At 72.9% G+C, this 115343-nt stretch carries 91 protein-coding genes, 5 pseudogenes and 1 riboswitch (2 of these 97 only partly in view); of the genes and pseudogenes, 45 read left to right on the top strand and 51 right to left on the bottom strand.

The window, feature by feature from the left end; genetic code table 11:
- The 3 genes in view from ACTVZO_RS33910 to ACTVZO_RS33900 are tightly spaced (at most 5 nt apart) and all read right to left on the bottom strand, a layout consistent with a single transcriptional unit that may run on beyond the window.
- Positions 1-319, bottom strand: partial view of an ABC transporter ATP-binding protein gene (locus ACTVZO_RS33910; protein WP_443301961.1) — the 5' portion only. Its footprint begins 509 nt before the window's first position; 319 of the gene's 828 nt are visible here — the first part of the coding sequence; it begins with the start codon at positions 317-319; its stop codon lies off the left edge, out of view.
- A complete protein-coding gene (locus tag ACTVZO_RS33905; RefSeq protein ID WP_443301960.1) occupies positions 316-1449 on the bottom strand; it encodes a FecCD family ABC transporter permease in 1134 nt (377 codons plus the stop codon). The genes ACTVZO_RS33910 and ACTVZO_RS33905 overlap by 4 nt, the downstream gene beginning before the upstream one ends.
- Before the next feature lie 5 nt (positions 1450-1454).
- Positions 1455-2504, bottom strand: coding sequence for a FecCD family ABC transporter permease (locus tag ACTVZO_RS33900; protein ID WP_443301959.1), 1050 nt, complete (start codon positions 2502-2504; stop codon positions 1455-1457).
- A 138-nt stretch (positions 2505-2642) separates the two neighbouring features.
- Here ACTVZO_RS33900 and ACTVZO_RS33895 point away from each other — a divergent pair, with 138 nt between their 5' ends.
- Positions 2643-3416, top strand: a complete 774-nt coding sequence (locus tag ACTVZO_RS33895) for an AraC family transcriptional regulator (protein WP_443301958.1) — start codon at positions 2643-2645, stop codon at positions 3414-3416.
- Between the two features lie 139 nt (positions 3417-3555).
- On the top strand, positions 3556-4128 hold the full coding sequence (locus ACTVZO_RS33890) for a dihydrofolate reductase family protein (protein ID WP_443301957.1): 573 nt from the start codon (positions 3556-3558) through the stop codon (positions 4126-4128).
- Positions 4129-4233: 105 nt separating this feature from the next.
- On the opposite strand, the gene ACTVZO_RS33885 is transcribed toward ACTVZO_RS33890, so the two are convergent.
- From ACTVZO_RS33885 to ACTVZO_RS33845, 9 genes are all read right to left on the bottom strand, one after another.
- A complete protein-coding gene (locus tag ACTVZO_RS33885) occupies positions 4234-4683 on the bottom strand; it encodes a DoxX family protein (RefSeq protein WP_443301956.1) in 450 nt (149 codons plus the stop codon).
- Positions 4684-4770: 87 nt separating this feature from the next.
- Positions 4771-5487: a 4'-phosphopantetheinyl transferase family protein gene (locus tag ACTVZO_RS33880; RefSeq protein ID WP_443301955.1), complete on the bottom strand. Its 717-nt coding sequence runs from the start codon at positions 5485-5487 to the stop codon at positions 4771-4773.
- Complete coding sequence (locus ACTVZO_RS33875) at positions 5484-6116, bottom strand: isochorismatase family protein (protein WP_443301954.1); 633 nt, start codon at positions 6114-6116, stop codon at positions 5484-5486. The genes ACTVZO_RS33880 and ACTVZO_RS33875 overlap by 4 nt, the downstream gene beginning before the upstream one ends.
- Positions 6117-6154: 38 nt before the next feature.
- Positions 6155-7822, bottom strand: coding sequence for a (2,3-dihydroxybenzoyl)adenylate synthase (locus ACTVZO_RS33870; RefSeq protein ID WP_443301953.1), 1668 nt, complete (start codon positions 7820-7822; stop codon positions 6155-6157).
- The gene (dhbC, locus tag ACTVZO_RS33865) at positions 7819-9024 is read right to left on the bottom strand and encodes an isochorismate synthase DhbC (RefSeq protein WP_443301952.1); all 1206 of its coding nucleotides are present in this window, start codon (positions 9022-9024) and stop codon (positions 7819-7821) included. The genes ACTVZO_RS33870 and dhbC overlap by 4 nt, the downstream gene beginning before the upstream one ends.
- Before the next feature lie 159 nt (positions 9025-9183).
- Complete coding sequence (locus ACTVZO_RS33860) at positions 9184-10029, bottom strand: 2,3-dihydro-2,3-dihydroxybenzoate dehydrogenase (protein ID WP_443301951.1); 846 nt, start codon at positions 10027-10029, stop codon at positions 9184-9186.
- Positions 10030-10083: 54 nt separating this feature from the next.
- Complete coding sequence (locus ACTVZO_RS33855; protein WP_443303355.1) at positions 10084-17289, bottom strand: amino acid adenylation domain-containing protein; 7206 nt, start codon at positions 17287-17289, stop codon at positions 10084-10086.
- A 20-nt stretch (positions 17290-17309) separates the two neighbouring features.
- Positions 17310-22220: an amino acid adenylation domain-containing protein gene (locus ACTVZO_RS33850; RefSeq protein ID WP_443301950.1), complete on the bottom strand. Its 4911-nt coding sequence runs from the start codon at positions 22218-22220 to the stop codon at positions 17310-17312.
- 81 nt (positions 22221-22301) lie between these two features.
- Positions 22302-23564 (bottom strand): extracellular solute-binding protein, encoded by a 1263-nt coding sequence (locus ACTVZO_RS33845; RefSeq protein WP_443301949.1) that lies wholly within the window; start codon positions 23562-23564, stop codon positions 22302-22304.
- A 166-nt stretch (positions 23565-23730) separates the two neighbouring features.
- Here ACTVZO_RS33845 and ACTVZO_RS33840 point away from each other — a divergent pair, with 166 nt between their 5' ends.
- Complete coding sequence (locus tag ACTVZO_RS33840) at positions 23731-23946, top strand: dodecin (RefSeq protein WP_443301948.1); 216 nt, start codon at positions 23731-23733, stop codon at positions 23944-23946.
- A 29-nt stretch (positions 23947-23975) separates the two neighbouring features.
- Here the strand turns inward: ACTVZO_RS33840 and ACTVZO_RS33835 are convergent, their stop codons facing one another.
- Complete coding sequence (locus tag ACTVZO_RS33835; RefSeq protein ID WP_443301947.1) at positions 23976-24470, bottom strand: phosphatase domain-containing protein; 495 nt, start codon at positions 24468-24470, stop codon at positions 23976-23978.
- Between the two features lie 69 nt (positions 24471-24539).
- Between ACTVZO_RS33835 and ACTVZO_RS33830 the strand changes: the two genes are divergently transcribed.
- The gene (locus tag ACTVZO_RS33830; RefSeq protein WP_443301946.1) at positions 24540-25529 is read left to right on the top strand and encodes an MsnO8 family LLM class oxidoreductase; all 990 of its coding nucleotides are present in this window, start codon (positions 24540-24542) and stop codon (positions 25527-25529) included.
- A gap of 10 nt (positions 25530-25539) precedes the next feature.
- Positions 25540-27933 carry an ABC transporter gene (locus ACTVZO_RS33825; RefSeq protein WP_443301945.1) on the top strand — a complete coding sequence of 798 codons (2394 nt, stop codon included), beginning with the start codon at positions 25540-25542 and terminating at the stop codon, positions 27931-27933.
- A 9-nt stretch (positions 27934-27942) separates the two neighbouring features.
- Here the strand turns inward: ACTVZO_RS33825 and ACTVZO_RS33820 are convergent, their stop codons facing one another.
- The 4 genes from ACTVZO_RS33820 to ACTVZO_RS33805 all read right to left on the bottom strand — a co-directional run bounded on the left by ACTVZO_RS33820 (position 27943) and on the right by ACTVZO_RS33805 (position 32117).
- Entirely contained in the window at positions 27943-28590 is a 648-nt protein-coding gene (locus ACTVZO_RS33820) for a hypothetical protein (RefSeq protein ID WP_443301944.1), read from the bottom strand.
- 127 nt (positions 28591-28717) lie between these two features.
- Positions 28718-29458 (bottom strand): succinate dehydrogenase/fumarate reductase iron-sulfur subunit, encoded by a 741-nt coding sequence (locus ACTVZO_RS33815; protein WP_443301943.1) that lies wholly within the window; start codon positions 29456-29458, stop codon positions 28718-28720.
- On the bottom strand, positions 29455-31410 hold the full coding sequence (locus tag ACTVZO_RS33810) for a fumarate reductase/succinate dehydrogenase flavoprotein subunit (protein ID WP_443301942.1): 1956 nt from the start codon (positions 31408-31410) through the stop codon (positions 29455-29457). The genes ACTVZO_RS33815 and ACTVZO_RS33810 overlap by 4 nt, the downstream gene beginning before the upstream one ends.
- Before the next feature lie 2 nt (positions 31411-31412).
- A complete protein-coding gene (locus ACTVZO_RS33805) occupies positions 31413-32117 on the bottom strand; it encodes a succinate dehydrogenase (protein ID WP_443301941.1) in 705 nt (234 codons plus the stop codon).
- 94 nt (positions 32118-32211) lie between these two features.
- Between ACTVZO_RS33805 and ACTVZO_RS33800 the strand changes: the two are divergent.
- A pseudogene (locus ACTVZO_RS33800) lies at positions 32212-32983 on the top strand (LysR family transcriptional regulator).
- A gap of 28 nt (positions 32984-33011) precedes the next feature.
- Here ACTVZO_RS33800 and ACTVZO_RS33795 read toward each other — a convergent pair.
- Positions 33012-33671 (bottom strand): TetR/AcrR family transcriptional regulator, encoded by a 660-nt coding sequence (locus tag ACTVZO_RS33795; protein ID WP_443301940.1) that lies wholly within the window; start codon positions 33669-33671, stop codon positions 33012-33014.
- 125 nt (positions 33672-33796) lie between these two features.
- Between ACTVZO_RS33795 and ACTVZO_RS33790 the strand changes: the two genes are divergently transcribed.
- Positions 33797-34864, top strand: coding sequence for an FAD-dependent monooxygenase (locus tag ACTVZO_RS33790; protein ID WP_443301939.1), 1068 nt, complete (start codon positions 33797-33799; stop codon positions 34862-34864).
- Positions 34865-34874: 10 nt separating this feature from the next.
- Here the strand turns inward: ACTVZO_RS33790 and ACTVZO_RS33785 are convergent, their stop codons facing one another.
- Positions 34875-37154, bottom strand: a complete 2280-nt coding sequence (locus tag ACTVZO_RS33785) for a putative bifunctional diguanylate cyclase/phosphodiesterase (protein ID WP_443301938.1) — start codon at positions 37152-37154, stop codon at positions 34875-34877.
- Positions 37151-37981 carry an SAM-dependent methyltransferase gene (locus ACTVZO_RS33780; protein ID WP_443303354.1) on the bottom strand — a complete coding sequence of 277 codons (831 nt, stop codon included), beginning with the start codon at positions 37979-37981 and terminating at the stop codon, positions 37151-37153. Before ACTVZO_RS33780 ends, ACTVZO_RS33785 begins: the two co-directional genes overlap by 4 nt.
- A 771-nt stretch (positions 37982-38752) precedes the next feature.
- Here ACTVZO_RS33780 and ACTVZO_RS33775 point away from each other — a divergent pair.
- The 3 genes from ACTVZO_RS33775 to ACTVZO_RS33765 all read left to right on the top strand — a co-directional run bounded on the left by ACTVZO_RS33775 (position 38753) and on the right by ACTVZO_RS33765 (position 40577).
- On the top strand, positions 38753-38986 hold the full coding sequence (locus ACTVZO_RS33775; RefSeq protein WP_443301937.1) for a hypothetical protein: 234 nt from the start codon (positions 38753-38755) through the stop codon (positions 38984-38986).
- Positions 38987-39022: 36 nt separating this feature from the next.
- Positions 39023-39793, top strand: coding sequence for a bestrophin-like domain (locus tag ACTVZO_RS33770; RefSeq protein WP_443301936.1), 771 nt, complete (start codon positions 39023-39025; stop codon positions 39791-39793).
- A gap of 208 nt (positions 39794-40001) precedes the next feature.
- Complete coding sequence (locus ACTVZO_RS33765) at positions 40002-40577, top strand: hypothetical protein (protein ID WP_443301935.1); 576 nt, start codon at positions 40002-40004, stop codon at positions 40575-40577.
- Between the two features lie 166 nt (positions 40578-40743).
- Here ACTVZO_RS33765 and ACTVZO_RS33760 read toward each other — a convergent pair whose 3' ends face one another.
- On the bottom strand, positions 40744-41244 hold the full coding sequence (locus ACTVZO_RS33760) for a hypothetical protein (protein WP_443301934.1): 501 nt from the start codon (positions 41242-41244) through the stop codon (positions 40744-40746).
- A gap of 375 nt (positions 41245-41619) precedes the next feature.
- Between ACTVZO_RS33760 and ACTVZO_RS33755 the strand changes: the two genes are divergently transcribed.
- Complete coding sequence (locus tag ACTVZO_RS33755; RefSeq protein ID WP_443301933.1) at positions 41620-42282, top strand: class F sortase; 663 nt, start codon at positions 41620-41622, stop codon at positions 42280-42282.
- An 87-nt stretch (positions 42283-42369) separates the two neighbouring features.
- On the opposite strand, the gene ACTVZO_RS33750 is transcribed toward ACTVZO_RS33755, so the two are convergent.
- The 3 genes from ACTVZO_RS33750 to lysX form a co-directional block, all read right to left on the bottom strand.
- Positions 42370-42945: a dihydrofolate reductase family protein gene (locus tag ACTVZO_RS33750; protein WP_443301932.1), complete on the bottom strand. Its 576-nt coding sequence runs from the start codon at positions 42943-42945 to the stop codon at positions 42370-42372.
- A 68-nt stretch (positions 42946-43013) separates the two neighbouring features.
- A complete protein-coding gene (locus ACTVZO_RS33745) occupies positions 43014-43895 on the bottom strand; it encodes a polysaccharide deacetylase family protein (RefSeq protein ID WP_443301931.1) in 882 nt (293 codons plus the stop codon).
- Positions 43896-43965: 70 nt separating this feature from the next.
- Positions 43966-47271, bottom strand: a complete 3306-nt coding sequence (gene lysX, locus ACTVZO_RS33740) for a bifunctional lysylphosphatidylglycerol synthetase/lysine--tRNA ligase LysX (protein ID WP_443301930.1) — start codon at positions 47269-47271, stop codon at positions 43966-43968.
- A 60-nt stretch (positions 47272-47331) separates the two neighbouring features.
- On the opposite strand from lysX, the gene ACTVZO_RS33735 reads away from it, so the two are divergent.
- Positions 47332-47793 carry a universal stress protein gene (locus ACTVZO_RS33735; protein ID WP_443301929.1) on the top strand — a complete coding sequence of 154 codons (462 nt, stop codon included), beginning with the start codon at positions 47332-47334 and terminating at the stop codon, positions 47791-47793.
- 42 nt (positions 47794-47835) lie between these two features.
- Here the strand turns inward: ACTVZO_RS33735 and ACTVZO_RS33730 are convergent, their stop codons facing one another.
- Positions 47836-49029, bottom strand: coding sequence for a CapA family protein (locus ACTVZO_RS33730; protein ID WP_443301928.1), 1194 nt, complete (start codon positions 49027-49029; stop codon positions 47836-47838).
- 290 nt (positions 49030-49319) lie between these two features.
- Between ACTVZO_RS33730 and ACTVZO_RS33725 the strand changes: the two genes are divergently transcribed.
- Together ACTVZO_RS33725 and ACTVZO_RS33720 are read left to right on the top strand one after the other, a co-directional pair.
- On the top strand, positions 49320-49859 hold the full coding sequence (locus ACTVZO_RS33725) for a sigma-70 family RNA polymerase sigma factor (RefSeq protein ID WP_443301927.1): 540 nt from the start codon (positions 49320-49322) through the stop codon (positions 49857-49859).
- A 207-nt stretch (positions 49860-50066) separates the two neighbouring features.
- Entirely contained in the window at positions 50067-50567 is a 501-nt protein-coding gene (locus ACTVZO_RS33720) for a hypothetical protein (RefSeq protein ID WP_069922841.1), read from the top strand.
- A gap of 25 nt (positions 50568-50592) precedes the next feature.
- Here ACTVZO_RS33720 and ACTVZO_RS33715 read toward each other — a convergent pair whose 3' ends face one another.
- The 4 genes from ACTVZO_RS33715 to ACTVZO_RS33700 are packed head-to-tail and all read right to left on the bottom strand — an operon-like array spanning position 50593 to position 55288.
- On the bottom strand, positions 50593-50994 hold the full coding sequence (locus ACTVZO_RS33715; protein ID WP_443301926.1) for a hypothetical protein: 402 nt from the start codon (positions 50992-50994) through the stop codon (positions 50593-50595).
- 26 nt (positions 50995-51020) lie between these two features.
- Positions 51021-51881, bottom strand: a complete 861-nt coding sequence (locus tag ACTVZO_RS33710; RefSeq protein WP_443301925.1) for an Fpg/Nei family DNA glycosylase — start codon at positions 51879-51881, stop codon at positions 51021-51023.
- A gap of 55 nt (positions 51882-51936) precedes the next feature.
- A complete protein-coding gene (locus tag ACTVZO_RS33705; RefSeq protein WP_443301924.1) occupies positions 51937-54000 on the bottom strand; it encodes a SpoIIE family protein phosphatase in 2064 nt (687 codons plus the stop codon).
- 7 nt (positions 54001-54007) lie between these two features.
- Positions 54008-55288: a DUF6777 domain-containing protein gene (locus ACTVZO_RS33700; protein WP_443301923.1), complete on the bottom strand. Its 1281-nt coding sequence runs from the start codon at positions 55286-55288 to the stop codon at positions 54008-54010.
- Between the two features lie 153 nt (positions 55289-55441).
- Here ACTVZO_RS33700 and ACTVZO_RS33695 point away from each other — a divergent pair, with 153 nt between their 5' ends.
- Genes ACTVZO_RS33695 through ACTVZO_RS33685 form a run of 3 tightly spaced genes read left to right on the top strand, consistent with a single transcriptional unit; the run spans position 55442 to position 58280 of the window.
- Complete coding sequence (locus ACTVZO_RS33695) at positions 55442-56290, top strand: YndJ family protein (protein WP_443301922.1); 849 nt, start codon at positions 55442-55444, stop codon at positions 56288-56290.
- On the top strand, positions 56287-56820 hold the full coding sequence (locus ACTVZO_RS33690) for a DUF1990 family protein (RefSeq protein WP_443301921.1): 534 nt from the start codon (positions 56287-56289) through the stop codon (positions 56818-56820). The genes ACTVZO_RS33695 and ACTVZO_RS33690 overlap by 4 nt, the downstream gene beginning before the upstream one ends.
- Positions 56821-56840: 20 nt before the next feature.
- Positions 56841-58280, top strand: a complete 1440-nt coding sequence (locus ACTVZO_RS33685; protein WP_443301920.1) for a lipase maturation factor family protein — start codon at positions 56841-56843, stop codon at positions 58278-58280.
- On the opposite strand, the gene ACTVZO_RS33680 is transcribed toward ACTVZO_RS33685, so the two are convergent.
- Together ACTVZO_RS33680 and ACTVZO_RS33675 are read right to left on the bottom strand one after the other, a co-directional pair.
- Positions 58266-59249, bottom strand: a complete 984-nt coding sequence (locus ACTVZO_RS33680) for an NAD-dependent epimerase/dehydratase family protein (protein ID WP_443301919.1) — start codon at positions 59247-59249, stop codon at positions 58266-58268. The genes ACTVZO_RS33685 and ACTVZO_RS33680 overlap by 15 nt on opposite strands.
- A gap of 150 nt (positions 59250-59399) precedes the next feature.
- The gene (locus ACTVZO_RS33675; RefSeq protein ID WP_384228019.1) at positions 59400-59573 is read right to left on the bottom strand and encodes a hypothetical protein; all 174 of its coding nucleotides are present in this window, start codon (positions 59571-59573) and stop codon (positions 59400-59402) included.
- Positions 59574-59910: 337 nt separating this feature from the next.
- On the opposite strand from ACTVZO_RS33675, the gene ACTVZO_RS33670 reads away from it, so the two are divergent.
- Positions 59911-60342, top strand: a complete 432-nt coding sequence (locus ACTVZO_RS33670) for a hypothetical protein (RefSeq protein WP_443303353.1) — start codon at positions 59911-59913, stop codon at positions 60340-60342.
- 73 nt (positions 60343-60415) lie between these two features.
- Here the strand turns inward: ACTVZO_RS33670 and ACTVZO_RS33665 are convergent, their stop codons facing one another.
- Positions 60416-61903: an SDR family NAD(P)-dependent oxidoreductase gene (locus ACTVZO_RS33665; protein WP_443301918.1), complete on the bottom strand. Its 1488-nt coding sequence runs from the start codon at positions 61901-61903 to the stop codon at positions 60416-60418.
- A 260-nt stretch (positions 61904-62163) separates the two neighbouring features.
- Here ACTVZO_RS33665 and ACTVZO_RS33660 point away from each other — a divergent pair.
- Positions 62164-62976, top strand: a pseudogene (locus tag ACTVZO_RS33660) (DMT family transporter); the annotation flags it as partial.
- Between the two features lie 24 nt (positions 62977-63000).
- On the opposite strand, the gene ACTVZO_RS33655 reads toward ACTVZO_RS33660, so the two are convergent.
- Complete coding sequence (locus ACTVZO_RS33655; protein ID WP_443301917.1) at positions 63001-64305, bottom strand: transglycosylase family protein; 1305 nt, start codon at positions 64303-64305, stop codon at positions 63001-63003.
- Positions 64306-64490: 185 nt separating this feature from the next.
- Here ACTVZO_RS33655 and gndA point away from each other — a divergent pair, with 185 nt between their 5' ends.
- A complete protein-coding gene (gndA, locus tag ACTVZO_RS33650; RefSeq protein WP_443301916.1) occupies positions 64491-65936 on the top strand; it encodes an NADP-dependent phosphogluconate dehydrogenase in 1446 nt (481 codons plus the stop codon).
- A gap of 287 nt (positions 65937-66223) precedes the next feature.
- Here gndA and ACTVZO_RS33645 read toward each other — a convergent pair whose 3' ends face one another.
- The 5 genes from ACTVZO_RS33645 to ACTVZO_RS33625 form a co-directional block, all read right to left on the bottom strand.
- Positions 66224-66859, bottom strand: coding sequence for an aspartate/glutamate racemase family protein (locus ACTVZO_RS33645; protein ID WP_443301915.1), 636 nt, complete (start codon positions 66857-66859; stop codon positions 66224-66226).
- On the bottom strand, positions 66856-67197 hold the full coding sequence (locus ACTVZO_RS33640; RefSeq protein ID WP_443301914.1) for a GNAT family N-acetyltransferase: 342 nt from the start codon (positions 67195-67197) through the stop codon (positions 66856-66858). Before ACTVZO_RS33640 ends, ACTVZO_RS33645 begins: the two co-directional genes overlap by 4 nt.
- A gap of 13 nt (positions 67198-67210) precedes the next feature.
- Positions 67211-67630, bottom strand: coding sequence for an aspartate 1-decarboxylase (gene panD / locus ACTVZO_RS33635; RefSeq protein ID WP_443301913.1), 420 nt, complete (start codon positions 67628-67630; stop codon positions 67211-67213).
- A gap of 180 nt (positions 67631-67810) precedes the next feature.
- Positions 67811-68335 carry a hypothetical protein gene (locus ACTVZO_RS33630; protein WP_443301912.1) on the bottom strand — a complete coding sequence of 175 codons (525 nt, stop codon included), beginning with the start codon at positions 68333-68335 and terminating at the stop codon, positions 67811-67813.
- Between the two features lie 115 nt (positions 68336-68450).
- Positions 68451-69686, bottom strand: a complete 1236-nt coding sequence (locus ACTVZO_RS33625; protein WP_443301911.1) for a PHP domain-containing protein — start codon at positions 69684-69686, stop codon at positions 68451-68453.
- Between the two features lie 134 nt (positions 69687-69820).
- Here ACTVZO_RS33625 and ACTVZO_RS33620 point away from each other — a divergent pair, with 134 nt between their 5' ends.
- The gene (locus ACTVZO_RS33620) at positions 69821-71749 is read left to right on the top strand and encodes a CASTOR/POLLUX-related putative ion channel (protein WP_443301910.1); all 1929 of its coding nucleotides are present in this window, start codon (positions 69821-69823) and stop codon (positions 71747-71749) included.
- Between the two features lie 45 nt (positions 71750-71794).
- On the opposite strand, the gene ACTVZO_RS33615 is transcribed toward ACTVZO_RS33620, so the two are convergent.
- Positions 71795-73747, bottom strand: coding sequence for a flavin monoamine oxidase family protein (locus tag ACTVZO_RS33615; RefSeq protein WP_443301909.1), 1953 nt, complete (start codon positions 73745-73747; stop codon positions 71795-71797).
- 236 nt (positions 73748-73983) lie between these two features.
- Between ACTVZO_RS33615 and ACTVZO_RS33610 the strand changes: the two genes are divergently transcribed.
- From ACTVZO_RS33610 to ACTVZO_RS33595, 4 genes are all read left to right on the top strand, one after another.
- Positions 73984-74643 carry a DUF2278 family protein gene (locus tag ACTVZO_RS33610; protein ID WP_443301908.1) on the top strand — a complete coding sequence of 220 codons (660 nt, stop codon included), beginning with the start codon at positions 73984-73986 and terminating at the stop codon, positions 74641-74643.
- Between the two features lie 210 nt (positions 74644-74853).
- Positions 74854-75555 carry a DUF4142 domain-containing protein gene (locus ACTVZO_RS33605; RefSeq protein ID WP_443301907.1) on the top strand — a complete coding sequence of 234 codons (702 nt, stop codon included), beginning with the start codon at positions 74854-74856 and terminating at the stop codon, positions 75553-75555.
- 14 nt (positions 75556-75569) lie between these two features.
- On the top strand, positions 75570-76967 hold the full coding sequence (locus ACTVZO_RS33600) for a DUF1996 domain-containing protein (protein ID WP_443301906.1): 1398 nt from the start codon (positions 75570-75572) through the stop codon (positions 76965-76967).
- Positions 76968-77149: 182 nt separating this feature from the next.
- Positions 77150-77953, top strand: coding sequence for an RNA polymerase sigma factor (locus ACTVZO_RS33595; RefSeq protein WP_443301905.1), 804 nt, complete (start codon positions 77150-77152; stop codon positions 77951-77953).
- An 87-nt stretch (positions 77954-78040) separates the two neighbouring features.
- Here the strand turns inward: ACTVZO_RS33595 and ACTVZO_RS33590 are convergent, their stop codons facing one another.
- Entirely contained in the window at positions 78041-79048 is a 1008-nt protein-coding gene (locus tag ACTVZO_RS33590; protein ID WP_443301904.1) for a PucR family transcriptional regulator, read from the bottom strand.
- Positions 79049-79114: 66 nt separating this feature from the next.
- Between ACTVZO_RS33590 and ACTVZO_RS33585 the strand changes: the two genes are divergently transcribed.
- The 6 genes from ACTVZO_RS33585 (at position 79115) to ACTVZO_RS33560 (ending at position 85709) form a co-directional block, all read left to right on the top strand.
- Positions 79115-79495, top strand: coding sequence for a hypothetical protein (locus ACTVZO_RS33585; RefSeq protein ID WP_443301903.1), 381 nt, complete (start codon positions 79115-79117; stop codon positions 79493-79495).
- A gap of 416 nt (positions 79496-79911) precedes the next feature.
- A complete protein-coding gene (locus tag ACTVZO_RS33580) occupies positions 79912-80808 on the top strand; it encodes a hypothetical protein (protein WP_443301902.1) in 897 nt (298 codons plus the stop codon).
- Entirely contained in the window at positions 80805-82253 is a 1449-nt protein-coding gene (locus ACTVZO_RS33575; protein WP_443301901.1) for an NADH-ubiquinone oxidoreductase-F iron-sulfur binding region domain-containing protein, read from the top strand. The genes ACTVZO_RS33580 and ACTVZO_RS33575 overlap by 4 nt, the downstream gene beginning before the upstream one ends.
- Positions 82254-82411: 158 nt before the next feature.
- A complete protein-coding gene (locus tag ACTVZO_RS33570; protein ID WP_443303352.1) occupies positions 82412-83425 on the top strand; it encodes an SCO0930 family lipoprotein in 1014 nt (337 codons plus the stop codon).
- A gap of 88 nt (positions 83426-83513) precedes the next feature.
- A complete protein-coding gene (locus ACTVZO_RS33565) occupies positions 83514-83966 on the top strand; it encodes a hypothetical protein (protein WP_443301900.1) in 453 nt (150 codons plus the stop codon).
- Between the two features lie 171 nt (positions 83967-84137).
- A complete protein-coding gene (locus ACTVZO_RS33560; protein WP_443303351.1) occupies positions 84138-85709 on the top strand; it encodes an alpha/beta hydrolase in 1572 nt (523 codons plus the stop codon).
- A gap of 25 nt (positions 85710-85734) precedes the next feature.
- Here ACTVZO_RS33560 and ACTVZO_RS33555 read toward each other — a convergent pair whose 3' ends face one another.
- Entirely contained in the window at positions 85735-86187 is a 453-nt protein-coding gene (locus tag ACTVZO_RS33555; protein WP_443301899.1) for an SRPBCC family protein, read from the bottom strand.
- A gap of 343 nt (positions 86188-86530) precedes the next feature.
- Between ACTVZO_RS33555 and ACTVZO_RS33550 the strand changes: the two are divergent.
- From ACTVZO_RS33550 to ACTVZO_RS33540, 3 genes and pseudogenes are all read left to right on the top strand, one after another.
- A pseudogene (locus tag ACTVZO_RS33550) lies at positions 86531-86803 on the top strand (NF041680 family putative transposase); the annotation flags it as partial.
- A 233-nt stretch (positions 86804-87036) separates the two neighbouring features.
- Positions 87037-87777 carry an enoyl-CoA hydratase/isomerase family protein gene (locus ACTVZO_RS33545; protein WP_443301898.1) on the top strand — a complete coding sequence of 247 codons (741 nt, stop codon included), beginning with the start codon at positions 87037-87039 and terminating at the stop codon, positions 87775-87777.
- 450 nt (positions 87778-88227) lie between these two features.
- Positions 88228-89163: an NADP-dependent oxidoreductase gene (locus tag ACTVZO_RS33540; RefSeq protein ID WP_443301897.1), complete on the top strand. Its 936-nt coding sequence runs from the start codon at positions 88228-88230 to the stop codon at positions 89161-89163.
- A 110-nt stretch (positions 89164-89273) separates the two neighbouring features.
- On the opposite strand, the pseudogene ACTVZO_RS33535 reads toward ACTVZO_RS33540, so the two are convergent.
- Positions 89274-89925 (bottom strand): annotated as a pseudogene (locus ACTVZO_RS33535) (NF041680 family putative transposase); the annotation flags it as partial.
- Positions 89926-90298: 373 nt separating this feature from the next.
- Here ACTVZO_RS33535 and ACTVZO_RS33530 point away from each other — a divergent pair.
- A complete protein-coding gene (locus tag ACTVZO_RS33530; RefSeq protein WP_443301896.1) occupies positions 90299-91432 on the top strand; it encodes a hypothetical protein in 1134 nt (377 codons plus the stop codon).
- A 218-nt stretch (positions 91433-91650) separates the two neighbouring features.
- Here the strand turns inward: ACTVZO_RS33530 and ACTVZO_RS33525 are convergent, their stop codons facing one another.
- Together ACTVZO_RS33525 and ACTVZO_RS33520 are read right to left on the bottom strand one after the other, a co-directional pair.
- Positions 91651-92850 (bottom strand): hypothetical protein, encoded by a 1200-nt coding sequence (locus ACTVZO_RS33525; RefSeq protein WP_443301895.1) that lies wholly within the window; start codon positions 92848-92850, stop codon positions 91651-91653.
- Complete coding sequence (locus ACTVZO_RS33520; protein WP_443301894.1) at positions 92847-94601, bottom strand: hypothetical protein; 1755 nt, start codon at positions 94599-94601, stop codon at positions 92847-92849. Before ACTVZO_RS33520 ends, ACTVZO_RS33525 begins: the two co-directional genes overlap by 4 nt.
- Before the next feature lie 67 nt (positions 94602-94668).
- Here ACTVZO_RS33520 and ACTVZO_RS33515 point away from each other — a divergent pair.
- Positions 94669-94869: pseudogene (locus tag ACTVZO_RS33515) on the top strand (transposase); the annotation flags it as partial.
- Here ACTVZO_RS33515 and ACTVZO_RS33510 read toward each other — a convergent pair.
- Together ACTVZO_RS33510 and ACTVZO_RS33505 are read right to left on the bottom strand one after the other, a co-directional pair.
- The gene (locus tag ACTVZO_RS33510; protein ID WP_443303350.1) at positions 94795-96069 is read right to left on the bottom strand and encodes an ISL3 family transposase; all 1275 of its coding nucleotides are present in this window, start codon (positions 96067-96069) and stop codon (positions 94795-94797) included. The pseudogene ACTVZO_RS33515 and the gene ACTVZO_RS33510 overlap by 75 nt on opposite strands.
- 206 nt (positions 96070-96275) lie before the next feature.
- On the bottom strand, positions 96276-97769 hold the full coding sequence (locus tag ACTVZO_RS33505) for a hypothetical protein (RefSeq protein ID WP_443301893.1): 1494 nt from the start codon (positions 97767-97769) through the stop codon (positions 96276-96278).
- A 686-nt stretch (positions 97770-98455) separates the two neighbouring features.
- Between ACTVZO_RS33505 and kdpF the strand changes: the two genes are divergently transcribed.
- The 6 genes from kdpF (at position 98456) to ACTVZO_RS33475 (ending at position 106436) form a co-directional block, all read left to right on the top strand.
- Positions 98456-98545: a K(+)-transporting ATPase subunit F gene (kdpF, locus tag ACTVZO_RS33500; protein ID WP_037789535.1), complete on the top strand. Its 90-nt coding sequence runs from the start codon at positions 98456-98458 to the stop codon at positions 98543-98545.
- Positions 98546-98553: 8 nt separating this feature from the next.
- Positions 98554-100218 (top strand): potassium-transporting ATPase subunit KdpA, encoded by a 1665-nt coding sequence (kdpA, locus tag ACTVZO_RS33495; protein ID WP_443301892.1) that lies wholly within the window; start codon positions 98554-98556, stop codon positions 100216-100218.
- Positions 100215-102317: a potassium-transporting ATPase subunit KdpB gene (gene kdpB, locus ACTVZO_RS33490; RefSeq protein WP_443301891.1), complete on the top strand. Its 2103-nt coding sequence runs from the start codon at positions 100215-100217 to the stop codon at positions 102315-102317. The genes kdpA and kdpB overlap by 4 nt, the downstream gene beginning before the upstream one ends.
- Positions 102318-102321: 4 nt before the next feature.
- Positions 102322-103038: a potassium-transporting ATPase subunit C gene (locus ACTVZO_RS33485; RefSeq protein ID WP_443301890.1), complete on the top strand. Its 717-nt coding sequence runs from the start codon at positions 102322-102324 to the stop codon at positions 103036-103038.
- An 84-nt stretch (positions 103039-103122) separates the two neighbouring features.
- Positions 103123-103812: a response regulator gene (locus ACTVZO_RS33480; RefSeq protein ID WP_443301889.1), complete on the top strand. Its 690-nt coding sequence runs from the start codon at positions 103123-103125 to the stop codon at positions 103810-103812.
- A gap of 32 nt (positions 103813-103844) precedes the next feature.
- Positions 103845-106436 carry an ATP-binding protein gene (locus ACTVZO_RS33475; RefSeq protein ID WP_443301888.1) on the top strand — a complete coding sequence of 864 codons (2592 nt, stop codon included), beginning with the start codon at positions 103845-103847 and terminating at the stop codon, positions 106434-106436.
- Here ACTVZO_RS33475 and ACTVZO_RS33470 read toward each other — a convergent pair.
- From ACTVZO_RS33470 to metE, 3 genes are all read right to left on the bottom strand, one after another.
- Positions 106406-106537, bottom strand: a complete 132-nt coding sequence (locus ACTVZO_RS33470; RefSeq protein WP_443301887.1) for a hypothetical protein — start codon at positions 106535-106537, stop codon at positions 106406-106408. The two genes, ACTVZO_RS33475 and ACTVZO_RS33470, sit on opposite strands and share 31 nt — an antisense overlap.
- 94 nt (positions 106538-106631) lie before the next feature.
- A complete protein-coding gene (locus ACTVZO_RS33465) occupies positions 106632-107582 on the bottom strand; it encodes an NAD-dependent epimerase/dehydratase family protein (RefSeq protein ID WP_443301886.1) in 951 nt (316 codons plus the stop codon).
- A gap of 98 nt (positions 107583-107680) precedes the next feature.
- Entirely contained in the window at positions 107681-110005 is a 2325-nt protein-coding gene (metE, locus tag ACTVZO_RS33460; RefSeq protein WP_443301885.1) for a 5-methyltetrahydropteroyltriglutamate--homocysteine S-methyltransferase, read from the bottom strand.
- Between the two features lie 167 nt (positions 110006-110172).
- A riboswitch (cobalamin riboswitch) is annotated at positions 110173-110391 on the bottom strand.
- Positions 110392-110631: 240 nt separating this feature from the next.
- Here metE and ACTVZO_RS33455 point away from each other — a divergent pair.
- Complete coding sequence (locus ACTVZO_RS33455) at positions 110632-112035, top strand: short-chain fatty acyl-CoA regulator family protein (protein WP_443301884.1); 1404 nt, start codon at positions 110632-110634, stop codon at positions 112033-112035.
- A 60-nt stretch (positions 112036-112095) separates the two neighbouring features.
- Here ACTVZO_RS33455 and ACTVZO_RS33450 read toward each other — a convergent pair whose 3' ends face one another.
- Positions 112096-112725 (bottom strand): hypothetical protein, encoded by a 630-nt coding sequence (locus ACTVZO_RS33450; RefSeq protein ID WP_443301883.1) that lies wholly within the window; start codon positions 112723-112725, stop codon positions 112096-112098.
- 136 nt (positions 112726-112861) lie between these two features.
- Here ACTVZO_RS33450 and ACTVZO_RS33445 point away from each other — a divergent pair, with 136 nt between their 5' ends.
- Positions 112862-113539 (top strand): response regulator transcription factor, encoded by a 678-nt coding sequence (locus ACTVZO_RS33445; RefSeq protein WP_443301882.1) that lies wholly within the window; start codon positions 112862-112864, stop codon positions 113537-113539.
- The gene (locus ACTVZO_RS33440; protein WP_443301881.1) at positions 113532-115028 is read left to right on the top strand and encodes an ATP-binding protein; all 1497 of its coding nucleotides are present in this window, start codon (positions 113532-113534) and stop codon (positions 115026-115028) included. The genes ACTVZO_RS33445 and ACTVZO_RS33440 overlap by 8 nt, the downstream gene beginning before the upstream one ends.
- A 21-nt stretch (positions 115029-115049) precedes the next feature.
- Here the strand turns inward: ACTVZO_RS33440 and ACTVZO_RS33435 are convergent, their stop codons facing one another.
- Positions 115050-115343: the 3' portion of a PaaI family thioesterase gene (locus ACTVZO_RS33435; RefSeq protein ID WP_443301880.1), read on the bottom strand. 120 nt of this gene lie beyond the right edge of the window; 294 of the gene's 414 nt are visible here — the last part of the coding sequence; its start codon lies beyond the right edge, outside the window; it ends in the stop codon at positions 115050-115052.

Genomic DNA, 115343 nt, shown 5'->3' with positions numbered 1-115343 from the left:
CGACGGTGATGGACTCGGGGGCGACCGGTGACTGCGGCAGGATGCCGAGGCGCCGCGCCACCTCGCGGGTGGACAGGCCGTGGATGTCGCGGCCTTCGAGGAGGACCGAGCCGTCCGCGACGGGCAGCAGGCGGGCGACCGACTTCAACAGGGTCGACTTGCCGCAGGCGTTGGGGCCGACCAGTGCGGTGATCCGGCCCGGCTCGATCCCGAGGGACAGCTCCTCGATGATCCGCCGGTTCGGGTACCCGGCGCTGATGCCGCGGGCCTCCAGCCGGAAGCCGGCGTCGGGGGAGGCGAGTTCGGGTCGTGCGCTCATGCGGTGGCTCCTTGCCTGCGCCGGAGGATCAGCCAGACGAAGTAGGGGGCGCCGAGCAGCGCCGTGAGGACGCCCGTCGGGACCGGGCTGATCAGGGGGCCGTGCTGGGCGAGGACGTCGGAGCCCAGCACGATGACGGCGCCGATCGGTACGGCCAGGGCCACGGCCCGGTCGGCGCCCACCAGCCGGACCGCGATCGGACCGCTGATCAGCGAGACGAATCCGATCGGGCCCGTCACGCTGGTGGCCAGCGCGGCGGCCCCGGCCCCGAGCAGCAGGGTCGCGGTCCGGACGCCGCCGACCCGGGTGCCGAGCCCCCGGGCGAGCTGGTCGCCGAGCGACATGCCCGCGAGGGGGCGGTCCAGCAGGGCGGCGCAGAGCCCGCACACGGCGAGCGCGCCCGCCAGGGTGGACACCCCCGTCCAGGTGGCGTCGTTGACGCTGCCGACGAGCCAGCGCATCACCTGTGCGATGCCGTGCTGGCCCGCCACCGTGAACAGGTAGTTCACGTAGGCGGTGCACACGGAGCTCAGGCCGATGCCCACGAGGACCAGGCGGTACGTGTCCACGCCGCCGTCGCGCCTGCTCAGCGCGAGGACCAGCGCCACGAGGACGAAGGCCCCGGCGACGGCGGCCACGGGAGCCCCGAAGGGGACCGCCGGGGCGAACAGCAGCATCGTGGTGGCTCCGGCTCCCGCACCCGCCGAGATCCCGACGATGTCCGGGGTGGCCAGCGGGTTGCGGATGAGCCGCTGGTACAGCGCGCCGGAGAGGCCGAAGAGCGCTCCGGCGAGCAGCGCCGCGAGGGCCCGCGGCAGCCGGATGCGGAAGATCACGTAGTCGGCGAGTCCGGTGCGCATCCCGAAGGCGGCGGGCAGGACGTCGGCCGCGGGTATCCGCCGCAGGCCGCCGAGCAGCACCGAGGCGACGAGCAGGGCGAGCAGCAGCAGGACGAGTACGACGGAGGCCACGGCGGTGCGCCGGACCCCGGCCCGGTGGGCGCCGCGCACCCGGGCCGCCGTCGCGGCCCTGAGCGCGGCAGCGGTGTGCGGGTCCGCGGTGTGCGGGTCCGGAGTGCGCGGGTCGGGGACGCGCGGCTCGTGGGTCCGCGGCTCGTGGGTCTGTGGCATGTCACTCACATCCGGACCAGGTCGCGGCGGCGCGCGAGCCACACGAAGAAGGGGGTGCCGACGACGGCGCACATCACCGACACCTGGATCTCGCCGTGGTCGATCACCAGCCGTCCCGCGGTGTCGGCTCCGACGAGCAGCACCGCTCCGCAGGCCATGGACAGGGGGACCGACCACCGGTGGTCCGCGCCCACGAGCATCCGGGCGCTGTGACCGGCGACCAGTCCGACGAACGCCACCGGCCCCACGGCCGCGGTGGCGGCGGCGCACAGCAGCACCGCCACGGCCGCGCTCGCCAGCCGGGCCCGCTCCACCCGGATGCCGAGGCCGCGGGCGGTCTCGTCGCCGAGGCTCAGCAGGTTCAGGGTGCGCCCGAGCGTCAGGGCGAGCAGCAGTCCGGCGATGGCGAACGGCAGGATCTGGCCCAGGAACTGGCCCCGGCCGGTGAGCTGGCCCACCGACCAGAAGCGCAGGTGGGCGTAGACGGCCTCGTCGCGCACCACGAGCAGGGTGATGACCGAGGACATCACCGCGGCGACGGAGACACCCGCGAGGACCAGGCCGATCGTGCTGCTGCCCGCGTTGGTGCGGGTGCCGATCAGGTACACGAGGGCGGCGGTCACCGCCGAACCGGTCAGAGCGGCCCAGAAGTAGCCCCGCACGCCGGACACGTCCAGGAAGAGGATGCCGAGCACGACGAACATGGCCGCGCCCTGCTGCACGCCCAGGATGCCCGGTTCGGACAGCGGGTTCATGGTCAGCGCCTGCATGATGAGCCCGGAGGCGCCCAGCGCCGCGCCCACGGTCAGGCCGAGGAAGGTGCGGGGGATCCGCTCGGTCCACAGGACGTCGCTGTTGTAGCCCTCCGCGCCCGGGTGGAGCACGATCCGGACCACTTCCAGCGGGGATATGTCACGGGCGCCGAGGCCGATGCTCGCGATGGTCACGGCGGCCAGCATCAGGGCGGCGAGCAGCACGACCGCCGCTGCGCGCGGGAGGCGGGGCCTCGTGGTCCGCGGTGCGGCTGCTGCGGCCGGCGGGGCCGATTGCTTCATGGTTGTTCGGGTACTCCTCATCGGTCCGAGCTCGAACTTAGGCTAGCCTTACCAAAGTAGCCTCCAGTCCAATGCCGGAGGCGAATCGCTCACAATCAGGGGTCAGGAACGCGGCCCCGCGGTACGGGGGAGGTTGTCGTGGCGGAGTCGGGACTGCGCAGCGTGCGGGACGAGGAGAGCCGGGCGGACGGCGGGCCGTCGGCCGACGACGGGTTCATCGCGGAGGGCGGACACCCCCTGCACGTCCACGAGTTCCACCAGTTCCTGCACGTCCCGGTCGGCCGGATCGTCGTCACCGCCCTCGGCCGGGACTACGAGCTGTCCGCCTCGGTGGCCCTGTGGATCCCGGCCGGGATCGCGCACAGCGCGCGGTTCGGAGCCGACTCCGTCATCGCCACGGAGGCCTTCGACGCCGAGCTGTTCCGGCTGCCGTACCAGGACGTCACGACGATCAACATCAGCGCCGCACAGCGCCGCCTGGTCCTCGGCCGGATGCGCAGCACGCAGGCCGCGGACGACGACCCGCAGGTCTTCGCCGCGCTGTCCGCCGGGCACCGCAACTGCCTGCCGCTGCCCCAGCCCACCAGCCACACCGCGGGCGCGGTGGCGCGGGAACTGGCCCGGACCCCGAGCGACCCGCGCACCGCGACGGAGTGGGCGGAGAACCTGTACACGAGCTCGACCAGCCTGCGCCGCGCCTTCCGCGCCGAGACCGGGATGGCCTTCTCCGAATGGCGCACCCGGCTCCGGCTCAACCACTCGCTGAGCCTGCTGGAACAGGGCCAGCTGGTCAGCGCGGTCGCCGCCCGGGTCGGCTTCGTCAGCACCAACGGCTACATCCTGGCCTTCCGCCGCCACTTCGGGCAGACCCCGGGCGCCTACGTGAAGAGCTCCCTGGACCGCTCCGCCTAGCCCCACGCCACGGGACCGATGAGTTTCTCCGTGATCCGCGGTCATAGAGCATGGCGGGTGCGACACGGCCGCGGAAGCGGCCGCAGCGCGCACGACCGAAGCTGCCGCACATGGACACGAGAGACCGAGGAACCCTCCGATGCGCACTCTGATCAGCACCGCTTTCATCTCGCTCGACGGCGTCGTCGAGGCCCCGGGCGGCGAGCCCGGGTACCGCAACTCCGGCTGGACCTTCAAGCACACGGAGTTCCTGCCCGAGGCGTTCGAGATCAAGGGCCGCGAGCAGAAGGAAGCCGCGGCGATGCTGCTGGGCCGGCGCAGCTACGAGGCGTTCAGCCGGGTATGGCCGGACATGGAGGACTTCGCCGACTACAAGGAGATGCCGAAGTACGTCGTCTCCACCACCCTCGGCGAGGGCGACCTGGTGTCGAACTGGGGCGAGACCACGATCCTGCGCTCGCTCGACGAGGTCGCCGCGCTCAAGGAGACGCAGGGCGGCCCGGTCATCGTCCACGGCAGCGCCTCCCTGAACCAGGCCCTCTCGGACGCCGGCCTGATCGACCGCTACCACCTCCTCGTCTTCCCGCTCCTGCTCGGCGCCGGCAAGCGCCTCTTCAGCGCCACGGACAAGGACGCCCAGAAGCTGAAACTCGTCGAACACGAGGCCTACGCCAACGGCCTGCAGAAGAACGTCTTCGACGTGGTCCGCTGATCCCGTGCCGCGAAACCGGCCGTGAACCCGGCCGTGAACGCGCACGTGCCGGCCACAGCGGGGGTGCTGTGGCCGGCACGGTCAGCCGGGGTCCGGGGCTCAGGCTCAGGCGGTGGCCGCCTGCGGCTGCTGCTCGGTCTGTGCGCGTACGCCGCCACGGGCGGGCAGCAGCCGGTCCAGGGCGAAGGCGCCGGGGCCGGTGAAGACGAGCAGGACGAAGGCCCAGCAGAAGACCGCGGAGAGCTCCCCGCCGTTCTCCAGCGGCCACAGGCCCTTGGGCTGGTGGGCCGTGAAGTAGGCGTACGCCATCGAGCCGGAGACGATGAAGGCCGCGCTGCGGGAGCCCGCGCCGAGCAGCACCAGCGCGCCGCCGACGAGCTGGATCACCGCCGCGTACCAGCCCGGCCAGGCGCCGGCCGGGACCGTGCCGCCGCCGTGCGCGCCGCCGAGGACGCCGAAGAGCGAGGCCGCGCCGTGGCAGGCCATCAGGAGGCCGCTGACGATCCGGAAGAGGCCCAGGGCATAGGGCTGGGCGGCGTTCAGACGTTCCGTCATGGGGAGGGTTCCTTCGTGTGCCGGGGACGGGGTGGTGTGGTGCGGGGTGATGCGGTGCGGTGTGGGGGGTGGGCAGGGGGAGGACCGTCAACCGGTCCAGAGGGAGAGCGCGCCGGCCGTGCCGGCCGGTGTGGGCAGGTCGTACACCTGGTGTTCCGGGGGCCGCGGGGGCTCGGCGGCCGTGCCGACGTAGGGCAGCCGCGCACCGTGCGCCAGGCCCCGGCCGGTGGATTTCAGCACGGCCTCCTTGCGGGTCCAGCAGCGGGCGAACGCGGCCGGCCGGCACGTCCGGGAGAGCGCCAGCAGCTCGGTGCGCTCGTCCTCGTGCAGCGCGGCCATCGTGTCGCGCACCAGGGCGTCGGAGGGGATCTCCTCCACGTCGACGCCCACCGGCACGGGGGCCACGGCCACCAGGACCAGATCGCCGGCGTGGGCCAGGGAGAAGTGGACGGGCCGGCCCGGCAGGTACGGGCGCCCGTGCGGGCCGCCGCACGCGGTGCAGGGCTCCCGGTCGATGACCAGGCGGCCGGGCGGCGTCTCCAGCACGGTGCCGAGGACGTCCCGCAGGCAGACGTGCGCGACCAGGAAGCGGTCCAGGTCGGCGAAGCGCCGGAAGCGCCCCGCCCGCAGCGACTCGGCCCGGTCGAGCTCGCCCCGCCGGGCCGTGGCCGCCGCGGCGTTCTCCGCCACCGAGGCCGCCCACACGCGGGTCCGTCCGGGCAGGGCCACCGGCAGCGGCACGGGATGGACGGGCGGCACGTGCGCGGCCGCCGGCCGCCGCGCCCGGAGCGGGGCCCGTCTCACAGCTGTGCGCACACCCGGTCGGCCGTGGTGACCACTGCGCAGCGGCCGGCGGCCCACTCCAGGGCCATCCGGTGCTCGCGGGCGGAGAAGTCGGCCACCGCGTCCGCGACCACGAAGGCCTGGATGTCCGACATCCAGGCGTCGCAGGCCGTCATCAGCACGCCGATGTGCGCGTACACACCGGTGATCACCAGCTGGTCGCGGCCCAGCGCGCGCAGCCGCTCCGCCAGGTCGGTCCGTACGAAGGCGCTGTACTTCCACTTGGTCAGGACGGTGTCGTGCGGGCCGGGCGCCACCGCCGCGGGGATCGCGGCGGCCTGCGGGTCGTCGGGCAGGCCGGGACCCCAGAAGTCCTGCTGGAGGCCCCGCTCGGCGGGGGTCTGGCCGCCGGGCTGCGCGGTGTACAGGACCGGCACACCGGCCCGGCCCGCCTCCTTCTTCAGCCGTGCGACCTGGTGGAGCATGCCGGTGACGGGCTGTGCGCCGGTGTCGAAGGCCGACAGGAAGTAGTTCTGCAGATCGTGGACCAGCAGGACCGCACGGTCCGGGTCCACCGTCCAGCCGACGCGGTTGGCCGGCAGCTCGTCGGCGGTCGGCAGCGGATAGGGGGCGATGGCGGGCAGGGCCATGGTGTGGGTTCTTCCGTTCGGTACTGGGGGCGGCACGTTCAGTGCCCAGGGGGCGGCGCGGCCGCGGTGCGCAGGTCCCGTTTCGAGACCTTGCCCACGCCCGTCTTGGGGAAGGCGGAGACGAACTCCACCCGGTCGGGCACCTTGTAGGCGGCCAGGCCGCGTTCGCGCACGAACCTCTTCACGGCCGCCGGACGCAGGGCTGCGGCGTCCTCGCGCAGGATCACGTAGGCGCAGGTGCGCTCGCCGAGGTACGGGTCCGGTTCGCCGACGACGTTCGCGTCGTGGACGGCGGGATGCGCCAGGATGTGGTTCTCCACCTCCTCCGCGGCGATCTTCTCCCCGCCCCGGTTGATCTGGTCCTTGGCGCGCCCTTCGACGACCAGGTGCCCGGTGGGGGTCGACCGGACGATGTCGCCGGTCCGGTAGAAGCCGTCGGCGGTGAACGAACGGGCGTTGTGCTCGGGCGCGTTCCAGTACCCGCGGATGGTGTAGGGGCCGCGGGTCAGCAGGTGGCCGGGCTCGCAGGGGGGCACGTCGCGGTCCTCGTCGTCGACGATCCGGATCTCGTCGTCCGGGGAGATCGGCCGGCCCTGCGTGGTGAGGACGGTCTCCCCGGGATCGTCGAGGCGGGTGTAGTTGACCAGCCCCTCCGCCATCCCGAACACCTGCTGGAGCGTGCACCCCAGGCCCGGCCGGACGCGGCGCGCGGCCTCCTCGCTGAACTTCGCGCCGCCCACCAGCAGGACGTCCAGGCTGCCCAGGTCGTGCGCGGTGTGCGCGGCGGCGTCCGTCCACAGCAGGGCCAGCGGCGGCACCAGGCCGGTGATCGTCACGCCCTCGGACTCGATCAGCGGGAAGGCGGTGTCGGGGACCGGCTGCGGGGCCAGCACCACCCGGCCGCCGGCGTACAGGGCGCCGAGCCAACCGGGGGAGGACATGGGGAAGTTGTGGGCCGCGGGCAGGGCCACCAGGTAGACGGACTCCTCGTCCACCCCGCAGATCTCGTTCGAGGCCCGGACGGAGTAGAGGTAGTCGTCGTGGGTGCGCGGGATCAGCTTGGGCACGCCCGTGCTGCCGCCGGACAGCTGGAGGAAGGCGAGGTCCCCCGGGGCGGGCTCGTGGCGCAGCGCTCCGGCCGCGGCGCCGGCCGGGACGTCCACCGGGACGTCGGCCAGCGCGGTGAAGGCGCCCGGGTCCCCGTCGGCGACGAACACCGCGCGCAGTCCCGGGACTTCGGAGCGGACCTCGGCGGCGAGTCCGCGGTAGTCGTGGCCGCCGTGTACCGAGGGGATCACATATGCGGCCGCCCCGGTGAAGGAGCAGAAGTAGGAGATCTCGGTGCGCCGGTGGGCGGGGAGCGCGAAGACGGGCAGGGCGCCGATCCGGAACAGCGCGAAGACCACCTCGAAGAACTCTGCCGTGTTCGGCAGCTGGACGACGACCCGGTCGCCGGGCCCGATGCCGCGGGCCGCGAACCCTGCGGCCATCCGGTCGGCCCGCGCGTCGAGTTCGGCGTAGCTCCAGGCGCGGCGGCCGCCGTCGGGGCCGCCGGCCGGGTCCACGAGGGCGGTCCGGCCGGGGTGGGCCGCGGCCCGCTCCCGCAGCACGGAGCCGATGGTCTCGCCGCGCCACCAGCCGGCCGCCCGGTACCGCTCGGCGAACTCGGCCGGCCAGGGCCGCCAGAGCGCCGCGGAGCCGCTCACAGCCGGGCTCCGACGGCCTGCAGGAAGGTGCGGAACTTCGCGGCGGTCTCCGCGGTCTCGGCCTCGGGTTCGGAGGCGGAGACGATGCCCGCCCCGGCGTACAGGCGCAGCCGGTTCTCCTCGGCCTCGGCGCAGCGGATGGTGACGACCCATTCGCCGTCACCGGTGCCGTCCTCCCAGCCGATCATGCCGGTGAAGAAGCCGCGGTCGAAGGGTTCGGTCTCGCCGATCACCCGGCGGGCCACGTCGGCCGGGCTGCCGCAGACGGCCGGGGTCGGGTGCAGGCTGGAGGCGATCTCCAGGGCCGAGACGTCGGGACGTTCGAGCACTCCGGTCACCGTGGTGGACAGGTGCCACATGGTGGCCGTACGGACCAGGGTGGGAGTCCGCGGGACCTCGAGGGAGGTGCAGTACGGGGCCATCGCCTGGTGCACCGCGTCGACGACGACGGCGTGTTCGTGCAGGTCCTTGGCCGACTGGAGCAGGGCGGCGGCCCGGCGGACGTCCTCGGCGAGGTCGGCGCTGCGCGGGGTCGACCCGGCCAGCGGGTTGGAGATGAGCCGGTCGCCCCGGCGGGACAGCAGCAGTTCGGGGCTCGCGCCGAGCAGGTTGCGGCCGGGGCCGGTGGGCAGCGCGAAGGTGTAGCCGGCGGGGTCCCTGCGGGCGAGCCGCTGGAGCATGGCGGGTATGTCCAGCGGTCTGTCGGAGTCGAGTTCCAGGGTCCGGGCCAGCACGACCTTGCTGAACTCGCCCTGCCACATCCGGTCCACGGCCGCGGCCACGCCCTTGGCGTAGACCTCGGGTTCGGGCACGGAGGCGATGGCCCAGTCGGCCGGCGCGGGACCGGCCGCCGGCAGGGCGATAAGTGGGTCCGAGGAGAGCGGCGGGCCGCTGCGCAGCGACTGCGGGACTACCAGGGCGGCCGGAGCGCCCGGGTCGAAGGGGATCGCACCGATCACCACCGGCCAGGCGTGCCCGGCCCGGCGGGCCTCGGCCAGGGCCTGGGCCACGCGTCCGGGCAGGGGCTCGTCGGAGTGCGGGACCTGCTGGCGCACGCCCTGGGCCAGCAGGGTCCGGGTGGGGGTCGCGAGGAAGCGCGATCCTTCGCGGTAGGCGTCGAGCAGGACGGTGGCGGCGCCGACGGAGTGGTGCGCCGGATCGGCCGGGGCGGGGGGCGTGGCGACTTCGTGGACCGTCGGCACGGTGACTCCTCTTCAGGGGTGCGGGCAGGTGGGGGCGGCCGGGCGGCGGGTGGCGCGGGTGGCGCGGGTGGCGCTGGGAGGGTCGGGGAGGTACGGGGCCGTACGGGGAGGTACGGCCCCGTACGCGTGGGGCGGGACGGGCGGGGCCGCTGCCGCGGGTCAGCGCAGCGTGGCCCCGCCGTCCACGTACAGGTCCTGCATGGTGATGTGGCGGGCCTGGTCCGAGGCCAGGAAGACGACGGCGTCCGCGATGTCCCGCGGGTCGGCGATCCGGCCCAGCGGGATGCCGGTCCGGTAGCTCGCGAGGTCCCCGTCCAGTACCCGGCCGGGCGCCTGGGGGTCGTTCCACAGCCCCCACTGCATGGGGGTGTCGGTGGAGCCGGGGGCCACGATGTTGCAGCGCACGCCGCTGCGGGCGTACTCCAGGCCCAGGCACTTGGTGAACATGACGGCCGCGGCCTTCGAGGCGGCGTACGCGGACATGCCGGTGCGCGGGATCCCGGCGGCGTTCGAGGCGATGGTGATCACGCTGCCGGAGCCGCGGGCCGCCATGCCGGGGACGACGGCGCGGGAGGTGAAGAAGACGCCCTGGACGTTGACGGCGAAGGTGGCCGCCCAGTCCTCGTCGGTCAGTTCCGCGACCGGCCCGGTGCGCAGCACCCCGGCCACGTTCACCAGGATGTCGACCGGGCCGAGTTCCTGCCCGATCCGGTCGGCGGTCCGGTCGACGGCCGCCGGATCGGTGACGTCCAGCTCGTAGGCGCGGACGGCGCCGGATCCGGCGCCGTGGCCCGCGGCCGGCGGCGGGCCGGTGCGCGGGTCCAGCTCCGCGGCCAGCGCGGTGACGGCCTTCGGCGAGACGTCGGTCGCGGCGACGGCCACCCCGAGGCGGAACAGCGCACGGACGACGGCCTCCCCGATGCCCTGGCCCGCTCCGGTGACGAGCGCGACCTTGCCGGTGAAGCCACTGGGCCCGGGAACGCCGGGCACAGGGTGGTCGGACATGCCGCCCCTCCTTAATTCTTAGGTAAGCCTAACCTAATTAACCGCTGAACGGCACTACGCGTCAGAGGTGTTGTCGCCGGCCGCCAGCGCCCGGGCCAGGACGGGGCCGATCTCCGCCAGCGCGCCCGGCGACATCAGCTCGTCGTGCGAGCAGTCCAGGACGTGCTCCCGCAGCCGGCCGTCCAGGTACGCGGGCCAGACCAGCCCCGGCGCCTGGTCCGCCGGGGTGGACCGGGAGGCGGTGAAGAACAGCACGTCACCCCGGTAGCGGCGGGTGCGGCTGCGCGACAGCAGCCGGACGCAGTGCACGTTCGTGTCGACGATCGCGCCCAGCAGCTCCTCGTCGAAGCCGGCCAGCAGGCCCTGGCTGTCGCGGATCGCGGCGATCGCCTCCGCCCGGTCCACCGGAGCGCCGTCCGCCGGAGCGCCGTCCGCCGGAGCGCCGTCCGCCGGCCGGTCCGTCCCGGCCACCGACAGCAGGAAGCCGCTCTCCTCGCGCTCCAGCCGCTCGCGCCAGTCCGGGGCGTCGGCGTACGACCAGTCCTCGGTCTCCGGCGGGTAGGCGTCCAGCAGCCCCAGGAAGGCGACCTCCTCCCCGCGCTCCTGGAGCAGCGCGGCCAGGGTCTGGGCGACGGTCCCGCCGAAGGAGTAGCCGAGGAAGTGGTACGGGCCCTGCGGCTGCACCGTACGGATCTCCCCGAGGTAGAGCTCCGCCAGGGCGGCGACATCGGCCACCTCCGGCTGCGCCCCCGACAGCCCGGGGGACTGGACGCCGTACACCGGCCGGTCCGCGTCCAGGTACCGCAGCAGGCCCGTGTACTGCCAGGCGAACCCGGAGGCCGGGTGGAAGCAGAACAACGGCGCGGCCGTGCCCCGTTCGCGCAGCGGCATCAGCACCCGCAGCGCGTCCCGGCGGGCGTCCGAACCGATCCGGGCGGCCAGGTCGGCCACCGTCGGCGCGGCCATCACGGCCCCGACCTGCACCGGGGTGCCGAGCTCCGCGCGGATCCGGCCGACCAGCCGCATCGCCAGCAGCGAATGGCCGCCCAGTTCGAAGAAGTTGTCCTCGGCCCCGACCCGCTCCAGCCCCAGCACCTCCGCGAAGACCGCGCAGAGCAGCTCCTCGCGGGCGTCCTTCGGGCCCCGCCCGCCGCCCGCGTCCCCCGGCCCGGGGGCGGGCAGCGCCGCCCGGTCCACCTTGCCGTTCACCGTCAGCGGCAGCGCCGACAGCTCCACGAAGACCGAGGGGACCATGTACTCCGGCAGCGCCGCCGACAACCGGGCCCGCAGCGCGGCCGGTTCGGGCGCCTCCGAGGCCGAGGCCACCGTGTAGGCGACCAGCCGCCTGACCCCGGTCGGCCCGGTGTGGACGACCACGGCCGCCGCCGCGATCCCCGGCTGCGCCGCGACGGCCGACTCGACCTCGCCGAGCTCGATGCGGAACCCGCGGATCTTGACCTGGTCGTCGCCGCGCCCGAGGTAGTCGATCTGCGCGTCCCCGCGCCACCGCACCAGGTCGCCGGTGCGGTACATCAGCGTCCCCGGCTCGCCGAACGGATCCGCCACGAACCGCTCCGCGGTCCGCGCCGGACGCCCGAAGTAGCCGCGGGCCAGCCCCGCCCCCGCGAGGTACAGCTCACCGGCCACGCCCGCCGGCACCGGCCGCAGCGCGCCGTCGAGCACGTACGCCCGGGTGTTGAAGATCGGCCGCCCGACGCAGGAGCCGGCGCTGTCGTCCACGTCGGCGCCCAGCGCGTTGATCGTGTACTCGGTGGGGCCGTACAGGTTGTAGCCCATGGTGCGCTCGGTGCGCCCCAGCAGCTCCCAGAGGCCGTCCGGCACGGCCTCGCCGCCCAGCAGGAACAGCGTGGGCCGGTGCCGGTCCGCTTCCAGCAGACCCGCCTCGACGAGCTGGAGCCCGTACGAGGGCGTCACGTTGACCACGTCGATGCCCACGCGGTCGTAGTGCACGGTGAGGGCCGCCGGGTCCAGCCGCAGCTCCTCGCCGATGACGTGCACCTCGTGCCCGTCGACCAGCCAGAAGAACTCCTCCCACGACATGTCGAAGGCGAAGGACACGGTGTGCGCCACCTTCAACCGGCGCCCGCCCGCCAGGGCCACCGCCGGTGCGAAGATCCGCTCGCGGTGGTTGAGGAGCATGTTCGTCAGGCCCGAGTAGGGGACCACGACCCCCTTGGGGCGCCCGGTCGATCCGGAGGTGTAGATGACGTACGCGGGGTGCCGGCCGTCGCGCACACCCGTCAGTTCGGTCTCGGCGAGGGGCCCGTCCGCGCACCCGGCCAGCTCGGCCAGCACCGCCGGGTCGTCCAGCAGCAGCGCCGGTACGCCCTCCACCACCGGCACCCGGTCCGTCACCGGGGCCGTCGTGACCAGGCACAGCGGAGCGGCGTCGGACACCATCGCGCCGAGCCGGTCCACCGGGTGGTCCAGGTCCAGGGGCAGATAGGCCGCACCGGTCTTCAGTACGGCGAACAGCGCGACCACGAACTCCGCCGACCGGGGCAGCCCCAGGGCCACCACGGCCTCCGGCCCCGCGCCCCGCGCCACCAGGGCCCGGGCCAGCCGGTTGGCGCGGGCCTCGAGCTCCGCGTAGCCGAGCCGCTGGTCCTCGAAGACCAGCGCGGTCTCCCCGGGGGTCCGGGCGGCCTGCTCGGCGAACAGGTCGATCACCGTGGTGTCCGGGACCGCGTGGCCCGTGTCGTCGCCGGCCGCGAGCAGTTCGGCCCGCTCCGATGCCTCCAGGGTGAGCAGCCGGCCCACCGGGACCGCCCCGCCGTCGGCGAGCTGCTCCACCAGCAGCGCGAGCCGGCCCGCCAGGCGCCGGGCGGTGGCCTCGTCGTAGAGGTCCGGGCGGTAGCCGAGGCTCAGCTCCAGCGCCGGACCGGGCGTGACCGCGAGGGTCAGCGGGTAGTGGGTGCCGTCCACGCTGTGCGTCCAGCCGATCGCGTGGGCCGCCACCGCCTCCTCGCGGGCCGCGTCGTTCAGGGGCGTGTTGCGGAACACGTACAGGGTGTCGAAGAGCTGCCCGAGGCCCGTCAGCCGCTGGATCGGGCCGAGACCCACGTAGTGGTGCGGCAGCAGCGCCGCGTGCTCGCCCTGCACCCGCACCATCAGCTCGCGCAGCGGCTCCTCGGGCCGCAGGGCGACCCGGAACGGCAGCGTGTTCATGAACATGCCGATCATCTGGTCGACCCCGGCGAGGTCCGCGGGACGCCCGGAGACCGTGGCGCCGAACACCACGTCGTCGCGGCCGGTCATCCCGGCCAGCGCCATCGCCCACGCCGTGCTGAGCACCGTGTTGAGGGTGACCCCGCAGCCGCGGGCGAAGGCCCGCAGCCGGTCGCTGGTCTCCTCGTCCAGGGACAGGTCCACCACCTCGGCGGTCACCGGCTGCCGGGCCGGATCGGCCCGGGCGACGAGCGTGGCCTGGTCCAGCCCGGACAGGTGCGAGCGCCACGCCAGCTCCGCGGCCTCCCGGTCCACGGCCGACAGCCAGCGCAGGTAGTCCCGGTAGGGGGTGACGGGCGGCAGGGTGTCCTCGGCGCCGCCGCGCCCGTACAGGGCGAACAGCTCCTCGAAGAACAGCGACTCCGACCAGCCGTCGGTGAGGATGTGGTGCTGCGTCACGCACAGCATCCAGCGCTCCGCCGAGAACCGGATCAGGGCCACGCGCAGCAGCGGTGGAGCGGCCAGGTCGAACCGGGTGGCCGCGTCGGCGAGCGAGAACGCGCGCAGCGCCTCGTCCTGCGCCTCCCGGTCCAGGTGACCGAGGTCGATCTCCTGCCAGGGCAGCTCCCACGCGGCGGGAACCACCTGGACCGGGTCCTCCAGGCCCTCGTGCCAGAAGCCGGACCGCAGGTTGGGGTGGCGGCGCAGGAGGGTGTCGAAGGCGGTGCGCAGGGCGGGGCCGTCGACCGCGTGCAGCAGCTCGACGAAGTTCTGCATCAGGTAGACGTCGAGGGCCCGGTCGTCGTAGACGGCGTGGAAGTACAGGCCCTCCTGGAGCGGCGCGAGCGGCAGCACCTCGGCGACGTGCGGGAACACCGCGGCCAGCGCGGCCTCCTGGCCCGCGTCGAGGGTGACCAGCGGGGTGTCCGAGGCCAGGAGGCCGCCGCCGCCCTCCACGGCTTCGCGGGCCGCCGCGGCCAGCCGTTCCACCGTCCGCTGCTCGAAGACGTCGCGCGGGGTGAGCACCAGGCCCTCCTTGCGGGCCCGGGTCACCAGCCGGATCGAGACGATGCTGTCGCCGCCGAGCCCGAAGAAGTCGTCGTCGATCCCGGCCGTGGCGAGCCCCAGCACCTCCGCGAAGACCGTGCACAGCGCCTCCTCGCGGGCGTCGCGCGGCGGACGGGACGGCGTTGCCGTGCCGAACCCGGGCGCGGGCAGCGCGGCCCGGTCCAGCTTGCCGCTCACGTTCGTCGGCAGCGACTCCAGCACCACCACCGCCGCCGGGACCATGTGGTCGGGCAGGGCGGAGGCCAGCCGCTCGCGGACCCGCGCCCCGTCGAGGGATCCGGCGCCGGATCCGGCTCCGGTGCTGGTGACGTAGGCGACCAGGCGCTTGACCCCGGGGGTGTCCTCGCGGACCACCACGGCGGCCGAGCCGACACCGGGCAGGGCCGCGAGCGCGGACTCCACCTCGCCGAGCTCGATGCGGTAGCCGCGGATCTTCACCTGGTCGTCGGCGCGGCCCAGGAACTCCAGCTGCCCGTCGGCCCGAAGCCGTACGAGGTCGCCCGTACGGTACATCCGCGTGCCCGGCGGCCCGTACGGGTCGGCCACGAAGCGCTCGGAGGTGAGCGAGAACCGGCCCAGGTAACCGCGGGCCAGACCGTGCCCTGCCAGGTACAGCTCGCCGGGGGTCCCGGCCGGCGCCGGCCGCAGCGCCGCGTCCAGCACGCGGGCGCGGGTGTTGCCGATGGGCCGGCCCACGACCGGCGTGGGCGAGTCGGCCAGATCGGCGCCGAGGGCGTCCACCGTGTACTCGGTGGGCCCGTACAGATTCACCGACATCACCCCGGGCGCCTCGCGGACCTCGGTCCACAGCGCCTCGGGCACCGCCTCGCCGCCGAGCAGCAGCAGACCGGGCCGGTGGTGCGAGCGGCTCAGCAGCCCCCACTCCAGCAGGGCTCCCGCGTACGTGGGCGTCACGTCCATGGCGTCGATCCGCTGCTCGCGGACGTAGCCGACGGTGAACTCGGCGTCGCGGCGGCCGATTTCGTCCAGCACGTGCAGTTCGTGCCCCGAGATCAGCCAGAACAGCTGCTCCCACGAGGTGTCGAAGCTGAAGGACGCGGTGTGCAGGGCGCGCAGCCGGCGTCCGCCGGCGGCCGCGACGGCCGGCGCGAACACGTCCGCGATGTGGTTGGCGTACAGGTTCGACAGGCCCCCATGGGTCAGTACGACGCCCTTGGGGCGGCCCGTGGAACCGGAGGTGTAGATCACGTACGCCGGGTGGCCGCTCTCGGCGGGCGGCGCATGGAAACCGCCGCCGTACGAGGCGAGTTCGCGGGCCGTCTCCGGTGCGTCCAGGACGATCCGGGAGGGGCCGCCCGCCGCCTCGGGCAGCAGCGACCGCGCCGCCTGCGTGGTCAGGACGCACACCGGCGCCGCGTCCTCCAGCATCAGGGCGATCCGCTCGGCCGGGTAATCCAGGTCCAGGGGCAGGTACGCGGCCCCCGACTTCAGGACGGCCAGGATGGCCACGACCGAGTCGGCGGAGCGCGGCACGGCCAGCGCCACGACCGATTCGGGCCCGGCGCCGCGCGCGGCCAGCAGCGCGGCCAGCCGGTCCGCCCGCTCGTCGAGCTCCGCGAAGGTCAGCCGGACGGGGCCGGAGACCACGGCGCAGGCGTCCGGGTCGGCCGCGGCCTGCGCGGCGAAACGGCCGGCGACCGTGCCCTCGGGCACGTCGCGCTCGGCGCCCCGCTCCGCGGCCCGCAGCTCCGCGCGGTCGGCGCCGGTCAGCAGGTCCAGCGTGCCCACCAGGGTGCCGGGGTCGCCCGAGACCTGGTCCAGCACCGCGACGAGCCGCTCCGCGATCCGGGCCGCGCTCCGCGCGTCGAACAGGTCCGGCCGGTACTCCAGGGCCAGTTCGGCCCGCTCGTCCAGGGACACCGACAGGGTCAGCGGGTAGTGCGTGCCGTCGCGGGCCTCGACCCCCGTCACCCGGACCCCGTCGGACAGGGCCGGGCGGGCGGACGGGTCCACCGGGTAGTTCTCGATGACCACCAGGGTGTCGAACAGCTCGCCACCGCCCGCCTGCTTCTGGATCAGGCGCAGGCCCAGGTGGTGGTGGGCGAGCAGCCCGTTCTGCTCGTCCCGGAACCGTCTCAGCAGCCCGGCGACGCTCTCCCGCGGCCGTGCGTCGAGACGGACCGGGACGGTGGTGATGAACAGCCCGACCATCGACTCGACGCCGGGTATCTCCTCGGGCCGGCCCGCGACCGTCAGTCCGAAGACCACGTCCCGGCGGCCCGTCAGTCCTCCGAGCAGCAGCCCCCAGGCCGCCTGGATCACCGTACTGGGCGTGGTGCCGAGCGACCGCGCCGCGGCCGTCAGCCGGGCGGTGGCCTCCTGCGACAGCTCCACGCGGTGCACGCCCGGGCGCACGGCCGTGCGGGACGGATCGGCGGGGGCCACCAGCACGGCCTCGTCCAGCCCGGCCAGCGCACCGCGCCAGGCGCCCTCGGCGGCCGGGACGTCCTGCGCCTTCAGCCACTTCAGGTAGTCGCGGTAGGGGCGTACGGGCTCCTGCGCCGAGGTGTCCCCGTCGCTCCCGTACAGCGCGAGGAGGTCCCCGACGAGCAGCGGCATCGACCAGCCGTCGACCAGGATGTGGTGCACGGTGACCACCAGCAGGTGGTCGTCCGGGCCCCGCCGGAGCAGCAGCAGCCGCAGCAGCGGCGGCCGGTGCAGCTCGAACCGGCGGTCCAGCTCGGCCCGTTCCGCCCGGCGCACCGCGGCATCCGACGGGTCGGCGGACAGGTCCGCCCGGCCGAGGGCGAACGTCACCTCGGCCGGCACGAACTGCACGGGCTGGGGCACCCCCTCGTGCCAGAAGCCGGCCCGCAGGTTCGGGTGGCGGCGCAGCAGGGCGGCGCCCGCCCGCTCCAGCCGGTCCGCGTCGACGGGACCGGCCAGCGAGACGGAGACCTGCACCGTGTAGACGTCCGGCGCGCTCGCGTCGTAGACGGAGTGGAACAGCATGCCCTGCTGCAAGGGGGACAGCGGGAGCATGTCCTCGATTCGCGCCTGCGTCACTGCTGGGCCCTCCACATTTCTTCGAGCATGGTGATCTGGTCCTGGTCGAGGTCGACCAGGTCGAGGTCCGAGGGGGTGTGCCCCCCGGAGGCGGCGCCGTCCGCCCAGGTGGCGAGGACGTCCACGGCGGCCGTCCAGCCGTCCGCGAGCTGTCCGACGGTGTCCTGGGAGAGCGCCTCACCCGCCCAGATGAAGTGCGCGGTGAGCTCCGGGCCGCCGTCCCCGTCGGTGATCTCCGCGGTGATCTCCAGTACGTGGGACAGCGGCATCGCCGGGTCGGGGCGGGCGGACACGGCGTCCGCCTCCGGCGCCGGACCCCACACGGAGTCGGCCCGTCCGGTCTGCCGTCCCAGGTAGTTCCACAGGATCTCGGCGCGGGCCGCCGGGTCGAACAGACGCGCGGTGGCCGGGTTGGCGTACCGCAGAAGGCCCGCGCCGAGCCCGCCGTCGGGCACCGCCCGCAGCAGCTCCTTGACCTCCTTGAGCAGCGCGCCCGCGTCCGCGCGTCCGGCGAGCACCGCCTCCGGGTCGTAGGGTCCGGCGGGCAGCCGCAGCGGGTGGATGCTGGTCAGCCAGCCCACCGTGCGGGTCAGGTCGGCGCCCGGGAGCAGCTCCTGCTCCCGGCCGTGGCCCTCCAGGTCCACCGTGAACCCGTCCGGCCGGGGCCGCCCCGAGCGGGCCGCCCAGTCGCCGACCGCCAGCGCGAGCGCGCTCAGCAGGGTGTCCGCGACCGTGCCGTGGAAGGCGGCCGGGACGGTCTGCAGCAGCGGGGCCGTCCGCTCGGCGGAGATCCGCACGGACAGGCGGCGTGCGGTGGCCGCCGTGTCGGTCCGCGGATCCAGCGGACGTCCGGCGAGCAGCGGCCCGCCGGGTTCGGCCGCCAGCCAGCGGTCCAGCTCGGCGGTCCGGCGCGGGCTCCGCGCCTCGGCCAGCAGGTGCGTGGTCCAGGCGCGCAGCGAGGTCCCGACCGGGTCCAGGGCCGGTGTCCGCCCCGCCGCGGCGGCCTCGTACGCGGCCCGCAGGTCGGGCAGCAGGATCTGCCAGGACACCTCGTCCACCGCGAGGTGGTGGACGACGAGCAGCAGCCGGCCCGGCTCGGCCGGCCCCAGGTCGAGGTGCACGGCGCGGACGAGCGCCCCCGAGCAGGGATCCAGCAGGCGCCACACCCGCTCCGACTCGGCGGTGACCAGCTCCCGCAGGGCGGCGTCGGACAGGCCGGCCGCGTCCACGTGGTCCAAGGCGGTGGCGGCGTCCACCGCGCCGGCCGGGCGGATCTCCGCGCTCCACACGCCGGGCCGGGCCACGGTGAGCAGCTGGCGGAGCCCGTCGTGGTGGTCCAGTACGGCCTGCAGTGCGGTCTCCAGGTGCGCCCGCCGGGCTCCGACGGGCAGCCGGGCCAGCCGGGCCTGCGCGAACGAGGCGAAGGGCCCGCCCCGTTCGGCCAGCCAGGAGGCCACCGGGGGCAGCGGCAGCGGACCGGGGCCGGTGTCCGACGCACGGGCGGCGGGGGCCGGGGAGCCCTGGGGCACGGTGGCGACGCCCGCGAGAGCGGCCGGGGTCGGGTGCTGGAAGACCTGCCGGGCCGAGATGGTCAGCCCGGCCTTGCGGGCCAGGCCCACCAGGCGGATGGAGACGATGCTGTCGCCGCCGAGCTCGAAGAAGTTCGCGTCGGGGCCGACTCCCGGCAGTCCGAGCACCTCGCCCATCAGGGTGCACAGGATCTGCTCGGGGGACCCGGCGGGCACCGCGGGGGCGGCGGCCGGGGCGGCCGCGGCGGCCGGCGCGGTGACGGCCGGTGCGGGCAGCGCCCGCCGGTCGAGCTTGCCGTTCGCGGACAGCGGCAGCCGCTCCAGCGTGGTGAACACGGCCGGGACCATGTACTCGGGCAGGCGGGCGGCGGCCAGGGCGCGCAGGGCCGCGGCATCGGGGCTCGCGCCGGGTGCGGGGACGGCGTAGGCCACCAGGCGGCGCACCCCCGGCTGGTCCTCGCGGACGACGACGGCGGCCTGGGCGACCTCGGGGGCGCTGGCCAGGACGGCCTGGATCTCGCCGAGTTCGATGCGGAAGCCGCGCAGTTTGACCTGGTCGTCGGTGCGGCCGAGGTAGTCCAGCCGGCCGTCGGGGAGGCGCCGTACGAGGTCGCCGGTGCGGTACATCCGGGTGCCGGGTGCGCCGTAGGGGTCGGCGGTGAAGCGCTCGGCGGTCAGGCCGGGGCGCCCGAGGTAGCCGCGGGCCAGCTGGACGCCGGCCAGGTACAGCTCGCCGGGGACGCCCACGGGCACCGGCCGCAGCCGTGCGTCGAGGGCGTAGACCCGGGTGTTCCACACCGGCAGGCCGATCGACGCCGACGCCCGGCCCTCGGTGGCGGTGGCCGCCGTACAGGAGCCGTAGGTGACGTCCACGGCCGCCTCCGTGGGGCCGTACAGGTTCTCCAGTGCCACCGGGGCGCCCGCGGCCGAGGTGTGGAAGCGGGCGACGAGTTCGGTGGGCAGGGCCTCGCCGCTGCACACGACCAGGCGCAGGGCCGGGCAGTCGGCGATCGCGCTCTCACCGAGGAAGGCGCCCAGCATGGAGGGGACGAAGTGCAGGACGGAGACGCGCTGTTCGCGGATCAGGTCCGCGAGGTAGAGCGGGTCCCTGTGGCCGTCCGGGCGCGCGACGACCAGCGGGACGCCCGCGGCGAGCGGCCAGAAGAACTCCCAGACGGAGACGTCGAAGCTCGCCGGGGTCTTCTGGAGCACCCGGTCCCCGGGGGCCAGGGCGTACGTGTCCTGCATCCACTCCAAGCGGTTGACGATCGCCTCGTGCTCGATGAGCACCCCCTTGGGCATGCCGGTGGAGCCGGAGGTGAAGATCACGTACGCGGGGTGGCGGGGCAGCAGCGGCTCGCGCCGCTCCGCGTCCGTCAGGTCCGAGCCGTCCAGCAGCGCCAGCGCCGACCGGACGGGGGAGGAGTCCAGCAGGAGGCGCTCGCCGCCGGCTTCGGAGGGCAGGGAGGTTGCCGACAGAGTGTCGGTAAGCGTCAGCAGGGGTCCGGCGGTCCGGGCCATGTACGCCAGCCGTTCGGCCGGCAGGCCGAGGTCGAGCGGGAGGTAGGCGCCGCCGGCCCGGATGACCGCGTGCAGGGCGACGACCAGCTCGAGGGAGCGGGGCAGGGCCACCGCCACCACCGATTCCGGGCCGACGCCGTGGCCGGTCAGCAGGCGCGCCAGCCGGTTCACCCGCTCCTCGAACTCGGCGCGCGACAGCTCCCGCCCCTCGAAGACCAGCGCGGGGCCGGTCGCGTCCTTCGCACCGGCCGACACCAGCGCGGCCAGGGTGCGGGGGCCGCCGGGGGCCCGGGCGGTGTCGTTCCAGCCGTCCAGGGCGAGCCCGCGCTCCGCCGGGTCCAGCACCTCGACCGCGGAGACCGGCCCGTCCGGCGCGGCCACGACCGCGTCCAGCAGCGACAGCAGCCGCCGGGTGAGCAGTTCGACGCCCGCACGGTCGAAGAGGTCGGTCGCGAAGCGGATGCCGCCGGAGATCGCACCGTCCTCCCGCGGGGCCCCGAAGGCGATCTCCAGGTCGAACTTGGCGCCCCCGGTCTCCACCGTGAACTCCCGGGCGGGCAGCCCGAACAGCCGCCGGACCTCGCCGTCGGCCGAGTGGTAGGTCACCATCGTCTGGAACAGCGGGTTGCGCGAGCGGGACCGCTCCGGGTCCACCGCCTCGACGACCGCCTCCAGCGGCAGGTCGGCGTGGGCGAAGGCAGCCAGCCCGGTGTCCCGCACCCGCGCCACCAGCTCGGCGAAGGTCGGGTCCCCGGACAGATCGGCGCGCAGCACCAGCGTGTTCAGGAAGAAGCCGACGAGTCCGTCGAGCTCCTCGCCCTCCCGGGCCGAGACCGGACTGCCCAGCGGGATGTCCTCGCCCGCGCCGAGCCGGTGTAGCAGCGCCGCGACGGCGGCGTGCGCCACCATGAACAGCGTCGCACCGCCCTCCCGGGCGATCCGCGCCAGCCCGGCCCCGGTCCGCGCCGGGACCTCGAAGGCCACCACGTCGCCCTCGTACGAGGGGACCGCCGGACGGGCCCAGTCCGCGGGCAGCGCCACCTCCGCCGGGGCGCCGGCCAGCGCCCGGCGCCAGTACTCCGCCTGACGGCCCGCCACCGAATCCGGGTCGCCCGGGTCGCCCAGCAGTCCGCGCTGCCACAGCGCGAAGTCGGCGTACTGCACCGGCAGGGGGGCGAAGACGGGCTCGGCGCCCGCCGACCGGGCGGTGTACGCCCGGTCCAGGTCGGCCAGCAGCGGGCCGGCCGAACCCTCGTCCGTGGCGATGTGGTGCACCAGCACCACCAGCAGGTGGTCGTCCGGCGCGGCCCGCAGCAGCGTGACCCGCACCGGAGGCTCGGCGGCCAGGTCGAAGACGTGCCCGCCCGCGCGGACCGCCTCGGCCTCCAGCCGCTCCGCGGCCACCTCGCGCACGGCCAGCGGCACGAAGGCCCGTCCGGCCGGGAGGACCACCTGGTACGGCTCGCCCTCGTGCTCGCGCAGGACGGTCCGCAGGCTCTCGTGGCGGCCGACCAGGTCCTGCACGGCGGCCTCCAGCGCCACGGCGTCCACCGGGCCCGCCAGGCGTACCGCCAGCGGCACGTTGTACGCGGTGCCGGGGCCGCGCACGCTGTCCAGCAGCCACAGCCTGCGCTGGGCGAAGGACAGCGGCAGCCGCTCCGGCCGCGGGCCGGCCGCGGCGAGGCGCGGACGTCCGGCGCCGGTGCGCTCCCCGAGCCGTGCGGCGAGCGCCGCGACCGTGCGCAGCTCGAACAGGTCGCGGATGCCGCAGTCCACGTCCAGGGCGTCCCGGAAGCGGCTCACGGCGCGGGCGGCCAGCAGCGAGTGGCCGCCGAGCGCGAAGAAGTCCTCCTCCACGCCCACGGGTGGTTGGGCGGGCGGGCGGGTGCGGACGGGGTGACGGCGGGTGGACCCGGCGGGCCCGAGCGGCGTCAGGGGTCAGCGGTCGGAGCTGAGCACGGTGCTGATGGTCGCGGAGGCCGTCCGGGCGGCCTGCTTCGGGTCCTGCCCGGTCAGCACGGCGGTCATGAAGGGCTTGATCGGGTTGTTCGCCTCGACCTCGGCCCAGCGGGCGGACTTGGGGGTGGCCCGGCCCTGGGCGGCGCCGACGGCCATGGTGGCGGCGCCCTCGTTGCCCTCGACCACGTGCGCGAGGGTGGTCTTGTTCGGTACGTAGCTCATGGTGCGGGCGAGCTCGGTCTGCCACTTCTCGCCGACCAGGGCCGTGATCACGTCGACCGCGGCCTTCCGCTGCCCGGTGCGCTCCGGAATGATCAGGTCCGAGCCGCCGGTGAACACGGCGCCGGCCTTGTCGGAGGTCTTGCCGGGGATGGGGAAGAAGCCGAGCTTGCCCTTGAGCGCGGGGTTGGCGGCCTCGATCTCGGCGGCCTGGCCGGGCGTGGCGATGATCTGGGCGACCTGGCCGCGGGCGAAGACCTCCGACTGCGGGGGCGTCTCCTCGTCGGCGTTCTTGGGGCCGTCGCCGAGCGCCTGGAGCTGCTTGTAGAACTCCATGCCGGCCAGGGCCTTCTCGTCGTCGAGGCTGCCGACCCACTTGCCGCTGGTCTCGACGGCGAGTTCGCCGCCCTCGTCCCAGATGAAGCCGGCGAGGACGTACCAGTTCTGGCCGGCCAGGTAGATGCCCTGCTGCTCGGACCTGTCGAGCTTCTGGGTGGTCTGGATCCACTCCGCGCGGTTCTTGGGGGCGCTCTTGATCCCGGCGTCCGCGAAGAGGTCCTTGTTGTAGATCACCACCCGGTTGGCGGCGTACCAGGGGACTCCGTACTGGGCGCCGTTGACGCTTCCCGGCTCGGACAGGCCCCTGAGCCAGTCCTTGCTGCCCCAGGCGCGCAGCCCTTCGAGGGTGAGTTCCGAGAGGCCCCCGGTCTCGACGTACTGGGCGACCTGGGTGTTGCCGACCTCGATGACGTCGGCGCTCTCCTTGCTCCTGCCCTCCAGCACGGCGTTGACCTTCTCGCCGATGCCGGTCCACTCCTGGATCCTGACGTCCAGGTCGACGCCGGGGTGCTCCTGCTCGAAGGAGGCGGTGAACTTGCCGATGAAGTCCTCCGAGGCGCTGCCCTTCATCAGCCAGAGCGTCACCTTCTGCGTACCTCCGGCCTGGTCACCCGACTGGCCGCAGCCCGTCAGGGCGGTGGCGGCGGCGAGGGCGGTGCACACGGCAAGGAAGCGCATCTTCACGAAAGGTCACCTTCTGGGGACGGATCTCGGATGGCTTGAAATTGGCATAGACCAATGGGCGGGTCAAGGGCCTTTCGCTCGGGACTGTTCACGCAAAGTTCGCGGAGCCGGACTTACTGGGGCACCGTAGAACGAGGCAAAAGCCACCCAGCGTCGGGAGACCCCCATGTCCAATCACACGTACCGGGTGACCGAAATCGTCGGCACCTCCAACGAGGGCATCGATCAGGCCATCCGCAACGGGATCGCCCGTGCGGGCCAGACCGTGCGCAATCTCGACTGGTTCGAAGTCGTCCAGGTGCGCGGGCACATCGAGAACGGCGCCATCGCCCACTACCAGGTGGGGCTCAAGGTCGGCTTCCGCCTCGACGGCGAGGACTGAACTCCCGGCCCCCGGCCCGCCCGCCGCGCTCAGGTCCGCCCTTCACCCTCCTGGGCGGCCTCGAGCTCCGGCGCCCGCGCCGCCCAGTCGGCGAGGACGACCCGGAACCCGGCGGCGCGGGCGGCCCGGCAGACGAGTTCGTCGTCGTCCACGAGCATGCGCACCTCCCGGCCCCGGGCGATCCGCTGCAACACCTCCAGCTTGGTCGTCCGGGCCGGGCGCCGGTCCTGGTTCCCGCGCATCCACACCCGGCCCTCGGGCAGGCCGTTCCGGGCGAGCCAGTCCGCCGTGTCCGCGCGGCACCGCTCCGGGCGCCCGGTCAGGTACACCACCTCGCAGTCGGCCGCGCTCTCCACCGCCAGCGCCACCCCGCGCCCCAGCGGCGGATCGGAGGGCGCCGCACCGAAGAAGCCTGCCCAGTCGCGGGGGCGGCGCTCCAGGAAGTGCTGGCGGTGGCCGGTGTCCGCCAGGGTGTTGTCGATGTCGAAGACGGCCAGCGGTCTGCGCGCGTTGTTCTCGGTCATCCCGCAACCCTAGGCCGACCGGCGGGACACCCCGGGGAATCCTCACGCACGCACGGTGTTGAGACCTGTGTGATCCGAAAACTCTCCCTCCTCGACCGGTCCCGCACCCGCGAGGGCCACTCGGCCCCCGAGGCCCTGCGGGACACCGTGGACCTGGCCAAGGCCGCCGAGGAACTCGGCTACCACCGCTTCTGGGTCTCGGAGCACCACAGCGTGCCCGGGGTCGCGGGATCCGCGCCGACCGTGCTGGCCGCGGCCGTGGCGGCGGCCACCCGGCGGATCCGGGTCGGCACGGGCGGGGTCATGCTGCCCAACCACCAGCCGCTGGTGGTCGCGGAGCAGTTCGGGGTCCTGGAGGCGCTGTTCCCCGGCCGGATCGACATGGGGCTCGGCCGTTCGGTCGGGTTCACCAACGGCATCCGGCGGGCCCTGGGGCGCGACACCGGGGACGCCGACCGGTTCGAGGAGCAGCTGGCCGAGCTGCTGGGCTGGATCGACGGCAGCCAGCGGGCCCATCCGCAGGTGCACGCCCGCCCCGCCGAGGGCCTTCGGATACCGGCGTACGTGCTGGCCACCGGCGAGGGCGCCGGGATCGCCGCCCGGGCCGGGCTGCCGCTGGTGGTGGGAGACCTGCGGACGCGCGGCCGGGTCACGGAGGTCATCGAGACCTACCGCAAGGAGTTCCGGGCCTCGGCGTGGGGCGCGCAGCCGTACGTGGTGGTCTCCGGGACGGTGGCGGTGGCCGCCACGGCCGAGGAGGCCCGGCGGATCCTGGTCCCCGAAGCCTGGTCCGCCGCGTACTCCCGCACCCGGGGCAGCTTCCCGCCGCTGCGGCCGGCCGAGGAGATCGAGGCCCTGTCCATGACCCCGAAGGAACGCGAGCTGTACGAGGGCGCCCTGGCCGGGCACGTGCACGGCACGGAGGAGCAGGTCGCGGCGGAACTGGCCGAGGTGGCCGCGCTGACCGGCGCGGACGAGCTGCTGGTCACCACCTCCACCCACGACCGGACGGCGCTGCTGGACTCCCACCGCAGGCTGGCCCGGATCGCGGGACTCTAAAATAGGGCGAATGCACCAGGCCCGCGATCCCCTGCCCGCCCCCGACTCCCGCGTACGCGTCCGGGGTGCCAGGGAGCACAACCTGCGCGGCGTCGACGTGGACATCCCGCGCGACGCGCTGACCGTGTTCACCGGGGTCTCCGGGTCCGGGAAGAGCTCGCTCGCCTTCGGCACGATCTACGCCGAGGCCCAGCGCCGGTACTTCGAGTCCGTGGCCCCGTACGCCCGCCGGCTCATCCACCAGATCGGCGCCCCGAAGGTGGACTCGATCACCGGGCTGCCGCCCGCCGTCTCCCTGGAGCAGCGCCGCTCCTCGCCGGGATCGCGGTCCTCGGTCGGGACGGTGACCCTGCTGTCGAACTCGCTGCGGATGCTGTACTCGCGGGCCGGAACCTACCCGCCGGGGGCCCCGCGCCTGGACTCCGACTCCTTCTCCCCCAACACCGCGGCCGGGGCCTGCCCTTCCTGTCACGGACTCGGCCGGATCCACCGCACCAGCGAGGAACTCCTCGTCCCCGACCCCGGACTGTCGATCCGTCAGGGTGCGATCGCCGCCTGGCCGGGCGCCTGGCAGGGCAAGAACCTGCGGGACATCCTGGAGGCGCTGGGCCACGACGTCGACCGGCCGTGGCGGGAGCTCCCGGCGAAGGACCGCGAGTGGATCCTGTTCACCGGGGAGCAGCCGGTGGTGACCGTGCACCCGGTACGGGACGCGGACCGGATCCAACGGCCCTACCAGGGCACGTACACGAGCGCCCACCGCTATGTGATGCGGACCTTCTCCGACAGCAAGAGCGCCACCTTGCGGGCCCGCGCGGAGGGGTTCCTCGCCGACTCCCCCTGCCCGGTGTGCGAGGGGCGGCGGCTGCGGCCCGAGGCCCTGGCCGTGACCTTCGCGGGGTACGGGATCGCCGAGCTGGCGGCCATGGCGCTGACCGGCCTGGACGGCGTACTCGCCGACGCGCCCCTGGAGGACGAGGCGGCGCGGGTGCTCGCGCAGGACCTGCGCGCGCGGATCGGGCCCGTGGTCGAGCTCGGCCTCGGCTACCTGAGCCTGGACCGCGCCGCGCCGACCCTGTCCGCGGGCGAGCTCCAGCGGCTGCGGCTGGCGACGCAGCTGCGGTCGGGGCTGTTCGGGGTGGTGTACGTACTGGACGAGCCGTCGGCCGGGCTGCACCCGGCCGACACCGAGGCGCTGCTCGGCGTACTGGACCGGCTGAAGGAGGCCGGGAACACGGTGTTCGTCGTGGAGCACGACCTGTCGGTGGTGCGGCACGCGGACTGGCTGGTGGACGTGGGACCGCTGGCCGGGGAGCACGGCGGGCAGGTCCTGTACAGCGGCCCGCCGCAGGGGCTGGCCGGTGTGGCGCGGTCGGCGACGGCCCGGCACCTGTTCGCGGCGCCGGAGCCGGCCGGGGCGCGGCGCCCGGTGCGCACGGCCACCGGGTCGGTGCGCCTGCGCGGGGTCGACCGGCACAACCTTCGCGGCGTGCACGTGCCGTTCCCGCTCGGCGTGTTCACCGCCGTGACCGGGGTGTCGGGGTCGGGGAAGTCCACGCTGGTGGGCCAGGCGCTGGCCCGGGAGGTCGCCGGGCGGCTGGCGGAACCGGACTTCCCGGTACGGCGGCTGGTGGAGGTGGACCAGAAGCCGATCGGCCGCACCCCCAGGTCCAACCTGGCCACGTACACGGGGCTGTTCGACGTGGTGCGCAAGCTGTTCACGGCGGCGCCGGAGGCAAGGGCCCGCGGCTGGAAGGCGGGCCGGTTCTCCTTCAACGTGCCCGGCGGCCGGTGCGAGACCTGTCAGGGCGAGGGCTTCGTCTCGGTGGAGCTGCTCTTCCTGCCGAGCACGTACGCCCCGTGCCCGCGGTGCGCGGGCGCCCGGTACAACGCCGAGACGCTCGAGGTGCGCTACGCGGGGCTGAACATCGCCGAGGTGCTGGGGCTGACGGTGGAGTCGGCGGCCGGGTTCTTCGCGGAGGTCCCGGCGGCGGCGCGCAGCCTGCGGGCGCTGGAGGACATCGGGCTCGGCTATCTGCGGCTGGGGCAGCCGGCCACCGAGCTGTCGGGCGGCGAGGCGCAGCGGATCAAGCTGGCGACGGAGCTGCAGAGGCTGCGCCGGGACCACACGCTGTACCTGCTGGACGAGCCGACGACCGGGCTGCATCCGGCCGATGTGCGGGTGCTGCTGCGGCAGTTGCACGGGCTGGTGGACGCCGGGCACTCGGTGGTGGTCGTGGAGCACGACATGGCGGCGGTGGCCGGCGCGGACTGGGTCATCGACCTGGGACCGGGCGGGGGCGCGGAGGGCGGCCGGATCGTCGCCTCGGGCACCCCGGCGGAGGTGGCCGCGGCGGGCACGGGCCGCACGGCGCGGTACCTGGCGCGCGCGCTCGGGGAGTAGGCGGACGGCCTAGGCATCACCCGGCAGCAGGTGCTGCGGGAGTTCGCGGAAGCTCCACTGGCCCTGGCGGCGGGTGAACGTCCAGACGAGGTCGTGGCGGTCGGGCCAGGTGGCGGGGACTCCGAGGACCTGGTGGGCGCCGAGGGCGCGGACCAGGCGGGGGATGCCGCTGTGCTCCCAGCAGACGAGCGCGGGCATGGGGGCGCGCAGTACGGCGTGGACGAGGGCCGGCTCGGCTCCGACGGCGAACTCGGCGCGTACGGGGGTGCGCAGTGCGGTGGCCAGTGCCGCGACGGTCTGCTTGCACCGGGCGGGTGCCGCGGTCCCGCCGCCCGCGGCGAAGACGGTGGCGGGGCGGGGCAGCGAGGAGCCGCGGGACGGCGGGAAGAGCCGGCGGAGTTCGTCGGCCCGGCGCCAGCCGCGGCCGGCGAGCGAACCGGGGTCGTCCTCGCCCTCCTCGTCCCAGCCGGTGTCTCCGGCGTACGGCTTCTCGGCGTGCCGGATCACCATGACCAGGGCGTCCCCGGTCCCGGGCTGCGGGCCGGGCGCCGGGCGCGCGGGTTCCTCCCCGGAGCAGCCGGCGGCGGCCAGCGGGGCGAGCGCGGCGGCCAGTACGGCTCGGCGGCGCGGTCCGGACCCGGCGGGGGCATGTGGCATGGGTGCACTGTCCCCCACGGCCGCGGCCGCGCCGGGGTGCGGCGCGGCGTGGGGCCGTACGAGCGCCCGGTCGGCGGAGCCGGTCAGCCCGGTCGGCGGAGCGGTGCGCGGCGGTCAGCGGAGCGGGTCAGCCCTTGCGGACCGCCCGCAGCCACTCCTTGTTCATGGCGGCGATGGACGGGAGCGGAATGCCCTTCGGGCAGGCCGTGGCGCATTCGCCGGTGAGGGTGCACCCGCCGAAACCCTCGTCGTCCATCGCGGCGACCATGTCCAGCACCCGGGATTCCCGCTCGGGTGAGCCCTGCGGGAGGACGCCCAGGTGGTTGACCTTGGCGGAGGTGAACAGCATCGCGGAGCCGTTGGGGCAGGCCGCCACGCAGGCGCCGCAGCCGATGCACTCGGCGTGCTCGAAGGCGAAGTCGGCGTCGGCCTTGGGCACGGCGGTGGCGTGCGCCTCGGGGGCGGCGCCGGTGGGGGCCGTGATGTAGCCGCCGGCCTGGATGATGCGGTCGAAGGAGCCGCGGTCCACGACCAGGTCCTTGACCACCGGGAAGGCGGCGGCCCGCCAGGGCTCGACGTCGATGGTGTCGCCGTCGGCGAAGGACCGCATGTGGAGCTGGCAGGTGGTCGTGCGCTCCGGGCCGTGGGCGTCGCCGTTGATGACGAGGCTGCACGCGCCGCAGATGCCCTCGCGGCAGTCGTGGTCGAAGGCGACCGGGTCCTCGCCGCGCAGGATGAGGTCCTCGTTGAGGGTGTCGAGCATCTCCAGGAAGGACATGTCCTTCGAGATGCCGTCGACCTCGTAGGAGGCCATGGCGCCGGGGGCGTCGGGGCCGTGCTGGCGCCAGACGCGCAGGGTGAGCTTCATGCGTAGCTCCGCTGGGTGGGGTGGACGTACTCGAAGACGAGGTCTTCCTTGTGCAGGACGGGCGCGGCGCCCGTGAACTCCCAGGCGGCGGCGTAGGAGAACTCGTCGTCGCGGCGTGCGGCCTCGCCGTCCGGGGTCTGGGACTCCTCGCGGAAGTGGCCGCCGCAGGATTCGGCGCGGTGGAGCGCGTCGAGGCACATCAGCTCGGCGAGTTCCAGGTAGTCGACGATGCGGTTGGCCTTCTCCAGCGACTGGTTGAACTCCTCGCCGGTGCCGGGGACCTTGATGCGCCGCCAGAACTCCTCGCGGATCTGCGGGATCCGGCCGAGCGCCTTGCGCAGGCCCTCCTCGGTGCGGGCCATCCCGCAGTACTCCCACATGAGTTCGCCGATCTCGCGGTGGAACGAGTCGGGGGTGCGGTCGCCGTCGACGGAGAGCAGCCTCGTGAGGCGCTCGCGGGTCTCCCGTACGGCCTCCCGGGCCTCGGGGTGGGTGTCGTCGACCGCCTCCTGGTGCGGGTGGCGGGCCAGGTAGTCGTTGATGGTGGCGGGCAGCACGAAGTAGCCGTCGGCGAGGCCCTGCATGAGGGCGGAGGCGCCGAGGCGGTTCGCGCCGTGGTCGGAGAAATTGGCCTCGCCGACCGCGAAGAGGCCGGGGACGGTGGTCTGGAGGTCGTAGTCGACCCACAGGCCGCCCATCGTGTAGTGCACGGCGGGGTAGATCCGCATGGGGACCTCGTACGGGTTCTCCGCGGTGATCCGCTCGTACATCTCGAAGAGGTTGCCGTACTTCTCGGCGACTTCGTCCCGGCCCATGCGGCGGATGGCGTCGGCGAAGTCGAGGTAGACGCCCTGGCCGCCGGGGCCCACGCCGCGGCCCTCGTCGCAGACGTTCTTCGCGGCGCGGGAGGCGATGTCGCGGGGCACGAGGTTGCCGAAGGAGGGGTAGATCCGCTCGAGGTAGTAGTCGCGCTCCGCCTCGGGGATGTCGGCGGCGGGGCGGGTGTCGCCCTTGGCCTTCGGGACCCAGATGCGGCCGTCGTTGCGCAGGGACTCGCTCATCAGGGTGAGCTTGGACTGGTGGTCGCCGGTGCGCGGGATGCAGGTGGGGTGGATCTGGGTGAAGCAGGGGTTGGCGAAGTAGGCGCCGCGCCGGTGCGCCCGCCAGACGGCGGTCGCGTTGGAGTTCATGGCATTGGTGGAGAGGTAGAAGACGTTGCCGTAGCCGCCGCTCGCCAGCACCACCGCGTCGGCGTAGTGGGTGGAGATCTCGCCGGTGACGAGGTCGCGGGCCACGATGCCGCGGGCCACGCCGTCGACGGTGATCAGGTCGAGCATCTCGGTGCGCGCGTGCATCTCCACGTTGCCCGCGGCGATCTGCCGGGAGAGGGCCTGGTAGGCGCCGAGGAGCAGCTGCTGTCCGGTCTGGCCGCGGGCGTAGAAGGTGCGGGAGACCTGGACTCCGCCGAAGGAGCGGGTGTCGAGGAGGCCGCCGTACTCGCGGGCGAAGGGGACGCCCTGGGCGACGCACTGGTCGATGATCTCGACGGAGATCTGGGCGAGCCGGTGGACGTTGGACTCGCGGGCGCGGAAGTCCCCGCCCTTGACGGTGTCGTAGAAGAGGCGGTGCACCGAGTCGCCGTCGTTGCGGTAGTTCTTCGCGGCGTTGATACCGCCCTGGGCGGCGATGGAGTGGGCGCGGCGCGGGGAGTCGGAGAAGCAGAACTGGACCACGTGGTAGCCCTGTTCGGCGAGGGTCGCGCCGGCGGATCCGCCGGCGAGGCCGGTGCCGACGACGATCACGGTGTGCTTGCGGCGGTTGGCCGGGTTGACGAGCTTGGCCTCGAAGCGGCGGCGGTCCCAGCGGTCCGCGATCGGGCCTTCGGGGGCCTTGGTGTCGGCGAGGGGTGCGCCGGTGCCGTAGCGGCTGTAGTCGTATCCGAGGTCGGTCATGGTCAGTTCACCACTCCGGTCATGACGGCCACGGGGACGGAGACGAAACCCGCGAAGAGGACGAGGGCCAGGGCGTTGGCCAGGAACTTCAGTGCCCGCTCGCGCCGGGCGTTGCCCGCGCCGAGGGTCTGGGCGGCGCTCCAGAAGCCGTGCCGGACGTGCAGGCCGAGGGCCGCCATCGCCACGATGTAGATCGTGTTCCCGTACCAGGTGGAGAAGGTGGACAGGACGTTCTCGTACGGGTGGCCGGCCCAGGCGCGCTCGTTGACGGTGAGCGTGGTGAGGTCGAGCAGGTGCCAGACGATGAACAGGCCGAGGATGATGCCGCCCCAGCGCATGGTGCGGGTGGCGTAGCTCGCCCGGCGGCGCTTGTGGGCGTACTTCACCGGGCGTGCCCGGATGCCGCGGCGGCTGAGCTGGTAGGCGGAGACGGCGTGCGCGACGACCGCGGCGAGCAGGACCACGCGGACGATCCACAGGGCCCACTCGTGGTGCAGGAAGGGCGCGCCCAGGGTGCGCAGCCAGTGGGCGTACCCGTTGAACTCCTCGGCCCCGAAGAAGATCTTGAGGTTGCCGAGCATGTGCACGACGAGGTAGCCGAGCATGATCAGGCCGGACACGGCCATCACGGACTTCTTGCCGACGGACGAGTCCCAGATCGTGCGCGTGGTGGACGGCCGTCGACCCGTCCGCGTTGCCAGAGCCATGCCTCGACCGTAAGGACCAAAGTCCTGAAAGGTCCAAGACATGATGAGGCTGATGTCCATAGGGAATCTCTATGACGGCGCTATCCTGGGGTCCATGCAGTTCCAGCAGCTCCTCTACTTCGTCGCCGTCGCCGACACCCGGCACTTCACGCGGGCCGCGGAGCAGGTGCACGTGGCCCAGCCCTCGCTGTCCCAGCAGATCAAGGCGCTGGAGCGGGAGCTGGGCGCCGAGCTGTTCAGCCGGGCGCGGGGCAACATCGCGCTGACGGACGCGGGCGAGGCGCTGCTGCCGCTGGCCCGGCGGATCCTGGCGGACGCGGACACCGCGCGGCTGGAGGTGCAGGAGCTGGCGCAGCTGCGGCGCGGGCGGGTCCGGCTGGGCGCCACGCCCAGCGTCTGCACGGGTCTGCTGCCGGATGTGCTGCGCGCCTTCCACCGCGCACATCCGGGGATCGAGCTGCTGATCGAGGAGAGCGGTTCGCTCGATCTTGTTCGGGAGCTGGCGCGCGGCGCCCTGGACCTGCGGGGGCGGGGCTCTGACCGTCTCCGGGCTGCGCGACGAGCCGATGGTGATGTTCCGGCACGGCTACGACGTGCGCGAGATGACGGTGGCGGCCTGCCGTGCGGAGGGCTTCGAGCCGGTGTTCACGGTAGAGGGCGGCGAGATGGACGCGGTCCTGGGCTTCGTCAGGGCGGGCCTGGGCATCGCCGTGGTCCCCGCGATGGTGGTGGACCGCGCGGGCCCCGGCCTGCGGGCGACCCCCCTGGCGGGTTCGCCGCTGCGGCGCACGATCGCACTGGCCCACCGCACGGACGTGGCTCCCCCGCGTGCGGCGCGCGAGCTGAAGCGGATCCTGGTGGGCTGACGGAGCGGACGGCCCCGCCGGCCGGCCGTCAGCCCGCCGAGGCGGCGCCGGCGCGTATGGGCAACACCTGGTCGAGCCCGCCGGCCAGCATGCCGAACGCGGATTCGGCGTCGGCCACGGCCGCCGGATGGGCTTCGTCGGCGCTCTGCCCGCCTTCGATCCGGCGCCAGTTCTCCCGGCCCAGCTCCTGGCGGGCCGTCACCAGGTGCAGCGCCGCCAGCCGGGCGGTGAGCGGCGGTGTGGACTCGGCTTCGAGGGCGTCGGTGAGCAGTTCGACCTCGCGGGCGGTGTAGCGGGCGAGGCGGGTCTCCAGGCTGGCGGTGGAGAAGACCAGCCGCTCGAAGGCGAGGACCGCGGGGTGGTCGCACAGCCCGGTGATCGGGTCGCGCCGGTCGAGGGCGGCCAGGAAGTGCTCCCGTACGGCTCCGACCGGACCCTGGCCGGCCGGCCGCTCGCGCACGATGCGCGCCGCCTCGTCCTGGTGGTCGGCGAAGCGGTCCAGCACCAGGTCCTCCTTGCTCGGGAAGTACCGGAACAGCGTGGGCTTGGAGACCTCCGCCGCCGCGGCGACGTCGGCCACGGAGACGGCGTCGAAGCCGTGCTCCAGGAAGAGCTCCAGCGCCGTGGCCGTCAGCCGGTGGCGCGTACGGAGCTTCTTGTTCTCGCGCAGACCCGTCGTGTTGTCCATGCCTCACACCCTAGCACGGATTCGTTACCCGGTAATTTTTTGGACCGGGTTATTTTCGTTACCTGGTTGCTTTTTCTTCGGGGAGCCGCTTTCCTTGAGTCATCGACGCGATGAGAGGACTTCCGATGACCGACGTACTGATCGCGGGCTCCGGCCCCACCGGCCTCACCCTGGCCTGCGAACTGGCCCTCCGAGGCGTCGCCGTCCGGATCCTCGAGCGGCGGGCCGGACCCCACCGCGAGTCCCGGGGCAAGGGGCTCAACCCGGGCAGCCTGGAAGTCCTGTCCCGGCTCGGCCTCGCCGAGCGGCTCTCCGGGACGGGCACCTCCGGCCTGATCCTGCGCAAGTACTTCGACGGCGCCCACATCAGCGACACTCCGGCCGGCGGCGGCCTGCTGATCGGCCAGTGGCAGGTCGAGGAGGCCCTCCGCGAGCGGCTGGCCGGGCTCGGCGTCCCGGTCGAGTACGAGGCGGAGGCGGCGGCGCTCGCCCAGGACGCCGGCGGGGTCACCGCGCGGCTGACCGACGGCCGTTCGGTCAGCGCCGGATACGCCGCCGGGTGCGACGGCGGACACAGCTCGGTCCGGGAGCTCCTCGCCATCCCCTTCGAAGGACACACGGAGGAACGGCCGTCGATGGTGCTCGGGGACGTGCGTGCGCCGGGGCTGAGCCGGGAGTACTGGCACCAGTGGTTCACCTCGGACGGCGGCGGGATACTCCTCTGCCCGATACCGGGGACGGAGGTCTTCCAGCTCCAGGCCGCGCCGGAGGAGGACGAGCGGGGAGAGCCGCTGCCGCCGTCGCTGGAGGGCTTCCAGCGGCTCTTCGACCGGCACGCCGGGACGCCGGGGATCCGGCTCGCGGATGCCACCTGGCTCTCGTCGTGGCGGGCCAACGTCCGCAAGGCCGCCCGGATGCGCGTGGGGCGGGTCTTCCTCGCCGGGGACGCGGCGCACGTCCATCCGATAGCCGGCGGGCTCGGCATGAACACCGGGATCCAGGACGCGGCAGCCCTCGCCCGGGCCCTCGCCGCCGCCGTCACTGGCCCGTCTCAGGACGGTGCGCTCGACGCGTACGAGGCCGCGCGCCTGCCCGTGGCGGCCGAGGTGCTGGCCGACGCCACCCGGCGGATGGAGCGGGTGATGGCGGCGGTCCGTGAACCGGGGCGCGGGACGGAGGCGGGGATGAACTGACCGGCCTGAGTCAGGAGGGTGTGGGCACGGCATCCGAGAGGGAGAGGGTGTGGATGCGGTCGGGGGCGCCCGGGCGGGCGTAGTACCAGCCCTGGGCGGTGTCGCAGCCGAGGTCGCGCAGCTGGGCGGCCTGGGCTCCGGTCTCCACGCCCTCCACGGTGACGGCCAGTTCGAGGCTGTGGGCCAGCGCGACGATGCCCTCCACGATCTTGACGTCGACCGGGTTGGCCGGGCTCTGCTGCATCCCCTGGGTGAAGGAGCGGTCCAGCTTCAGGACGCTGACCGGCAGGCGGCGCAGGTTGGCCAGGTTCGAGTAGCCGGTGCCGAAGTCGTCCAGGGCGATGTCCACGCCGAGGGCTGCGAGCCGGCGCAGGGGTTCGAGGAGTTCGTCGTCGGCACCGATCAGGGCGGACTCGGTCACCTCCAGGCACAGCGCGCCCGGGGCGAGGCCCGACTTCTCCAGCACGGCGACGGTGTCGGCGACCAGGCCGGGGTGGTGCAGCTGGGTCGGCGAGAGGTTGACGTTGATCCGCAGGGAGGAGCCGCCGTGCTGGCGCTGCCAGTTGCGGGCCTGGCGGACCGCCTCTTCCAGGACCCAGCGGCCGAGCGGCACGATCAGCCCGGTCCGTTCGGCGAGCGGGATGAAGCGGTCCGGGCCGAGCACCCCGTACTGCGGGTGCGACCAGCGCACCAGCGCCTCCGCCCCGTGCACGCTGCCGTCGTGCATGTGGACCAGCGGCTGGTACTCGATGAAGAACTCGCCGCGCTCCAGCGCCGCCGGCAGGGCGTTGGTCAGGCCGTGGCGGGTGATGGCCCGGGCGTCGGCCTCGGCGTCGGCGAACTCGAAGCGGTTGCCGCCTGCCGCCTTGGCCCGGTACATCGTGATGTCCGCGCTGCGCAGCACCTCCGCCGGGGTGCGCTCGCGGGCCGCGCCCTCCACGATGCCGATGCTGCCCCGGACCGTCAGTTCGCGGCCCTCCAGCCGGATCGGCGTCGACAGTGCGGACAGGATGCGGACCGCCAGGTCGGTCACCTCCTGTTCGGTGTCGGGGCCGGTGGTCAGGGCCACGAACTCGTCCCCGCCGAGCCGGGCGACCACCTCGCCGGGGCCGGTCGCGCAGCTCTGCAACCGGTCGGCGACCTCCACCAGCAGCCGGTCCCCCGCAGAGTGGCCGAGGCTGTCGTTGACCGCCTTGAACCCGTCGAGGTCCAGGTAGCACAGGCCGAAGCGGCTGGCGCCGGGCCCGCTCAGGGCCTTCTCGAGGCGTTCGAAGAACAGCGTCCGGTTGGGCAGGCCGGTGAGGGCGTCGTGGGTCGCCTCGTAGCGCAGGCGCAGGTTCAGCAGCCGGCGTTCGGTGGTGTCCTCCATCTGCGCCAGCTGGTAGCGCGGCGCCCCGTCGGCGTCGCGCAGCAGCGACACCGTCAGGTTGGTCCAGAGCACGGTGCCGTCGTGCCGGTAGTACGGCTTCTCCACGCGGAAGTTCTCACGCTCGCCGCGCACCAGCTCGCCGTGCATCCGCCAGACGTGCGGGGTGTCGTCGGGGTGTCCCCACTCGCTGACCTTGCGGCCCCGGACGTGCCCTTCCAGGCCGCCGAACATCTGCAGCAGCGCGTCGTTGACCTCGAGGATGTTGCCTTCCAGGTCGGCGATGCCGATGCCGACGGCCGCGCCCTCGAAGACCGCCCGGAAGCGCTCCTCGCTCGCGTGGAGCGCCTGCTGGGCGTCGATGCGGGCGGTCAGCGCCGAACGGGCGATGGCTTCCTGCTCCTTGAGGGTGCGCTCGCGCAGGGCCCGGGCGAAGCCCGCGGCGATCCCGTGCTGGAGGCGGGCGCAGCGGGACCGGTACTCCTCGGTGTCCTCCGCGCCGGAGCCGACGCCGGGCGCCCCGGGCCAGCCGGGCCCGCAGTAGAGCACCAGGTACGACTCGATCACCCCGAGGGTGCCCGACAGCGCTTCGGGGTCGGTGCAGTGCACGGCGACGAGCTCCGCGCCGACCCGCTGGGCGACGGCGGCGTCGAAGGGGCGGGCGTGCAGGGCCTCGGCGAGCGTCCGGGTGAGCGGGAGCAGGTGGCGTTCGAACTCGGGGCGGGTCAGCGAGGTCGCCGTGACGGGAAAGATCGCCCGCCCCCAGATGGTCGCGAAGCGGGCGATCCGGTCCTCGATGCCGCCTCTGGGGACCGCCGGTGGCTCCGGGGCCGCGGCCTTGGCCGCGCCGGGCCCGGGGGCCGGAGCTCCGGCGGGCGCCGCGGCGCCGTCCGGCGCGCCCGCCGTCTGTGCGGGAAGTCTCACGCCTTGCGTCCCACGCCGCCGTAGCCCGAGAAGGCGTACGGGTCCTCGGGAACCGCGCCGTCCTCCGGGGACTCGGCTCGGTCCGGCCGCCAGTCGGGCATGGACACCAGACCGGGCTCCAGCATCTCGAACCCGTCGAAGAATCCGCGGATCTGCTCCCCGCTGCGCATGACGAGGGGGTTGCGGATGTCCCGGTAGACGCCGACGGTGCCGCCCGCGACCTCCTCCGTGAGCGGGATCCCCTCGAACGAGGCGTGCGTGAGGACCAGCAGGCTGCCGGGGGCGAGCGCATCGCGCAGTTCGGCCACGGCGGCGTACGGGGCGTCCGTGTCCTCCAGGAAGTGCAGGACGGCGACGAGCAGGAGCGCGACGGGCCGTTCGAGGTCGAGCAGCCGGGTCACCTCCGGGGCGGCCAGGATGTCCTGCGGCTTGCGGAGGTCGGCGGCGACGACACCGCTGCGCTCGTCGCCGGCCAGTACGGCCTGGCTGTGCGCGACGGCGACCGGGTCGTGGTCGACGTAGACCACGCGCGCCTCCGGGCTGGCGGCCTGGGCTATCTCGTGGACATTGCCGAAGGTGGGGATGCCGGAGCCGATGTCGAGGAACTGCGTGATGCCCTCGGCGACCGCGTGCCGGACGGTGCGGCGCATGAATGCCCGGTTCGCCTGCATGATCTTGGGCAGGCCCGGCATGAATTCCATGGCGCGGCGGGCCGCCTGGCGGTCGACCTCGAAATTATGGGACCCGCCCAGGTAGTAATCGTAGATGCGGGACACGCTCGGCACCGATATGTCGATGCCTGGCGGGGCCCAGGCGGGGCGCTCCATCGGGGTCTCCAAGCGTTGTTCCTGCGGCGGTCCGTCAGCGGTCGGACTCCTGTCCGAGCTGAATGTACTGATCATTGCCCAACGGGGCGAGCAAAAGCGGAAATTGGCGATCCGTTCTTAGTCACACACCCAACACGCCTGACGCCCCGGTCCGGGAGAATGATCGATACCGACACATCCCTTTTGGGAATTGCGCGATGAGGGCCCGGACTCGCCCACCAGGCGACCCGCGCGTGGCTCAAACCTTTCCGCCCGGCACACCACCCGTTCAGGCGAACCGGCCCGTTCCCTCGCGTACGCGGGCGGGCGCGAGCCCATGCTCGCCGGGTGAACAAAGCCTGTGCCAGACGTCTGATGGCGGTCCCGGTCCTGTTGTGGGCGGCCCTGGCCGTCACACCGGCCGTGGCTGATAGCCACCCCTACCCGACGCCCGGCTCCGGCGACGGCGCTTCCGCGCGCACCCTGGTCGCGTCGGCCTCCGGCGGTGGCCGCGGAGGCGGCCCGGGTGGCGGACATCACGACGGACGCGACGGACGCGGAGGGCACGGGGGGCACGACGGTCACGGGGGTCACGGCGGACACCACTGCCCGCCACCGCCGCCGCCTCCCCCGCCCTGTCCTCCGAAGCCCACTCCCTCCCCGCCGCCGTCCCCGAAGCCCACGCCACCGCCGAAGCCCACTCCCCCTCCGACCCCGGCCCCACCGCCGAAGCCCACGCCACCTCCGCCCCCGCCCCCGCCGAAACCGGCGCCGAAACCCGTACCGAAGCCCGTGCCGAAGGCCCTCCCGCCGAAGCCGGCGCCGCCCGCGCCCGCTCCGCCCCCGGTGGTCGAGCCACCCGCGCCCACCCCTGCGGCGGCGCCGCCCGTGACCAGGCCGGTGGCCCGGCCCTCGTACCGCGCACCCGCCCGCAAACCGGTCGAACACCACATCTCGCCGGTGACCTTCACCCTGCTCACCGCGGCTCCAGCGGTGCTCGCGATCGTCGCGCTGCGCCCCCGGTAGCCCTTGCGCCCCACCCGTAACCGATTGGGAGTCATCTTGTCGGAATGGCTCGTCCTGACGATCGCGATGGCCGCGGCCTGCGCCGTGGTGCTGTCCATCGCCTTCATCAACCACCGCAGGATCGGCGAGGACGACGATCCGAACGAAACCCCGGACGTCATCGAGTACATGACGATGATGATCGGGGTGATCTACGCGATCGTGCTGGGCCTGGCGATCGCCGGCGTCTGGGAGGGCCGCGGTGCCGCCCAGGAGTTCGTGCGCCAGGAGGCCCAGGCCCTGCACGAGATCAGCGTCCGCTCCGAGGTCTACCCGGCCGAGGTCCGCCAGAAGATCCGCGCCGACGTCGACGCGTACGTGACGTACGTGGTGGACACCGAGTGGCGGGAGATGACCGAGCACGGCCGGCTCACGGACCGCGGCGGCGAACTGCTGGAGCGGATCCGCCGTGACGTCACCGACTACGAGCCGCAGACCGACCACGAAGGGCAGGCGTACCAGCCGCTGGTCGACCAGGTCGCCGTCGCGGACGACGCCCGCGGCGCGCGCGGTCTGGGCGCCGGAGCCACGATGCCGGGGGTGGTGTGGTTCGGACTCATCGCCGGAGCCCTGGTGACGGTCGGCCTGATCTTCACCCTGCAGATCCGGCGCTCCTTCCGCGAGCTGTTGCTGGCCGGTCTGTTCAGCGCACTGATCGCCTTCCTGCTGTTCCTCATCTGGGACTTCGACGCGCCCTTCGGGCGGGGCATCGCGGCCACCGCCGAACCGTTCCTCTCACAGTTCGCGCATCTGGGTCTCCGGGACTGAAGGCCCGGCGCGCACAGCGCCGAACGGTCCCCGGCAAACCGGGGACGGGCCTCCCGTCCCCGGTTCGGCCTAGGTCCATGCCCCATTCGCCCGTTCCTGATCGCGGGCCACGGCACCCGGACCTAGCGTGGCGGACATCGAGGCGCACGAACTGCCACGTGCGGGAACCCATTCCGCGGCTGCTCCTCGGGGATCCGGAGGATCAACCATGGGTGCGATACGTACCTCCGTCACAGCCCTGCTGATCACCGGCGCCACGGGCGCCGTACTCGCGCTCGGCGTCCCCGGCACGACCGCCGCGACCGCCGCGGAAACCCGGCAGGACCCCTCGTTCGGCTTCTCCGTCACTCCGTCCACGGTCGCTCCGGGCGGCCGGGCGGTCCTCACGGTCACCAGATGCCCCGCCGCCCACGCCACCGTCTCCTCCGGGATCTTCGACACCGTGAACATCGCCCGTGGCCAGACCGTACAGGTCACGGTGGACCGGGACGCCCGGCCCGGCGCGGTGTACACCGCCACGTTCACCTGCAACGGCGAGAACGGCCACGTCGATCTGACGATCGCGGGCAGCACGACGACCACCAGGCCGACCACCAGTTCCACGCGCACGGCCACCCCGAACGCCACCGTCCCCACCTCCGCCCGCGGCGTGCAGGGCGGCCTCGGCGGCAGTGTGGCCGGCCTGGATCCGGTGCAACTCGGCGCGGGCGCGGGCCTCTTCCTCGCCGCCACGGCCGGCACCGCGTACTGCCTGCGCCGCAGCTCCGGCCGTCGCGGCCACTGAACCCGCCCGTCACCGTCGGTGCACCCGCCCGTCATCCCCCGCCGCCCGCGTCCCGGACCGCCGGCAGCCGGTCGCCCCGGGTCCTGGCCAGGACCCGGGGCGACCGGCGGAGGGGGTGCGTTCCCGGAAGACACCCCCGCGGGGACTGACCGGGGAGGTCGGCCGGTCAGACCCGGCCGCGGAGCGGGCGGCGACGGCGCAGCACGTGGGCACCGGCGCCCAGGGCCGCCCCGCCGACGAGGCTCGCGCCGATGGCGGTTTCGGCGGTGGACGGGCCGAGGGACCCGCCGATGCCGCCCTGCGAGGGCCGCCCCTCCCGGATCCGGAAGCGGGCCGTCGCGACGAGGCTGTTGTCGTTGCACTTGACCGACAGCGTGTGGATGCCCGGCGAGGCGTGGTTGAAGACCCGGACGGTGGCGAAGCCGATGGATCCCGCGGACAGGTTGGCCGGCGGAAAGTTCCCGTGCGAGGTGACGGTACCGCCGTGTCCGCAGCCCGATGCGCTCAGCTGCATCGTGGATCCCTGGTGCACGTCGAACTGGTTGACCGAGACGTTGCTCGGCCCATTGCCCCCGCCGCCCGGGGGGGTCGCGGAGGCGAGCGGAGTACTGAGGCCGATCGCGGCGCAGGTTGCCGCCGTCACGGTGAGAGCGCGCAAGACACGCATGGTGGAACCTCCAGCGGGAAGCGCCCCGGAGCGTCGGCCCCGGATGATCGACGAGAACGCCTCCCATCTCGAACCCTCGGGGCGGCCCGCAACCTCCGCATTTCCGGCTTTGGGCCGCCCGGTTGAGCGACACGCCGAAGCGCGGGCGTCGCAGCTGACGGATCCGCAGGTCACGACCCGTCAGGCATTTATGTGACGATTACCTGGATGGGCGCACCCCTTCCGGCCCCCTTCCGGCCCGCTTCCGGCCGCGGCCACCCGTTCGCCCCTCCCCTCTCGCCGTCCTGCCGGGCCGGGCTTAGCGTGCGTGACGTAGGGCGTACGGGGGCGGGACAGGATCGCGGGTCGGGACCCCCGCGTCGGGAAGGGAGAACCATGGGCGAGGACGAGACCGGGCAGTCACGCAAGTTCTCACCGTGGGGCGTGCTCGCCCTGGTCATGCTCAGCGGCCTCGCGATGGTGCGCAACGGCGTGGGCATGGATGACGGGCCGCCCCAGCCCACCGCGGCCTCGGCCGTCGCGGTGACGGCCGACCAGCTGCCGGCGAACCCTCCGCAGGCGGCGGCGGGCCTGGAGCTGCTGGAGCACTCGTCGGTGCAGCGCATCCGGATCCCCACCATCAGCGTGGACGCGCCGGTGATGACGGTCGGGCTGGACGCGGAGGGCTGGATCGACGCCCCGCCGCCGCAGGACCGCAATCTGGCCGGCTGGTACCTCAACGGCATCTCACCGGGCCAGCGGGGCTCGGCGGTGATCGTCGGCCATGTGGACAACGCGCAGGGCCCGGCGGTCTTCTACGGCCTGGGCTCCGTGAAGCCGGGCAACCACATCGAGGTGGAGCGGTACGACGGGCGCACGGCGGTGTTCGAGGTGTACGGCGTGGAGGTGTTCTCCAAGGACGCCTTCCCCGGATCCCGGGTGTACGGGGACACCGGGCACGCCGAGCTCCGGGTGATCACGTGCGGCGGGGGCTACTCGAAGTCCCGGGGCTACGAGGGCAACGTGGTCGTCTTCGCCCGGATGGTGGAGACCCGCTGAGCGGAGGCGGAGACCGAGGGCCGAAGGCCGGTCCGGTGGGCCGTCCGCGAGGTGCCGGACGGCCCACCCGGTGCACCTCGGCGACGGCTAGGACGGGACCTGGCGGGCGACGCGGTAGCGGAGGTGGACGAACTTCGAGTTGAAGGTGCGGGTCTCGACGAGCTGGAGATTCACCCGGCGCTCGTCCCGGGCGAAGAACGGGATGCCGCCGCCGACCAGTACCGGGTGGACCATGACGTGGTATTCGTCGATCAGGTCCGACGCGGCCGCCTCGGCGGCGAGCGTCGCGCCGCCGATCGCGATGTCGCCCTCCCCCGGCTCGGCCCGCAGCCGCTCGATCTCCTCCGGCAGGCCGCCGGAGAGCAGGCGGGCGTTGCCCTGCACCGTCGACAGCGTGGTGGAGAACACCACCTTGGGGAGCGGCTTCCAGAGCGCGGTCCATTCCAGCTCGGGCGCGCCGAGCGAGGGATCCTGGTCGGCGGTCTCCCAGTACAGCATCGTCTCGTACAGCCGCCGCCCCATCAGGTGGACGTCGATCTTCCGGGTCTCGTCGATCCAGAAGCGGAAGACGTCGGGATCGGGCTCCGTCCATTCGATGCCTCCGTCCGGTCCGACGATGTAGCCGTCCAGGGAGACGCCCATCGAGTACGTCACGCAGCGCATCAGCAGTCCTCCTCGGGAACAGGCTCCGACCCTACGCCCGCCGGCCGCCGCAGGGCGTGAACACGGCCCTAGCGGGACGGCAGCGTCGGCAGGGTCATGCGGTAGCCGCGCGCGAGGAGTTGGGGCAGGTACGAGCCGATCGCCCGGACGCTCTGCGAGCGGTCGCCGCCCGCGTCGTGGGACAGCACGATCACGCCGGGCCCGGCGCCGTCCAGGACCCGGGAGATGATCGTGGTCGTCCCCGGTTCCTTCCAGTCCAGGGTGTCCACGGTCCAGGCGAGCGGCTCCATGCCGAGTTCGGCCCCGATCTCGAAGGCGGCCCGGTTCCACGCCCCGAACGGCGCACGGAACCACACGGGGGCCTCGCCCACCACCTGCTGGACGACCTCGCTGGTGCGGCCGATCTCGGAGACGAGGGCGGGCCGGCCGAGCGTGGGGATGAGCGGGTGGGTCCAGGTGTGGTTGCCGATGACGTGGCCCTCGGCGGCCATCCGGCGCAGCAGGTCGCGGTTCTCGGTGGCCATCTCCCCGCAGACGAAGAAGAGCGCGCGCACCCCGTAGCGGGCGAGGGTGTCGAGGATCCCGGGGGTGTAGCGGGGGTCGGGCCCGTCGTCGAAGGTGAGCACCATCGAGTTCCCCGCGGCGGCGGGGGGCAGTTCGAGGATGGGGCGGCTGCGGACGGCCGGCTTGGCGAGGGGGGGCCGGGCGGGGGCCCCGGCGGTCATCGGCCGCAGGCGGTAGGACTTCTCGAGTCTCCCGTCGGGGAGCATCCCGGGGGGTCCGGCGGCCGGGTGCGGACCGGGCCCGCCCGCGGGGGCGGGGCCGGATCCGGGCCGGGGCGCACCGCCCTCACCGCCCGCGTTGATCAGACCGGCGGCGGCCGCGACTCCGAGGAAGACGGCGGTGCGCAGGAGCACGCGTCGCCCTACTGTCGGCTCGTCATTTTTCATTATTACTACGTATCAACGACATCGCCGCGGATGTCGAGAGGCGCGGACGCGCCCCGGCCCCCTCACCCGATCAGCCGCGTCTCACCAGGGGGAACGGGAGCGTCTCGCGGATCGTCAGGCCCGTGAGGAACATGACGAGGCGGTCCACCCCGATGCCGAGGCCGCCGGTCGGCGGCATCGCGTACTCGAGCGCGTCCAGGAAGTCGTTGTCGAGTTCCATCGCCTCCGGGTCGCCGCCCGCCGCCAGCAGCGACTGGGCGGTGAGGCGGCGGCGCTGCTCGACGGGGTCGGTCAGCTCCGAGTAGGCGGTGCCCAGTTCGGTTCCGAAGGCCACCAGGTCCCAGCGCTCGGCGAGCCGCGGGTCCCCCCGGTGCTGGCGGGTGAGCGGGGAGACGTCGGTGGGGAAGTCCTTGTAGAAGGTGGGCAGTTTGGTGCGCTCCTCCACCAGCCGCTCGTACATCTCCAGGACCACGTCGCCGCGGGTGTCCTCGGGCGCGTGGGGGACGGCCGCGCGGTCGCACAGCCTGCGCAGGACGTGCTCCTCGGTGTCGGCGTCCACTTCCTCGCCGAGGGCCTCGCTGATGGCCCCGTACATCGTCTTGACCGGCCAGGGTCCGGAGATGTCGTGGACGACGAGCTTCCCGTCGGGTCCCGCCTTGTGGGCGACGGGCGAGCCGAAGGCGGCGGTGGCGGCGCCCTGGATCAGCTCGCGGGTGAGGTCGAGCATCACGTCGTAGTCGGCGAAGGCCTGGTAGGCCTCCAGCATCGTGAACTCGGGGTTGTGCTTGTAGGAGACGCCCTCGTTGCGGAAGGTGCGGCCCATCTCGAAGACCTTCTCCATACCGCCGACGCAGAGCCGTTTGAGGTACAGCTCGGGCGCGATGCGCAGGTACAGGTCCAGGTCGTAGGCGTTGATGTGGGTGCGGAAGGGGCGGGCGTTGGCGCCGCCGTGGATCTGCTGGAGCATCGGGGTCTCGACCTCGAGGTAGCCGCGGTCCAGCAGCCCCTGGCGCAGGGCCTGCACCGCGCTGGAGCGGGCCCGTACGACGTCGCGCGCCTCGGGGCTCGCGACGAGGTCGAGGTAGCGGCGCCGGACGCGGGCCTCCGGGTCGGCGAGGCCCTTGCGCTTGTCGGGCAGGGGGCGCAGGCATTTGCCGGTGAGCTGCCAGGACCGCACCACGAGGGACGGTTCGCCGGTCCGGCTGGTGCCGGCCTCTCCGTCGGCCACGACGTGGTCGCCGAAGTCGACCTGGGAGGTGAAGGAGTCCAGTACCGCGGCCCCGGCCTCGTCGCGGGTGAGCATCAGCTGCACGTCCCCGGACCAGTCGCGCAGGACGGCGAAGACCACGCCGCCGAGGTCGCGCACGACCATCACGCGGCCGGCGAGGGTGGCCTGCTGCCCGGAGCGGGTGCCGGGGGGCGGGCTGCCGGGGAGGAGGTTCCCGAACTCGGCCACGGTGTGGGTGCGCTGCCGGATGCCGACCGGGTACGGGTCGGTGCCGGCGGCGCGGATGCGCTCCATCTTCTCGTGGCGTACGCGCACCTGTTCGGGGAGGCGCTCGGCCTGGGCAGCCGCGGCCTCCTCCCCCACCGCGTCCAGGTTCAGGGAGGCGATGGAGGGCAGCCCCTCGGTGGTGGCGGGTGCGGTCAGGCCCTTGGGGTGTCCGTTGCCCCACAGGGTGCGCAGGCTCGGCACCGAGACGAAGCCCTCGGCGATGCCGGAGGCGAGGCTGACCCGGGCGAGCGAGCCGGCGTCCTGGTAGCAGAGGAACCGCGGGTACCACTCGGGGCCGTACTTGACGTTCGAGCGGTAGAGCGCCTCCAGCTGCCACCAGCGGGAGAAGAACAGCAGCAGTTTGCGCCACAGCTTCAGGACGGGGCCGGCGCCGATCCGGCCGCCCTCCTCGAAGGCGGAGCGGAAGACGGCGAAGTTGAGGGAGATGCGGCGGACGCCGAGGCCCGGGGCGGCGGCGCAGAGCTCGGCGACCATGAACTCCATGACCCCGTTGGGGGCGGTACGGTCGCGGCGCATCAGGTCGAGGGAGATGCCGTCCTTGCCCCAGGGGACGAAGGAGAGCAGGGCGATCAGCGCTCCTTCGGCGTCGAAGGCCTCGACCAGCAGGCAGTCCCCGTCGGCGGCGTCGCCGAGCCGGTCCAGGGCCATCGAGAAGCCGCGCTCGGTCTCGGTGTCGCGCCACCGGTCGGCCCGGTCCACGATCGTCTGCATCTCGTCCTCGGAGAGGGCGGAGTGGCGGCGGATGCGGGTGGTGGCTCCGGTGCGCTTGACGCGGTTGACGGCCTGGCGGGTGACGCGCATGTCGCGGCCGTCGAGGTCGAAGTGGGCGACGTGCAGGATGGCCTCGTCGCCGAGCTGGAGGGCGCTGAGGCCGGAGCGGGCGTAGGCGGTGGCGCCGTCCTCGGAGGCCCCCATGACGGCGGGCTGCCAGCCGTAGCGGCCGGCCACCGCGAGCCAGGCGTCGATGGCCGGGGTCCAGGCGGCGGGGTCGCCCACCGGGTCCCCGCTGGCGAGGCAGACACCGGCCTCGACGCGGTAGGTGACGGCGGCCATGCCGTTGGGCGCGAAGACGACGGCCTTGTCGCGCCGGGTTGCGAAGTAGCCGAGGGAGTCGCCCCGTCCGTAGGCGCCGAGGAGGGCCCGGATGCGGGGCTCCTCGTCCCCGTGCAGGGCGGCGGTCAGGCGCTGGGAGCGGAAGAGGGCCGCGGCGGCGTTCAGCAGGGCGAGGGCGCCGAACAGGCCGAGCAGGAAGTACAGCGGGCGGGGCGGGCGGCCGTCGAACTGGCGGGCGGAGAAGAGGCCGCCGAAGACCTGCTTGGCGGCCCAGTCCAGCCACTGGCCCTTGGGCAGCGTGCCGGGGAAGAGGGCGACGAGCCCCCAGCCGACGAGCACGGCCGCGAGCAGCCCGAGGCCGAGCACCATCAGGGCGCGCCACAGGGCTCCGGGCCGGGAGGCGGCGTAGAACTCGCTGCGGGCGGCGATGAGCAGTCCCATGGCGAGGACGGCCAGCGCCCCGGAGGAGACGCCGATCCAGAGGTCGCCGAGGGCGATTTCGATCACGTCGTCGAGGATCAGCAGGGCCAGATAGGTGACGACGATCCACCAGGCGACCTTCTTGCGGGTGCCGAGTGCCGCGGCGAGCAGGAAGAGGAAGACGGCGTAGGCGAGGTTGGCGCTGACCGGGACGACGAAGAGGTCGAGGAACCGGACGATGTGCCTCAGCAGGCGCCGCAGCGTCGGGGAGAGCGCCAGCAGGGCGCACAGCAGACCGAGCGTCCCGAAGAACGCGCCGAATCCGTCGGGGACCCGGTTGAGGAAGCGGTTCCGGGTTCCGCGCGTCTGCTCCACGGTGGCACTCATGGTTCGCACTGTAGGGAGGGCGGCGCCGGTCCGCTCGCCGAGGGGACTAGCCTCGGGTGGGTGACGGAGCACGTGAACACGGGATTCGAGCGGGGCACCGACGGTCCGAAGGTGATTCTGGCCGGGGTGGACGGGTCGGAGTCCTCGCTGCGGGCGGCGGCCTACGCGGCGGGGCTGGCCCGGCGGCAGAACGCGCTGCTGGCGCTGGTGTACGTCCAGCCGGTGATGCCGGCCGGCGCCGCGCTGGGCGCGCCGGTGGCCGACACCACCGGGGAGATCGCGGAGGGCCTGGTGGCGGAGATCCGGGAGTCGGCGGAGCGGCTCAAGGGCATCTACGAGGTGCGCTGGCAGTTCCACACCTTCCGCGGCGACCCCTACGCGGGCCTGGTGAGCGCGGCGGAGGAGCTGACGGCGGACGCGGTGGTGGTCGGTGCCTCGGAGCAGGCGGGCCACCGCATCGTGGGATCGGTGGCGATCCGCCTGGTGAAGGCGGGCCGCTGGCCCGTGACCGTGGTGCCGTGAGCCGCGGTGCGGCGCCGGTCCGGCGCCGCCGTGGCGTGAGGGCTATTTCGCCATCGTCAGGCCGTCCTTCGCCGCACCGCGGCTGAGGACGGCCTCGGTGACGGCGTCCTGGGCGTCCTCGTACTCGCCCTGGCCGGGGTGCTCCGCGAGGGTCGCCGGCAGGTTGACGACGCGGCCGATGGAGAGGTCCATCATCTGCGGGACGAACTCTGCCCTGGTGACCTGCCAGCGCTGCCCGGGGGCGGCCGGCGGGGCGAAGGTGAAGCGGCCGATCGAGCCGTAGTTGCCGCGCATGTCCCGCGCGCCGGAGTAGTTGAACATCTCGCCCGCGACCTGGTCGCCCATGCCGTAGACGATCCAGGTGCCGTTGACCTTCTCGTACGCCTGCGGGATGTGCGCGTGCGTGCCCAGGATCATGTCGATGTCCGGGCGGCCGCCGGTCTGCGAGGCGGTCAGCGCCTTGCCGAGCGAGAGCTGGTTGTCGTCCGGTGCGGTCTGCCACTCCGTGCCCCAGTGCAGGCTGACCAGGACCACGTCCGCGCCCGCCTTCCGGGCGGCCCGCGCGTCCGCGACGATCTTGTCCTGTTCCATCAGGTTGACCGCCCACGGCTGTCCTTGCGGCATGGGGTACCCGTTGGTGTCGTAGGTGTACGCGAGGTGCGCGACCTTGGCGGAGCCGGCCGTGTACGTGGTCGCCGTGGCCGCCTCCGCGGCCGTACGGGCCGAACCGGCGTGCCTGAGGCCGACCTTGTCGAAGCGGTCCAGTGTGCGGCGCAGCCCGTCGGCCCCGTCGTCCAGGGTGTGGTTGGAGGCCGTGGAGCAGCCGTCGTAGCCGGTGTCCTTCAGCGCGTCGGCGACGCTCGGCGGGGAGACGAAGGCGGGGTAGCCGGAGAAGGGGCCGTCCTCTTCGCCGTAGATGGTCTCCATGTGGCACAGGGCCAGGTCGGCGCCGGAGACCACGGACTTGACGCCGGAGAACATCGGCCGGAAGTCGTGCCCGTCGCCGCCGGCGTCGTTCGCCGCCCGCTGGATGACGGAGGTGTGCGGCAGCACGTCGCCGCTCGCGACCAGGGTGAAGCCCCTGTCCGAGGGGCCCGCGGGGGCACCGGCGGCGCTGGAGGCGGCGGATTCGCCGAGTCGTGCCGGGGCCGGTCCCCCGGCGGCCGAACAGCCGGCGGCCGCGGACAGCAGGAGGGCCGAGAGGAAGGCGGCGGCCTGTCGGGTGCGCTTGGTCATCTCGTGCCCGGCTCTCGCTAGTACGACTATCCGATCTCTCGTAATCCATATAACAAGACGTCAATAGTCAAGGAACGGATCCGTCCGCCGGGCATCCGGCCACTCGATCGGCCGCTGCCGTTCGCCGCGCCGTTCGACCGTTCACCGCCCGGCCCGGCCGCCCACCGGACCACCCGGGTGCTTGGGCGCACCGGCCGGACCGGACGGTTCCCGTCGGGGCTCCTCGCAGATCAGGGTGAGTGCTTCGACCTCCCCCCACGGACCTCCGCACACCTCGGAAGGAGCCCCTCGTGCCGCTCTCCCCCGCCGTTCGGCGTACCGACCCCGAGACGCTGGCCGAACTCCAGCGCGACCACGGACGGGCCCTGTTCGGTTTCCTGGTCGGGCTCACCGGCGGGGACGCCCAGCGCGCGGAGGACCTCGTGCAGGAGACCCTGGTCCGGGTCTGGCAGCACCCCGAGGTCCTGTCGACCGCGCACGAATCCATGCGGCCCTGGCTGTTCACGGTGGCCCGGCGGCTGGCGATCGACGCACGGCGCGCCCGCCTGTCACGGCCGCAGGAGGTGGACCCCGAGGGCCTGGAGCACGCGCCCGCCCCCGAGGACGCGGTGGCCGGCTCGGTCACGGCGATCGACGTCCGGCGGGCCGTCGGCTCGCTGGGCCCGGAGCACCGCGAGGTACTGATGCAGGTCTACTTCCGGGACCGCTCGGTGGCCGAGGCCGCCGCCGAACTCGGCATTCCGGCCGGAACCGTCAAATCCCGTACGCACTACGCCCTGCGCGCCCTGCGGAAGGACCTCCAGGGGTACGGGTACGGCCTCGGCGCCTGAGCCCTGCCGGGGCCGGGAGCCCCCGCGCGAACAGAGCGAGTACTGCCTCGAATGCGCGCTAACCGGACAGAAACCGCATGGAATGAGGCATCAGACCGTTCAAGTTGAGTAAACAACCCCCGCCCGGCGAGCCGCTCGGTGAAGGCTCAGGGCTGATGGCGGGACGCTGAACGCGCGGGAGAAGGTGGAACGGTGCAGCCCGAGGGTATGAACGGCACCAGTGACGGCGGGCTCGCGGTGCCCATGGCTTGGCTCTACGCCGAGTACATCGCAGACGAACTGCTGCGCACGGGCCGGCTGATCCCGGTCAGCACCCTGGAGTTCCGGGCCGGGCGGGACACACTCGCGCTGACGATCTACCTCTCGGACGCGGCCGGGGAGCTCTCCGGCATCCGGGTGGTCTCCCAGCTCGACGAGTGGCTCTCGCTGACGGCGTACGGCCACCCCTGGCGCGACTGGGTGCACACCCGTTTCCTCGCGCTGGGCGAGGAGGCCCGGGAACGCGGGCGCGCCGAGGAACCGGACCTGGAACTGGCCCGGGCCGCCTGGCGCTGGCTGGACCGCACGGAGCTGTTCGCCACCAACCTCGACCCGGGACGGCACGGGCACGCCGACACCCCGCCGGGACTGGACGAGAACGCGCGGGTGTGGACCCCGGCCTGGCAGCTCGGCCTGCCGCTGGGCCACTTGGCGATGCACCTGTTCTGAGCCGAGCGCGGGCGGGCGGGCGGCCTCAGGCCCGGCGGTGGGGCCCGGGGGCCTCGGCCGGGTCCGTCACCAGGCCGGTGAAGTCCTCCTCGTTGCGCTCGGCGCATCCGACGTACCAGCGGGCGATCAGCCACATCACCGGATACACCAGCAGGCCCAGCGCCAGCCACACCAGCGGCCCGGACGCCGCCCGCGGCAGCAGCAGCACCAGCGGCAGCGCCCCGACCGACAGCGCGAGTGCGGCCAGCGCCCCCATTCCCGCGCGGAGCTGGCTGCGCATGAGCGCCCGTACGTAGGTGGCGCCCAGGGTGGTCTGCTCGGAGATCTCCGAGCGGGCCGGGGTGTGCGCGGGCGGTCTGCGGCGCGTACCGCGGGGCACCCCGGTGACGATCTCGCGCCGCGGCGGCTGCCGCTGGTCCTCGGCCATGGAGCCGGAGTCTACGCAGCGCCGCGCTATTTGAGGAGGCGCGAGAGCCGCCGGTCCGCGAGCGGTTTCCCGCCGGTCTGGCAGGTGGGGCAGTACTCCAGGGAGGAGTCGGCGAAGGAGACCGAGCGGACGGTGTCCCCGCACACCGGGCACGGCTCCCCGGCCCGTCCGTGCACCCGCAGCCCGCTCTTCTTCTCGGCCTTGAGCCGCCCGGCTGCCACTCCGTGCGCCCGGCCGACGGCCTCGCGCAGGGTGTCCTGGACGGCCTCGTACAACCGGGTGGTCTGCTCCTCGTCGAAGGACGCGGCCAGTTTGAAGGGCGAGACCTTGGCGCGGTGCAGGATCTCGTCGCTGTAGGCGTTGCCGATCCCGGCGATGACGCCCTGGTCGCGCAGTACGCCCTTGATCTGCCGGCGCTCATCCGTGAGCAGGGCGGCGAAGGCGTCCCGGCCGAAGGCTCCGTCGAGCGGATCGGGACCGAGGCGGGCGATGCCGGGCACCTCCTGCGGATCGCGTACGACGTACACCGCGAGGCGCTCTTGGGTACCGGCCTCGGTGAGGTCGAAGCCGCCGCCGTCCGCCAGGACCACGCGCAGCGCGAGCGGTCCCTTGCCGGGGCGCGGCGGCTGCGCCGGCAGCTCGTCCTGCCAGCGCAGCCAGCCGGCCCGGGCCAGGTGGGTGACGAGGTGCAGTTCGCCGATGCGCAGGGCCAGGAACTTGCCGTACCGGGTGGTGGCGCCGGCCGTCTGCCCTTCGAGGGCGGTCAGCGGCGGCTCGTACGTCTTGAGGACGCTCACGGCGAGCGGGAGGACGCGCTCCACCACCCGCCCGGTGAGGTGCTCGTCGAGGTACTCCCGCAGGGCCTCGACCTCGGGCAGCTCCGGCATGCTCCCAGCCTGCCCCGGCCCCGGACGGAACGCGAACCGTACGGCGGCCCGGGCGTCAGCCCACCACGAACTCGCACCACACGCACTTGCCGCTGCCCCGCGACTCCACGCCCCACACGTCCGCCAGCCGGTCCACGAGCATCAGCCCGCGCCCCGACACCCCGGACTCCCCGGCCTCGCGCCGCCTCGGCAGGGCGCTGGAACGGTCCTCGACCTCCACCCGCAGCCGCCGTTCGGGGCCGCTCAGCACCCGCAGGGTCACGATCGCCGGCCCGTCCGTGTGCATCAGGGCGTTCACGATGAGCTCGTCCGCGACGAGCTCGATCTCGTCGGACCGTTCCCGGGCGCCCCATGCCCGCACCGCAGCCCCGATCATGTGGCGCGCCGCCACCAGGGCCTCCGGGTCCCCCGGCGCCACGTGCTGCTGGAGCCGTCCGCCGCCCTGCGGGGACTCCTCCACCCGGCGGCGCAGCAGGAGCAGCGCCATGTCGTCGTCGCCGCCCCGCTCGTCGACGACCCCGCACAACCGGTCGGCGAGGAGCTGGAGGTCCGCCGGTCCGCCGCGGACCAGGGAGGTGAGCAGCTGGATCCCGTCGTCCAGGTCGGCGCCGGGCTGCTCGACCAGGCCGTCCGTGCACAGCAGGATCGTTTCCCCGGGGTCCAGCTCCACCGTGGTCACCGGATACTCCAGGCGGCCGAACTCCGCCGAGAGGCCCAGCGGCATCCCGCCCCCTACCGGGAGCCTGCGGCAGTCCCCGCCGCGGGTGCGCAGCAGCGGGTCGATGTGGCCCGCGCGCACCAGCTGGAGCACGCCCGTCGAGAGGTCCGCCTCCACGTAGGTGCAGGTCGCGAAGCGGTCGGTGTCCAGTTCGTGGAGGAAGACGGAGGCCCGGGCCATGACCGTGCCCGGCGAGTGCCCCTCGGCGGCGTACGCGCGCAGCACGATCCGCAGCTGGCCCATGACCGCCGCCGCGTGCGTGTCGTGGCCCTGGACGTCCCCGATGACCGCGCCGACCCGTCCGCCGGGCAGCGGGATCACGTCGTACCAGTCGCCGCCGATGTCCTGGCCCATCCGGGCGGAGCGGTAGCGGACGGCGATCTCCGCGCCCGGCACCGACGGGATCCGGCGCGGCAGCATCGCCTGCTGGAGGCCCTCGGCCAGGTCGTGCTCCTGCTCCAGCAGCATGGCCCGCTGCAGGCTCTGCGCGATGCTGCTGCCCAGGGCGACGAGCAGGTTCCGGTCGTCCTGGGTGAAGCCGTCCTTGTCCTGGTAGAGCAGGCCGATCGCGCCGATCGGGCGGGCCTGGGCGATCAGCGGGAGATAGGCGGCCGCCGAGATCCGCATGTACTCGATCTTCGCCCAGAGCCCTGGATAGCCCGCGGCGAACTCCTGCGCCGAGTCGAGGAACCGCGGCTGGAGCGAGCGGACGACCTCGCTCATCGGGTACTGCTCGTCCACCCGCGTGTACCGCGTACCCGGCACGAAGCTGCCCTGCGGACCCTCGGCGACGAGGTGGATCCGCCCGGCCTCGACCAGGCCCATCACCATGCCCATCGAGCCGAGCCGCTCCAGGCCGTGGGCGTCGCCGAGCGCGTCGATGACGTCCTGGACGGTCCGTGCGTGGGCGAGTGCGGCGGTGGTGCTCTCCACCACCGAGGTCTGGCGGCGCCGTTCCTCGTCGAGGCCGAGGCGTTCCGCGGAGTGGCTGAGCTCGTCGGTGGCGTCCCGGACTATGCCGATGATCCGGTACGGGCGCCCGTCGGGGCCGCGCATGACGCGGCCCTGCGTGTGCGTCCAGCGCAGCCGGCCGTCGCGGCAGCGGATGCGGAAGTAGGCGCCGTAGCTGTCCTCGCTGCTCTTGAGGGCGCTGGAGACGAGTGCGTCGAGCCGGGTGGCCTCGGCGGGCGGCACGCGCGGCGACAGGGATTCGGGCCTGCCGTCGTACTCGTCGGGGGCCGTGTCGAAGACGTCCAGTGCCGCCGCGTCCATGTGCATGAGCCCGGTGACCAGGTCCCAGTCGAAGCTGCCCATGCGGTTCAGTGCCAGCGACCGGTCCGGGTGCGCGGGCCAGTCGTCCGGCAGCGATACGGAGCTCGGCACCGGTCCACCATGACACACGGGCCGGTCAGGCGCTCTCCAGCGAGTAGCCGGGGTCGGAGGGCGACGCCTGCTGTTCCTCCGGGACGGCATAGGGGTCGGAGGGGTCCGAGGGGTAGGCGGGGTCCGAGGGGCCGAAGGGGTCGAAGGGATCGCCCTGGTCCTCCGCCCCGTCGGATGGGGCGTCCGAGGGCAGGTCGAAGGGGTCCTCGGGCAGCGTGTCCGAGGGCCCGTCCGACGGCGGCCGCTGCGGCGCGGCCGGGTTCGTCGGCAGGCCGGGCCTGCGCCCCGGCCCGTCGCCCGGAGCGGACGGCGAGGAGGGGGTGCCGGGCGGGCAGTCCGCGGCCGGCGGGGGTGACGGGGCCGGCGGGGCCGGTACGCCCTGCCTGTTGCCGCGCGGCGTCGGCGGCGCGGTCCGGGCGAGGCTGTTGCCGGTCGGGCTCGGGCAGGGCTCCGCGGGCACGGTCCCGGGCGGGGTGACGGGTCCGTCGGGGATGCCGTCGGCCGGGTCGAACCTGGGCGGCGCCTGCGGGGGCCGGTCCCGGGCACCGTCGTCGCCCTGTTTGCGCTCGATCCAGGTGTTGTCGGCGATGTTGACGATGACCAGGTTGTCGATCACGTGGGTGGTGGGTTCGATGACGACGACCTGGTTGGGCTGGTAGCCGTTCCACGGGTCGCCCTTGGGCACCGGGGAGCCCTTGGGCGCGCGCGGCGCGAGCAGCGGGTTGCCGCAGGCGCAGCGGACCCGGGGCATGCCGTGGTCGTCGACGAGGACGGCGGACCCGGCCTGGAGGACGGACTGGAAGCTGTCGGCGACGCCGTCGCGGAACCCGTGGCTGGTGACCCGGGTGTCGGCCCGCAATACGACGGGGGTGAGGCCGCGGAGGAAGTCGGGGATCTTCGCCTGTTCGATGCCGGAGGCCTCGGCGAAGGCGCGGGCCTTGGCGGCGTCCTCGGTCAGGTAGCGGACCTGCTGTTCCACGTCGCAGCTGCCGAGCCGCTGGGTGCCGCCGTACAGGCCGGGGGTGGCCGCGTTCACCGTGCGGATGCCCTGTCCGGTCGGGTTGGGCAGCGGGGGCTGTACGGGGGCGGACTCGGCGGTGGCCGAGGATGCGGTGAAGGGGGCCGGGCCCGCGGAGGCCACGGGCTGGAGGTAGACGTCCTGGCTCTCGGCTCCCGCGGATCCCCGCTCCCCCTCGGAGCCGCCGCAGCCCGCCGCGAACAGGCCGAGGGCGGCCAACAGAGCGGCGCCGGCCGGTGCGTGACGACGCGGCGCCTGACGAGGTGTCGGAGGTGTCGGTGCGTGCACGTGTATCTCCCTTTTCGCCCCGGTTACTGCCTCTTGTCTGCCGCATCCGCGCGAGGGCCGCAACCGGAGCGCTTCTTGAACATGTTCAAGTAACCCCGTAGAGTCGGCCTCGCGAGTTGAACACGTTCAACACGCTGGGGAGGGGAGACCGTCGTGACGGTACTGGTGAACGTGATCGTCACCCTGGGCATGCTCTACGTGGTCCCGGCCGGACTGCGCCTGATCGACCCGGCCGGGCTGCGCCGGACCGCCCGCCTGTGGCCGCTGCCCGCCGCCCTCGGCGCGGTGTGCCTGTGGCTGCCGCGCGGCCTGCCGGCCACCGTGCTCGCCGCACTCTACGCGGCGGCCTGCCTGGCCCTCGCCGCGCGGGCCCCGGCCGTGCTGCCGCGGGGCCGGATGCCCGGACCGGCCGACATCGCCGCGGCCACCGCACTGGCCTCGCCCGCCGTCGCCGGGACCGCCCTGGTCGCCGAGCGCGCCGGCCACCGGCTCTTCGGGTTCGGCCTCGACATCCTGGCGCTCACCGTGCCCCACTTCCACTTCGCCGGATTCGCGGCCGCCCTGGTCGCCGGACTGGTGTGCCGGGCCGCGGCGCCCGGGCCGGGCGCGCGCTGGGCCGCCTACAGCGTCCCGGCCGGCACCCTGCTCGTACTCCTCGGCTACTTCGTCGGCGACTGGGCCGAACTGGCGGGCGCGGTCGTCCTGACCGGCGGGATGTGGGCCGTCGCCCTGACGACCTGGCGGGAGATCCGGCCCGCCGGACCCGACCGGGTCACACGGGCTGTGCTCGCCACCTCGGCCGTGGTCCTGGTCGCCACCATGCTGCTCGCCCTGTGGTGGGCGGCCGGCGAGGCCACCGGGATCCCGCACCCCACGCTGACCTGGATGGCCGCGACCCACGGCCTCGGCAACGCCCTCGGATTCGCCCTCTGCTCGGTGCTGGCCTGGCGCCGGCTGACCCCAGAGCACCCGCGGACCGCCCGACAGGAGACCACGTCATGACCCGCATCATCAGCGCCGGCCCGGACGCCCTCAGCTACCCCGAGCGGGGTGCGACGGCCCGCAGCCCGCTGCCCGCCGGCTACCACCACCTGCACCACCGCACCCGGATCGGCCACGGGCGGGCCGCCTTCGAGACCGCCGGAGTCGCGGTGACCACCTTCCACGCCCACCGGACCTCCGGGATGCGGGTGAGGGCCGACGCCGGGGCCGTGCGGCCCGGCAGCCGCGCGGTGGTCGGGATAGGCCTCGGACCGCTGCGGATCAGCGCGCGGTGCGAGGTGGTCTGGACGGCGTACGAGCCCAACCGGGTGGGCTTCGCCTACGGGACGCTGACCGGCCATCCCGAGAGCGGGGAGGAGTCCTTCGTCGTGGACATGGAGGCCGACGGCACGGTCTGGTTCACCGTGACCGCCTTCAGCCGCCCTGCGAGCTGGTACACCCGGCTCGCGGGCCCGGTGGTCCCCGTCCTCCAGCGGAGTTACGCCCGCCTGCTCGGCCGCCAGGTGCGCAGGCTGGCAGCCGCGGCCTGACCGGTCCGATACTGGAGGCAATGGACTGGTTCACGGCGCCCGGGTACTGGCTCGGCCGGCTGGTCTTCCAGCGGGCCCTGGCCGGCGTCTACCTCTTCGCCTTCGTCGGGGCCACCTTGCAGTTCCGGGCCCTGATCGGAGCGCGGGGCATGCTGCCCGTGCCGCGCTACGTGCGGCACGTGCCCTTCCGGCGCGCGCCCAGCCTGTTCCAACTGCGCTACTCCGACCGGCTCTTCGCCGGGTGCGCCTGGGCCGGGGCACTGCTGGCCGCGGCGCTGGCGGCGGGCGCCGGGGACGAGGTGCCGCTGGCCGTCGCCATGGCGATGTGGGCGCTGCTGTGGCTGCTCTACCTGTCCATCGTGAACGTGGGGCAGACCTGGTACTCCTTCGGCTGGGAGTCGCTGCTGCTGGAGGTGGGGTTCCTCGCCGTCTTCCTCGGCAACGCCCGGACCGGGCCGCCGGTGCTGGTGCTGTGGCTGCTGCGCTGGGTGCTCTTCCGCGTGGAGTTCGGGGCCGGGCTCATCAAGATCCGCGGGGACCCCTGCTGGCGCACGCTCACCTGCCTGTACTTCCACCACGAGACGCAGCCGATGCCCGGGCCGCTGAGCTGGTTCTTCCATCATCTGCCCAGGCCGTTGCACCGGGTGGAGTGCGCGGCCAACCACGTGACCCAACTGGTGGTCCCCGTCCTGCTGTTCACCCCGCAGCCGGTGGCCTCGTACGCCGCGGGGATCATCGTGGCGACGCAGCTGTGGCTGGTGCTGTCCGGCAACTTCGCCTGGCTGAACTGGCTGACGATCACCCTGGCGCTGTCGGCCGTGGACTTCACGGGGCTCGCGGGGCCGCCCCCGGCCGCCGCCTCGCGTGGCGCGCCGGTGTGGTTCGCGGTGCTGGTCTGCGCGGTGACCGTACTGGTGCTGGTGCTCAGCCGGCATCCGGTGCTCAACATGGTCTCGCGCCGCCAGGTGATGAACCGCTCCTTCGACTCGCTCCACCTGGTCAACACCTACGGGGCGTTCGGCACGGTGGGCCGGATCCGCGAGGAGGTGGTGGTGGAGGGGACCGCGGACCGGGTGCCGCACGCCGACGGGGCCTGGCGGGAGTACGGCTTCAAGGGGAAGCCGGGCGGACTGCGCCGGGTTCCCCGCCAGTTCGCCCCGTACCACCTGCGCCTGGACTGGCTGATGTGGTTCGCGGCGCTCTCCCCCGGCTACGCGCGGGACTGGTTCGGGCCGTTCGTGGAGCGGCTGCTGGCGGGCGACCGGGACACGCTGCGGCTGCTGGGCCACAACCCCTTCCCGGACGCCCCGCCGCGCCATGTCCGCGCCCTGCTCTACCGCTACCGGTTCACCACGTGGCGGGAGCTGCGCGAGACGGGCGCGTGGTGGCACCGCACTCTGGTGCGCGAGTACCTGCCGCCCACCCGGCTCGCCGGCGCGGCCCGGTCAGAGCCCGAGTAGCTCCGCCTCCCGGGCCGGGTCGATGCCGGGCGCCGGCCGGTCGGAGCGCTGCGGGGCCCGTCCGCCGAGCGAGCGGAGCCAGGCCCAGGTGTCGGCCACGGTCTCCTCGACCGGGCGGCACTTCAGGCCCGCGGCCAGGGCCTTGGAGACGTCGCCGCCGTACATGAAGTCGTGCCCCTCCCCTGCCGGGATCCAGACCGGGAGCTCGGTCCAGGGCCGCACTCCGGCCCGCTCGATCGGCTCCGGGCCGGTCCAGCGCAGTTCGGCGCCGCCGCCGGTGGTGGCGGCGCAGGCCTCCAGGAGTCCGCCCATGGTGGCGTGCCCGACGGGCGAGACCGCGTTGTACGCACCGCCCAGCCCGGCGGCGGCCGCGTCGAGGGTCCAGCCCGCGAGGTCGCGCACGTCGATGTACTGGAGCGGGAGGTCCCGCGGGCCGGGGGCGAGGACCGGGCCGCCGCGGGCGGTGCGGTTCAGCCACCAGGGCAGCCGGCCGACGTTCTCGTACGGGCCGAGGATCAGCCCGGCGCGCAGCAGCAGGGCGCGGTCCGCGAAGGCGTCGAGGGCGGCGAGTTCGCCGCCGCGCTTGTCCTCGGCGTAGGCGGTGGACCCGGCGTCGGGCGAGCCCTCCACCACGGGGGCGTCCTCGGCGCTGCCGGCCGGGGCGGGGTAGGAGTACACGGAGCGGCTGGAGACGTAGGCGTACCGGCCGGCCCGCTCGCGCAGCAGGCGGGCGCTGTCGCGCACGGCGGTGGGGGCGCCGCCCCAGGTGTCGACGACGAGGTCCCATTCCCCTTCGGCCAGGGCGTCCAGGCCACCGGGGGCGGTGCGGTCCCCGTGCAGGGCGGAGGTGCCCGGCGGGGGTGCGTGGTGGCCCCGGTGGAAGACGGTCACCTCCCAGCCCCGTTCGAGGGCGTCCTCGGTGATCGCGCGTCCGACGAATTCGGTTCCACCCAGCATCAGCAGCTTCATGTCCCTCAGCGTGCCTGGGCTGCCGGGGCGGCGGAAGTCATGATCGCCGTCAGCGATGACGCTCACGGCGTAGGCGGTCCGGGAGCCGCCGGGGGTGCGGCAGCGCCCCGGTGCGGGTGGGCACGGGGGCGCGCGTACCGCTCTTGCGGGTCAGTCGATGCCGGGCAGGATGTGCGATTCCGCCAGGTCGTCCTCGTACCCCGCCAGCCGGATCGGGGCGGACCGCGCCCAGACCTCAAGGCTTCCGAGCTCGTCGGTCCGCGGCTTGGCCCGCGTTCCCGTCCGCTCCAGCAACGTCGGTTCGGGCTTCGTCGTTTCTGTCACCGCGCACTCCTCTGTGTCGCGTAACCCGGCAGGCGTGCCGCGCCGGGCTGGGAGGAAAGGTTTTCCGGACGCGGTGGCGCCTTGGTGGAGCGTGGCCCGGGTGGGGCCGTCTGATGCCCCACAGTACACATATGAGCGGGCCCCCGCTCGATAGAAAGGCAAAAACCACGTCGCCCTCTTGTTTTCGCCGCGAGTTCAGGAAGTCGTCGGCCCGCGGGTGCGACAAGCATGGTCCGCTCGTGCCCGGATGCGCGCGGGGGCGACGGAGGGAGCGGCGGTGGCGAGGTCCGGAGTACGGGGGTTCGAAGTGCCCCACGTCTCGAGCGTTCCGGAGCTGATGGATCTTCTGCACGCCTGCCGCGACGGCCGTGGACTGCGGACCGCGGCCCTGCTGCGCCGCGCCCACCCGTTCGACAAAGAGCTCCAGATCGCGGGGCTGGTACTGGATCTCGGCGAGCTGCTCCGTCCGGGTGACGCAGCGTTCCCGCGCGATCACGATGTGGCGGAGGCGGTGCGTCAGCTGCTCGGTGAGCGGGTGGCCCGGCTGATCCGCCTGCACGCGCGGGCCGGGGAGGGCGCCGGGTCCGGCGCCCTGGCGGCGGCCGGCCAGGACGGCGAGGCCGCGGCGGCCCTGCGCCAGGCGCACGACGGCGCGGACGCGGCGGGCCCGGAGGCGGGCGAGCTGGAGGACTGGCAGCCGGTGCTGGAACTGGTCGCGGCCGGGGCCTACCGGGCGGCGGCCGGGCGGCGCTTCCTGCCGAGAACCTGAGAAGACCGGCCTCCTCGGCGTGCCGAGGGGGCCGGCCTCAGGGTCGTGGGGGGGCCGCCGGGCCCCGGTGCGGCTACCAGTTCGCGGGCGCGTAGTCCTTCAGGAAGACTCCGAACAGGTCTTCGCCCGCCTCGCCGCGGACGACGGGGTCGTAGACCCGGGCCGCGCCGTCGATCAGGTCGAGGGGGGCGTGGAAACCCTCCTCGGCGAGGCGCAGCTTGTCGAAGTGCGGGCGCTCGTCGGTGATCCAGCCGGTGTCGACCGAGGTCATCAGGATGCGGTCGGTCTGGAACATCTCCTGGCCGCTGGTCCGCGTCACCATGTTCATCGCGGCCTTGGCGGCGTTGGTGTTCGGGTGGCCCGCGCCCTTGTAGCCGCGGCTGAAGACGCCCTCCATCGCGGAGACGTTCACGACGTACGCGCGCCCGCTGGACGCCTTACGGGCGGCCTCGGCCATGGCCGGCCGCAGCGCGCTGATCAGGATGAAGGGCGAGGTGTAGTTGCACAGCTGGGTCTCGAGCAGCTCCACCGGGGAGATCTGGTCGATGGTCTGCACCCAGGTGTTGCTCTGGACGACGTCGGGGAGCAGGCCGCCCGCGTCGATGGCGGTTCCGGCGAGGTGCCGCTCCAGGCTGGCGTTGCCCGCCACCAGGGCCAGGTCGGCGACCTTCTGGGCCTCGAGCCCGCTCACGCCGACGGGCAGCGCCGCCAGGCCGTCGACCGCACCGGAGTTGAAGGCGCCGATGACGTGGTGGGCGGGGAGCTCGCCGGCCGGCAGCGGGGCGCCCTCCCCCTCGACCAGCGCGGCGTACGCGGTGGGCAGGCGGCGGACGGTCTGCGTCGCGTTGTTGATCAGGATGTCCAGCGGACCGGCCTCGGCCACCTGCTCGGCGAGCGCGACGGACTGGGCCGGGTCGCGCAGGTCGATGCCGACGACCTCCAGGCGGTGGATCCACTCCGCCGAGTCCTCCATCGCCTTGAAGCGGCGGATGGCGTCCTTGGGGAAGCGGGTGGTGATCGTGGTGTGGGCGCCGTCGCGCAGCAGCCGCAGCGCGATGTACATGCCGATCTTGGCCCGGCCGCCGGTGAGCAGGGCGCGCTTGCCGGTGAGGTCGGCGCGGGCCTCGCGCCTGGCCCGGTTCTCGGCGGCGCACGTCTGGCAGAGCTGGTGGTAGAAGTAGTCGACCTCGACGTACCGCGTCTTGCAGATGTAGCAGGAGCGCGGGCGCTGGAGTATCCCGGCGATCCGGCCGGCCTCCGTGACCGAGGAGGGCAGCAGGCCCTCGGTCTCGTCGTCGATGCGCTCGGCGGAGCCGGTGGCGGTGGCCTCGGTGACGGCCTTGTCGTTGGCGGTCTTGGCGGCGCGGCGCTCCTGGCGGCGGCGCTGCTTGACCGTGCGGTAGAGACCGGCGGTGGCGCGGCGTACGGTGATCGCGTCCGGGTGGTCGACGTCGAGCTTGTCCAGCTCGTCGAGCACGCTGAGGCAGAGGGCCAGCCGCTCGGGGTCGATGCCCGGTCCGTATGCGTGCCCGTAGTCCTGGCTGTCTTCGGTCACCGTCATGGCCGCTGCCGTTCCTTGATCACTCGTCCGCATCCGCCTGCTGCGGAAGTCCTCAAAAGGGAAACTGTACGGATCGGACGCGCCCGGGACCAAACCCATCGGCACGCACCTCACACGGTGCGAGCACATGACTACTCCGCGCATTCGCACGGGTCTTGCCGGCGCGCAGACTCGAGTACTCCCGTACTACGCCAGGAGTATGACCAGTGACCGCCTGTGGGCTGAGGAATAGCGAAGTCCGGTCGGGCATTGTGGACTTCATGAGTGCACTGGCGCTGTCGGTCCTGCTCTGCCTCGTGTCCGCTCTGGCGTACGCGGGCGGCGCGATCGTCCAGGAAAGGGTCGCCGCGACGACGCCGGACCGCCCGTACGCACCGCTGCGGCGGGGCGGCTGGTGGGCCGCGGTGGCGCTCAACGGACTCGGCGCCCTGCTGCACGTGGCGGCCCTCGCGTACGGGCCGCTGAGCCTGGTCCAGCCGCTCGGCGCCCTCACCATCGTCTTCGCCCTGCCGCTGGCGGCCGTCTTCGTACGGCGCCGGGCGGGCGCCGCGGCCTGGCGCGGCGCGGTGCTGGCCACGGCGGGCCTGGCCGGTCTGCTGGCCCTGACCGGCGGCGACGGCCGGGCGGAGCCGACGCTCGCGGGCGGTGAGCGCAGTCTGCTGCTCCTCGTGACCGGGGCGGCGGTGGCGGCGCTGTTCGCGGCAGCGCACCGGATGCGCCGGGCGGTGCTGCGCAGCGTGCTGCTGGCCGCGGCGGCCGGTACCGCCTTCGGCATGGCCTCGGTGTTCACCAAGTCGGTGGCGGAGGGCTTCACCGGCGGGTCGCCGGGAGACCTGTGGCCCGGTCTCGCGGCGATAGCCCTGCTGGCCTCCGGCGGACTGCTGCTCTCGCAGGCGGCCTACCGGGGTGCGGGGCTGACCGCCCCGCTGGCCGCGGTGACCGTGGTCAATCCGGTGGTCGCGGCGACGGTCGGCCTCACGCTCTTCGACGAGGGCTTCCGGTACGGGGCGGCCGGCACGGCGGCGGCGCTGGCCAGCGCTGCGGTGGCGGCCGCCGGACTGGTCCTGCTCACCGCCGTGCCCTCCCACGTACGGGGGTCAGATGTCGACCCCGTGGGCCCGGAGGTACTTCAGCGGGTCGATGTCGGTGCCGTAGCCGGCTCCCGTCCGCATCTCGAAGTGCAGGTGCGGTCCGCTGGAGTTGCCGGTCGAACCGGAACGCCCGATCCGCTGGCCTCCCGACACCTGCTGCCCGGCCTTGACGCCGAGCGCCGACAGGTGGGCGTACTGGGAGAAGCGGCCGTCGGTGTGCCGGATGACGACCTGGTAGCCGTACGCACCGGCCCAGCCGGCGGAGACGACCTGGCCGGGGGCGACGGACTTGACGGTGGTGCCGGTCGCCACCGGGAAGTCGACGCCGGTGTGGTAGCCGCTGGACCAGGAGGAGCCGGCGACGCGGTAGGCGGTGCCGAGGGAGGCGTCGACGGGGGCCGAGTAGCCGCCCGAAGCCGGCTTCTGCTGCGCTGAGGCGGGCTGCTGCGCGGGCTTCGCGGTGTTCTCGGCGGGCTTGGGCTTCTCGGCGGGCTTCTCGGCCGGCTTCTCGGCGGGGGTGGGCGCCGCCTCGGCGGGCTTCTCCGCCGCCGGCTCCACGGGTTTCACGGGCTCGGCCGTGCGCGGCGGCTTCTCCGGGTTCTGCGCGGGCGGCGCGGCGGTGATCCGCAGGGTGAGCCGCTGCCCCGGGAAGATCAGGTTCGGGTTGCCGCCGACGGTCGCGCGGTTGGTCTCGTACAGCGCCTGCCAGCCGCCCTCGACGCGCTGCTCGGTGGCGATGACCGAGAGCGAGTCACCGGGGGCGACGACGTACGGGTTCGGCAGCACGGACGTCCCGGTCGGGCGGGGCGCCGGGGCCTGCTGCCCGGCTGCCGCCGCCTTGGCCTGCTGCGGAAGGACCGGCTTCTGGGACTGGGCCTGCGCCTGCTTCTGGGACGGGGCCTGCTTGCCCGGTGCGACGGCCGGGGCCGGGCCGCTGCGGCTGAGCCCCGCCTTCTTGCCGCACTGGGGCCAGGCCTGCGGTCCCTGCCCCTTCAGGACCTTCTCGGCGACGGCGATCTGCTGGTCCTTGGTGGCCAGGTCGGCGCGCGGGGCGTAGGCGGCGCCGCCGAAGGCGCGCCAGGTGCTCTGGCTGAACTGGAGTCCGCCGTAGTAGCCGTTGCCGGTGTTGATCCGCCAGTTGCCGGTGGACTCGCAGGCGGCGACCTTGTTCCAGGTGTCCACGGACGCGGCATGTGCGGTTCCGGCGCCGATGAGCGGGAGCGCGAGCCCGGCGCCACCGGCGGTGACGGCGAGCGAGGCCCGGTTGATGCTGCTCGGCTGATACCGGCGGTGCCGGCCCCGTACACCCATGGGAGCCCCCATCGAAGACATCAGGAACCGCACAACTTAACGTGCCGATCAGGGCATGACAAGTGGCGCAACAGGGCGCTCTCCAGGGGAATTTGACGCCCTCTCGGCTCGGTGGCCGCCGTCGGGCGGCCGTCCGGATGTAGCGTCGGTCATCCCCGCACACCGAAGCACGCAGGAGCGCACGCATGAGCACCAGCACAGCCCAGATCGGCGTCACCGGGCTCGCGGTGATGGGCAGCAACCTCGCCCGCAACTTCGCCCGCAACGGATTCACCGTGGCCGTCCACAACCGCACCGCCGCGAAGACCCGGGCCCTGGTGGAGGAGTTCGGCCACGAGGGCTCGTTCGTCGCGGCCGAATCCGCGAAGGAGTTCGTCGACGCGCTGGAGCGCCCCCGGCGCATCGTCGTCATGGTGAAGGCCGGTGACCCGACCGACGCCGTGATCCGCGAGTTCGCCCCGCTCCTGGAGGAGGGCGACGTCATCATCGACGGCGGCAACGCGCACTTCCTGGACACCCGGCGCCGCGAGAAGGAGCTGCGCGAGCAGGGCATCCACTTCGTGGGCGTGGGCATCTCGGGCGGCGAAGAGGGCGCGCTGCTCGGCCCGAGCATCATGCCCGGCGGCTCCGAGGAGTCGTACGCCTCGCTCGGCCCGCTGCTGGAGAAGATCGCCGCGAAGGCCGCCGACGGCACGCCGTGCACCTCGCACATGGGCCCGGACGGCGCCGGACACTTCGTCAAGATGGTGCACAACGGCATCGAGTACGCCGATATGCAGCTCATCGCCGAGGCCTACCACCTGCTGCGCGAGGTCGCGGGCTACTCCCCCGCCCGGATCGCGGAGACCTTCCGGGAGTGGAACCGGGGGCGCCTGGACTCGTACCTGATCGAGATCACGGCGGAGGTGCTCGCGCACACGGACACCGCGACGGGCCGCCCGTTCGTGGACGTGGTGGCCGACGCGGCCGAGCAGAAGGGCACCGGCCGCTGGACCGTGCAGATCGCCCTGGACCTCGGCGTTCCGGTTTCGGGCATCGCCGAGGCGGTCTTCGCCCGCTCGGTCTCGGGCCACGCCGACCTGCGGACGGCCGCCCGGGGGCTCCCGGGCCCGGCGGCCTCCGCACTGCCCGCGGAGGAGGCCGACGCGTTCGCCGCCCAGGTGGAACAGGCCCTGTACGCCTCGAAGATCGTCTCGTACACCCAGGGCTTCCACCAGATCCGGGCCGGGAGCGAGGAGTACGGCTGGGGTGTGGACCTGGGGGCGGTGGCCTCGCTGTGGCGCGGCGGCTGCATCATCCGGGCCGCGTTCCTGGACCGGATCCTGGCCGCGTACGACGCACGGCCGGAGCTGCCGAGCCTGCTGGCCGACGCGGGGTTCGCCGACGAGATCGGCGCGGCCCAGCAGGACTGGCGGGCCGCCTTGGTCGCGGCGGTGCGCCACGGCATCCCGGTGCCCGCCTTCTCCGCCTCGCTCGCGTACTACGACGCCCTGCGCGCGGACCGGCTCCCCGCCGCCCTCACCCAGGGGCAGCGGGACTTCTTCGGGGCGCACACCTACCGGCGCACCGACCGCGAGGGCTCGTTCCACACCCTCTGGAGCGGTGACCGCTCCGAGGTCCAGACGGGCTGAGCCGGCTCAGCTCCAGGGCCCGGGCTGCGGCACCGGCGCGGGCCCCGGCGGCGGGGGCACCGGGTCCGGCTCCGGGACGGGGCCGGGCACGGGCGGCACCGGCCGCGGCATCGGCGCGGGGTCGGGGAAGGGGGTGGGGTCCGGATTCGGCTCGGGCTCCGGAACGGGCGGCTGGGTCTCTTCTCGTGTTCGCACCATATGGCCCATTTTCCCGCGATGCCGCGAGGAATGCCCCCGCGACGCCACGCGATGCCCCGCGTGCCCCTGCGGCGCCCCCCGCGCCGGTCCTAGAGAGCCCCCGCCCGCCGCAGTCCCGCGGCCAGGCCCGGTGCCGGGCTGGACAGGACCGGGAGCCTCGTCGTGACGAGATCCGCGGCGCCGGCCATGGAGGCCTGGGCCAGCACGATGACGTCCGCGTCGGTGACGGCGTCGGCGGCCGCGGCCACGCGGGCCAGGTAACCGGCGGTGTCCCCCGCTTCGAACCGCTCCCAGGCCCCGTCGACCAGGTGCGTGCGGATCGCCGTCGGCCGCCCGCCCGCCTCCTCGGCCAGCAGCTCCGCGGTCGGCGCGAACGTCGACTCCACCGTGGCCAGTACGGCGATCCGCGCACCGGCGCGCACCGCGGCGGCCGCCATCGGCCGGTCCAGGCGGAGCACCGGGGCGCCGAGCGCGGGTGCCAGGCCCTCGGCGGTGGCCCCGATCGTCGAGCAGGTGACCAGCACGGGCCCGGGGCCGGCCGCGGCGAGGGCCTCCAGCACCGCGGGAGCCACCGCCTGCGGCCCTTCGACGCGGGCCCGGTCCAGCAGCTCCGGAACCACCAGGTGGCGCAGGACGGCCCCCGGGTGGTTCCGGTCCCGCAGCGCGTCGAAGACGGGGACGTGCGCGGACGAGGTGTGCAGCAGGCCGAGTCCGGGCCCGGTCACCACTGCGAGCTGTCCCCCGCCAGCTGGGCCTTGGCCGCGGCCACCACCTCGGCCGGGGCCTCGGGGGCCTCGTCGGGGTGTTTGGCGGCCCAGGCCGCCGCGTACGGGCAGAGCGGGACCACGGGCACGCCTTCGGCGGCGGCGATCCCGTAGAAGGTCTTCACCAGCCCGCCCGCGATGCCCCGGCCCTCGTGGCCGGGCTCGACGACGGTGTGCACCGCCACCAGGGCGTGGGGTGCCGCGGCGAGCACGAAGTAGGCGATGAACCCGACCACCGCCCCGTCCTCGGCCGCCAGCAGCCGTCCCGCCTCGCGCGCGTCCTCGAACTCGATCGCCACGATCCCGCTCCTCTCAGACAGCCACGGCGTGGGGGCTGCGCTCCTGGTCCGTGCCCGGCACCGGGGCGGAGGGGTCCGCACCCAGCTCGACGATCCGGTTGTCCGCGTCCACGTGCACGACACGGGGCGTGAACTCCCGTGCCTCGGCGTCCTCGACCTGCGCGTAGCTGATGAGGATGACCAGGTCCCCGGGGTGCACCAGATGGGCGGCGGCGCCGTTGATCCCGATCACCCCGGATCCGCGCTCCCCTTCGATGACGTAGGTCTCGAGCCTGGCCCCGTTGGTGATGTCCACGATGTGGACCAGCTCCCCGGGCAGCAGGTCCGCCGCGTCCAGGAGATCGGCGTCGACGGTCACGGACCCGACGTAGTGCAGGTCGGCCTGGGTGACCGTGGCCCGGTGGATCTTGGACTTGAACATGGTGCGAAACATGAAAAAGCTCCCCAGATGTCTGCTCCCTGCCCGCTTCGTGCAGGTCAAGGGCGGTCTTCGGAGCCTACAACGATTCGCATCCCCGGTCAGCGGTCCCCCGTCCTTTCCGGACTCGGACGCGACCGATCGCCGACCGGGCCGGTCCGCGGCGGCGCCCGTGGTGGCGGCCGTGGTGGTGCTTCAGTGGCCCGCGGCCGTCTTCACCACCGCGACGGCCGTGCCGATCGCCGCGTCGATGGCGCCGGCGAGGAGCGCGAAGGCCGTTCCTCCGCCCATGCGGATGCCGCCGTAGCACCCCCACGCGAACAGGGTGGCGACGTTGACCCCGGCTGCCACGAGCAGGGCCGTGCGCAGGCTCATCGCTCCGGTCGCCGAGAGACCGACCAGGAGGAGCGGGCCCGCCGCGGACAGCAGCAGGGGGCTGCTGACGAAGAGCATCTCGCGCAGTTCCCGGCCCCTCGCGAGCGCGCCGTGCATCACGCGGTGGGCCTGCTGGTCCGCGACGAGCGCCGCCAGCCACAGGCCCACCGAGGCGGTCACGACCGTCGCGGCGGCGCCGAAGGCGTCCGCGTGGCCGCCGGCGGCCAGGCCGATGACGACGGAGATCATGGTGATCGTCGCGTACAGCCGTTCCTTGAGATGGGCGGCGGCCGTCTGCGTGGCCGCCCCGTCCGCCCCGTCCGCCCCCTCCGCACGTTCCGTCACAGGTTCCTCTCGAGCGCGGCGATGTTGCGACAGGCCTGTCGTACCGGTCCGGGCCGCCGCGCGTGCGGCGACGCGCGTGATCTTCACCCGTTCGGGAGGGGGCCGGGCACCCGCGTCAGGCGTCCTTGCGGGCCAGGAAGCTCCGCAGCCTGGTCAGCGGCCAGGTGTTGACCACGTCCTCCTCGGTCAGCCAGCCGCGCTGGGCCGTCGCGACCCCGTAGCGCATGTACGGCAGGTGCGTGGTGGCGTGCGCATCGGAGTTGACGGCGAACTTCACGCCGTACCGCTTCGCCCGCAGGATGTCCTCGTCGCACAGGTCGAGCCGCTCGGGGTGCGCGTTGATCTCCAGCACGGTGCCCGTGCGGGCGCAGGCCCGGAAGACTGCGTCGAAGTCGGCGTCGATGCCCGGGCGTTTGCCGATCCGGCGCGTCGTGGGATGGCCGATGACGGCGACGTGCGGGTTCTCGCAGGCCCGGACGAGGCGGCGGGTGAGTTCCCCCCTGCTCTGGTTGAAGTGGGAGTGGACGGAGGCCACGCAGAGGTCGAACTCCGCGAGGAACGCGTCGGGCCAGTCGAGGGTGCCGTCCGGGCCGATGTTGAGTTCCGTGCCGTGCAGCAGCCGCATCCGGTGGTGCGTTCCGTCCAGCGCGCGGACCCGCTCGCGCTGGGCGAGGATCTTCTCGCTGGTCATGCGCTGCATGGACAGGTTCGGGGCGTGGTCGGTGACGGCGTAGTACGCGTAGCCGCGGGCGGCCGCGGCGGCGACCATGTCCTCCAGCGGCGCCAGCCCGTCGGTGAGGTCGGTGTGGGTGTGCAGGTCGCCGCGGATGTCCTTCTCCGCGATGAGGTCGGGGAGTTCGCCGCGCAGCCCGGCCGCGATCTCGCCGCGGTCCTCGCGCAGGGTCGGCGGTATCCAGGGCAGCCCGAGCCTGGCGTAGACCGCCTCCTCCGTCTCCGAGGTGACGTTCTCGCCGCTCCCGGAGTCGAAGAGCCCGTACTCGGAGAGCTTGAGGCCCAGCTCCTCGTACAGCAGCATGGCCTTGCGGGGGCCGAGCCCCGGGATCGCGACCAGCTCGCGCACTCCGGCAGGTACGGACGCCCGTGCCTCGTCGACGACGGGCATGCGGCCGGTGCGCAGGTATTCGACGATCTTGTCGGCGACCGACCTGCCGACGCCCGGGATCTCGCGCAGGCCCTTGGCGTCGAGCGCCGAGACGTCCTGGGGGTGGCCGCCGACGGCGCGGGCGGCCTTCTCGTAGGCGCGGGCCTTGAAGGCCTCCCCGCCCCGGATCGCGATGAGGTCGGCGTACTCCTGGAGGAGCGCCTCGACCTCGTCGTTGGCTCGGGCCATGCCTCCAGAGTGCCCCCGCGAGCCCCGGGAGGGCACGCCGGGGTCCTGGCCTCCTGGTCCACCCGTAACCGATCGGGCGTCGCGGGGGTTGGCACGGAGGCCTCCCAGAGACCGCCGATCCGAAGGAAGCTCGTATGGCGCAGGAGCACACGACGGCCCTCCGGCGGCGCCTTCGGTACCGGTTCGACCATCTGGTGGCAGGGGGGACCGCCGCGCTGATCGGCTGGCTGGCCCTGGCCTGCCTCGCCGTGGTGGTCCCGGCGAGCATCGTGCTGGTGTGGGCCGACCGTTCGGCCCCCACGACCCTCTCCGGCCGGCTCACGGCGGTGTGGGTCAGTGTCGGGCAGACGCTCAAGATCGGGGGCGCGGTCGGGTCGCCCGTCTACGTGCTGGCGTCGGTGGCGCTGGCGCTCGTCGCGCTGCTGTTCGTGTCGACGCTGGTCAGTCTGATCACCACCGGGATCAACCGGCGCATCCTGTCGCTCCGCCTCGGGCACTCCACCGTGCTGGAGGCGGGGCACACGGTGGTGCTGGGCTGGTCCGACCAGATCTTCCCGGTGGCCGGGGAGCTGGTGGCCGCCCACGCGAACCAGCGCCGGTCGGCGATCGCCGTCCTCGCCCCGAAGGACAAGGTGGAGATGGAGGACGAGCTCTCCACGCGCATCACCGACCGGGGCAGGACCCGCATCATCTGCCGCAACGGCAGCACCACCGACCCCACCGAGCTGGTCAGGGTGAGTCCGCGGACCGCGAAGGCCGTGCTCGTGCTGCCGCCCGCCGGACGGGCCGGCGACGCCCACGTGGTGAAGACGCTGCTCGCCCTGAACGCGGCCGTGCCCGAAGCCGGTCGCGGGGCGGTGGTCGTGGCCGCCGTCCGGGACGGCCGCAACCACGCGACCGCCAGGCTGGCGGCCGGGCCGGGCGGGCACGTCCTGTGCGTCGACGACATCATCGCCCGGCTCCTCGTACAGACCGCCCGCCAGCCGGGCCTCTCGCTCGTGTACCAGGAGCTGCTGGATTTCGCGGGCGACGAGTTCTACACCGCCCCCGCCGGCGCGCTCGCCGGGCGCGCCTTCGGCGAGGCGCTGCTGGGGTACGCCACGTCCTCCGTGGTGGGTCTGCTGCACGCCGACGGGAGCGTCGCGCTCAATCCGGGGCCGGACACGACGATCGGCGCGGACGACCGGGTCATCGTCATCTCCCGGGACGACGACACGGCCGTGCCGCTGGACGTGTCCTCCTGGGTGGAGGAGGACGCGATCGTCACGCCCCTGCCCCGGTTCGCCCTGGCCGAGCGCCTGCTCCTGCTCGGCTGGAACCGCCGGGCCCCGTTCGTGGTGGATCAGCTCGACCAGTACGTGAGCCCCGGAAGCTCCCTCGACGTGGTGGCCCTCGAGGAAGGGGACGGCGGCGGCTGCACGACGGCCACCCGGCGCCGTCTCGACGTCGTCTTCCACGGCGGCGACATCACCGACCCCCAGGTCCTCGCCAAGCTGGACGTGCCGTCGTACGACAGCGTGATCGTCCTCGGTGAGGCGGAGCCGGTCGCCGCGTGCCGGGCGGCGGGCACGTGCACGAGCGCCGAAGCGGAGGAATCGCCGGCGGACGACAGGACGCTGGTGACGCTGCTGCACCTGCGGGCCATCGCGGACGGCGCGCGGTGCGAGCTCGCCCTCACCACCGAGATGTCCGACGACGGCAACCGGCTCCTCGCGCCCGCCCGGGAGGGCGCCGACTTCATCGTCAGCGGCAGGCTGATCAGTCTTCTGATGACCCAGATCTCCGAGAGCCGCTACCTCGCCGCCATCTTCGAGGAGCTGTTCGACGCGGAGGGCGGCGAGTTCCACCTCAAGCCGGCCGCCGAGTACGTCCGGGCGGGCCGCGAGGTCTCCTTCGCCACCCTCGTGGAGTCGGCGCGCCGCCGCGGTGAATGCGCGGTCGGCTACCGGCTGCGCGCGGGGGCGGCGACGGGACCCGGCCACGGGCTGAGGATCAACCCCGACAAGCGGGAGCGGGTCCGGCTCCACGGGGAGGACTGGCTGATCGTGCTCGCGGGAAGCTGACGGCGGCTGCCGCGGGGGCGGCAGCCGCCGGAGCACGCCGGCCGGTCAGGGTGCCAGGTGGACCTCCAGCGCGGTCCGCACCGCGGATTCCAGGGCTCCCTCGATCCAGGCGGGCTTGATGGAGGTGTGGCACCCCGCGAAGTGCAGGTTCCCCTCGGAGGAGCGGACGTGGGGGAACAGTTCGGTGTGCTGGCCGGGCAGCAGCACGGAGGCCTCGCCGTAGGCGTACGGGTCGCGCATCCAGGACTGGGTGCGGCCGACTCCGGTGTAGAACACCTCGATCCGCTGCCCGAACACCTCCTGGACCCCGGCCAGGGCGCGCGGGTAGCGCTCCTCGTCGTCGAGGGAGTCCCACTTCAGCGCGTCGTCCGCCCAGCTGTAGGAGGCGAGGACCACGCCGCCGGCGCTGCCCTCGACCGGGTAGGAGGGCTGGAACATGAAGCGGTTGGGGTTGTCCGTCGCCGAGCCGCCGCCGATGACGCCTGCCGCCTCGGGCTGGTCGCGGGTGACGGGACGGCAGGCGGCGTAGTGGGCGCGCTGCGCTTGCGAGATGCGGCCCTCGGGTACGGAGGGGTGGGCGCCCAGCAGGCCGCCCTCCTCCGGGGTCCGCGCGGTCTGGTACTTCCGGTAGAGGCCCGGCTGCACGGCCTCCAGCTCGCGCTTCCAGTCCGCTTCGTCGAACTCCCACCAGCGGCGGCTGAATTCGAGCAGCACCTTGGTGGCGGCGTCGTAGTGCAGTTCGGTGACCGCGCGCCGCTTGCCGTACGAGAGGGCGGGCGCGACCGGGATGTGGCGCAGTCCGGAGAAGGGGACGGTGATGATCGCGGTGTCGGCGGTGAAGGTCTCGCGCCGCACCGGGCTGCCGCCGCGGCCCTCGGAGACGGTGTCGACGCTGACCTTGCCCTCGCCGTGGGTGATCCGGGTGACGCGGCGGTCGAGCCGCACCAGGTCCTTGACCCGGGCGTAGAGCGCGTCGGCCAGGGTGGCGGTGCCGTCGGGCAGTTCGAAGAACGCGGTGTCGGGGCTGATCAGCGAGGCCCCGATGAAGCTGTGCACGAAGGCGAGGTGGAGCCGGGAGGTGAGGTTCTCGACCGTTCCGATCAGGTCGACGGTCCGCTCGTCGAGCTCCGCGACCTCGGTCAGGTAGCGGTACATCGACATGTGGCCGTAGCGCTGGATGACGCGGGCCCAGCCCTCGACGAGCTCCTTGTCCTTCTTGCCCTCGATCTCCTTGCGCACGGGGGCGAAGGCGCCCCGCACGATCTGCGCGGCGGGCACGGACTCGTAGGCCGCCGGGACTCCGAAGGAGCGGTTGAGCGTCTGCGGGCTGCGGGCGTAGTCCGCCCGGCGCACGCGGATGCCGTTGACGAAGATCCAGGTGCGGTAGGCGGGGCGGCCCGCGCCGTCCACGTCCACCAGGTGGAAGCGCCTGCGCTTCAGACCGAGGCTGTCGATCAGCCCGGTGACCAGCGGATGGCTGTCGGGGATGCGCATGGCGCCGGCCTCGGCGTACTGCTTGGGGTCCGCGAAGGGCGCGGCGGCCTTCTCGTGGCCGCCGGTGCGGAAGGTCTTGATGCGGCCGCCGACCCGGTTGGCGTTGGCCTCGACGACGGTGACCTGGTGGCCGGCCTCGCGCAGGAGGTGGGCGGCGGTGAGTCCGGCGGGCCCGGCGCCGACGACGAGCACCCTCTTGCCGGGGCGGCGGGAGCGGGGCAGGCCGTTCTTCAGGAGGATGTCCGCGTAGCGGGGTACGAGGGGCTGGTCTTCGTCGTCCCGCACGAGGATGGCCCGGGCGATGGTCAGACAGGTCTTCCAGTCGGGGCGTGCGGAGCCGGACGGCGCCTGCGGGGTCCCGGCGGACGCTGCCGCGACCGAGAGCGCACCGGCTCCGGCGACCGCTGCCGCGCCGGCGATGACGGTGCGGCGGGAGGGGCGGCGGACCGGCGCCGGTGCGTGCTCGGCCGGGGCGTCGGGGCTGGGGGGCGGGTCGATGATCATGGAGCAACTCTTGCGGGCCTCACGGGCCTTGAGCACCGAAAAGCGGCCGGGCGGGGAACATCCACCCGGACGTGGGGCGCGGGCCGCCGGAGGCTGACGAACTGGGTTTCGTACGGGAGACGGCCGAGCCCCGGCGGCCCGCCCTGCCGGCCCGGCCCTGACCCCGTCCTGATGGCGCAGTCCTGATGGCGCAGTCCTGATGGCCGTGCCCTCCGTCCGCTGGGAGACTCGGGGACATGCCCTTCGACGACTACGGCGTTCTGTGCGGGACTCTGCGGCAGCACTTCCGCGACACCCCCGACACGGAGGGCGCGTGGTTCCACGTCAACCTCAGGGTCGAGGCGCCCGACGGCCGGTACAAGTGCGCCGTGGACGTGGACAGCCACGACTCCGCGACCGGGGTCCAGTGGAAGGTCTTCACCGTGGACGCCTCGGCGCTCGGCCCGGTGGCGGCGCTGGCTCCCGGCTACCACGACCTCGCGCGCAAGGCCGGGTCCGGCGCCCTCGACTACATCCGGCACCCGGCCCTGCGCAGCGGCCCGAACCTGCCCGCGCTCCCGCTGCCCCGCCTGCTCCGGGACCTCCTCGGCCGGTGGCTGCGGCCGTCCCGGCCCTGGACGTCGGGGTCGAACCTCGACGCCGCGCTCGCCCTCGAACCGATCCTCGTCGTCGGCCGGCCGGTCCTGGTCTTCGGCGAGCCGTTCAGCGCCGGGCTGGGCATGCACAACATCCACCAGAACCAGGGCGACCCGCTCGGCAGCCAGTGGTGGGACGAGAACGGCACCTGGCAGGACGGGGCGACCATGACCCGCCGCCCCGACGGCCGGTACGACGTGTTCCTGAACAAGTTCTCGACGCAGAAGGACCGTACGGACGCCGCCGGACACCCGGTCTAGGCCGCCGGGCGGGCAGCACGCAGCGCGGCAAGATATCAGCCCTTCGGGGACTCGCCCGGATGTTTATCCAATGGTGATGGTCCTGCCGCCAGGCCACCACCCGTGGCACTAGCGTCCCGTGACACCCCGGGAATGCGGGTGTGCACCGCACGGCACGTGCGGACCCTCCTGCCCCGCTGCCCCTCCCGGCCCACGGACCTAGGAGGCACTGTGCTGTCATTCGGGCGGCGTTCCATCAGCAGGTTTTCGGTCGCCACGAGGTACACGATCGGCAGCGGCTTCGTCATCACCGCCCTCGCCGTCACGCTGATCGCGCTGCTGATCCCCGTGGACAGGTTCGGCACGCAGGCCCCGGCCTCGGCCGCGCGGCCGGCCGCCGAGGACGACGGCGCCGGAATCATGAGCACGGCGTACGGGCCGCTGACCCCCGCGGACCGGGACTTCGTGCGCAAGGTGCGGCTCGCCGGCCTGTGGGAGCTGCCCGCCGGACGGCAGGCCCAGCAGCGCGGGACGCGGGCGACGGTGCGCACGGCCGGCGAGCACCTCGTGGAGGGGCACACCCAGCTGGACCGGCAGGTCATCCAGGTCGGCCAGGCCCTCGGGGTCGACCTGCCCAACCAGCCGACCGAGCAGCAGCGGGGCTGGCTGGGCCAGCTGACCCGGGCCCAAGGGGACGAGTACGAGCGGCTGTTCATCCAGCTGCTGCGCCGAGCGCACGGAAAGGTGTTCGCGCTGCTGGCCCAAGTGCGGGCGCAGACCCGCAACTCCATGGTCCGCGCCCTGGCCACCTCCGCCAACACCACGGTCCTGGACCACATCACGGTCCTCGAGGACAGCGGGCTGGTCGACTTCGACGCGCTCAACGTCCCCGACGGGACTCCTGCTCCGTCCGATGTCCGATCGACGAAGTGAAGTGAAGTGATCGCATGAGTGAAAAGGGCCATAAACGCCCCCGGTTGACGAACAAGCTGCTGGCCGTGGTCTCCGCGCTGGTCCTGGGCGGGGGCGGGGTCGCCGTCGTCGCGGGCAGTGCGAACGCGGGTCAAGGCGGCCGCCTCGACGGGGGCGGGGAGGCGCAGGTGACCGCCACCATCGACTGCCCCGACGTCGGCGACCGGCTGACCTCCGTACCCGACCAGGCCCGCGCCGAGGTCGACGATGGCCTCGCCCAGCTGGACGTCCAGGTCGCCGACGCCTACCGGAAGCTCGCCGCGGGCGAGGCACGGGGCGAGGAGCTCGTCGGCGGGCTGCGGCAGCAGCGCGACGCGACCATCGGCCGCATGTCCGACGCGATAGCCCGCTCCGCGGCCCGTCCGGAGGAGCTGAAGGACCTGAGCGGCTGCGAGGTGAAGCAGGCGGCCGCGGAGGACGACGCGGGGGCCGGAGCGCAGAGCGCCGAAGCGGCGTCCGGCCAGGGCGCCGCCCGGAGCACCGGCGGCAAGGGCGGCCCGGCGCGCAGCGACTTCGTCGCCATCGGCAAGGTACGGCCCAACGTGCGCACTCCCGGGGCCTCGGCCGGGGCCTCCACGGGGTCCTTCAGCTCGAGCTGCGGACGCAACGAGAACGGCCACTTCAACCCCGACAACGTCATCGTCGCCCCCGGCGTCTCCAACGGCGCCCACCACATGCACGACTACGTGGGCAACAAGACCACCGACGCCTTCTCCACCAACGACAGCCTCGCCGCCTCCGGCACCACCTGCACCAACGGTGACCTGTCCAGCTACTACTGGCCGGTGCTGCGGCTGCGCGACGGCAAGGCGGAGCGGGACGCGCAGGCGCCGGGCGGCGGCCAGGACGCGAACGTGGGCACGATCCTGCGGCCCAAGCAGGTGACGATCAGCTTCAAGGGGAGCCCCGCCGGCAAGGTCAGGGCCATGCCGCGCTTCCTGCGGATCATCACCGGCGACGCCAAGGCCTTCACCAACGGCACGGCCAACGCCAACGCCTCCTGGAGCTGCACCGGATTCGAGAACCGGCAGCTGAAGGACAAGTACCCGATCTGCCCCAAGGGCAGCGACGTGGTGCGCACCTTCACCTTCCAGAGCTGCTGGGACGGGCGCAACACCGACAGCGCCAACCACCGCACCCACGTGGCCTTCGCGAACCGCGACGGCCGCTGCCCGAAGGGCTTCACCGCCATCCCGCAGCTGGTGCAGCGGATCACGTACGGGGTCGCGCCGGGTGCGCGGTTCGCCGTGGACAGCTTCCCCGAGCAGCTCCACAAACCGGTGACCGACCACGGGGACTTCATCAACGTGATGTCCAACGGCCTGATGAACAACGCGGTGGACTGCATCAACAGGGGGCGCACCTGCCGCTGACACAGCCGTTCCACGATCTCCCGGACGGGGTGCGACTCCTCCCCCATGCACCGCGCCCCGTCCGGGAAAGGTGTTGGCCCGAAGCCGACTTCGGGCCAACGCCGTACACGTGTGTCCGGCCCTTCCCCGCACGCGAACCCGAGCCCGAACCCGAACCCGAACCCGAACCTGCTTGGAGTGCCGTGTCCGCCTCTCGTGAATCCGAGGACGATCCGGAGCATCCGGCCGCCCCCTCCGACGGAGAACTCACCCGGCGGCTCAGGAGGGGATACGGCACGGGCACCGCCGACGCCGCCGTGTGCGACCTCCTCTACCGGCGGCACCGGCGGGCCGCCCTCGCGTACGCCCGCACCTGCTGCCGCACCCCGCAGGACGCCGAGGACCTGGTTTCGGAGGCCTTCGCCCGGACCTTGCAGGCCGTCCGCTCCGGCGCGGGACCGCGCGGTCCCTGGCGCGCGTACCTGCTGGCCGTCGTCCGCCACACGGCCATGCAGTGGCGCGACGGCGACGGCAGGACGCTCCTGACGGCGGACTTCGACACCTGGTGCCAGCAGGCCGCGGCCGGCGGCGATCCGCAGCGCCGGCTGCTGGCCGGCGAGGACCGGCGGCTCCTGGCCCGTTCCTTCCGGACCCTGCCCGCCCGCTGGCAGGCGGTCCTGTGGCACACCCTCGTCGAGGAGGACTCGCCGCACGAGATCGCCGTGCGGCTCGGCATCACCCCCAGCGCGGTGACCTCGCTGGCGTTCCGCGCCCGGGAGGGACTGCGCGAGGCGTACCTCCTCGCCCATGTGGACACGGTGGACGGCGGGCGCTGCGGGCACTACAGCCACATGCTCGGTTCGGCGGTCCGGCGCGGCCGTACGCGCCAGCCCCGCGCCCTGGCACGCCATCTGGCCGGGTGCGAGGACTGCGCACGGTCGTACGAGGAGCTGCTGGACCTCAGCTCGGCGATGGGCGGGGCGGTGGCGGTACCCGCCGCCTCGTGAACGGCGGCCGGCCCGGCCCCCGTCCTTCCGGGGGCCGGGCCGGCCACGTGCCCTCCTGCCTCTGCGCCCGCTCCTGCTCGGCTGTTCTCACAGGCCGTTGACGCGGGCCATCCGCCCGACGACCAGCGGGGTGAAGTCCGCCGTGACCACGCGCGCCGTCCTGCGCCCCACCCGCGAGTGCTGACGCCGCACCTGGGCCATCAGCCGGCGGCTGCGCAGGGCCATCTCCAGTTCGAACCGGGTGCGGGGATCGCGCAGGCCGGGCCCGAAGAGCTTCTCCAGCTGCCGCATGCGGTAGCGGACGGTCTGCGGGTGCACGCTCAGCGCCTTGGCGGCCTCGGGTGCGCCGCCTCCCTCCAGCCAGGCGAGGAGGGTCACCTCCAGCCGCTCGCTCTGGCGCGGGGTCAGGTCCGCCAGCGGCCGCAGCCAGCGGGCGGCCAACGCATGGGCCAGCGGCTCGTCCTGGAGCAGCAGCAGGGTCGAGAGGTGGTCGTCCACGAAGACGGGGCGGGCGTCCAGGCCCGCCCGGGCGGGTGTCAGCGCGAGCAGGCGCAGGGCCCAGCGCAGCGAGGACGCGGTGTCCCGGAGCGGTACCGCGTGGCCCACGGCCGCGAACCGGCCGCGCAGCGGGAGTTCGAACGGGGCCCGGGTGTCGGGATCGGGGCTCGGGACCAGCAGGCAGGGGCGGCCCGCGAAGGTCCCGGCGAGGGCGTCGTCCAGTACGGTCGCCAGCTGCTGGGCCTCCCCGGGCGCGGCCGGCGCGATGGCCCGTACGGCCACCGGGAGGGGCCAGCCGGCCGCGTCGGCGAGCTCGGCGAGGGAAGTGCCGGAAGGGGACCGGTCATCGGTGAGCGCCGCGAAGAGGTCCTGTCGGGCACGGTCGGCGCCCGGCCCGAGGGGCGGCCGGGTGCGGCGCCCGTCGCCGTGCGTGCCGTCCTGCGCGCCGTCCTGCCGGTCGTGGTGGCTCGCGTGGTGCCTCGCGTGGTCCCTGACGTCGTCCGTGTCGTGGGGCCTGGCGCCGTCGCCGTCGTGGTGCCTGGCCCCGTCCCGCTCGTCGTCCCTGGCTCGGTGCCTGTCGTGGTCCCTTCCCGCCACGACCTCCAGGGCAGCGTGCCGGTGCCCCGGGTCGACGCCCCGGGGCAGGGCCGGTGTCCGCCGCGGGTGGCGGTCCTGATCGCCGTCCTGATCGCGGTCCTCGCGCCGGTCCCCGTGCCGGTCCTCCTCCGGGTGCTGGTGCTGGTGCTGGTGCTGATCCTGCTCCTTGCCCGAGGGGCAGCCGCGGGTGTCGCGGTACCCGAGTGCGGTGAGAAGGGCTTCTTCCACCTGCCGTCTGAGCAATTCGTCGTCGATGGCATCGTTGTCATCGACAAGGGCGGAAAATTCCGGAATTCCATGCAGAAGCTCCTCCACTATCTCCGCGGCCAGCGCGGGGAGTTCCCGTCGAAGGACGCGGGTCCACTCGCCGCGGGGGCGGGACCAGATGCGGTTCAGAAGTTCGCACATCGTTTCCTCGTTCGTGCCGGGGTGAGGCCTGTCCGGTAGCGGAGGACAGGCCCGCCGAGGTTGCCTCTCGCGCCAACATCCGTGCCTGACAAGAGAGTTGTGGCCCCTCGTACTCCCTCCTGGAGGGGTCCGACCCCATTCGGTCCCGCGGTTTTGCCGTGATTTTGCCGTCGGGGACGCGTAGGCGGCGGGTGGCGCGGTGGCCAGTCGCAACCTCCGCTGGAGGGGAATCTTCCGGTGTTGTTCGACACCCCGGAGACGCGGTCGCGAGAAATTATCACGTTTCGATAAATCCTGTGGAGGCGCCGTGTAGCTCCACGATGCTTCTGCACTCCGGCCCCTAGCTCCTCGGCCGGCGCAGGAATTTCACAGCGCTGCCGGGCACGAGCGACAACGACCCCCGGGTGCCGAGCGCCAGGTGGGGTGCTCGGGGCCCAGGTGCACAGGAGATCTGGATGCCCCTGTCTCAGCCGTACCTACGCCGCTCGCACCGGGCCCGCCGCAGGAGTCGTCATCCGGCGACGGCCCCGGCCGCCCTCGCGGCACTCGCCTCCCTCATCGTGGTCGTCCGCGCGGACGCCCTGTCCCGCCTGTGGGACTTCCTCGACTACGGGGCGGGCGTGCTCTCGCTCGTCTCGCTCACCGCCACCGTCCTGTGGGGACTGGTCGCCACCGACCGGGTACTGCTCGAACCGGGCCACCGGCTGCTCGCCCAAGGCGCGCACCGCGGACTGGCCGTGGCCGGTCTGGGCTTCCTGGCCCTGCACGTGTGGGTCAAGGTCGCGGAGGCGCGGACGAGCGCGGCCGCCGCGGTGCTCCCCTTCGCGGACGACGAACGGCCGGTCCTCATCGGGCTGGGCACGCTGGCCGGCTACCTCTTCGTCACCGTGGCGGTCTCCGGCGCGGTGCGCAGCGTGTTCGCCACCAAGAACCGCTCCCTGTGGTGGCGGGCCCTGCACTTCGGCGCCTATCCGGCCTGGGGCGCCTCGCTGGTGCACGGGCTCAAGGCGGGCCGACCGGGCGGTGCATGGGTGACTGCGGCGTACGCGCTCTGCCTGATCGGGGTCGCCGGGGTGATCGCGTTCCGGGTGAAGTCGCGTGCGCGCGGGGCGCGTTCGCGGCCCGCTCCGGTACCGGGGCCGCGTCCCGGCACCGGCCCGGGCACCGGCGGCCCCCGCCGCGGCCTCGGCCCGGACGCGGGACGCGGCTCGGGCCGGGGCGGAGCGGCGCGTCCCCTCGTGTCCGGCGGGCGGGCGCCGCTGCCGCGGCCCGGCCCCCGGTCGTACGCCACGGCCGGCCGGCGGACGCCGATGTACGGCGAGCAGCCGGCCGCGGCGGAGCGGTGGCTGTGACCGGCGAGCCGCGCCCCGGCCTCGGCTGCGTGGGCGCCCCCAGGCTGCTGGCCGGGCTCGACCGGATCTCCCGGCTCGACCGCTCCGCCCATCTCACGGCGCACGGCGTGCTGCCCCGCTACCGCCCGGACGAACTCATCGGCCTGGCCGACGACATCGACCTGCGGGGCCGCGGCGGGGCCGGCTTCCCGTTCGCCCGCAAGCTGCGGGCCGTCACCCGCTCGGCCCGGGGACGGGACGCGCCCACGGCCGTGGTCGTCAACGGCAGCGAGGGTGAACCGAGTTGCCTCAAGGACACCGCACTGCTGCTGCACGCACCGCATCTGGTGCTCGACGGGGCGCTGCTGGCCGCGGCGGCGCTCGGCGCCGACGACGTCGTGGTGGGCGTCACCCGGGAGGACGTGGAGCAGTCGGTGCGGGACGCGGTGGCGGAACGCGGCCCGGCCGGGCGCCGGGTGCGCGTGGTGCGGCTTCCCGAGCGCTTCGTCACCGGGGAGGGGACCGCACTCGTCAGCGGGCTGGGCGGCGGGCCGGTGCTGCCGTCCGGCCAGAAGGTGCGCACCAGCGAGCGGGGGCTGGGCGGCGTGCCCACCCTGCTGTCGAACACCGAGACCTACGCGCAGCTCGGCGTCGCCGCCCGGCTCGGCGCGCAGGAGTACCGCTCGGCCGGTCTGCCGGCCGAGCCGGGCACGGTGCTGCTGACCGTGGCCGGTTCCACGGTGGTCGAGACGCCGACCGGCGCCTCGCTGGCGTACGTCCTGGAGCTGTGCGGTACGGATCCCGGGCAGGGTGTCCTGGTCGGCGGCTACCACGGCAGATGGCTGGACCCGGTGGCCGCGCGCTCGGCTCTGGTGTCCCGGCAGTCCCTGGCGGCCTTCGGGGCGGTGCTGGGGGCGGGGGCGGTGCTGCCGCTGCCCGAGGACACCTGTCCGGCCGGTGAGGTCGCGCGGGTGACCCGGTGGATGGCGAAGGAGTCGGCGGGCCAGTGCGGGCCCTGCGTACGGGGGTTGCCCGCGCTGGCCGACGTACTGGACGACGTGCTGCGCGGCGGGGGCGGTGCGGCCCTCGAGGCGGTGGAGGCGCGGATGACGGCGGTCCGGGGCCGCGGTGCGTGCAGCCATCCCGACGGCACCTCGCACTTCGTCGCCTCGGCGCTGGCCGCCTTCCCCGACGAGTTCCACGACCACGCCTTCGGCAGCGGGTGCGGCCGGCGGGTGCTGGGCGCGCTGCCGCTGCCGCGTGACGAGAGTCCCGAACGGCTCGTCGTGGACTGGACGCTGTGCAAGGGGCACGGGCTGTGCGTGGACATCCTCCCCGATGTCGTACGGCTCGACGCGGACGGCTACCCGGCCAAGGCGTCCATGCCCGTGCCCGCGCGGCTGCGCCCGAAGGCGCTGCGTGCGGTGCGGCGCTGCCCGGCTCTCGCGCTGCGCATCCAGGACTGAGCGGGTGCACGTGCCCGACCCGTCCCCCGGTTCATTTCTTGGCGCGATCCGACAAATTCCCCGTGAATTATGCCTGCGCCCCTCCCGGCCCCGTATCAATTACGGAAGGGACGAACGGAAATCGCTGGACCGGACCTGAAGGAGACATCGTGAAGAAAATGCGTCGTGAGATATTCGCCGGGTCGGCGGCGGTCGCGGTACTGCTGCTGACCGCCGGATGCGGACTCGCCGAGAAACCTCCGGGCCAGGGGAATGCGGTACAGCCCGCGGGTGACGGCAAGACGATCGGATCCGTGTACGGGGCGGACGGCTCGGACGGCGCGTACGGATCGGGGTCGGGGGCGGATCCCGCGTACGGGGACGGCGGCTCCGGCGCCGATCCGGCGGGCGGCGCCGGGAAGAACGGTCCGGCCGGGGAGCTGAAGGTGGCCGAGGTCGCGGGTCTGGGCGGCGCGGTCACCGACAGCGGGGGCTTCACGCTCTACCGGTTCGACAAGGACACGCCCAAGCCCCCCAAGTCCGCCTGTGAGGGCGACTGTGCGACGGCCTGGCCCGCGGTCGCAGCTGATGACGTCACCGCAGGTGAGGGCATTGACGCGGGCCTGCTGGGCTCGGCCGCCCGGGCCGACGGCACCCGGCAGCTGACCCTGGCCGGGTGGCCCGTGTACCGGTACGCGAAGGACGCCAAGCCCGGGGACGCGCTCGGTGAGGGCGTCGGCGGAACCTGGCACGCGCTGGGGGCGGACGGGAAGCCGGCCACCGTCGCGAAATCGGCGCCGGACGCCGGGGCGGGCACGGAGCAGGGCGCGGGCGTCGAACTGTCCGTCGCGCAGAATCCGATGCTCGGCGGCATCCTCGCGGACGCGGAGGGCCGCACGCTCTACCGCTTCGACAAGGACAGCGCCTGGCCGATGAAATTCGGCTGCCTCGACGCCTGTCTGGACACCTGGAAGCCCGCCAAGCCGGTGGACAAGTCGAAGGTGTCGGGAATCGCCGCCGAACTGGTCGGCTCGGTAAAGCGTCCCGATGGTTCGGAACAATTGACGATCGACTGCTGGCCGGTTTATTCGTTCACCGGGGACAAGCAGCCCGGTGATATCACCGGGCACAACAAGCAGGGCCTCTGGTTCGCCGTGACCGACAAGGGAAAGAAGGCGAAGTCGGCGCACTAGGAGAGGTCCTTCGGACCCGTGGTGCCCGGCCCCCTCCCACCCGGGCACCACGGCCCCCCCGTCAGCCAGTGAGGAAGCGAGAGCCGCCATGGCGCCGTCGTCAACCGCCCGTCCGCACCCTCGCGTTCCGCGCGCCGCCGCGCTGGCGGTGGCCGCCGTGTGCGCCGTGCTGCCGACCGGCGCGTGCGCCGGAAGCCCGGCCCCGTCGCACGGCGCACGGGCGCAGGAGAGCCGGGCACCGTCCGCCTCGATCGAGGAGATCGCGGCGGCCGTCGGCTGCACCGCCCATGTGGACGTCCAGGCCGAGGAGTTGCGCGAGGGCGGCTGCCAGACCGGGCAGGGCGCCTTCCGCATGGCGACCTTCGCCGCCGACGAGGGGCAGCGCTCCTGGCTGACCGAGGCGCGCGCGTACGGCGGCACCTACCTGGTGGGGAGCCGCTGGGTGGTCACCGCCCCGTCGGCGGACGCCCTGGCCGTCCTGCGCGGCCGGATCGGCGGCGAGGTCGAATCCGGCACCCCGCACGGCGGCGGGCACCACTGACCGCTCCGGCCGCCGGCACCGGCGGCGTGTCGGCCAGTTGTCCGGATATCGGCTCATTCGTGAGACGCACATGCCCCGGCCTTCGGGATGATTCGCCCCGCGGCCGTTTCCAACAAGGTGAGCGGGTAAGCGACTTCACCGCTTCACCGAAAGGAACGGCCACCCGTGCGCATGAAACGCCTCGCACCGCTGCTCGCCACCGCCGGACTCATCGCGTCCACCGTGCCCCTGCTGACCGCGACCCAGGTCTCCGCCGCTCCCGCGGCCGAGTACCTGAGCCAGAAGCCCTCCTGGCACCGGTGCAGCCCGGACCAGCCGGCCTCGTACGAGTGCGCCACCCTCAAGGTGCCGCTCGACTACCGGCGCCCCCAGGGCTCCACCATCGACCTCGCGATATCCCGGGTGAAGAGCGAGAACCCCGCCAAGCGGCACGGCGTCATGCTCCTCAACCCCGGCGGCCCGGGCGGCAGCGGACTCGATCTGCCGCTGGCGATGGGCGAGATGATGTCCAAGGACGTTCGGGACCGGTACGACCTCATCGGCTTCGATCCGCGCGGCGTCGGCGCCAGCAGCCCGATCAGCTGCGGACTCACCGACACCGAGCAGAACTTCGACCGGGCGTACCGGCCCGAGACCTTCTCCTCCGACGTGACGTGGGCGCGTACGGTCGCCGACAAGTGCCGCGAGAAGGCCGGCTCCGTGCTGCCGCACATCACGACCCGCAACACGGCGCGCGACATGGACACGATCCGTACGGTGCTGGGCGAGCGCAAGCTGTCGTACCTGGGCTACTCGTACGGGACCTACCTCGGCGCGGTCTACTCGCAGATGTTCCCGGAGCGGACCGACCGCTTCGTGCTGGACAGCGGCGTGGACCCGCAGCGGATCTGGCGCGGGATGATCCAGGTGTGGGCGACCGAGGCCGAGCCCGCCTACCAGAGGTGGACCGGCTGGGCGGCCGAGCGGTCGGCCGAGTACGGGCTCGGCGACACCCCGAAGGCCGTCTCCGACACCTTCTGGGGTCTGGTGGCGCGCGCCGACCGCGAGCCGATCGACTTCGAGGGACAGAAGGTCGACGGGGACCTGATCCGGTCCGCTCGCGGGGTGTTCTTCTACCCGGCGCAGGCCACCCCGCTGATCGCGGCCCTCAAGGCCGCCGCCGAGGGCAGGCCGCTGCCGGCGGGGCCGGACACGGCCGGTCTGAAGCGGCTGCTCACCGGCGAGCCGGCGGCGGCCGAGCCCGCGTCGGACAACGGCACCGCGGTCTTCTGGGCCGTGGTGTGCGGGGACACGGGCAGCTGGCCCCGCTACACCGAGCAGTACGAGCGGGACGCGGCGAAGGACAAGGTGAAGTACCCGCTGTACGGGGACTTCGCGTCCAACATCAAGCCGTGCGCCTTCTGGGACCGGCCCGTCGAGTCGGCCACGCCGATGAAGAAGCAGGCGAACGTGCTGACGGTGCAGAACGAATGGGACTCCCAGACCCCGCTCACCAGCGGCGAGGGCATGCACCGCGCGCTCAGGGGCTCGCGGATGGTGACGGTCGCCGGTGGCGAGGGCCACGGCGTGTACCTCACCGACCCGACCTCCTGCGCCGACGCCCAGGTCAACTCGTACCTGACCACGGGCCGGCTGCCCGCCGGGGACGTGACCTGCCAGAGCCCGGCGCCCGCCGCCGGGAAGCAGGACTCGGTGGCGCCGCCGAAGCAGCTGCCGGTGCCGGCCGGCCCCGGGCGGTTCTGACCGCCCCGTGACGGCCGGATGACCGCTACGGCGTGAGGGACGCCTCCGCGGCCGCCTTGATGCGGCGGCCGAACGCGGGGGCGTCCTTGCGTGCGGCGCTCACGGCGAGGCCGACGAGCAGCTTGCCGAGGCCGTGGCCCTCCAGGGTGTTGAAGATCCGGACCCGGGTGCGGCCGCCGGGGAGCGCCTCCAGGTCGTAGCCGCCGTCCGCGGTGACCAGGTTCCGGCTCTGCTCCGTCCAGCGGATCAGGTGCGGCGGCTCGAAGCCGACGATGCGGAACTCGCGGCCGGTCTTCATCCCGGCGTCCTTGACGGTGCTGCGGAAGACCGTGCCGAGCGCGGTCGGGCCCTCGGGGGTCTTGGTGATCTCCTGGACGCGCGGGCTGAAATCGGGGTCGTTGCGGCCGTCGGCGAGGTAGGCGAAGACCTCCTCGGCCGGCCGGTCGATCTCGACGCTCGCCTCGAACTGTCCGGACATGTCCGCTCCTCGCTCCGGGTCCCCGGTCTCCTGCCCCATGCTCCCAGACCCCCTCCCGGCCCGCACGGCCGGTGTCAGCCGAGGCCGGGGATCGCGGACACGAGCAGGTCGATCAGTTTGATGCCGATGAACGGCAGGACCAGGCCGCCGAGGCCGTAGACGGCGAGGTTGCGGCGGAGCAGGTCGTGCGCGGAGGCGGGCCGGCAGCGGACGCCGCGCAGGGCGACCCCGACGTCCGCCCGGGCCAGCGCGGGCTCGTCGCCCGCGGCCCGTCCCCGTCGTGGGCCGCCACCGGCAGCGGGGTGCCCCCGGACCGGGAGACGAAGCCGATCACTGCGTCGCCTCCGCCGACCGGTGGACCTGGCTGGGGATCGCGGCCTACACCCAGCTCTGCCCCGCCCGACCACTCGCCCAAGATCTGCGCAGGCCGTGGGAGCGACCGGCCGAACCGAACAGGCTGACCCCAACCCGCGTCCGACGCGGGTTCAGGAACCTACGGGCAAAGACGGGTACTACGGCCCGTGCACCAAAACCTAGCCGGCCCGGCCCAGGCCGCCCAGCAGGCTCGAAGAACCGACAGCCCGCCACCCGCCACCCGCCACGACGTCGGACACGTCCTCGCCACCGGCGAGGCATACACCCGACCCGCCCACCACAAGACCGGCGCCAAACCACGTCGAACTGGATAAATCACCAGCTGAGGTCCGGGCGGCGTACTAGCACTCTGGAGGGGCCGGTCGGAGGTTACGGCACCGCGGTGTGGACCGGAAGATCGACAGGGTCTCGACGCCGCCCCCGAGTGGTGCCGAGCCTTCCGGACCCCGCCGTACGCCGCTAGGAGACATTCCCATGAGTACTTGGGCAGCCGAGACCCGGGAACGGATCGCCGTCCTGACCTTCCGTCGAACGCCGGACAACCAGATGGACCTCGCATCGCTCGACGAACTGGCGGGCCACCTGGAGGACATCGCCCGACGTACCGACGAAGTCAGCGTCGTCCTCCTGAGGAGCGGCATCGACGGCGTCTTCGTCAAGCACGCCGATCTGGACATCCTGCGTCGTGCCGCCGCCGGGACTCTGAGCGACGCGGAGGCCGAGACCTGGCCCCGTACTCTCGCGCTGATGGAATCCCTCCCCCAGCCCGTCATTGCGGCCATCGACGGCCAGGCATGGGGCGGCGGCTTGGAGACCGCACTCGCCGCCACGCTCCGCGTCGCTTCGGTGCGTTCCCACTTCAGCCAGCCCGAGATCCGCAACGGCCTCATCCCGGGGGGCGGCGGAACCCAGCGCCTGCCGCGCCTCATCGGCTCGGCCGCCGCCGACCTGATCCTGACCGGCCGGCCCATCGGTGCCGAGGAAGCCTTGCGGCTGGGAATCCTGAACGCGGTTCTGCCGACCGAGGACTTCGACCACCGCGCCGAGGAGTGGGCAGCGCAGGTGGCTCGCAACGCGGCGCCCGCGCTCTTCGCCGCCAAGCGTGCCCTGCTCGACGGCCTCGCGCTGCCTCTCGCCGACGGCCTGGCCCTCGAAACCGCTTTGTTCAGGCAGGTCATCCCGCTCAGCGCGTTCGCCGTGCCCGCAGCCGGCTGACCTCCTACTAGGACACGTGATCTCGTCGGAGTGCCTGCTCGGTGGTGGCGGGTGGTGATCTCGCGGCCGGGGGCCGGAGCTGAAGAGGGACGACCGGTGCGCCGACACGCCGCCGCGCGTCGGCCCTACGCCGAAGCCGGGGTCACGGCAGTACGCGTCCCGGTGGTCGCTGCTCCGTCCAGGGGCCGACGCAGGAGCGTGAAGGTGGCGTCCAGCCCGGACATCGCGCGGACGGGGTCCGGGCCGGCCTTCCGCATGATCTGCGAGCCCTGGTCATCGACGGCGCTGCGGTCCTCCAGAAGCTCAAAGCCCCGAGGTCCTGCTCGACGCCCTTGAGCGGGCGGCGGCAGCAGGTGCCCCCCTTGCCAGGGCCTGAGCCTCCACCCCGCCCGAATACCACCCCACTACCCACGCCGTGTCATCGGCGCGGACACGATTGAGGAGATTCCCATGAAGGCAGCAGTCATCAACCAGTACGGCCAGGTCCGCGACGTCGTCCGCGTCGCCGACGTGCCGGTCCCCGCCGTCGGCCCCCAGGACGTGCTTGTCGAGGTCCGGGCCGCCGGGGTCAACCCGGTAGACCACCTGATCGTCAAGGGCCTCATGAGTTCTGGCACGCCGACCACGGACGTGGTCATCGGCAACGAGCTCGCCGGCGTGGTCACCGAGGTCGGCGCGGACGTCACCCGCTTCGCCATCGGCGACGAGGTCTTCACCCGCGTCGACCCGCGCCTTGGCGGTGCCTTCGCCGAGTACGCGGCCGTGGACCAGTCCCTGGTCGCGGCCAAGCCGGCCGCTCTGACCTTCGAGGAGGCGGCCTCGCTGCCCCTCGTCGCCCTCACCGCCCTGCAGGCTCTGACCGAGCAGTCCGATGTGCGTGCCGGGACCCGCGTACTGATACACGGCGGCGCCGGCGGCGTCGGGTCTGCAGCGGTGCAGATCGCCAAGCAGCTGGGCGCGGAGGTCGTGGCCACCGCCAGTGGCGACGGCGTCGAAGTGGTCCGCGAGCTGGGCGCCGACCAGGTGATCGACTACCGCGTCCAGAAGTTCGACGAGGCTGTCTCCGACGTGGACGTCGTCCTTGACACCATTGGCGGCGAGACCCAGGAGCGGTCGTTCGCCGTGCTCAGGTCTGGCGGCACGCTGGTGTCGATCCTCCCCATCGCGGACGCCGAGGCCAAGAAGAACCAGTGGAACGTCGAGGCCCGCAGCTTCTTCATGCGCCCCCACGGCGAGCAGCTGACCCATCTCGCCGCACTGGTCGAGTCCGGGCAGCTCCGCCCGAACGTCGAGACCGTCTTCCCCCTCGACCAGGCCTGCGAGGCCCTGCAGAAGGTCGAGCGCGGCGGAGCCCGCGGCAAGACCGTCATCGCAGTCCGCGCCTGACCACACGCGGCGACGCGCATTCTCCACGTGTTCGGATGCGGGGCGTGGTTGTGTCGAGCCGTCGGCAGTGGGCCGGCGAAATCCGGTGGTCGCGGAGCGGGCGCGGGCGGTTACGCCGGCGCCCGCCACGGCTGGGGCTGCGCCTGCAGCTGTGGACGACCGGTGGCGAGGACTCTTCCGACGCCGTGGCGTGCTGCGGGATACCGGTCCTTCGAGCCTGGTGGCCGTCCGGGGCCGGGGCGACCGGGTTCGGGTGCACCGGCTGGTGAGTCAGTCGCCGGGCGGAGGTTCCTGAACCCCGTCGGACTCGGGCGGGGGTGAGTCGCTCGGGTGGGGCCGGCGTCTCCCAGGGGTGCCGCAGATCTCGTGCGAGCGGCCGGGCGAGATTGAGCTGGGTGTGGGCGGCGACCACGAGCCACGTCCACCGGTCCGCGGCCTCGGGACTGCGGAGCTTCGGGCGGGTCCAGCCCAGAGTCTGCTTCCAGAAGCCAAGGTGTGCCCGACACCGAACCTCCGCAGGAAGGCCTGCCAGCAGCGGTCAACGCCGGCCGCGGTGGCGCCGGTCTTGGACCACCGTAGCCAGACCGGATTCGGGTCACCGCCCGAGGGCAGGTGCCCGACTTTCAGGCGGATGACAGTGCCCTCGATAACGGGCAGCTCAGCGGCATGGTCGAGCCAGGCCGCCCCGCGGGTCTGCCGGGGGTGGAGCCGGTCCCAGGCCCGTGCGGCCGCTGTCTCGTAGCGGCGGGTGTCGGTGACCGTGACCGTGACCGTGACCGTCTGGAGGCAGAACGGACATCCCACCCCCGAAACCTGGGAATGGCCGCTTTCCGCCGGCTGCCGCCCCGATGTCTTGCCACGTCAGCGCGGTGCACGCGCGCCCCGCAAGGGCCGCACCTCATGCAGGAACAAACTGTTCGAACGACCGAAAGATTGCAGGGGGTGCTCGGGGCGGCGCGACCCCTCGGCCCTGCTGTCGCCGTACGGGGAGGCCGATAAAGGTCGTCCACCAAATGCCTTACAGCGCAGCCGAATTGGGACGAGCCGGATGGCCGATGCACCGGCCGACAGAGAGCCGGAGGATGGCTGCACGGATTCCCCCCGTCCGACCAGATCCTCCGACCCAGGAGTCGCCGTGAGACCTCGCATTGCCGCCACCGCGTTCGCCGGCCTGTTATTCGCCTCGACAGGCGCGCCCGGGGCCGCAGCGGCCCCGACCGCCGTCCCGAACTCGTACTGCACCTATTACTTCGTGGCGGCGCCGGTCTGCTACGACACGTTCCGCGAACTCATAAGGGAGGCCACGGACTACGAGATCCAGGACGCTCCCCTCGTCGCCCCGCCGGGCGGCCCGGCCGCCACAGCCACGCTCAGGGCCGCAATGGAGAGCGTGAGCCGGAGTTACTCGGGGATGCACTTCTCCGAGCCCGACTACACCGGGGACGTCCTCCTCGTGTGGAACGGCGGCTGCCGGGCCCGCGGGGACAAGCGCCTGCTGCCGGATCTGAGCACTTGGGCGGGCGGCAAGTTCAACGACAGGCTGAACTCTCAGATCGGGATGAACGGCTGCCAGATCGGCCTCGCCGAGGACCCCGACTACGGCGGCAGCCGGCAGGCGGCTCTCCCCTTCGGCCAGCAGCCCGCCGGCAACACGCTGCACGGCAAAATGACGTCGGCGGCCTACTACTACTCCCCGACCACGCTCGACGTGACCGCGGACTGCGGGAACGGAAACGCCGACTGCACCTACACGGCGGAGACCAGGGCCCTCGGCAAGAGCTCGCCGAAGCTGGTGGCCGACGTCAACAACTGCACGTCCATCGAGCAACAGCAGAACATCACCTGGACCAAGTCGATCGAGACCTCCACGACGGTCGGCGGCGAGGCGGGCACCCAGGTCAGTGTGGAGGCCGGCTTCGGCGACTCCTTCAAGGTCGGGGTCGCGCTGACCCTGAAGGCCACCTGGGGCAAGAGCATCTCTGAATCGACGTCGTTCTCACAGACCGCGCTTCTCAAGGTCTCGGCCCGCAACAAGGGCTTGCTCTACCTCTCGCCGCCGATCGAGACCTTCACGGGCACGGCGGCGGCCGTCTACAAGGGCAGCGGCATCGTGGTCAAGGTTCCGTACACGGTGACCCATGCCGTGGAAACAGAGGCGGCCGGGACGACGTTCAACTCCAGGCCCCTGACGGCTGCGGAGCTCGCCTCCCCTGTCGACTGCCCTACCGGCTCCTCGGCCCTGACCGCCGAACTCGTACGCCGTGCCTGAGCCTGCCAGTTCGTCACGCGTGGCGGCACCGACGGCCTTCCGCTAACGGCCTACCCGGCCGGAAGCGGAGCCGCACGGGCCGCCTCGCCCCCGCCTCTGGAGGCGATCGGGCACGGTCAACCCGTTGGGGGGCCGGCCCCGGGAGCGACCGCCCCGCCTCCTTCATGGAGGGTGGGGCCCTCCCGACTCCGGCCCGCGTCCGTTCGACGCTGTCGCGGTCAGCGGCGACGCCGGGAAGCGATCATCAGGGCCGCGCCGATACCGGCCGCGCCCAGGGCTCCGCCTCCCCACCACAGGGCGTTGCTGCCCGTGGAGGCAAGGACCTGGTCGACGAGCGACTGATCGCCGTCGTCCTTCTTGCCGCCGTCGCCGGCGGGCGGGTTCTGCCCGTCGCCGGGCGGCGGGGTCGGGTCACCGGGGTTGTCCGGGGTGCCGGGGTCACCGGGCTTGCCGGGGTCATCCGGGTTGCCGGGGTCATCGGGCTCGTCGGCCGTGACCTTCACGCTGGTACTGCCGCAGATGTCCTGGCACTCCTGGGGGTTGGCCGCGTCGGAGCGGGCCGCCAGTACGTCGAACCGCAGGTCCTTCGCCTCTTCCGGGGTGAAGGTGAGCGTCAGCGACTTCTCCTCCCCGGACTTCAGGTCGCCGACCTTCCAGGTCCCGAAGCCCTCGCCGCCCGGCTCACCGTTGAAGTCCGTGCCGCCGTCGTGGGTGAGGCCGTTCACCTGGGGCAGGTCGACCTCGACGACCGTGTTGCGGGCCGTCGAGGGGCCCTCCTTGTTGGCGACCGTGACCTTCACCTTGGCCTGCTCGCCGACCTTGACGGCGTTCTTGCCGTCCACCGCCGCGATGGACACGTCGAGGCCCGCGACCTGCTGCACCGTGACCTTGTGCTCCACCGGCACACCGATCTTGCTGCCCTTGCTCTCGTCCAGCGGCGTCTTCGACTCCTTCACCGTGGCCCGGTAGTCCAGCTCGTCGTGATCGGGGAGCACCGTACCGGTGAGCTTCAGGACGGCCTGGCCGCCGATCGGCACATCGGCCGGCTTCCAGAGACCGTCCTCATACGTGCCCCCGTTCGACCCGGGCGTTGCCTCGGGGTCGCCGACCCCGGCGGGAACCGGGACCTCGATCTCGAGCCCCTGTGCCTTGGACACGCCGGGATTCGTCGTCTTCACGGTCCACGACACCTTCTGGCCGGGCAGCGGACGGCTGCCCGTGCCGGCGTCCGGGGTGACCGTCAGGTTGGCGGCAGCCAGCTGCACCACGTTGAGCTCGTTCACGGCCACATGACCCTCGGTCTTGTTCGAGTCGTCGCAGGGCCCGTAACCACGCGGGTCAGGGATGTCGGCGCCTGTGACGCACACCCGGTACAGAGTCTTCTCCTGGTCGGCGGGAACGATCCCCTTGGCCGTCAAGTCGACCGTCTGCTTGAAGGCAATACCGTCAACGTGGCGCTCCGCGCGATGTCCACGGAGGTCTGGGAAATATTGTTCCCGAGTTCGAACTCTTCCAGATTCTTATACGACTCCGGGTCGACTTCCGCCCTGAGGGCAACCTTTTTCTCATCCGCGAGAACGGTGACCGGAAGAGTCAAAGTCGCATCCTTCCGGGGCTCCATCAAGCCCACAGACCACACGCCGGCCTCCTTGTCGTAGCCGTTCACGTCTTCATCGAGCTTGACGCCGGCAGGGAGCGGCAGATCCACGCGGAAATTCTGTGTGCGGGCAGGCCCGGCGTTGTCGGCCTTCACGACGAGCTTGAGCTTGTCGTCCGGCTTCACCACACTGCCCGCCGGGAGCGAGGTACCGTCATCGTTCTGAATTTCCGCCTTGACGCCAAGGTCGATACGATTGCTCGAGTTGGTCGAATAGCTGGTGGAAATGACCCGCCCCTTCAAGTTGATGGTGCTTGATGTGACATTGGCTTCAACTTCAAGGGTGCCCGAGTTCTTCACTTCACCAGAGAAGGTGAGTTTCCTCGAATCACCGTTCGCCAGCGATCCGAGCTTGCACTCGTAAGTGCCGCCCATCTCACCACAAGTCACACCCTGAGGCAGTGGCACGGTCGGCTTGAAATCCTGAAGACCGGCCGGCTTATCGACATTGACGACCGCGTTCTGCGCATCATCGGGGCCACTGTTCTTCACAACGACGTCGACATCGGCCTTGTCGCCGACCTGGTATCCGTTCTCATTAGTGAAGCCACCGCCATCGAACCCGACATCAGCACGAGGTGTCATAAGGAGGCTCGAACTGAGCCACACCGTCCCGCCCCTGACGACCAGGTTCGACGGCAGGACCATATTGTGAGCATTGGGCACCTCGCTCACTTTGTCGACCTGCACCTCATACTCCACCCTGTAGCGCTCACCCAGCCCAATCTCACCACCCGACTCTCCGGGCGTGCTGCCAATCGGGATCATGAGGATTTTTCCGTTGACCTTGGCAGTCACATCAGCAAGATTCACGTTGCTGCCCTGAACGCGACCGACCTTCGCAGAGCCCGCATATTTGACTCCCGCCGGAAGCTGAACCTTGAGCACTTCCGCGGTTTCACTGTCACTGTGTTCCATGCCCGCAACATAAGTGAGCTTAGTCGGCATGCCGCCAACGCCGGAGCGTGCATCGAAACTGTATTGCAGCACCTTACCCCCGGTATTAAACTTCTGCATAATACCGCCGCTGCGCACCGCGGCGGTTTGATACCCATCACTCGGAGAATTTATCCCATGGGTCACAAAAGGCCCCTCTCCCCCGGGAACCCATGCCGTCCAGCCCGTCGGCATCACCGGAAACCTCGCCACGCTAACAGGCGGATTTCCGAAGCTTCCGTTCTTGAAATCAGGAGAAGCCGGCAGAGGTGCCGCTCCTTTGGTTTCCGCATTCGCGTACTGAAGTGCGAGTGTGGACGTGAGTAGCGCAAACAGCACCGCTCCGATCCACGCCAACTTTCGCGAAGCGCGGCGCTTTCCGCTTCCCATGTGCGGGCCTTTCGCCAGTCTTGCCGATGTTGATGCAACGCAGGACATCCTCAGAGGTACGCTCGTCCGGCAGGTGCCGTAAGGGCAGCCATTCGGGACTGTCTGACCCTCGAAACACCGTGCGGCCGTTGTGCTGAGCGCGAAGAACGGGGCCGGCACCGCTGCCGGCGCGAAGGCGATGAGCATCGTGGGCGGCATGGCCGCCGGCGCCGATTCCCTCGAGGACCTGGACGTCCTGCGTCAGGGCGGGCTGATCGAGTCCGTGAACGCACGCATCCGCAAGGCCGTCCGGGCCCGTGGGCACTTCCCGAACGAGCAGTCCGCCATCAAGTGCGTCTACATGGCCATCATGAGCCTCGCCCCCTTCGACGGCCGACTCTCAGCCGCCCGCCGCTGGACCCCTAACAACTGCAGAACCACCGTTAACTTGGATCTGCCTCACATCCGGTGGTAACGCTGGGTGGTGTTGGCGGAGGAGGGTGAAGCCTGCTCGTCCGTGTATCTGGTGGGCCATCCGTTTGGTTTTGGTGCTGACGCCTTCGGTGGGGCCGTAGCTGTACGGCGGTGTGACCGCGGCGATGACGGCGTCACGGTCTCGCTCGAGTCCGCGGGTGATGGCGTGCAGGTGCGGCAGGTCGGCGGAGCGGACCTGGGAGATCCACTGGTGGAGCGCGTCGGCGTTCTCGGGCTGAGGTGTCATGAGCGGGGCGAAAGCCCGGATGGCGGTGGCCAGGTGGGTCATCTCGGGACAGACGGCGGTCAGCGCGTCCAGGAACCAGTTGCAGGCGGCGAGGCATTCGAGGAGGCCCATGCCCTGGTCGAGCAAGCCGTGGATCTGGTGCCAGCGTTCCAGCGTGGTCTGGGCTCGGGGTCCGTCATGGATTGGGGTGTCGAGCACGGTGGCCCAGCAGGTGCTGTGCGCCTTCACCTCGTCCAAGGCGGCCTCGCACAGGTTGTTCCACCGATGCCAGCGGTCACTGACCTGCACCGCGTCCGGCAGAGCACGACGGATGCCTTCCGCGTAGGTCGTCGATCCGTCACGGCACACGACCTCGACGCCCGGATGGGCCCGCAGCCACGCCTCCAGCGTGTCGGACGTGCGGTCGGGCAGGACGTCGATCCGGCGATGGGTCTCTGCGTCGATCACCACGGTGGCGTAGCGGTGCCGCCGGCGCAGAGCGAAGTGGTCGACACCAACCACTCTCGGCACCCGTCCGTCCGGCAGCGGGATGCCCAGCAGGACGCGGAGGGCCGTGTGACGGGACAGGCCAATGGCCAGTGCCGCCAGCAACCGTACTCCCGCCCGGCCCGCCAACTCCTTCGCCCCCGCCTTGGCCTGCCTGGCCAGACGGGGAGTGCGCAGCTGACAGCGCTCCAACACCCCGGGCACCTGCTCGCGGAAGGTCTGGCGGCACCCGCGCGTGGGACACACCGAGCGCCGCACCCGTACTCGGAGCACCACCCGCCGGCCGTCGACCGGCACATCGGCCACCGTCCACCAGTGATACCCGTGCACCTGCCCCGACAGCACCCTGCACGCCGTCGACTTTACGGACCCGGCGAAGGTGCGTTCACCGGGTGCCCGGAGGCGGGCATGGTCGCGGTTGCCGGTGAGGGGTGTGCCGTCCGGGCGGACGATGACCCGCACGTTCATCCCGTGCCGGCGGTGCTTCATCGATGCGACCAGTACGTCACCGGAGCACGGGTGCTTCTTCAGCGAGAGCATCCACTGCATGTCGGCGTCGTCGACGGGCGGGCCGATGTAGTAGTCGCGGATGCGACGCGGTCCCTTGACGGACTCGCACTCTCCACGAAGCCTGCAGAAATGAGCCCATTGGCTTCGGGCATCAAAGGCCCTGATCAGAAGGTGTTGTAGGCGATGATCGCTCGGGCCAGGTCGCCTGGCTGGAGACCGTCCGGGGCGCCGACGACGTCGTCGGCCGCGACGATGTTCAGGTGCTGCCTCAGCTCCGGGGCCTTCCAGGGACCGGTCAGTTGCCGGTGCAGGAGTGCATTGAACGTTGCAGCACGCTCCAGCAGGAACGCGCGGGTGATTCCGGAGGGGCCGTGGGGGTCCGCCGGGGCGTACCGGATGGGGGTCATGCGCCAGCAGGCATTGCCGCTGGTGACGGGAGTGACGTTGCGTATGAATTCCGCGGGACAGGACCAGCACTGCCCGCGCCAGGGATAGGCGTCGAGACGGGGATCCCAGAAGGTCCCCGCGGGGCAGTTCCAGGCCCAGGTCTCGTTGCGCACGTACGTCGCAGAGGTGCTCACTGCCTGGCTGGGCAGCCAGCACGCGGTCCCGTCGGTGACGGGCGTGATGTTGCGTACGTGCCCGACCGGACAGGACCAGCACTCTCCGCCGTTGCGGGGGTCGTAGAACGTGCCGGATGCGCAGGTCATCGAGTCGGGTAGCGCCGTGAAGCTCTGCTGCAGGCCGGCCAGGCCGAGGAGTGTGTCAGGCTGGACGATCCCGGCCATGACGAAGAACTTGCCCGCGTCGGCTCCGGGGTCCCTCGCGAGTGCCGCCTGGTTGCGTGCGATGGTCTCGTCGAACAGTGCCCTGGGGCTGGCGAAGTCCCTGAGGTAGTTGCCGACCGGGGGGCTGTCCGCGGGATAGCTGCCCCGGTCGGACGAGGCGTGCGGAGCACTCCAGACCCAGTCCCGCCCGACGAGCCCCGAGCCGTCGAAGAGGATCACGTTCTTCCCTGCGGCCACGAGACTGCCGTAGGTGGAGGAAGGGGAGAACTGGGGCTGGGGTGCGAGCCTTGCCGTACCCACGACGCCCGCCAGGCGCTCGTACGCATCTGCGGTGGCCGCGGGCAGTTCCTCGGCCGGGGCGGTCACGGACAGGCTGACGATGACGACTTCCGAAGGGTGCGCGGCGATCCACCGGCCGATCTGTTCGGCGTCACCGTTCGGCTCGAAGAACGCGGCGCCCAGGGGGGAGCCGTGGTAGGTGAACCACCGGCCGTCCTGCTTGCACAGGCGCAGGTCCAGGTAACGGGATCCGCCCGCGAGCTGCTCGGCGACCGATACGCGCTGGGTCCTTGCGACGCTCGCTGCCAACTGCGGGAAACCCGTGGCCAGGTTGTAGATGTAGCCGGTACGGCACTGACCCGACCGCGCGGTGATGCTCCAAGAACCGGAGTCGTGGCTGCCGGGCATGGCGATCCGATTGATCGGTGTGCCGGCGAGCCGGGGGGCCAGATCCGCCATCCACGAGTCGAGGCGCACCCGGCTGGTTGCCGGCGGGCCGTCAGCATGCACCGGCCCGGCGGCGGGGATCCACGTCATCGCCAGCGCGGCGACCAGGACGAGGAAGCGGGACAACACGGTTCTCTGCTGCAACAGGGCGTCTCTTAACGGGGGCACAGATCACTCCTCAGGGGCGGATGTACGGAGTACTGCTCGGCCGCAGTCTCGACTCTCAGGGTGCCACCGTTGCATTGACGTGGACATGCTCTATCACGGCTGGCTGCAAGATGTCCGATTCCCTCTCACCGCCGTAGCGGTGCAGTGCTGCCAGCCCGCCCCGCAGGGGGTCCTCGGACGGCTGGAAGGGAAGGCAGACGCCCAGCGTGACGTGCTCGACACTGAGAGCGACCAGACGGTTCAGGATCTTCCGATTGTCCCCGCTGGTCGGCCGCGGTGATGACGGCTGCTGGAGCTGGGCCGCGCCGTGCCGGACGGGGACGGCATGGCGAGCCGACGCCGGGCTGTGGTGATCGGTGGTAGCGGGAGACGGGGCTCGTGCCAGGAGAGCGGCTCGGCCATCAGGCGGGGCCGGGCGTCAGGCGGGGCCGGGCGTCAAGGCGGCGTCAAGACTCCCCCGCCCCCCGTATGGACCCCGTCAAAGTGGCTTAACGCCGGGCTGAAGACACGGTTATCTCGTCATCGGCCAGCCAACTGGCCGATTCGGTTCTTTCCTCTTCCCTCTTCACTCAGGAGCTCGCGATGGCCGACCTGGCCTTCGTCGTCACCACGGTCGCGGTGTTCGCGCTGGTGGCTCTCATCGCCCGGGGGGTGACCAAGCTGTGAACGCCGAGAACATCGTCGGCCTCGTCGTGGCCGTCTCCCTGCTGGGTTACCTCGTCCTCGCCCTTGTGTACCCGGAGAGGTTCTGAGCACTGACATGAGCTCCGTAACCGCTGGCGTGCTCCAGCTCCTCGCGCTGATCGCCGCGCTCGCGCTGGCCTACCGCCCGCTGGGCGACTACATGGCCCGCGTCTACTCCTCCGAGAAGCACTACAAGCCGGAGAAGTGGATCTACAAGGCCATCGGCGCCAACCCCGCCGCCGAGATGCGCTGGCCCGCCTACCTGCGCGCCGTCCTGGCCTTCTCCGCCGTGGGCGTCCTCTTCCTCTACGCTCTCCAGCGGGCCCAGGGGATCCTGCCCGGCTCGCTCGGCTTCTCCGCGATCGACCCGGACCAGGCCTTCAACACGGCCGCATCCTTCGTCGCGAACACCAACTGGCAGTCGTACTACGGCGAGCAGGCCATGGGCCACGTCGTGCAGACCGGCGGCCTGGCCGTGCAGAACTTCGTCTCCGCCGCCGTCGGCATGGCCGTCGCCGTCGCCCTGGTCCGGGGCTTCGCCCGCTCGCGCACCGGTGAGCTGGGCAACTTCTGGGCCGATCTGGTCCGCGGCACCGTCCGGATCCTGATCCCGGTCTCCGTGATCGGCGCGGTCGTCCTCGTCGCGTGCGGAGCGATCCAGAACTTCTCCGGCATCCACGAGGTCGGCCAGTTCATGGGCGGATCCCAGCAGTGGAACGGCGGCGCGGTGGCCTCCCAGGAGGTCATCAAGGAGCTCGGCACCAACGGCGGCGGCTACTTCAACGCCAACTCCGCGCACCCGTTCGAGAACCCCAACCCGCTCTCGAACCTCTTCGAGATCTTCCTGATCCTCGTGATCCCCTTCGCGATGACCCGCACCTTCGGCAAGATGGTCGGCTCCGTCAAGCAGGGCTACGCGATCCTCGCGACCATGGCCATCATCTGGCTCGGCTTCACCGCGCTGATGATGTGGACCGAGTTCGCCCACCACGGCCCGGTCTTCGACGTCTCGGGCGGCGCGATGGAGGGCAAGGAGACCCGCTTCGGGATCGGCGCCTCGGCGATCTTCTCGGTCGCCACCACGCTCACCTCGACCGGTGCGGTCAACTCCTTCCACTCTTCGTACACGGGACTGGGCGGCGGGATCCAGCTGCTGGGCATGCAGCTCGGCGAGATCGCTCCGGGTGGTGTCGGCTCCGGCCTCTACGGCATGCTGATCATGGCGATCATCGCGGTGTTCATCGCGGGCCTCATGGTCGGCCGCACCCCCGAGTACCTCGGCAAGAAGATCGGCACCCGCGAGATCAAGTTCGCGGCCTGCTACATCCTCATCACGCCGGCTCTGGTCCTGGGCTTCACCGCCGTGGCGATGGCCCTGCCCACCCCCGGCAACTCGATGACGAACACCGGCGCGCACGGCTTCTCCGAGATCCTCTACGCCTACACCTCGGGCGCGAACAACAACGGCTCCGCCTTCGCCGGGCTGAACGCCGACACGCAGTGGTTCAACAGCACCATCGGCATCGCCATGCTGCTGGGCCGCTTCCTGCCCATGGTGTTCGTCCTCGCGCTGGCCGGCTCGCTCGCCGAGCAGAAGCCCGTCCCCGCCACGACGGGAACGCTGCGCACGGACAAGCCGCTCTACACCGGTCTGCTCGTCGGAACCATCCTGATCATCACCGGTCTGACCTACTTCCCGGCCCTGGCGCTGGGTCCGCTCGCCGAAGGGCTCGCGTCATGAGCACCATCACCCCCACCCGCGCACCACACGAGGACATCCCCACGGGCCACAAGCCGGCCGGGCGGGTCGGCGGCGGTCTCTTCGACCCGAAGCAGCTGGTGAAGTCGTTCCCGGACGCGGTCCGCAAGCTCGACCCGCGCGTCATGGTCAAGTCGCCGGTCATGTTCGTCGTCCTGATCGGCTCGGTCGTCACCACCGTCCTGGCGGTCAAGGACCCCACCGACTGGTTCGGCTGGGCCATCACCGCCTGGCTGTGGCTGACCACCATCTTCGCCAACCTGGCCGAAGCCGTCGCCGAGGGCCGCGGCAAGGCCCAGGCCGACACGCTGCGCAAGGCCAAGACCGACTCCGTCGCCCGCCGCCTCACCAAGGACGGCGCGAGCGAGGAGCAGGTCCCCGGCACCGAGCTGAGGATCGGCGACCTCGTCGTCTGCGAGGCCGGCGACATCATCCCCGGCGACGGTGACGTCGTCGAAGGCGTCGCCTCGGTCGACGAATCCGCGATCACCGGCGAGTCCGCACCCGTCATCCGCGAGTCCGGCGGCGACCGCTCCGCCGTCACCGGCGGCACCAAGGTCCTCTCCGACCGCATCGTCGTCAAGATCACGACGAAGCCGGGAGAGACCTTCATCGACCGCATGATCGCCCTCGTCGAGGGCGCCGCCCGGCAGAAGACCCCCAACGAGATCGCCCTCAACATCCTCCTGGCGTCCCTCACCATCGTCTTCCTGCTCGCGGTCGTCACCCTCCAGCCCTTCGCGATCTACGCGGGCGCCAGGCAGTCCATGATCGTGCTGACCGCACTCCTGGTCTGCCTGATCCCGACCACCATCGGCGCGCTCCTGTCCGCGATCGGCATCGCGGGCATGGACCGCCTGGTGCAGCGCAACGTGCTGGCCATGTCCGGCCGCGCCGTCGAGGCCGCCGGCGACGTGTCCACGCTGCTCCTGGACAAGACCGGCACCATCACCCTGGGCAACCGCCAGGCATCCGAGTTCGTCCCCGTCAAGGGCACCACCGAAGCCGAGCTCGCCGACGCCGCCCAGCTGTCCTCGCTCGCCGACGAGACCCCCGAGGGCCGCTCCATCGTCGTCCTGGCCAAGGAGAAGTACGGCCTGCGCGAACGCCACCAGGGCGAACTCGCCCAGGCCGAGTGGATCGCCTTCACCGCCCAGACCCGTATGTCGGGTGTGGACGTGGACGGCAGGAAGACCCGCAAGGGCGCGGCCGGTTCGGTCATCGCCTGGGTCACCGAGCAGGGCGGCCGGGTCTCCGACGACGCGGACACCCTCGCCAACAGGATCTCCGAGGCCGGCGGCACCCCGCTGCTGGTGGCCGTCCACGACGAGCAGGGCGCCCGGGTCCTGGGCGTCATCCACCTCAAGGACGTGGTGAAGGAGGGCATGCGCGAGCGGTTCGACGAACTGCGCCGCATGGGCATCAAGACCGTCATGATCACCGGTGACAATCCGCTCACCGCCAAGGCCATCGCCGAAGAGGCGGGCGTGGACGACTTCCTCGCGGAAGCCACCCCCGAGGACAAGATGGCCCTCATCAAGCGCGAGCAGGCCGGCGGCAAGCTGGTGGCGATGACGGGCGACGGTACGAACGACGCGCCCGCGCTGGCCCAGGCGGACGTCGGGGTCGCGATGAACACCGGCACCTCGGCCGCCAAGGAGGCCGGGAACATGGTGGACCTCGACTCCAACCCGACCAAGCTCATCGAGATCGTCGAGATCGGCAAGCAGCTCCTCATCACCCGGGGCGCCCTGACCACCTTCTCCATCGCCAACGACGTCGCGAAGTACTTCGCGATCATCCCCGCCATGTTCGCGGTGGTCTACCCCGGTCTGGACAAGCTCAACGTCATGGGCCTGTCCTCCCCGAACTCGGCGATCCTCTCCGCGGTCGTCTTCAACGCGCTCGTCATCATCGCGCTGGTGCCGCTCGCCCTCAAGGGCGTCCAGTACCGGCCCACCAGCGCCGACAAGATGCTCCGCCGCAACCTCGGGATCTACGGACTCGGCGGCCTCGTCGCCCCGTTCATCGGCATCAAGCTCATCGACATGCTCATCTCCCTCATCCCCGGAATCGGCTGACGTCATGAACAACTCTGTAGGCAACTCGGTACGGCTGCTCGGAGCGGGCCTCCGCGCCCTGCTGGTCCTGACGATCGTCTGCGGGGTCGTCTACCCGCTGGCCGTCACCGGGATCGCCCAGGCCCTGTTCACCGACAAGGCCAACGGCTCCGAGATCAAGGACCACACCGGGCAGGTCGTCGGCTCCTCCCTCATCGGCCAGAGCTACCACCTCCCCAAGCAGAACCCCGACGACCCCGAAGAGGCCGCCAGGCCGGACCTGAAGTGGTTCCAGCCGCGCCCCTCCAACGGCCTCGGATCCAACAGCGTCAACACCCGGTACTCCCTCGTCCTCTCCGGCGCCACCAACCGCTCGGCCGACAACGGCGCGGTCAACGGCACGTGCACCGGCCAGGCCGAGGAGGGCACCCTCTGCGCCCAGGTCATCGCCGCCAAGGACGCCGTCATCGCCGACAACTCCACGGCCGGCCACCGGATCAGGCCGCAGGACGTCCCGGCCGACGCCGTCACCTCTTCCGGCTCCGGCCTCGACCCCGACATCTCCCCCGCGTACGCCGGGCTCCAGGTCCGCCGCGTCGCCGAACGCAACGGCCTGGACGTCGAGCGGGTCGAGAAGCTCGTCGCGGACCACACCACCGGCCGCACCCTCGGCTTCATGGGCGAACCCCGCGTCAACGTCCTCGAACTCAACACCGCGCTCAAGGCCCTGGCCAAGAGCTGACGCTGACGCTGACGTTCCACGACGCACGGCAAGGGGCCCCCGGCCCCTTGCCGTGCCCGCAAACGAAGGAAGGGCTGCACACCCATGACCCGGGTGCTGGTGGTGGAGGACGACCCTCAACTCGTCCGCGCGCTCAAGATCAACCTCCAGGCGCGCAAGTTCGACGTCGAGGAAGCCTCCGACGGCAGCTCGGCCCTGCGGCTCGCCGCCACGCGCAAGCCCGACGTCATCGTGCTGGACCTCGGGCTGCCCGACATGGACGGCATCGACGTCATCAAGGGCGTCCGCGGCTGGAGCCGGGTGCCGATCCTGGTCCTCTCCGCCCGCCACACCTCCGAGGACAAGATCCGCGCGCTGGACGCGGGCGCCGACGACTACGTGACGAAACCGTTCAGCATGGACGAGCTGCTCGCCCGGCTCCGCGCGGCCACCCGCCGCCAGGAAGCCTCCCCGGCCGCCCGGACCGACCAGGCCGCCGTGATCACGACCGAGGAGTTCACCGTCGACCTGGTGGCGAAGAAGGTGCGCCGCGGGGAGCGCGCGGTGCGGCTGACCCCGACCGAGTGGCACCTGCTGGAAATCCTCATCACCCACCCCGGACGCCTGATCACGCAGAGCCGGCTGCTCCTGGAAGTGTGGGGCCCGGCCTACGGCGAGAACACCAACTACCTGCGCGTGTACATGGCGCAGCTCCGGCGCAAACTCGAAGCCGACCCCTCCCACCCCCGGTACCTGATCACGGAACCGGGCATGGGCTACCGCTTCGAACCCTGACAACGCACACGACGGAAGAACGAGTTCGCCACATGGGACGCGGAAAGCTCCGGATCTACCTCGGCGCCGCACCGGGCGTCGGCAAGACGTACGCGATGCTGTCCGAGGCGCACCGCAGGGTCGAGCGGGGCACCGACTGCGTCGTCGCCTTCGTCGAGCACCACGACCGCCCGCGCACCGAGGTCATGCTGCACGGGCTCGAGCTCGTCGAGCGGCGCGAACTGGGCTACCGGGACTCCGCGTTCACCGAGATGGACGTCGACGCCGTGCTCGCGCGCCGCCCCGCCGTGGCGCTCGTGGACGAGCTGGCCCACACCAACGTGCCGGGGTCGCGCAACGCCAAGCGCTGGCAGGACGTCGAGGAACTCCTCCAGGCCGGCGTCGACGTCGTCTCCACCGTCAACATCCAGCACCTCGAATCGCTGGGCGACGTCGTCGAGACGATCACCGGCGTGCGGCAGCGGGAGACCGTACCCGACGAGGTCGTGCGCCGCGCCGACCAGATCGAGCTCGTCGACATGTCCCCGCAGGCCCTGCGCCGCCGCATGGCCCACGGCAACATCTACAAACCCGACAAGGTCGACGCCGCCCTCTCCAACTACTTCCGTCCCGGCAACCTCACCGCACTGCGCGAACTCGCCCTGCTCTGGGTCGCCGACCGCGTCGACGAATACCTCCGGGAGTACCGCGGCGAGCACGACATCCGCTCCACCTGGCAGGCCCGCGAGCGCATCGTCGTCGGACTCACGGGCGGCCCGGAGGGGCGCCAGCTGATCCGCCGAGCCGCCCGCCTCGCCGAGAAGGGCGCCGGCGGGGAGGTCCTCGCCGTCTACATCGCGGCCAGCGACGGGCTCGGCTCGGCCTCGCCGAAGGAACTCGCGGTGCAGCGCACCCTGGCCGAGGACCTCGGGGGCACCTTCCACCACGTCATAGGCGACCACGTGCCCAGCGCCCTGCTGGAGTTCGCCCGCGGGGTCAACGCCACCCAGATCGTGCTGGGCGTGAGCCGCCGGCGGTCCTGGCAGTACGTGTTCGGGCCGGGCGTGAGCGCCACCGTGGCCCGCGAGTCGGGGCCCGACCTCGACGTGCACATCGTCACCCACGACGAGGCCGCCAAGGGCCGCACCCGCGGTCTGCCCGTCGCCCGCGGGGCCCGGCTGGGGCGCTCGCGCCTCATCTGGGGCTGGCTCACCGGCGTCGCCGGCCCCGTCCTGCTCGCCCTGCTGCTGAGCCGGGTCGTCCCCGATCTGGGCCTGGCCAACGACATGCTGCTCTTCCTCACCTTCACGGTGGCGGCGGCGCTGCTCGGCGGGCTGCTGCCCGCGCTGGCCTCGGCGGCGTTCGGCTCCCTGCTGCTGAACTACTACTTCACCCCGCCGCTGCACCAGTTGACGATCTCCGACCCGAAGAACATCGTCGCCATCGCGATCTTCGTCGGCGTCGCGGTCTCGGTGGCCTCGGTGGTGGACCTGGCCGCCCGGCGCACGCACCAGGCGGCCCGGCTGCGCGCCGAGTCCGAGATCCTCTCCTTCCTCGCGGGCAGCGTCCTGCGCGGCGAGAACTCGCTCGACGCCCTCCTGGAGCGGCTCCGCGAGACGTTCTCCATGGACTCCGTGGTGCTGCTGGAGCGGCAGAGCGAGGTCGACTCCTGGTCCACGGCGGCCTCCGTCGGCCCGCACCCGGCGGCCCGTCCCGAGGACGCCGACGTCGACCTGCCCATAGGCGAGAACATGGCGCTGGCCCTGACCGGCCGGGTGCTGCCCGCCGAGGACCGGCGCGTCCTGGGCGCCTTCGCCGCCCAGGCGGCCGTCGTGCTCGACCGCCAGCGCCTGGTCGACGAGGCCGGCAAGGCCCGCGAGCTCGCCGAGGGCAACCGGATCCGCACGGCGCTGCTCGCCGCCGTCAGCCACGACCTGCGCACCCCGCTCGCCGGCATCAAGGCCTCCGTCACCTCCCTGCGCTCCGACGACGTGGACTGGTCGCAGGAGGACCGGGCCGAGCTGCTCGAGGGCATCGAGGACGGCGCCGACCGCCTCGCCGCGCTGATCGGCAACCTGCTCGACATGTCCCGCCTCAACACCGGCACGGTCGTCCCCCTGATCCGCAGGACCGACCTCGACGAGGTCGTCCCGATGGCGCTGGGAGGCGTACCGGAGGACAGCGTCGACCTCGACATCCCCGAGACCCTGCCGATGGTCGCCGTGGACCGCGGTCTGCTGGAGCGGGCCGTCGCCAACATCGTGGAGAACGCCGTCAAGTACAGCCCCGGCGGCCGGGCCGTGCACGTCTCCGCCAGCGCCCTGGCCAGCCGGGTCGAGCTGCGGGTCGTCGACCGGGGGCCCGGGGTGCCGGACGAGGCGAAGGACCGGATCTTCGAGCCCTTCCAGCGCCACGGCGACGCACCGCGCGGAGCGGGGGTCGGCCTCGGCCTCGCCGTCGCCCGTGGCTTCACCGAGGCCATCGGGGGCACCCTCACGGCGGAGGACACCCCGGGCGGCGGCCTGACCATGGTCATCACGCTCCCCATGGCGGGGGACGGCCCCGCGGTCCCACCGGAGCTCCCGGCGTCCGCGGACGGCGTGGGCGTGCCGGCTCAGAACCGGACGGGCAGGCCGACCGGGTAGGTGCCCTCGCCCGCGAATCCGACCCGTTCGACCGCGGCCCGCCCCACGGCGAGGGCGAGGGCGAGGCCGTCGCGCCGCAGCAGCAGCTCTTCGAGGACCACCTCGATCCGCAGTCCGCCCTGCTCGGCGCGTCGGCCTGGTGGCTGGACCGGTGGCTGGACCGGTGGCTGGACCGGATCCTGCCGGCCCGTCTCGTCACCCGGTGGCCGCCACCCGCTCGCGCCACCAGTCCACGGTCGCCCCGACCTGCTCCGCGACGGGAGTGGCCCGGACCTCGAACGCGGCCTCGTAGGCGCTCGAATCGACCACGAACGGACGGTCGAACTGGTAGCGGACCTCCTTCAGTTCGCGGAGCAGCGGCGAGAAGAGCCCGCCCACGGCCAGCACGGCCGGCGGCAGCCCGCGCACCGCGACCGGCGCCGTTCCCGCCCGGGCGGCCAGCCGTCCGACCATCTCCCGGACCGGGAGCGCGGGCTCCGTCGGGACGTGCCAGGGCCGTCCCCAGGCCCGTTCCTCGCCCGCGACCCCGGCCAGCGCCGCCGCCACGTCGGGCAGGTAGGTCCAGCTGTGCGGGGCGTCCGGATCCCCGAGCACCGAGACCGGCTTGCCGCGCAGCAGCGGGGGCAGGACCCGTGCGGCCAGGTGGCCGCCGTCGGTGACTCCGGGCCCGAAGAAGTCCGAGGCCCGCACCTCGACCGCCCTGATGCGGCCCTGCTCGTGCAGCTGCCGCACCCGCTCCCAGGCGGCGGCGCGCACCCGCCCCTTGGGGCCGGTCGCCGCGAGCGGCAGTTCCTCGGTCATGGGGCCGTCCACCGGGCCGTACCCGTACAGGTTTCCCAGCATGACCAGGACGGCCCCGGTGGCCTCGGCCGCGGCGCAGAGCGAGGCGGCCAGCGGCGGCCACTCGCTCGCCCAGCGGTGGTAGGGCGGCGCGGCGCAGCCGTAGAGCGCGACCGCGCCCTTCACGGCCTCGGTCAGCCGTCCGGGGTCCTTCGCGTCCAGCGCGATGTGCTCGATCCCGGGCTCCGGGCTCCGGCCGGACCGGGTGACGACCCGGACCGCATGGCCCTGCCGGGCCAGCAGCCGCGCGGTGGCGGCGCCCGCGGGTCCAAACCCTGCGACGACATGGACGACTTGAGAGTTCACCCGCGCACACTAGCGCGGGCGGTGAACCGCACGGCCCGGAGGCCCGGGAGCCCGGGGCCCGGGGCCCGGGGCGACGGACCCCCGGGCCCCGGTCGGCCTCAGTTCGCTTCGATCTCCGTACGGACCTGCCGCGCGGCCTCGACGAGGTGCTCCAGCGAGGCCTTCGTCTCGGGCCAGCCGCGGGTCTTCAGCCCGCAGTCCGGGTTGACCCACAGCCGCCCGGCCGGGATGGCCTCAAGTCCCTTGCGCAGCAGGGCAGCCGCCTCCTCGGCGGAGGGGATGCGCGGGGAGTGGATGTCCCAGACGCCCGGGCCGACCTCGCGCGGGTATCCGGCGCCCGCCAGCTCGTCGGCCACCTGCATGTGCGAGCGGGCGGCCTCCAGGCTGATGACATCAGCGTCGAGGGCCTCGATGGCCTCGACGATGTCGCCGAACTCCGCGTAGCACATGTGGGTGTGGATCTGGGTGTCCGGCCGGACGCCGCTGGTGCTGAGACGGAAGGACTCCGTCGCCCAGGCCAGGTACGCGGCGTGGTCGGCAGCCCGCAGGGGCAGTGTCTCGCGCAGGGCGGGCTCGTCGACCTGGATCACCGAAGTACCGGCCGCCTCCAGGTCGTTCACCTCGTCGCGCAGGGCGAGCGCGACCTGCCGGGCGGTGTCGCCGAGCGGCTGGTCGTCGCGTACGAAGGACCAGGCGAGCATGGTGACCGGGCCGGTCAGCATGCCCTTGACCGGCTTGGCCGTCTGCGACTGCGCGTACGTCGTCCAGCGCACGGTCATCGGCTCCGGACGGGAGATGTCCCCGGCCAGGACCGGCGGCCGCACGTAGCGGGTGCCGTAGGACTGGACCCAGCCGTGCTGGGTGGCCAGGTATCCGGTGAGCTGCTCCGCGAAGTACTGGACCATGTCGTTGCGTTCGGGCTCGCCGTGCACGAGGACGTCGACGCCGGTCTTCTCCTGGAAGGAGAGCACCTCGCGGATCTCGGCCTCGATGCGGCGCTCGTAGCCGTCCGCGTCGAGCCGCCCGGCGCGCAGGTCGGCGCGGGCGGTGCGCAGTTCGGCGGTCTGCGGGAAGGAGCCGATGGTCGTCGTGGGCAGCAGCGGCAGCCCCAGGTGTGTCCGCTGGGCCGCCGCGCGCTGCTCGTACGGCTGGGAGCGGCGGCCGTCGGCGGCGGTGACGGCCGCGGTGCGGGCCCGTACGGCCGGGTCACGGGTGATCGCGGAGTTCGCGCGGGAGGCCAGGTCGGCTCGGTTGGCGGCGAGTTCGGCCGCGATGGCGCCGGTGCCCCGGGCGAGGCCGCGGGCGAGGGTGGTGATCTCGGCGGTCTTCTGGCGGGCGAAGGCCAGCCAGCGGCGGATCTGCGGGTCGATGTCCCGTTCGGCGCCCGCGTCCAGCGGTACGTGGAGGAGGGAGCAGGACGCGGCGACGTCGACGCGGTCGGCGAGGCCGAGCAGGGTGCCGAGGGTGGCGAGGGACTTCTCGTAGTCGTTGATCCAGATGTTGCGGCCGTTGACCACGCCCGCGACCAGGCGCTTGCCGGGGAGTCCGCCCGCCGCCGCGAGGTCGTCGAGGTTGGCGGCCGCCCGCTCGGTGAAGTCGAGCGCGAGCCCTTCGACGGGGGCCTTGGCCAGCACCGGCAGGGCCTCGCCGAGCCGGTCGAAGTACGAGGCGACCAGCAGCCTGGGCCGCTCGGCCCGGCCGATTCCGCCGAGCTCGCGGTAGGCCCGGGCGGCGACGCCCAGTTCGGCCGGGGAGCGGTCCGCCACGAGGGCGGGCTCGTCCAGCTGGACCCATTCGGCTCCGGCGGCGCGCAGATCGGCGAGGACCCGGGCGTACACGGGCAGCAGCCGGTCGAGCAGGGTGATCGGCTGGAAGTCCTCGGCCACCCCGGGGGCGGGCTTGGCGAGCAGGAGGTAGGTGACCGGTCCGACGAGCACCGGGCGGGCCTTCAGGCCGAGGGCCAGGGCTTCCTTCAGTTCGGCGACCTGCCGGGTGGAGTCGGCGGTGAAGCGGGTGTCGGGCCCGAGTTCCGGCACCAGGTAGTGGTAGTTGGTGTCGAACCACTTGGTCATCTCCAGCGGCGCCACGTCCTGGGTGCCGCGGGCCATGGCGAAGTAGCCGCCGAGGGCGTCGGCGCCGACGGCGGTGCGGTGGCGGGCGGGTACGGCGCCGACCATGACGCTGGTGTCGAGGACGTGGTCGTAGTACGAGAAGTCGCCGGTGGGGACCTCGGTGATGCCGGCGTCGGCCAGCCGGCGCCAGTTCGTCCGGCGCAGGAGCGCGGCGGTCTCGTGGAGGGCTTCGGCGCTGACGCGGCCCTTCCAGTAGCCCTCGATGGCCTTCTTCAGTTCACGGTTCTGCCCCTGGCGGGGGTAGCCGTACACGGTGGCCTCTACGGGCGCGGTCGCGGACTCGGTTGTCACGGAACTCTCCTTCGCGAGCTTGTCTCCATGAGTCCCGGTGGCGGGACGTGGGGCGCGAAGGGGTCACGGACCGGACGGGCCCGCCGGGGCGCGAAGCGCCACTGCGACCGTCCGAGATCTGTTCGCCGACCCGCCCACGAGGTCACCGGGATGTCCGCGCACGGCTGTGCGTGCGCGGGCAACGGGCAGGTCTTCGGACTTGCGGGCACGTCTGCCGTTCGGCAGACACCTACTGGCCGTCGCTTCCCAGACCCGTCCGGGTCCAGTGCGTATGACGGCGGTCGTTCCCGCTCACCGCTGCGGGGCAGTCCCGGATTCCCACCGGGTTCCCTCTTACGACGCATCCCGTCTGGCGGACGGGGCGAACCAGCTGCTGTCGATCAGCGTATGCGCAGGTGCTGGAGGACGAGTACAGCGGCTCACATGCCGGACGGCGACATGTGACACGGCGCCGCGGTGCCAAGACCGTCACCGTCCGCGCGAATCGCCGTGCGCAGGCCGATGACGGGCGGGGGATGCCAAGTTCCGCGAATCCTCGGGGGCTTTTTTGCCACGATTGCGAAGGCCGGCGGCGCCCGGATCCCGCATAGGGTTGCGGCGTCCCGGTCATACGGAGGGGGAGCGCGGTGGGCAAGACGTACGCGGGGGCCAGGCTGCGGCGGCTGCGCGAGGAGCGCCGGATGAGCCAGGCGGAGCTGGCACGCGTCCTCGCCATCTCGCCGAGCTACCTGAACCAGATGGAACACGACTCGCGGCCGCTCACGGTGCCCGTGCTGCTGCGGCTGACCGAGGCCTTCGGCGTCGATCCCGGCTTCTTCTCGGAGCGGGACACCAGCCGGCTGCTGGCCGACCTGCGCGAGGCGCTCGCCACCGAGGTCGCGGAGTCCCGGGTGTCCCCGTCGGACCTGGCGGAGCTGGCCACCCGGATGCCCGCCGTCGCCGGGGTGCTGCTGGACCTCGGCCGGCGTTCCCAGCTGCTCGCCGAGCGGCTCGCCGGGGACGCGGACGGCCGGGACGGCACGACGGAGGGTCCGCGCTCCCCGCACGAGGAGATCCGCGAGTTCTTCTACCGGCGGCAGAACTACCTGCACGACACCGATCTCGCCGCCGAGTCGCTGGCCCGCGAGATCGGGATCCGCCCCGGGGACGTCGTACGCGCCCTGTCGGCGCGGCTCCTGGACCGGCACGGGGTGCGCCTCGCGGCCGATTCGGACCGGCTGCACCGCTACGACGCGGCGAGCGGGGTCCTGCACGTGTCGAGCCGGCTGCGGCCGGGCCAGCAGGCCTTCCGGATGGCCACCCAGCTGGCGCTGCTGGAGTACGGGCAGGAGCTCGGCCGGCTGGCGGCGGAGGACTTCCCGGCGGACTCCCCCGCCCACGCCCTGGCCCGGATCGGCATCGCCAACTACTTCGCCGCCGCGCTGATCCTTCCGTACGGCGCCTTCCACACGGCCGCCGAGGAGTTCCGCTACGACATCGAGCGGCTCACCGACCGCTTCGGCCTCGGCTACGAGACCGTCTGCCACCGGCTGAGCACCCTGCAGCGCCCCCGGCTGCGCGGGGTGCCCTTCTCCTTCGTACGGGTCGACCGGGCGGGCAACATGTCCAAGCGGCAGTCCGCGACCGGATTCCACTTCTCCCGCGCCGGCGGCACCTGCCCGCTGTGGAACGTGTACGAGGCCTTCGCCGCGCCCGGCCGCATCCACGTCCAGGTCGCCGCCATGCCCGACGGACAGCGCCATCTGTGGACCGCCCGCGCCGTCACCCGCCACCGCGGCAGCTGGGGGGAACCCGGCAAGACCTTCGCGATCGGCCTCGGCTGCGAGATCCGGCACGCCTCCCGCCTCGTCTACTCCGACGGACTCGACCTCGGCAAGACCTCCGCCGACACCCCGATCGGCATGGGCTGCCGCCTCTGCGAACGCCTCGACTGCCCGCAGCGGGCCGTACCGCCCCTCGGCCGGGCCCTCGCCGTCGACGAGAACAGCAGCAGCTTCGTGCCGTACCCGGTCGCGGCCGGACGCGGCTGAGCCGCGCAGCCCGATGGCCCCCGCCCGTCCGCCCGTCCGCCCGTCCGAAGCCCGGCCCCGCTACGGCCGGGTGACGGGGACGTTGCTGGTGACGGAGCCGTCCGTGCCGGAGACCGTGACCGCGTGCCGGACGCCGTCCGGTCCCAGGACGACGGCCAGCCAGGCGCTGCCGCCGCCCTCCTGGGCGACCACGCGGATGCTCTCCACCTTGCCGCCGTCCACCGCGCCCGCCGCCTTGTCGGCCGCCTGTCCGACGGCCAGCGAGGGAAGGGGCGCGGGCGCGGTCTTCGTGGAGCCCCCGGGACCCCCTTCGGCGGCGCGCGGGTTCGGGCCCGCTTCCCGCAGCTCCTTGAACACCTTGAGGTCCTTGGGGTGCTTGCGGTTCTCGGCGTCGCCGAACACCCGGTCGCCGTGTTCGCCGCCGGCTCCGGGACCGCGCCGCTTCCCGCCCTCGTGGTCCGCCTCGGCCCAGCCGAAGCGGGGCCCGGCCATCCGCTCGTCGTGGTGCTCGTCCACCGCCACCGCCACCGCCGCACCGCCGACGATCACCACGGCCGCGCCCAGCGCCGCCCACCGGGCGCCCTTGCGCCGGGGCACCAGGCGCCCCAGGTCCACGCGCTTGCGCACGCCGGATTGCGGGGCGTTCGCGGGCTGCTCGGACTGCTCGGACGGAGGGAGGGATTCAGACATACCAGGACTCCTCAGGCACAACCAGGCACGGCGCCCGGCTCGTTGCAGAGCATGCTGAGCGGATGCTGAAGCCCACCTGAAGTCAGCTGAAGACCTCTTCAGCCTGTCGCGGGCCCGGCCTGAGACCCTGGTCGGTATGCGCGTACTGGTGGTGGAGGACGAACGCCGGCTGGCCGTGGCCCTGCAACGGGGACTCCAGTCGGAGGGGTTCTCGGTGGACGTGGCCCACGACGGGCTGCAAGGGCTGTGGATGGCCACCGAGCACGGCTACGACCTGATCGTGCTCGACATCATGCTGCCCGGACTCAACGGCTACCGGGTCTGCGCACGGCTGCGCGCCGCCGGGAACGAGTCCGGGATCCTGATGCTCACGGCGAAGGACGGCGAGTACGACGAGGCGGAGGCGCTGGACACCGGCGCCGACGACTTCCTGTCCAAGCCCTTCTCCTACCTCGTCCTGGTCGCCCGGCTGCGCGCGCTGGCCCGGCGCACGGGCCGCCGCGGCCCCCGGACCATGCGCTTCGGCGACCTGGTACTGGATCCGGCCCGGCACAGCTGCTCCCGCGGCGACACCGAGATACGGCTGACGGCAAGGGAGTTCGCGGTCCTGGAGTACCTGGCGCGGCGCCCCGGCGAGGTCGTGCCGAAACGGGAGATCCTGGAGCAGGTGTGGGACATCGCCTTCGCCGGCGACCCCAACGTGGTCGAGGTCCACATCAGCGCCGTGCGCCGCAAGATCGACGCGCCGTTCGGCCGCGCCGCGCTGGAGACCGTACGCGGCGCGGGCTACCGGCTGGCGGTCGACGGTGGCTGAACCCGTACTCCCCCGCGGCCGGTTCGCGCGCGGGCTCAGGGGCCCGGAAGGGCTGCGCGCGCTGGACGGGCCGGGAGCGCTGCCGCGCCTGCTCCGGCGGTCACCCCTGCGCCGCCTGCTGCCCACCACCGTCCGGGCCCGCGCCACCGTCGGCGCCGTCCTGGTCGTCGCGGTGGCCCTGGCCCTGGCCTCCTTCGCCCTCCTGGGCCTGCTGGAGGCCAATCTGCTGCGCAACGCCGAACGAGACGCCGCGCGGCAGGCCGAGACAATCGCCCGGCTCGCGGCCTCCGGGGACCTCGAGAAGATGCGGCCGACGCTGCACGGTGTCGAGTTCGTCCAGGTGGTGAACGCCCGCGGCCGGGTGCTGCGCGCCTACCCGAACCTGGCCGGAGAGTTCCCGATCGTCCCCGGCAAACCCCTGCGGCCGGGCAAGGAGTCCCACACCCTGAACGCCGGTCCGCTCGGCGGCGAACACCGCCAGCGGGTCGTCCAGGTCACCACGGAGACCCCGCAGGGCATGGTCACCGTGTTCGTCGGGACCTCGCTGCGCGACGTGGACGCGGCCGACGACACCACCGCCGCCGCGCTCGCGGTCGGCGGCCCGCTGCTCCTCGCCACCGTCGCCTTCGTCACCTGGCGGGTGACGGGCCGGGCCCTCGGGCCGGTGGAGGCGATCCGCGCCGAGGTCGCCGGGATCAGCGACCGCGACCTGCACCGCCGGGTCCCCGTACCGCCCACCCACGACGAGGTCGCCCGGCTGGCGCAGACGATGAACACCACCCTGGACCGGCTGGAGTCCGCCGGGATCCGCCAGCGCCGGTTCATCGCCGACGCCTCCCACGAACTGCGCAGCCCCATCACGGTGCTGCGCACCCAGCTGGAGGTGGCCCTGGCCGTCCGGGATCCGGAACTGTGGCCGGAACTGATCGGCGGCGCGCTCCAGGACATCGAACGGCTCCAGCAGCTCGCCTCCGACCTGCTGCTGCTCGCCCGGATCGACGCCGCCCAGCCGATGGCTCCGGCCCGGCTGGACCTGGGCGCCGTGGTCCGGGGCGCCGTGGACGCGCGCCTCGGGGACCGGATCCCGGTGCGCACGGAGCTGGCGGACGGCGTGCGGGTGGACGGCAGCGCGCTGTGGCTGGCCCGGGTCGTCACCAACCTGCTCGACAACGCCCAGCGGTTCGCGGACCGGCGGGTGGACCTCGTCCTGCACACCGCCGCCGGTCCGGGCGGACGGACCGCCGTACTGGAGGTGACCGACGACGGCCCCGGCATCCCGCCGGGCGACCGGGAACGGGCCTTCGAGCGGTTCACCCGACTCGACGACGCCCGCAGCCGCGACCACGGCGGGGCCGGCCTGGGCCTCGCCATAGCCCGGGACCTGGCCGCCCACCACGGCGGCACCCTCACCGCCGAGGACTCCCCGCGGGGAGCCCGGATGGTGGTGCGGCTGCCGGTGGCCGGAGGCGGGGACCCCGAGCCGCGGTAGCCGGGGAGGCAGCGGGAGGACTCAGCCCAGCAGGGCGTAGACCGTGGAAGCGGTGGCGGCCGGCTCGTCGGCGCCCTCGGGGGTCATGGTGATGTCGGCGAAGGCCATCCGCTTGCCGAGCTTGGTGACCCGTACGTGGATCAGGACGTCGGCGCCGGTCACCGGGCGCTGGAAGCTCGTCGACTGCTGGACGGTGGTCATCGGCCCGTACGCGCCGCGCGCGCTGGAGATCGCGATGACGGTGGCGGTGTCGGCGGCGGCCATCAGGGCCTGGCCCGAGAGCCCGCCGCCGTCCCGGGCCAGGGTGTCGGACCA

The sequence above is a fragment of the Streptomyces sp. IBSNAI002 genome (assembly GCF_052244475.1).
Taxonomy (GTDB): Bacteria; Actinomycetota; Actinomycetes; order Streptomycetales; family Streptomycetaceae; genus Streptomyces.
The sequence above is the reverse complement of the archived record's forward strand: the minus strand, read 5'-3'. Positions and strand labels throughout refer to the sequence as shown.

What these genes read in the sequence shown, in the direction of transcription:
- ACTVZO_RS33905 (WP_443301960.1), bottom strand. Translation starts at nt 1,449, where the DNA reads ATGCCACAGACCCACGAGCCGCGGACCCACGAGCCGCGCGTCCCCGAC.
- ACTVZO_RS33900 (WP_443301959.1), bottom strand. Translation starts at nt 2,504, where the DNA reads ATGAAGCAATCGGCCCCGCCGGCCGCAGCAGCCGCACCGCGGACCACG.
- ACTVZO_RS33890 (WP_443301957.1), top strand. Translation starts at nt 3,556, where the DNA reads ATGCGCACTCTGATCAGCACCGCTTTCATCTCGCTCGACGGCGTCGTC.
- ACTVZO_RS33885 (WP_443301956.1), bottom strand. Translation starts at nt 4,683, where the DNA reads ATGACGGAACGTCTGAACGCCGCCCAGCCCTATGCCCTGGGCCTCTTC.
- ACTVZO_RS33875 (WP_443301954.1), bottom strand. Translation starts at nt 6,116, where the DNA reads ATGGCCCTGCCCGCCATCGCCCCCTATCCGCTGCCGACCGCCGACGAG.
- ACTVZO_RS33860 (WP_443301951.1), bottom strand. Translation starts at nt 10,029, where the DNA reads ATGTCCGACCACCCTGTGCCCGGCGTTCCCGGGCCCAGTGGCTTCACC.
- ACTVZO_RS33855 (WP_443303355.1), bottom strand. Translation starts at nt 17,289, where the DNA reads ATGCTCCCGCTGTCCCCCTTGCAGCAGGGCATGCTGTTCCACTCCGTC.
- ACTVZO_RS33840 (WP_443301948.1), top strand. Translation starts at nt 23,731, where the DNA reads ATGTCCAATCACACGTACCGGGTGACCGAAATCGTCGGCACCTCCAAC.
- ACTVZO_RS33835 (WP_443301947.1), bottom strand. Translation starts at nt 24,470, where the DNA reads ATGACCGAGAACAACGCGCGCAGACCGCTGGCCGTCTTCGACATCGAC.
- ACTVZO_RS33825 (WP_443301945.1), top strand. Translation starts at nt 25,540, where the DNA reads ATGCACCAGGCCCGCGATCCCCTGCCCGCCCCCGACTCCCGCGTACGC.
- ACTVZO_RS33820 (WP_443301944.1), bottom strand. Translation starts at nt 28,590, where the DNA reads ATGCCACATGCCCCCGCCGGGTCCGGACCGCGCCGCCGAGCCGTACTG.
- ACTVZO_RS33815 (WP_443301943.1), bottom strand. Translation starts at nt 29,458, where the DNA reads ATGAAGCTCACCCTGCGCGTCTGGCGCCAGCACGGCCCCGACGCCCCC.
- ACTVZO_RS33810 (WP_443301942.1), bottom strand. Translation starts at nt 31,410, where the DNA reads ATGACCGACCTCGGATACGACTACAGCCGCTACGGCACCGGCGCACCC.
- ACTVZO_RS33805 (WP_443301941.1), bottom strand. Translation starts at nt 32,117, where the DNA reads ATGGCTCTGGCAACGCGGACGGGTCGACGGCCGTCCACCACGCGCACG.
- ACTVZO_RS33795 (WP_443301940.1), bottom strand. Translation starts at nt 33,671, where the DNA reads ATGGACAACACGACGGGTCTGCGCGAGAACAAGAAGCTCCGTACGCGC.
- ACTVZO_RS33790 (WP_443301939.1), top strand. Translation starts at nt 33,797, where the DNA reads ATGACCGACGTACTGATCGCGGGCTCCGGCCCCACCGGCCTCACCCTG.
- ACTVZO_RS33780 (WP_443303354.1), bottom strand. Translation starts at nt 37,981, where the DNA reads ATGGAGCGCCCCGCCTGGGCCCCGCCAGGCATCGACATATCGGTGCCG.
- ACTVZO_RS33765 (WP_443301935.1), top strand. Translation starts at nt 40,002, where the DNA reads ATGGGTGCGATACGTACCTCCGTCACAGCCCTGCTGATCACCGGCGCC.
- ACTVZO_RS33760 (WP_443301934.1), bottom strand. Translation starts at nt 41,244, where the DNA reads ATGCGTGTCTTGCGCGCTCTCACCGTGACGGCGGCAACCTGCGCCGCG.
- ACTVZO_RS33755 (WP_443301933.1), top strand. Translation starts at nt 41,620, where the DNA reads ATGGGCGAGGACGAGACCGGGCAGTCACGCAAGTTCTCACCGTGGGGC.
- ACTVZO_RS33750 (WP_443301932.1), bottom strand. Translation starts at nt 42,945, where the DNA reads ATGCGCTGCGTGACGTACTCGATGGGCGTCTCCCTGGACGGCTACATC.
- ACTVZO_RS33745 (WP_443301931.1), bottom strand. Translation starts at nt 43,895, where the DNA reads ATGAAAAATGACGAGCCGACAGTAGGGCGACGCGTGCTCCTGCGCACC.
- lysX (WP_443301930.1), bottom strand. Translation starts at nt 47,271, where the DNA reads ATGAGTGCCACCGTGGAGCAGACGCGCGGAACCCGGAACCGCTTCCTC.
- ACTVZO_RS33730 (WP_443301928.1), bottom strand. Translation starts at nt 49,029, where the DNA reads ATGACCAAGCGCACCCGACAGGCCGCCGCCTTCCTCTCGGCCCTCCTG.
- ACTVZO_RS33720 (WP_069922841.1), top strand. Translation starts at nt 50,067, where the DNA reads ATGAACGGCACCAGTGACGGCGGGCTCGCGGTGCCCATGGCTTGGCTC.
- ACTVZO_RS33715 (WP_443301926.1), bottom strand. Translation starts at nt 50,994, where the DNA reads ATGGCCGAGGACCAGCGGCAGCCGCCGCGGCGCGAGATCGTCACCGGG.
- ACTVZO_RS33710 (WP_443301925.1), bottom strand. Translation starts at nt 51,881, where the DNA reads ATGCCGGAGCTGCCCGAGGTCGAGGCCCTGCGGGAGTACCTCGACGAG.
- ACTVZO_RS33690 (WP_443301921.1), top strand. Translation starts at nt 56,287, where the DNA reads ATGACCCGCATCATCAGCGCCGGCCCGGACGCCCTCAGCTACCCCGAG.
- ACTVZO_RS33685 (WP_443301920.1), top strand. Translation starts at nt 56,841, where the DNA reads ATGGACTGGTTCACGGCGCCCGGGTACTGGCTCGGCCGGCTGGTCTTC.
- ACTVZO_RS33680 (WP_443301919.1), bottom strand. Translation starts at nt 59,249, where the DNA reads ATGAAGCTGCTGATGCTGGGTGGAACCGAATTCGTCGGACGCGCGATC.
- ACTVZO_RS33670 (WP_443303353.1), top strand. Translation starts at nt 59,911, where the DNA reads ATGGATCTTCTGCACGCCTGCCGCGACGGCCGTGGACTGCGGACCGCG.
- ACTVZO_RS33665 (WP_443301918.1), bottom strand. Translation starts at nt 61,903, where the DNA reads ATGACGGTGACCGAAGACAGCCAGGACTACGGGCACGCATACGGACCG.
- ACTVZO_RS33655 (WP_443301917.1), bottom strand. Translation starts at nt 64,305, where the DNA reads ATGGGTGTACGGGGCCGGCACCGCCGGTATCAGCCGAGCAGCATCAAC.
- gndA (WP_443301916.1), top strand. Translation starts at nt 64,491, where the DNA reads ATGAGCACCAGCACAGCCCAGATCGGCGTCACCGGGCTCGCGGTGATG.
- panD (WP_443301913.1), bottom strand. Translation starts at nt 67,630, where the DNA reads ATGTTTCGCACCATGTTCAAGTCCAAGATCCACCGGGCCACGGTCACC.
- ACTVZO_RS33625 (WP_443301911.1), bottom strand. Translation starts at nt 69,686, where the DNA reads ATGGCCCGAGCCAACGACGAGGTCGAGGCGCTCCTCCAGGAGTACGCC.
- ACTVZO_RS33620 (WP_443301910.1), top strand. Translation starts at nt 69,821, where the DNA reads ATGGCGCAGGAGCACACGACGGCCCTCCGGCGGCGCCTTCGGTACCGG.
- ACTVZO_RS33615 (WP_443301909.1), bottom strand. Translation starts at nt 73,747, where the DNA reads ATGATCATCGACCCGCCCCCCAGCCCCGACGCCCCGGCCGAGCACGCA.
- ACTVZO_RS33610 (WP_443301908.1), top strand. Translation starts at nt 73,984, where the DNA reads ATGCCCTTCGACGACTACGGCGTTCTGTGCGGGACTCTGCGGCAGCAC.
- ACTVZO_RS33600 (WP_443301906.1), top strand. Translation starts at nt 75,570, where the DNA reads ATGAGTGAAAAGGGCCATAAACGCCCCCGGTTGACGAACAAGCTGCTG.
- ACTVZO_RS33580 (WP_443301902.1), top strand. Translation starts at nt 79,912, where the DNA reads ATGCCCCTGTCTCAGCCGTACCTACGCCGCTCGCACCGGGCCCGCCGC.
- ACTVZO_RS33570 (WP_443303352.1), top strand. Translation starts at nt 82,412, where the DNA reads ATGCGTCGTGAGATATTCGCCGGGTCGGCGGCGGTCGCGGTACTGCTG.
- ACTVZO_RS33565 (WP_443301900.1), top strand. Translation starts at nt 83,514, where the DNA reads ATGGCGCCGTCGTCAACCGCCCGTCCGCACCCTCGCGTTCCGCGCGCC.
- ACTVZO_RS33560 (WP_443303351.1), top strand. Translation starts at nt 84,138, where the DNA reads ATGAAACGCCTCGCACCGCTGCTCGCCACCGCCGGACTCATCGCGTCC.
- ACTVZO_RS33555 (WP_443301899.1), bottom strand. Translation starts at nt 86,187, where the DNA reads ATGTCCGGACAGTTCGAGGCGAGCGTCGAGATCGACCGGCCGGCCGAG.
- ACTVZO_RS33545 (WP_443301898.1), top strand. Translation starts at nt 87,037, where the DNA reads ATGAGTACTTGGGCAGCCGAGACCCGGGAACGGATCGCCGTCCTGACC.
- ACTVZO_RS33540 (WP_443301897.1), top strand. Translation starts at nt 88,228, where the DNA reads ATGAAGGCAGCAGTCATCAACCAGTACGGCCAGGTCCGCGACGTCGTC.
- ACTVZO_RS33520 (WP_443301894.1), bottom strand. Translation starts at nt 94,601, where the DNA reads ATGCTCATCGCCTTCGCGCCGGCAGCGGTGCCGGCCCCGTTCTTCGCG.
- ACTVZO_RS33510 (WP_443303350.1), bottom strand. Translation starts at nt 96,069, where the DNA reads ATGAACGTGCGGGTCATCGTCCGCCCGGACGGCACACCCCTCACCGGC.
- kdpA (WP_443301892.1), top strand. Translation starts at nt 98,554, where the DNA reads ATGAGCTCCGTAACCGCTGGCGTGCTCCAGCTCCTCGCGCTGATCGCC.
- kdpB (WP_443301891.1), top strand. Translation starts at nt 100,215, where the DNA reads ATGAGCACCATCACCCCCACCCGCGCACCACACGAGGACATCCCCACG.
- ACTVZO_RS33485 (WP_443301890.1), top strand. Translation starts at nt 102,322, where the DNA reads ATGAACAACTCTGTAGGCAACTCGGTACGGCTGCTCGGAGCGGGCCTC.
- ACTVZO_RS33480 (WP_443301889.1), top strand. Translation starts at nt 103,123, where the DNA reads ATGACCCGGGTGCTGGTGGTGGAGGACGACCCTCAACTCGTCCGCGCG.
- ACTVZO_RS33475 (WP_443301888.1), top strand. Translation starts at nt 103,845, where the DNA reads ATGGGACGCGGAAAGCTCCGGATCTACCTCGGCGCCGCACCGGGCGTC.
- ACTVZO_RS33450 (WP_443301883.1), bottom strand. Translation starts at nt 112,725, where the DNA reads ATGTCTGAATCCCTCCCTCCGTCCGAGCAGTCCGAGCAGCCCGCGAAC.
- ACTVZO_RS33445 (WP_443301882.1), top strand. Translation starts at nt 112,862, where the DNA reads ATGCGCGTACTGGTGGTGGAGGACGAACGCCGGCTGGCCGTGGCCCTG.